Genomic DNA, 115343 nt, shown 5'->3' on the forward strand with positions numbered 1-115343 from the left:
GTAACAGATGTAGGTGACTGGTACTAATAGGCCGAGGACTTACCAACAAAGAAGCTACGCGTCCACTGTGCAGTATCTGAAACAACACACAGATAAAGGAAGACAGGTCCGAATCCCGTTCGCGGGTGCCGGGTTTGGCTCTCTGTGTGACAGTTTCATAGAGTTACGGCGGCTATAGCGGTGGGGAAACGCCCGGTCCCATTCCGAACCCGGAAGCTAAGGCCACCTGCGCCGATGGTACTGCACTCGACAGGGTGTGGGAGAGTAGGACACCGCCGGAACATCATTCGCGAAACCCCCTGACTTCGGTCAGGGGGTTTCTGCGTATCTCGATCAAATCGATACGTGCCCATGATCTTTCAGCGCCGAATATCCACCATGCGCTACTTTTGGCCGAATCCAGTAACGTGCCGAGCCCTCACCGCAGCGGGCTGGACCCCTTCCCGTCGTATCGATATCACCGACTGGACCGACCAGCTGGAAGCCGAGGGCTTTCACGTGTCCCGCCCCGCGGCGAGCATCCTCCAAAGCTTCGGCAACCTGACCCTCCAGCCCCCGGACCTCCCAAGCGCGCTTTGGCCGGCGGACCCCTTGTTCTTCGATCCCATTGACGTAGCCAACGGCATGTACGACCGCTACGCCGATTTCGAACGCGCCTTGGGCCGCCGCATGACCCCCTTGGCTGCCAACACAGCGGGCACGACCTTCCTCCTGATGCTCGACGACGGCCGGATCGTCTCCGACGGCGTCCTCGCCCTCAACCTCGTGGCTCCCACCTTCCCCCAGGCCCTCGAGGTCATCATCCGCCGCCACATCGTCCCCACCTCGATCCTGTCCTACCACCGCCCGCGCCCCCGCTTCACCTCCGAATGGATGCACGCGGGCTAGTCACACTCCCCGAGTGCGCGAAGTTCGAATCTCGCACCGCTCCACCGCCTTCCGTCACTACCTTCGTGCGGATGGTGGGGATACTGAACATCGACCCGGCCGCGATGCGAGCGGCCGCGGATTGGCTGGACCGCGCGGCCCAGGACCTCGTGGCCGACCTGACCGCCCACATGCGGCTGGTCCGCTCCTTCCTGGGCGGCGACTGGCAAGGTGACGCCGCGGCCTCACACGAGAACCCGTGGACCGATTGGGAATCCGGTGCCCACCGGATTCTCACCTCCTTCGCCACCGACGCGACGCTGCTCCGTCAGGCAGCCGCGGAACTCACCCGAACCGACCTTCACGGAGCCCAGACGATCACCCAGGCCGGTTCGGGCCTCGACCTGCCCGAGGTGCTCTAGTGGCGGACTATCGGGTCGACCTGGGTGGTCTGCAGCAACTGATCGACAGCACAACCACACTGGAGTCCTCGATCGAGGCGCGCATTGCCGCGATCGAAAAGTGCGTCGCCAACCTTCACGTGGACTGGTCCGGCGAATCCGCCACCGCCCACCGCGCCGCTCACGACGACCGCGTAGCCGCGGCCGCCCTCATGCGCGAGGCCCTGCGAGCCCTGCGCGGAAAGCTCTCCGCAGCCCACACCGCCTACGGAACGGTGGGATCCACCAACGCGTCCATGTGGCCATGAGCCCTCCCACGGTCCCGCTGATCGTCTGCCGAGCAGGCGAATACAGCTCCGCCGGAGAGGTTTTCGGCACCCTCAACACCGACGCCGTCGACACTCACTCCGCCCTGCTCGGCGTTCTCCGCGCGAACGCCGGCATGGCCGGCAGCGACACCATCGGCCAAGAGTGGTCCGCCGCTTATGACCAGGCCGCGACCTCGGCCCTGCAAGCCTCGGCCCAATTGGCCTCCGCCGCAGCGCAAGTCCGAGATCTGCTCGTGGTCGGTGCCTACAACCACCAGGCAGGGGAGTCCGCGGCCACCCACAACGAGGTGGATCCACCTCCACCGCCCACCCTGACCCCGCCATCCTGTCTTCCGGACGAGGCTCCTTCCGCGGCCGGCGACGGCATCCCCGAACCCTTCGGCTGGTCGATCATCAAGGACGCCGTAGGCGCCATGTGGCCCAACGGCCACCAGTCCGAACTCCTTTCCGCCCAATCCGCCTGGTCCACCACAGCCACGAACTTCCACACCCTGGCCGACACGATCCCCAAGGCCATTGACCTCCTCGCCAACCAGCAGTCCGAGGAGATCCCCGCCGCGATCGAAGCGGCCCGGGCCCGCCAATCCGACCTCATCGACCTCGCCACCATCAGCTCGGCCCTCGCCACCGCCTGCGGCGACTACGCCCACCACCTCGATGAGGCCCACCACCAAATCCTCGAGGAACTGAAGGACCTCGGTCTCGAAACCGCCGCGGTAGAACTCGGCCTCGCCCTCCTGGCCCCCGTCACCGCGGGCCTCTCCGAGTACATCGGCAACTCCGCCTGGGCTGCCCGCATAGCCGTCAAAGCGGCCCGCATCGCCTCGATCATCGCCGGTTTGGCCACCAAGGCAAGGGAATCCGCGCGACTGGTCGGCGCTCTTGCCGAACGGCTCCGCGCTCTCGCCACCAGGGTCGCGCAGTGGGTCCAAGCCGCCTCCGCCAGACTCGCGGTCTTCGGCCGCCGCACCGGCTCCGTCCCTAAACTGAAGACAACCCCGATGAACCCCCACTACAAGGGCGAAAGCATTCCAGGAAACACAATCTGGCCAGGCCGGTCGGTCCGCTACCTGACCCCCGAAGAACGCCAGAGCTTCCAACTGTTCATCCGAGACGGCAAACTCTACGACGCCCGCGGCAACCTCTTCGACACCACAAGCTCAGCCACCCACTTCAACGACGGAAGGGCTATCTTCGTCATGGACGAGAACGGCGCCCTCTACGCGTCGAAGTTCCACGAGCCAGGCGCATTCCACCACTCCAGCTTCTTGTCCGGAGCTCCGGTAGCAGGTGCCGGCGAGATCCAGGTGACCAACGGCGAACTCCGCTTCATCTCCGACGCCAGCGGCCACTACCGCCCCGCCCAGAAGTTCTCCAACCAGGTCATCGACCAACTCCGCAGCGAAGGCCTCCACATCGATCCCGCCCAGATCGACCTGCGGGCCCCGAAGTAGCACGAGAGGATCCGACATGACCGAGCCCTGGCGTGCTGTAGTCACCGCCGTCCTGTACAAAGCCCAGTTCGCCCCGTCCCTCGATGCCGCCGAGGCCCACCGCACAGCCGAATGGCTTGTCCACAAACCACTGTGGGACCTCACCGTCGAGGAACAACACCGCGCCCTCCTCGACGCCCTGGCCTCCGGAGCCCCCCTCGACACCGTCGTCCAGGCGCCCTTCTCCGAGACAGAGAAGCGCACCTTCTTCACCCGAGTGGTCGACGAACTCGAAACCATGCGCCCTTGGCCCGACCGCCCGTACCACGAGATCCCTCTCGAACGATGGCCAGAGTTCGTCAACCTCCCCCCGATAGCCCGAATCTCTTTGCCGTGGACCGACCTCCAGCCCCTACTCGGCAAAATGTTCCGCAAGCCCCCCGGCTACAACCGAGAACTCCTACTCCTCCGCCTGAAGTCCGGCCCGGAAATAGCCTTCATCTGCCCCGGCTGGCCACCCGAATCCGCAACCGCCCTGGTCTCCCTCACCCCCAACGCCGACGCCCCCGCCATCCTCCAAGAACTACTGACCTCCGCACCCATCGACCCCACCGAGGTAACTCTCCTGTCCACCACCCCGCCCCCGCCCTTCCTCTTCGAAACAACCCCTCTCCGCCCAGAATTCGCAGGCGAACACCTCCCAGGCAACACCCGCTGGAACGGCACCCACGTCCACTACCTCACCCCCGCCGAACGCGCCCCCTACAAACTGACCATCGCCAACGGCCTCCTCTTCAACAGCCAGCGCACCCCCTTCGACACCACCACAGCCAGCACACTCTGGACCCCACAAGGCGGCCGAGCCATCTTCGTCATGGACGCCAACGGCGACATCTACTCGTCCCCCCACCACATCCTCGGCCAGTTCCACCACTCCAGTTTCCTGGCCGGAGCCCCAGTATCCGCCGCCGGCGAACTAGCAGCCAAAGACGGCCACCTCCACCTCATCTCCGACCACAGCACCCACTACCGCCCACCCCGCCGCTTCACCCGCCAACTCCTCGACAACCTCCGCCGCCACGGCATCCAAATCGCCGACAACCAGGTCGAATACCACATGCCCCCGGACTAGCCCTATCAGGAGCATGTGGCGGCAGATTCAATCCTGCATGAAACCGATCCAGATGTAGTCGCGTGCCCGTGTCAGCGCTACCATGCGCTGCCGCGCAGCCAGTTCCGCCCGATCGCGTTCTGCGCCGGTGAGTTCTGACTTCGTCTGCTTCGGTGCGTCAGTGAGGTGGAAGACGGCGCCGAAGTCCATTCCCTTGGCGCGGTGGATCGTCCCGATCTTGACGGCTTTCTGCGGGGTTCCGTCGAACGCATCGAGCGACAGCGTGGGGATCTCGGCTCGGCGCAAGGCCGCACGCGCCCGATCGATCTCGACATGGGTGTTGAGAATGACCGCGATCGCTGAGAACGGCAGCCCCGAGTCCTTGATCGCCTGAACCAGCCGAGCGTTGGCTTCACGCCGCGGAAAGGTCTCGGATTTGGCTAATCCACCGGGCAATACGACTTCGGCGTCGCGCAGGGTGAATCCCGGAGCTCCGTCAAGATCGTCGACGGAGTTCCCGGCGTCGATACGTCTGGCGTACTCCAGCACGGCCGCGCGATTGCGATAGTTCTTGTCGAGCACCGCGCCGCGGCCGACAATCGGGATTCCGGCGTCGGACAGCCGCCAGCCACCGGCGTACACCTGCTGCTGACCATCGCCGACCAGGAGCAGCTGGGCGTTCGGTTCTCCACCCGCGATCTGGTGCACCAGTTTCAGCTCCAGCAGGGTGAAGTCTTGCACTTCGTCGACGACGACCAATCCGTACGGGTCGTCGAGCGGGGTGGCGCGTAGCTCAACGATGGCTTTGTGGATGACATCGATGAAGTCGGATACGCCCCGGCGTTCCAGCTGCCCCTGGTAGGGCTTGAACAGCTGGCGCCATACGATTTCCCGCTGCTTGTCGCCGAGACTGATGCCATTGCGCCCTGTGCGGTCGATATCCTGATACTGCTCCAAGGTGGCGATCCCGCGCCCTTTGATTACGCGCTGGATCTCGTCCTTCCAATAGCCAGGGTTCGATTCGATGGGTTCGAGCAACGGCCGCGCATACCCCTTCCAAGCTTGGCTGAATGCGGTCTCGGCGGCGCCGCTGTCCAGATTGAAGTCAACGCCGCGGTCCTTGAGGAAGCGCATCGTCCACCCGTACAGGCCCACGAACTCGGCCCGATCCCCGACCTGAGGTGCTAGTCGCGCGAAGGACGACCGGTGGTACTCCGGCAGATTGCGAACAAAGCTGGTGAACAACAACCGCCCCGGATTCTGCTTGGCGAACCGCGCCATCCGATGCAGGGCCACCACGGTTTTCCCGGTCCCGGCCGGCCCGCTAAACCTGGCGGGACCGTTGTATTTGCGGACAACCAGGTCGTGCTGGCCGGGGTCCAGGAAGATCATCCACTCGTCGAATGGCCGCGCCAGTGCCTTCGAGCGCACATCTTCGCGGAGATCCACCGCAGCGAACAGCCCGTCGGCCGCGGGAGTGGCTGCCTGTTTCGGCGCGTCATCGGTTGAGATCAGCTCGTAGCGGCCATCCCGCGCGGCGACCGTTTCCGCGATCTCCCGCGCTCGCTTCCGGGACAGCTTTGCGTCCCCTCCGAAGAGCAGTTCGGGAAACCCATTCAAATCCGCAGTCGCGCTGGAGGTTTCCGGATACGTTTCCGTCGCCCGGTTCATGAGCACCACCACATCGATCATGTGTGGCACATACTGGCTCCGACCCGAAACGAGATTCGAGAATGTCTCCTCGGCTCGCGCACGGATCTGTACCAGCTCTTTCGCTGCCGGCAAGGCGTCTGCGAAGGTCAACGCGAAGACCCCACCCACCCCAACCGCGAACGCGCTCGCCCGACCGTCGCGGGCAAATGTTCCGGGCCTCTCCACCAGCACCTGCCACCCACCGCGCATCAGCGGCACCGACAGGAACCGTCGGTGAGCCGCCTCCAACTGCGGCAACTCCGCCAGCTTGCGCTCCACCCACCGCCGTCGCTGCTCGAACCACATGTCGGTCATCACGGACCCCCTTCTGAGACCAAGGTCGGCCGGTGCTCGACCCCCATTGCCCGAGACACCAACGTCCGCAAGCGAGTTGCGGTGAGTAGCAAATTAATGCCATTGCTTGTGGTGAGTCGGGAGTTGTTGCCGGATGGCACATTTCGGCATACGAGGTGGCACGGCACTGATGTGGTGGAACGCAGGTATAGGGGCGGGCGTGTCGACCCCTGCGGCCGAAGGGTCGAATCCTGTTCTCTCTTAGGCAAACTGACCTACTCGATCGGATCTGTAGCGGTACAGTGCCGACAAGATTCACCAAGTGAATCGCCGCTGTAGGACTGCGGGAGGGGACGGCCTGTGCCGGATGTATCCACTATGGGCAAGCTGTATGAGCTGTTGCGGACGCTTGCCGTGCCGGAGGAGCGTCCTCGTGTGTGGCCGATCATGCTTCGCCGGAGGCGTCCACTGCCGCGACCGATTATCTGTTTGGTTACAACCAATTTCGAGGGCGGGTCGCCACTACCCGCTGTCGAGTCCTGGCTGGCGGGCGGACACGGTCGTACGGTGCCGCGGGTACGTGTGGACGTCAAACAGATGAGGCCCGACTCAGTCGCCATCGAGGAGGGGCAGGTCCGCGAGTACGAACTCGATGGTGATCAAGCCAAGTACCCGTGTCTGCCGATTCTGGACAAGCTCGCCAACGATATCTCCTTCTGCAACACGGGCATGGGACCCATTCGATTCCCGCGGTACAGCGCCGCGAACTGGATCACCCGTCAGCGTCTTCGGGACGCCCAGGCCGATATTGCCGCTGATGAATTGCGCGGCCGGTTCCCGCGGCTGCTCCGCAGCGGTTCGCTGACTCAGCCGGTAGGGACGCTGAGCGGGCTGGTCGGCGGGATCGTCGACAAGGTGGTCGGGGTGGTCTTGTCGTTGTGGCCGGTGCTTCGCCTGTGGCTTTTCGTCAGCGGTGTCGTTCCCGGATTGTCGAGGGAGAGCCGCTGGTTCATGAACCAGAGGTACTTGGCGCCGGAGCTGTCCGACAACTTCCTTGCCTTCGCGACGCGGATGACCGATCCGCACCGAATCCGCGAGAATTCCGAGCAAGTCTCGAAACTGCTGGTGCACGCGTTTCTCTCGGACCTGCGTGCGGCGTATACGCGCCGGATTTGGCGTCCGTCGAGTTGGCGCAGAACCGCGTATCCGGTCGTGCTTCTCGACAATGTGGAGGAGACCCTGCCGGCGGTGGTGGGGAGCCGGCGAGGCGAGGCGACCCCCGCTGCCAACCTGCTCAAGTGGATCACCGAAATCCGCAATGAGACAGGCCTATTCGATCCACTGGTCGTGGTGGCTCACGTGAACTACGCGCCATACGGTGAAGAACCGAATGAACTGACCACACTCGTACCGCTCATCGACCGCCCGCCGCTGGATGAGCCTCGTGGAACGGCCGAGCCCGCCGAGCCGGAGGACGCGCTGCAGCGCTGGCAGTTCGAGATCGCGGATATGCGCCGGAACCGGTTCGCCTACGCGTGGCAGCTACTGTTCCGCTGGGACTCGGCACTGTCGAGTTCGACGCGTATCAATCCCGGTCTGGCTCGTCCGCCCGCTCCGCCGATGGCGGCTCGCAGATGGTTCGTCTCGCTCGCGGTGGTGGTCCCGCTCGTGCTATCGGCTGTCAGTGCGTGGGCGATGGTTCCCGCATTGCGGCATCCATCGTGCGCTCAATGGCCCTGGACGACCGGAATAGCGGTCGAGGAGCATGACAACGAGTGCATCGGATACAGCGCCGACACGCGGCGGGTCTTCACCAGCGATGAGTCGCTGAATGCTATGCAGCGCGAGGTTTTCCGCCAGAACGCGACTGCGGAAGACAGGCATCAGCGTGACCACAGCCGGAGATTGATCTCGCTGGTGTATTTCGCGGGTCTGACGTACTCAGCCAAGTCCAGGTACTCGCATGGGATCGTCGAAGAGCTGGCTGGCCTCGCGATTCAGCAGAGGAGGTTCAACGACAAACAGGCGCCGACGGATCCGCTGGTCCGCATCATCATCGCGAACGGCGGCGAGGGTATGGGGCAAGCGACCTACGTGGTCGAGCACATGCTGAAGCGGCTACTGCGCGATGATCCCACGGTTTTCGGCGTGATCGGACTGGACCGTAGCACCGCGGAGACGCAGCGAGCCATCACCGAACTCGGTGATCTGGGTGTCCCGGTCGTCGGTACGACATTGTCCGCGGACGCGCTGTCCAAGGCGTCGCCTCTGTACCTACAGGCGGTACCGAGCAATACCACCCACGCGCAGCTGATTGCGGATTACGTTGCGGGCGCGCGGGCTCCGGAGTCCGGTCCCGACGCTGGACGGCGACTATTCGAGAGGGTATTGATCTATCGGCCAGACTCTGTCGGGGACATTTTTGTCAACAGCCTGGCGGACGACCTAGGACGCGAGTTCGCCAAACGGCAGATCGATGCTCCGGTGCTGAGCTTGGCCGATGCGAACACGACTGCTGATCTGGCAGCGCACTGTAAAACCAACGAGACCAACCGCCGAACCCTGCTTCTGTTCGCCGGCCGCAACGAGGACTTCGCGACGTTCACGCAGAACGTGGCCCAGCAGTGCAAGACCGAGACTCGACCTGATTTGCTCGGCGCCGATACCGTCACTCGCTTGGTTACCGACCCCGCCACAATGCAAAATGTGCCGCAGGGCATGAATATTCGCTATGTCGCCAAAGGTGCAGAAGCGATCCTGGGCGGAAGGGAATGTGTCCAGAACCAATTGGACGGCACCGGCCGCTCCGGCGATTTTCTGGACTTCTGCCGAGGGATCAAGACCCTTGCCACTACGCTGAACACCCCTGGTGCGAAGCCGGTCTACGACCCAACCTGGCCAGGGGATCGCACTGCAATCGCTTTCGACGTGGTCGGCCTGTTCGCGAACGCTCTGGGCGGGAGCAACAAGTCGCTCCCGAGCGGGGAGACGCCGCTCGACCGCAGAGCAGCCTTCCTAGCCCTCCGAAAGGACTACCCGGGCATCACCGGCCACCTGAATTTCACCCCGGATGCGCAGGTGGCGACGGATGCGACCATCGCGATCCTGGTGAGCACCGGCCGCGATGTCTCCGACCGAAGACTGAGCTGCGTGTTGACGCACCCGCGAGGCGCAGGCACCGGCTGCCCTGACGGCACCCACGACGATTCCGAGGCCTGGTTCATCGACCACTGAAGACCGCAAAGTCGAGGATGTCCTGGAACATGCGGCATCAGCATCCACCACATCAACACCGGCGACGACGCGGTGACAATCGCTCTCTTCATCTGGGATGGACACGAACTATTGGAGACGTGAGTGCCGGCGCTTGCGCCTGATGACTGAATAGTCTTGTGTCACAACAGGATGACGTGCCTTTCGCGGAACTGGGCACCCAGGGCGCGTATCCCGCGATCCGTGCCGTGGTGACCTCTTACATCATGGATTCGATCGTCGACCCGACGATTACTCAGCCCGACCTGTGGAACGTGTCGGGGTTCTGGACATCTGACAAGACCTTGTGGCCCTGTTCGAATCGCCGTGGGCGTACATGTCCACGGTTCACCCGAGCAGTTCGGACTTCGTTCCGATCCAGGTGACGACCACTTCATCGCGTGCCCGGCTTGCTGCGACGTAGAGCAGGGATCGCTCGCGAAGGAGTGCCTCGGCCTTTTCTTCCTCCGGCACGGATTGTGTGACCGTGCTGATAGGCAGCTCTTTCGCTCCGACACCGGCAAGTATCACTCGCGAGAATTCCATCCCCTTGGATCGGTGCATAGTCATCACCTGTACATGATTCTCGGACGTCGGGTTGTGCTCGAGTATCGCCGCGTCGATTCCGTGGCCGGCCAGTGCGCTCACTACTCGCTCGCAGCGGCGAGTGGTCCGGGCCAGAACCGCGATGGTGTGCGGTGCGATGGCGGAATCGACCCAAGCTCGGACCTGCTGGACGATCGCCTGAAGCTCATCGGATACCGAGCCGCAGGGGATGAGGGCCGGAACCGGGCCGAGCCTGATCGAGCGGTAGCCTGCGGTCGAGTCGCTTTTGCCGTCCACGCCGACATACTCTGCACCGGTGACGATTCCGAGCGCGAAGCGCAGATTCTGGGCGGTCGTCCGGTAATTCAGGGTTAGACGCCGTGATCGTCCGACGATGTCGATGCCGAGGTGGCCGAGACTGATCGGCTGCCCGTAGATCCGCTGGTACGGGTCTTCTGCGATGAACAGATCGTTGGGCCCTTCGTCGGTGAGAGCGCGGAGCAGGTTCCAGTGGGACGGGTGTAGGTCCTGCGCTTCATCCACGAGGACATGATCGGCGATTCGGGTTCGAAGGGTTTCTGCGGCGACTCCCAGTTGTGCAGCAGCCAGCGCAATCACCTCTGGGAAACTGAGACTGCGCTCGGCCTGGCTGCGACTGCGAAATGCGGTTATCAGTTGCCAAATCGTGTACTTCTGCTTCCGGGTGAGACGTACTCGTCGGCCTCGGCGGTGAGTCTTCGCATACCGCTCAAAGGATTTCACCGTGTTGGCGAGGACGACGTACACGTACTCGGTGTTGAGGAAGCCGGGTGTTGCCAGCCGCGGTTCCAGGCCGGTGCAGTCCGTCGTGTGGATGACGTCTTGCCAGAGTTGATCGGTATCGGTGCGGCGTGCCGGCAGTTCGACGGCCCGGATGCCGAACAGGGCGTCGGCCGCGTCGCCGATATCTGCTGCTTGTGTGACGATCTGGTTGGCGAGCTTGTCGATTCCTATGACCAGCACACCGGCGCCACCGACGCCGTCGGCGCGGGGGAGATCCGGGTCCAGGACTCGCAATTCGGTATCGAGGCTCTCCGCGAGCGTGGTGTTGAAGGTGGTGAGAATGATGCGCGCAGCGGGGTTCCGTTGAAGGAGACTGCGAGCGCGATGGACGAGGACTACGGTCTTTCCGGTCCCGGCGCCCCCCGACAGCCGAAAGGCGCCCCTGAAATCTTGCTCGGCATACAGTCGCTGCTCCGGATGCAGAAATCTGCGCCACGCGGTGAAGTCACCCCCTTCGATGATGCGGCGCAGCTCGGCGGTGTCCTCGCCGATGTAGGTGAACAGCATTTGAGACGCAGGATGGTCGAGGGCTCGAATGAGCGAGTCGTCGGTGGCGTCGAGCTCGGATTCCGGTGCGAAGCGGTACTTCTCCCGGATCTCTGCGAGGCTTGTCCCCGCAGCCAGTTCGAGCAGCGTATCTCCCTGCCAGGTGCCGAATTTGGCTTCCGCGTCGGCGGCGAGATCGACCAGGGCTTCGGTATCGAGCGCGGCCACAGCACGTGCTGCGAGGGCGGGGGCAAGTCCAAGTTTCTCGACCAGGTCGGCCGCGGTGTAGCCGGCCCGCGCGAGGATCGGTGCTGTGGGCACAGCGGGGATCGACCCGGCAGTTCGCACAGGTGCCGGATTCGGAAGGGCGTCTCGAGCGTCGCTGTCGCGATCGGATTCCGCGACAACACCTTCCAATGCACCCGTGGCCGGATGCACCCGCAGGATCGAGCACGCAGCCAGGGCGGTGGCTTCGTCCGTCAGCCAAGTGCCCATATAGATGTAGGTGGTGTCGGCATCCTTCGGATCGACCTGGAAAAGGATCGCCCGATGGTGAGCGTCGACGCGCCCCAGCCGGACTCGACGGTCCAGTCCACCGTCGATCGGGTGCACCAAATAGGCTGCAGTGGAGTCATTTTGAAGGTCGGAAAGGAAGTCGTAGATCTTCGGTTTGACCGCCCTGGACAGTGTCGTCGCCGCGCTGCTCTTCGCCATGACGATGTTCGCCACTTACAACCCCTGGTTGCTGGTGTTCGCCTGCCTGCGCGGAAGCTGGTTCCCGAGGGATTCGACCAGCTGTTTGACCTCGTCCTGGCATGCTTGCGTCCAGATGGCCAGGAAGGCATTGGAGACGGTGACGCCGGCGAGCAGGTTCAGATCTGCGCCGATCTGCTCCCAGATGACGTGGCGGTCTCGGTTGGTGAGTGCTCGACTCTCCACCACGGATCGCACCCTGTGCTGTCGTTCCACCGGAAGGGTCAGCGCGACTGTGAGTTTGGCGAGGTAGTCGTCGAGTCGTGCGTGGACGCGCTCGAAGACGTGCGCTTCGGGCGCGGAATTTCCGGGCAGGGTGTGGATGCCTTTACTCGGGTCGCGGTGTGCGGCCTGGTCTCCGTCCAGCACACAGACAGCGGGGAAGTTTGTCGTCGGATTCGCGTTGTGTTGTTCGGTCACCTTGCGTGCGGGTGATTCGCCGCCCATCGCGTGAATTCTGATGGCATCCAGTTCGATATCGTCGTATGCGCGAAACGCTGCTGCCACCATCTGTTCCGCGAAGGTGTCCTCGACGAAGACGGCCAGCTTTCCATCGATCTGTCCGGTGATGGTGCGGAGGGCGTGGACGTCGAGCTTGCCTTGCAGGACGTCGCCGTAGAGCGCGGCCCAGATGGCGGCCGGTGGCAGTGGTGCGAGCGCGTCGTTGGAATGGGTCGTGAAGATGACCTGGCACGACTTTCGGTGGGCGACGCTGATGAGATATTCGACCATGCGCCGGGTCGCGACCGGGTGCAGCCCGTTTTCGATCTCTTCGATGAGGATCAGCGCGTTGTTGCCCGCGGCCTCGATCGCGGTGACGATCCGGATGACGCTGGCCTCGCCGGCACCGAAATGGAACTCGGAGTAGCCCTCGCCCTGCCGGGTAAGGCCGGCGAACATGGTGACCTTGTCCGTGTCGTCGAGGTGCAATTTCTGGAAGCCGTCGATCGACCTGCCGAGGATCTTCGCGACTTCCCCGGCGACTGCTGGGGGTATCGGGACCTCTTTGACGGCCTGAAATGAGCCGCCGACGGCTTTCCTGAGGTTCTGCCGCTCGGAGGCCGGCAGGGTGCGTTCGACACCGAAGTGCAGGACTTCGCGGTGCACGGCGTTGCGGATCCACTTGTGCCGCTTGAAGCTTGCGGTGCGCAGCACGGGCAGTCGGGTGTTGAGGGACTTGTCGACCAGCTCGTACTCCATCGACCAGTTCTGCATGCTGTCGTCGTACTTGCCGCTCTTGGCGAAGAACCGGCCGGGCAGTACGTCTCGATACGCGCAGCCGGCCGCACCCAGGATGGTGGACTTGCCACCGCCATTGGGGCCGACGACAGCGGTGACCGGGAAATCGAAGCTGACCTCCTGGCCGACGAATCCGCGAACACGACGCAGCATCAGCCGTCTCACGTACTGGCCGTAGTTGGCCTTCGCGACCTTGTTTGTCAACGCTTCGATCATGTCGTCGCGGATCTCGCTCTTGAATTCGCTCACTGCGTCTCGCTTACCCCTCGTACACGGACCGGTCGTTCAGTGGTCTACCCGAAACCGGGGCGCGTACTGCCAGCGGCGTTCCGGTTGATCAAGAGCCTACCGTCAGAGATTGTGCCACTTGCGATTTGGCCTTCGGCGGGGCTGCGAAACGCACGGTGCGCTCCGGGCCCGGGCGACGCAGGCCTCGGCCGCGCTGGTCAGCCTCGAGTAGCGTCACGTGAGGCTGCTGCTGCGGGGTCGTCCTCGGCGCATTGGGCTTTGAACAGACTGGTCAGATGATCATGCTAGGGTCCCCGAGAACGTTCGTACCGCGAACTGATTCAGGGGGTCAAGCGGTGACTGACATTCTCGACGTCGACCTATCTACGTTGCACGGGCTGGCGAATGAGCTCGGCGGGCAGGCGGAGGATATCGGCAAGATCACCCTGACCAAGACAGTCAAGATGCCGGGATCCCCAATCGAGGCGGCCTCGACACAGGTCGGCGACGCGGTGTTGAAGGCGTACGGATTGATCCGTGGCCAGATCCAGATCCTGGCGGACCGCGCCAAGACGGCGCATGGCAGTTACGAGGACATGGACAAGTCCAACGCCGACCAGCTGGACAAGTACGGCCGCGGTGAGGGCGTGAGTTGACCACGATCAGTCACGTTCGTGGATGCGACCCACAGTCGATGCTCGACTACGCCACAGATCTGGTGAAGCAGAACGATGCGTTTGTTTCGAAGGTTGACCAGATGGAGCAGTCGGTCGACAACGCCATGAACCAGTGGAAGGGCGCCGGAGCGGCGGCCGCCTCCGAGCGTGCGGTGGCTCACAAGCTGCACGGCAATCACCTCGCGACCACAATCGTCGGCATTGCAGACCAGTACAACATCTACGGCGTCTCGCTCGGCGATACCCGGACCGCCCTGCTGCGGATCCTCGATGTCGAGATGAAGGACTCGGGGATGACCGTCGACGATGACGGCACTGTGCATGCTCCGAAAGTGCCATCGGGTGCCGACCAGTCGAACTCGGCCACGACTGCGTTGGCCCAGCAGATGCTCGACGGCCAGGCTTCAGGGTACGAGAGTCGGATCAAGACCCTGCTGACGCAGTTCGGCGATGGGGAAACCGCAGCGGTGAAGGCGATCTCGGCCGATCTTCAGGCGCTCGGTGATTATGAGAAGAAGCCCGACGGTGCACCTGTGCGCTCGGATGTGCAAGCCATCTTGGATGGTAGATCCGAGTTGCCGACCGATCCGAAGAAGCTGCACGACTTCTGGGAGACGCTGACCCCGGCAGAGAAGGACGCACTCTACGAGAAGGACCAGTACATCGGGAACCGCGACGGCCTGCCTTCAGTCGACCGCGACCATTACAACCGGCAGAAGCTCGACGACGAGTTGACGCGCGCGCAGAACGGCGATCCGGCGGTGGCCCACAAGCTTCCGGACCTGCGGGCCATCCAGAAAACGCTGAAGGATAACCCGGACGCCATGCTGCTGCTGATGGACACCCAATCCGGAAAGATGGCCCACGCGGCGGTCTCGGTCGGCAACCCCGATACCGCCGCCAATGTATCGGTCAACGCGCCGGGTTTGAACGGCAACGTCCGTGACTCGCTCGGAAGCATGGTCACCGAAAACCGGGCCGTGAAAAACCTCGCCGAGAGCACGCTCAACAAGTTGAACCCTGATGATCCGAAGCTAGGACAGAAGGTGGTGCCCATTGCGTGGATTGGGGCAGACCTGCCACAAGGCGATATCAAAAAATTCAATGAGGATGTGGACGGTACCACCGCGCAGGGATATAGGGACGTCTTCAACGACACGATGGCCAGGGCAGGCGCGCCGAAACTCGCGTCGTTCTACGACGGTGTGCGTGCCTCGCACGATGATGGATCTATGCATCTCACCGCGGTTGGGCATTCCTACGGATCGGTGATGACCGGGCTCGCGCTGCAGCAGTCCGGCCATCAACCCGTCGACGACCTCGTCGTCTACGGTTCGCCGGGATTGGATCTGCCGTACAAGCACTGGTACTGGCCTGTGAGCGGTGATCAGCAGGTCTCGAATCTCAATGTGCCCGATGGACATCGGTACGAGATGACCGGCGGAGATGACAAGATCGCCAACCTCCCTAGATTTGGCGACAATCCGAAATCTCTCCCCGGATTCACCCACCTGGAAACCGGACCTCACACCACACCCGACGGCGTGCACCGTGGCGGGGCCTACGAGCACGCAGACTATCCACGTACGACCGACGTCGACGGCAAACCACAGCTGCGTACTTCCGGCTGGAACACAGCCATGATCGTGGCAGGTCTCCCGAATGAGGCGGTTAAGAAGTGAAGGCACCCAACATCAATCGGATGGGTATTGCGTCGGCCTTGGCCGCTGCGGTGATCGCGATGACGACAGGATGTGACTCCTTGGACTCCGAGTACAAGAAGACCGGTGCGGCCGACACAGCCCACGCCGAACAGGTACTCCGGTCCCGGCCCACCCTCGAAGATACGCAAGCGCGCCTCACTCAGGCGGTGGAGGACCTCGCTGCCTACGCGAGCTCGCTGGTCCCAGGGATGACCTGGAAGTGGATGAGTACAGACCGACAACCCGCGGCATGCGGTGCCCCGTACGACCAGACAGCGGGCCGCGACCTCTACATGCCGGACTACATCACCCAGGGTGGCGATACCACGCACGGCGGCATTCCTGACGCAGTGTGGCCGCAGGTGCGTGAGAAGGCTCGCCAGCTCGCGGCCGATCTGGGTGCCACAGAGGCCGATCCGCTACCGATCACCGAGAAGCCCGGCGATCGTGACGCCCGCTTCATCGGGAACAACGGGACAGTGCTGTGGCTGAGCACTCGGGGCATCACCAGCGAAACAGGTTGTCGACTGCCTGCTGCTGAGAAAGCAGCCACCAGCTCTGTCGTGCCGACCACCGAACGACCGAAATGACATCAACATCCGGTCGGGTACGTCAGGAATTCGAACCTCAGGCGGTGAAGGTCTGTGAAGCACAATGATTCCGATGCACTTGGCTTGAAAGTGCAGCGTGCCCAACATGCCCTTGAACAGATCCGGGGTGTCGGTGTCATCAACGGCATTCGCGTCGTCGTGGACGCTGAGGATCGCCTGCTATCGGTGACCGTAAGCGAGGAATCCGTCATCATGGCCGCGTATCGGGCGGCGGTGGAAGATAAGCGCCCCAAGGTCGATGAAGCACTGCGGGAACTGCGAGCCGATACAACCTTCGAAGCGGTTTCGACCTACACGAAGGCGAACTCGGCGCGCTGGGAAGCCGAGCGCAGGGAACGGCAGCGCGAGCTAGAGGAAGCGCTCGACGACGACTACGAGCGCGGCTCGATCAAGGCGCCCGAGTGGTAGTACTCAGCGCGATCTGGAAGGCCCAATACCGTTGGCTGTCTTCAGGTTCGATGCCAGTAGGTTGGCCGAAGCGGCTGCGCGATAATTGCTGAGGGGCTGTTGAGTCGATGCCGACTCTCGGTGGGTCTCGGCGCGTTCGCGTTCGAGGCGGTAGGTGATGGCGGCGACGGTCCAGCCGTCGGTGGTGGGTGGGCGGCTGGGGCGGGTGAGCAGGGGGAGCAGGCAGGTGAGAGTGATGCCGGCGGTCAGGCCGAGGAGGAAGGGGAGCCAGAGGGTGGTCATCGTGCGCCTCTTTCAGGAAATCGACCGGAGTGGGTGAGCCGAGCAGGGCGGTTACGGTCGGTGAGACCCGCTGGTGAGTAGTCGGATTCAGGGCCGGGAAAGGTTGTCCGGGCGGGCGGTGACAGAGTGGGGGATGCGGCGGGTGCGGGCGGTCAGGTCGTGGGTGAGGTCGGCGTAGGCAAGTGAGATTTCCGCCAGGCGGGTCCAGGCGTGGTGGGAGTAGAGGCCGGTGGCGGGGTCGGCGAGGGCGGTGCGGGCATCGACTGAGAAGCGGGCGAGGCGGTCGATGACCATGCCGAGGGTTTCGGTGTGCAGGGTGGCAGCGGCGAACGGGCGGGGGAGTTCGCGGGCGGTCCAGAGGTCGATGTCGTGGATCAATCGGTCTCGGGTGCAGTCGATTTCAGGGAGATCCGTCCGGGTGGAGGAGTGGAGGGCTTCGTGAAGGCTGGCCAGTTCGTAGGCCGCCTGCAGGAGCGGGTGCGGTTGGATGATGGTTCCGGCGCAGGCATGCAGGAGCAGATCTTTGGACGGCAGGTGGGTGGTCATTGGTTGCTCCCCTCGGCTTTTCGTGATCGTGAGTTCAGTAGACACCTGCGGCAATAGAATTGGTATGTCCAGCGCCTTCTGAACGAAGAATGGTTGGCGTTCCAGCTGGGCGCATTCCAGAACGGAGCATCCCAGATAGCGAGGCTAACGAAATGGCCGGATCATCGCTTCCACGAAGGGCTCTCGGTCGCAGGCTGCGCGGCTATCGAGTAGGGGCTGAAAAGAGCCAACTGGCTGCGGGTTTGCATATCGAGATGTCGCCACAGAGCATCGGTCGAATGGAGGATGGGCAGAAGGTAAAGATCTGCACTTCGCAAATTCGGGATCTCCTCGACCTATACCGTGTTCCGAATCCTAGTGATGAGCGGAACGAGATATTCATGCTGTGGCAGGAGGTGAGGGATCAAGCGCTCGCTGCGAAACTTGCTGGTACAACGAAAGGTTGGTGGCAGGCTTATACCGACCAGTATGAGCCGCATTTCGACCACTATCTGGGGCTGGAAGCTGTTGCGACACACCTGACGACGCATCAGGTGCTGCTGCTTCCGGGGCTGTTGCAGACCGCCGGTTATCGGCGCGCGCTCAGCTTGATCGGAGACCCGGCGGTGTCGTCGGCCGCGCTCGAACGACGCCTGGAACTTGCGGCGCATCGGAAGGTCAGGCTGTCGGAATCGAGTTTTCGCGTGGACGTACTGCTCGCTGAGGCGGTACTCCACCAGACACCCGGTGGGCGGCCGGTCATGGTCGAGCAGTTGCGATATCTCCTCGAACTGACCGGGTCCCGCGCGAACCTGTCGATCCGGGTTGTGCCTTCGGATGCGGGGAGTCACCTCGGATTGCTGACGCAGTCGTTCACTCTGCTCGAATTCCCGCCCCTGGCAAGTCAACTTGCCGAGCCGCCGATTGTGTACGTCGAAGGCTACGACGGCAGCCTGTACCTGGAGCGAATGGACATGATCGACCGCCATCGGCGGGCGATCACCGATATCCAGCGAGTAGCGTTGACCGAGGATGACACCAAGCAGTTGGTGCATCAGATCGTGAAGGAGTACGGGGAGTGACCACGAACCTGTCCAGTGCTCGATGGTTCAAGAGCACCTACAGCCAGCCGACCGCGGACTGTGTCGAGATCGCCCATCTGTCGGCCGACTCGGTCGGAGTGCGCGACTCGAAGGACCCGCATGGCCCCGCACTGGTGTTCTCCGGTGACCAGTGGGATCGCTTCCTTGCCAGCAGGATCTGGCGAGGCTGAACCACTTTCGGATAGCGGGGCTCGGGCGTATCCGTGGGTGCGGATACACCCGGCCCCCTCTCAGTCCAGAAGTTCCGACTTCTTGCCGCTCCACGTCACCACGAGCTCGTCACGCGCGCGGCTGGCGGCGACGTAGAGAAGGGAGCGTTCCCGCAGGAGTGCTTCGGCCTGTTCCTCTTCGGGGACCGACTTGGTCACCGAGCGGGACGGGACGTGGGATTCGTCGATTCCGGCGAGGATCACTCGGGAGAATTCCATGCCTTTGGAGCGGTGCATGGTGAGGACCTGGACGTGGCCGGAGGTGGCGGGGTTGTCGTCGAGGGCCCGGGCTTCGATGCCGCGTTCGCCGAGGGCGCGGACGAATTGGGTGCGTTCGTTCTGGCCGCGGGTAAGGATGGCGATGGTGGAGGGGTCCACCTCGGCGTCCAGCCATTCCCGGACCTTGTCGGCGACGGTCTGGAGTTCGGCGAAGACCGAATCGGCTTGCAGCAGTTCGGGGATGGGGCCGTTGCGGGCCGAGCGGTAGCCCTTGGTGGATTCCTGATCGCCCTGGATGTCCTGGTATTGGCCGCCTTGGAGGATCTTGACGGCGAAGTCGAGGTTCTCGGCGGTGGTGCGGTAGTTGAGGGTGAGGCGTTTGGCGCGGCCGACGATCTGGATTCCCATCCGCTTGAGCACCACCGGCTGGCCGTAGATGCGCTGGTGTGAGTCCTCGGCGATGAACAGGTCGTTGGGGCCGTCGGCGACCAGGGCGCGCAGTAGTGCCCAGTGGGTGGCGTGCAGGTCCTGGGCTTCGTCGACGAGGACGTGGTCGGCGACGAAGTGGCCGTCCACGGCGCGTTCCTTCAGGTATTCGGCGGCGAGCGCGAGCACCTCGGGGAAGCTGAGGGTGCCGTCGGTGCGGCTCTGTTTGCGGAAGCCCTCCACCAGTTTCCACACCGCGATGCGCTGCGGGCGGCTGAGGCGGACACCGCGCCCGGCGCGCGCCACCTTCGCGTACTGCTCGAGGGTGGTGACCCGGTTGGCGAGGACGACGCTCACGTACTCGTTGTCGAGGAACGCCGGGGTGGCGAGGCGGGTGTCGAGGCCGCTGTTGACGGTTTCGACGACGTCGCGCCACAGCCGGTTGGTGTTGGTGCGGGCCGAGGTCGGTGCGACGGGGGTGCCGAACAGGGCGGTGGAGGCAGGGCGGAGGTCGCCGGCGCGGTTGAGGATGTCGCTGGCCAGTTTGTCGATGCCGTCGACGTAGACGCCGGTGTCGCCGGGCTTCTGGGCGAGGTGGATGCCGGGTTCTAGGACCTTCAGCGCGGACCGCAACTCCATGGCGAGGGTTTTGTTGAAGGTGGTCAGGATGATTCGGGCATCCGGGTTGCGCTTCCACAGGTTGCGGGCGCGGTGGATGGCGACAACGGTTTTGCCGGTGCCCGCGCCGCCGGAGATGCGCGCGGGGCCGTTGAAGTTCTTCTCCGCGTAGTCACGCTGTTCGGGGTGCAGGAAGGTGCGCCAGGCCGCGAAGTCGCCGCCCTCGATGACGCGGCGCAGTTCGTCGGTGTTGTCGCCGACGTAGGTGAACTGCATCTTCGACACCGGGTGGTCGAGGGCCGCGATGATCTGCGAGTCCTCGTCGAGGGTGTCGTCGACGGGGTTCTCGGTCAGCGCGAGCTTCTCGCGGATGTCGTCGATGCTGCCGCCGAGCGCCAGTTCGAACAGGGCCAGACCCTGCCAGCTGCCGGTGGCCTCCGCTTCGGCGGCGAGCTCGTTGATGGCGTCCTCGTCCATCGCGGCGAGCGCGCGGTCGGCGAGTTCCGGGTCCAGGCCGAGGCGTTCGGTCAGGTCCGCGACGGTGAACCCGAGCCGGGTGAGGAACGACTTCTCCTGTGCGGAAACGGCTTTGCCGAGCGCCCCATCCAGGTCCCGGACCACGGTGCGCTTTTTGCGGTCGGCTTCGCCGTTGAGTTCCCCGATGATGCCTTCGAGGGTGCCGGTGATCGGGTTGACGCGCAGGGTCGAGCGTTCGGCGAGGGCATTGGCTTCATCGTGGTTCCAGGTGCCCATGTAGATGTAGGTGGTGTCGCCGCCCTGCGGGTCGACCCGGAACAGGACGGCCCGATACTGGAGGTCGACGCGCCCGGTGCGGACGCGGGAGTCGGCCGCGCCCTTCATCGGTTCGATGTGCAGCCCGGAGGCGGTGTCGTCGGCTTGCAGCTTCTCCAGGAAGTCGTAGACCTTCCGTTTGACCGACCCGTCGAGTTTGCCCATGGCCTTGGTATTGGTGGCCATCACGATATTCGGCATCACATCACCCCGTTCGTCTTCAGGACCGCCACGATCTGTTCGGGACTGGGCGGGCACATGGTCCAGCCCTGTTCGGACATGTGGGCGGCGGTTTCATCGTTGTCGAAGAGCAGAACCGCGACTTGGCCGTTCGGCCAGCCGAAGTCGACTACTTCGCCGTTGTCGGCTTCCATGCCCAGTACCGGCGGCGGCGCACCGACCGCGGCGAGCGCATGGATGAACTCTCGTTCCGTGTCGGTCACCGCGTCGTCGAGCACTCGCTGCCACGCGGGAGCCAGGCGCACGCCGCTGGTGATCGCCGTGCGGTCCGGTGTGGAGGTGTCGGCTGCCAGCAGGGTGCGGGTGGTGACGATATTGCTGTCGCTGAGCCCGAACCAGTTCGACAGCCGCACCCATTCTTTCCAGCCCTGCCCGCCGTGCGCTTCGAGTTTGCGGTCGCGGTCGTCGACGGCGAGGACGGCGTTGATCTCGGTGATCCCGCCGTCTTTGCGCATGGTCGCGGTCACGGTGAGCGGGCCATCGGAGTAGGACCAGCATGCGTGCGGGCCCGTCGGGATCGAGGTCTTCTGGCCGTCGAGGATGTCGAGTGCCCAGGAGGCGATGGCGGCGCCGTCGCCCTTGAACTGCTTGTTGCCCACGAACATCAGAGGCAGCCAGCGGCCGGCCTCACGCCACGCCTCGGCGTCGGGGTCGCTCATGAACTCGAGCAGCTGTGTGACCGGGTCGGATTCGGTGAGATAGCGCAGGACGGCCGGTTTGAGCTTGCCCATCTGCATGGTCACGTTCGCGGTCTTGGCTTGATACCACGGCGGTTTCACCGGTTGCTTGGTCTTGAACCGTTGCAGGTCCTCATAACCGAAGGACCACACGATCACGTGCCCGGATCGAAGCGTTGCGCGTTTGCGGGCGTCGTCGGCGACCCGGTTGGTATCGGGGGTGGCGTGGAACTTGCGGCCGTCGGCGAAGATCGCGATATCGGGGATGTTCGCGTCGAGGGTGCTCAGCTCGAAGTCCGGGACGACATTGCCGTGCTGCACCTGCGGGATCAGGTTCCAGGTGCGAATCTTGCTGCCGGGCATGGTGATCGTCGCCGACGGCGCGTATGTGCCGGGCTTCTCCTTGATCGCCGCGCCCAGTGTCCGCAACCGCTCGAGGAATTCGACGTAGAACTCCCGTTCCAGCGGTGATTCCTGACTGCCGACCTTCTTGCCCGGTTCCTCCTTGGTCATGGACTGCTGCCAAGTCTCCCAGTCGGGTTCGGCATCGCCCTTGACACCCAGCAGCGAGTCGAGCACATGCAGGGCGGCGGTACGCGACACCTTGTCGAGCTGATGCGGCGGCGCGAACGGCAGCAGGCACTTGTGGCACGCCCGTCGATCCTGTTGCGCGCATTCGCATTCGCGGCACAACTCGCGCGCCGCGACGAGCACCGACCACACTTTGGCGGCATCGGCGAATTCGGCGAGATAGCCGGTGCCGCCGGGCACGGTGTCGTGGATGAGCAGCGCGTGCTGATTCGGCGCATGCAGGGCGTCGGTGATGGTGACGACGTCGAGGTGCTCGGGCGAGCCGCCGATGATCTGACGCAGGCCGAGCAGGATCGCCGCGCTCAGGCTCGGGTAGGCGAAGGTGTCGAATTCGAGCCAGTTCGGCAGGTGCAACAGGACCGCCTGGGTGCGCAGGGTGCGGGCGATCGCGATCTCGCGCACATGCTGTTCGTCGGTGGCGGTTCGGAATTTGCACCAGGCGCGATGCTCGTGTGCGAGGTTCTGTCCGGCGACCTTGTCGAGGCGACCGCAACCCGAGCACACCCGGAACAGTCCGGCGGTGGTCTCCTCCCCGGCGATGGTCCGTTTGCCGCCTTGGGAGGTGCGCCGCCCCATATTGAGCCAGCGAATGTCCATGCTGCGCAGGTATTCCGCGCCGAAGTCGCGGTCGGCGACGAACCAGCGGGACACGATGTTGTCCGGGTCGATGTCGGCGGCGGTGAGGACGGTGTAGGTTTCGAGGCGGCGTTCGTCGCGGGAGTCACCGATGGCGGCCTCATCGCGTTTGACCTCGGCGGACACCTTCGACATCTCCACCACCTGCAATCGCTGACTGATATCGGCGATCGCGCCGGTGTGGCAGCGCGGGCACTGGGTGGGTGGCGCCGTCTCCTCGCCGGCGTGCGCGATGGCGGCCCACCCGCACTGCGGGCACATCCGCCAGGTGTGAATGCTGGACTCACCCGGTCCCAGGTCGATGGCGTCGATCTCGACGGCCAGGCCCTGCGCGTAGAACGTTGAGCCGGGCGCCAATTCGGTGAGCGCCACCCGGGAGCCGCGCTGGTAGGTGGCGGTGTCCCCGTCGTACTGGTTGGTATCCGGGTCGATCCAGGTGATGCCGACGTCGAGGGTTACCGAATCATCCAGGAGGGTGTAGTTCGGAAGGACGCCGTAGCGTTCGAGGACACCCACCCAATGCTCGGTGGTGAGGTCCTTGATGTGGGTTTGCAGCAGGCGCAGGGTGCCGCGCGCGGTGCGCAGGTCGCGGCGGTCGTCGTCGGTGGCGGCGGGGGAGTTGGCGCGTTTCTCCAGTTCCGGGACGACGGCGTCGACGGCCTTGCGGCGCGCGGTCATTTCGGTGACGTCCCGATTCCAGCGGTGCACGGCCTCCCTCAGATGCGCGACCAGCACGCTGGGGACGTCCACGTCGGACGGTGTCGCCCACGTGCGCAACGCTTCCCGCGCGGCCGGGGTGAGCAGCTCGCCGAACTGTCCGAGGAATTCGTCGACGAGTTTCTCGGCCTGCTGGTCGGCGAGGTCTAGAAGCGCTGCCATCCAACTGTTCTCGTCGAAACTGCCGAGCACGGCCCGTGCGTCGCCGGGATCCTGTGCGCCGGGTTCCCGCGCGATCCGGTCGACCAGGTGCGCCACATACTGTCGTTGCAGGATTTCCTCGGCGGTGAGGAAGGCGGCGGGCGGGCGGACATCACCCTGGATGACCGAGGTCGGGTCGTGCAGTTTCGGCAAGTGTTCCCCGCGGCCCCGCACGAACGCCAGCACCAGCGAGTTGCCGGTGAGACGGCCCGCGCGACCGACCCGCTGCAGATACGACGAGACGTTGCGTGGCATGGAGCCGAGCATCACCGTCGACAGATCGCCGATGTCGATACCCATTTCGAGGGTGGGCGTCGCGACCAGCACATTGGGTGCGGCCGGGTCGGGGACCGTGCTCTTGAACTTGGACTCGTAGTCGAGGCGGGTCGCGGTGGGCAGCAGCGAGGTGTGTTCGCGCGCCACCACCCGCTTCATCTCCGAGGAGTCGTAGAGCTTGCGGTAGAAGTTCTGTTTGCGCGGCCCGCGCCGTAGGGTGCCGGGGCAGCGGACGAGCAGGCAGGGCGCGCCGTCGAGTTGGTCGATGACGGCGATCGTGCCCGGATTCTGGGTCTGGCACACATCGCACACCAGCAGGTGCTGGGAGCCGATGAGGCCGTCGTATTCGGGGACGCCGACCAGAATCGCGGATGCACTGAGTAGGTAGGCGGTGAGGTCCTTCTCGGTGGACACCGTGCTCAAGATGCGCTGTTCGGCGAGCGTCGAGAACAGGGTGCGGGCCAGGAAACCGCCCTCGAAGGGGGACACGTCCAGGCATTGCGACGCCCACCGGGCATACCAGGACGAGGGGGCGGTGATGGCGTCGAAACCCTCCGGGACCGTGCGGGCGCCGATCGCCGGGAATGCCGGGGCGGGACGGCCTTTGGGGAAGGCGGGCATGCCCTGCCCCTTGGGTCGACCACCCCAGATCCACCGGCGGTTGGCGTCGCGGGCCACGAACCGGTCGAGCCATTCGTGGCGGATCGCGCCTTGGGTCCGCATCCGCTCGACCGTGCCGCGTACCCACCGGGTGATCGCTTCCGGGGCGGGGCCGGCCGCGGATTCTCCGATGCTGGTTTGATGCTGGGTGGCGGCCACGGCCGCGCGGCCCAGCTTGATCACCCGGTCGGCGTCGCCGAGGTCGACTTCGGCGACCACGCTGCCGGTCAGTTCCAGCGTGCGGCCGAGGCGCGATTGCAGGCCGAATTCGAGGTCGATGTCGAATTGCAGGCGGCGCTTGACATTCCGCAGCGCCTTGCGGCGGTCCTCCTTGGACGAATCGGACTGCCAGAACGCCGTGAACGCCTCATGCTCGACGATGTCAGGGGCCAGCAGGTGGTAGCGGCGCATCGGGTCCTGACCGGCCCGGTCGACGACCCGTTCGCACAGGTCGGCCAGCGTCATCATCTCGCCATCGGAGGCACTGTCGGACAGCGCGTTCCGCAGTGTCGAGCGCAGGCTCAGCGTGTGTGATCGCGACTGCACGAAGCCCGCGCGATGCGCCGCGTCCTGCACGCTGTCGGTGAACATCAGCGCCTTCTTCTCGTCAGCGTCGAGTTCGGCGTCTCCGAAGAGATTCGACAGCGCCACCGACAGCTGGGTGGCGACCGCGCTACCGAGGAACCGGATGCCGTCGGCGCTGCCGCAGGCCGGGCACTGATCCTTCTGCGAGTTGGCGTCGGCCTCAGGTCCGGTCAGCACCAGTACCGGCAGCACGTGACCTTCGAGGACCTCGACGCTCTCGGGATCCGGTGTCTCATCGCTGATTTCGCGGTCCTCGACACGCAGCCAGCGCAGGCCCTCCACCTCCTTGCCGAGGTGTGCTTCGACCGGCGCGAAGATCAGCGCCCGGAACCGGTTGCCGCCGGTGGCGTGATAGGCGCGCACCGATTCCTCGGTCGGGTCGAGGGTGTTGCCGGTCGGGGCCAGCCGTACACCCCACCCGGAGCGGCCGCAGTGGCGGCAGAAGACGGCGGTCTGGAATTCCTTGCTGCGATTGTCGACCGGACCGTCATCGCTCCAGTGGTATTCGGTGGTCGCCGACAGCGCGCGGTCGATGCGGGACAGCTCCCGAATCCACAGGTGCACATCGACGTTCAGCGCACTCCGGCCGATCTCGGCGCGCAGGTGGGACAGGGCGGCGACAATGTAGGCGAGATACCGCTGCCGGGCGGCGCGCGCACCGGGGGTATCGGGTTTCTGGGCGGGCAGCATCTCGTCGGCCAGCTCGGTGAGAGCGCGTGCATCGACCGCCTTTTCGAGCAGCGCGATGACGGTGGGGTGACCCTTCAACAGGTCCAGTAGCTCGATATCGTCGAGCATCCGCAGATCGGCGGCCACCCGCCGCAGATCCTTGCTGCTGTCGTCGGCGCGTTTGAACATGGTGGCCAACACGCCCGCCGCCAGCGTCGCGTTCGACGGCGCGATCTGCGCGAACCCGTCGAGCCACTTCACGATCTCCTCGAAGGCGGTCGGCCGGTTCTGCCGCCACTGCCCGTCGAGGGCAGGGCTGCGGTCGTTCAGCCACTGCTCGGCGGTCAGCCGCGTCTCCCCGATCGCGGCTTTCTCCTCGAACACCTCACCGAACACGGTGTGCGCGAATTCCAGCATCTCGGTGGGCTTGTCCTTGGACCCGAGCGTGGCCGATGTCGCCACCGGGGTGATCTTCCCCAGCGGCCGTTCCCGATCCTGTTCCGTCGCAGCCGAGTCGGCAGTCCAGTACGACTTGACCGCCAACCCCAACCGCCGCAGCAGCATCGCCACATCGGTGCCCTGCGCACCGTCATAGGTATGAAACTCGTCGAGCACCACGTATTGCAGCGACTCCGCCGACTGCCGCCACATCGCCGCCCGATCCGGCCGCAGTAGCAGATGATCGAGCATCTTGTAGTTGGTGAGCAGAATGTCCGGCGGCGAATCGTGCATCAACCCGCGGTCGGTGATCAGCCCCGCCGCCGACACCATCGTCCGCCCACCTGAGGACTGCTCACCGGTGTACAACCCCGCCGTGACCCCCGCGAGCCGCGGATCCTTCGCGATGATCTTGGCCAGTCGCAGTTCCTGATCATTGGCCAGCGCGTTCATCGGATAGATGATCAGCGCCTTCATCCCCGCCACACCCGACTTCTTCGCGCGCAGCACATGATCCAGAATCGGATACAGGAACGACTCCGTCTTACCCGACCCGGTACCCGTCGTCACCAGCGTCGGCAACGGCCTGTCCTGAAACTTCGTGGACAACCGCTCGAACGCTTCCGCCTGATGCTGATACGGCACGAACCCGTCCGGCAGCCAATCCAGTCGCATCCCCCAATTCCCCCGCGCCGGCGCGAACGGCAACCGCAACCGCACATACGGCCCCTTGAACATCCCCGACACCGGATCCCCGATGAAATCCGACAACGCACCCTGCGCATCCGGATCCGTCAGCGCGAACGTAGTCGCCAGATAATCGGTCAACCCCTCCCGCAGGCGATCGGCCTGCAAGGTGGGAAGCAACGCCCCCATGATCTACGTCATCCCTTCTATTGCGCGGTGAAGTGTTGCGCGGCAGTGAAATCGGAGTCATCGATACCGATCAGGGCATCGACGAAAGCTTGGGCCTGGGCGAGCGGGGCGACAGCGGTCAGAGTGGTGTCGGTGAGCTCGGGCGCCACGATCTGGGAACCGTGGCCGTTCATCAGGCGGCGGCCAGTCGCGATGACCTCCGAGGCGATGCGTGACTGCCAGGTGGTGAGCGGCTCGGCGAATACGAGCGTGACCGTCACCAGCCCGGTGGTAGGAGACTCGGTGACAGTGATCCGGCTGCCCGACGCTGTCACCGCAGTCTGCACCTCGTCCCGCGAGCCATCAAGATCGATCGTATTGCTCTGGAGCTCAGTGGAATTCGATGTGGGCATCGAATCTGCTGGATCAACATCTCCGGATGTTGCGGGCCGGGCCGGTGGTTCGATTCCCCGGGCGAGCACGGTCATCGGGGGCCCGTTCAACACCTGTGGCGGCAGCTCGAATGCCTTCTTCGCCCGCAACGACACGGTGGCCGACACCGGCGACGCCATGACCACCGCGGGCGCGACCACCTCCAGCCCACGCGCCAGCAGGTGATCCACGGCGGGCAGGAACTTCTCGCTCATCGCCGGCGTCAACTGCCCGATCCGAACCCCATCGAGCCGAACCTCCGCCACCCGCTTCACCGTCCGCGCGGTTCGTTCCTCCCAGGGAACCAATGTGACCAGCACCAGCGCCGTCCCGCTCTCCGTCCGGTACCGGTCGAGCCACTCGAAATGCTCACCCGTCTTCCCAACCTGCACCGAACCCCCTTCCGGCAGCATCGTGTACAGCCCGGCGGGCGGATCATTGACCGGCGCCATGGTGTCCGGACTCGCCAAATACAGATGAATCTGAGCCCGCACCACCTTCCGCTCCCTGCCCCGCTCATCCCACTCGGGATGCTCCGAAGCCCAAATCCGCGCCCCCACAGTCGGAATGAACCCGCCCGCCATCAACTCCAGCAGCCGCCCCTGATACCGAACCGCATCCTCCCGCGGCAGATATCCGATCGTCTTGGCCTGGAACCGGACCGACACCGCATTCGGATCATGCGAATTCTGCGGCTCCGGGATCAGCTCGACCGTGCGCGACACCTCCGCACCCCGAGGATCGAACTCACCCCCGAGCATCCACAGCACATTCGGGATATAGGCGAAGCTCCCAACCACTTCCTGGCCCGCCCAACCGCCGACACCGAGTGTCCACAGCGGGTACATGGTGTAACCGCCAGCGGCTTCAGTTCGTTGCTGCCTCACCGCTGCTCGCCATCCATGAGCTGGGAGAAGTGCTTGTGGGCGAGTTCCATATCGCGCTCGCGGTCGACACTGACGAACGGCTCCTGATAGGTGATGCCGTCGACGGTGAGGTCGGTGGGCTTCAGACTGCCGTTCTTGCGGTACTCCGATGCCAGCTTCGTTGGGAGCTGGCGTCCGTTCGCGTCGTAGAGGGCTTCTCGCTCGTATCGCTGCAAGACCGGGAACTGGGTACGGTAGATGGTGAGCAGTTCCTCGGCGGTGATGCCGAGCATGACCGCGACGATGGCATCGATCTCTATCAGTGCCTGGCGGCGGTCGGCGGCGCGCCGGAGAGGAGTAGACCAGCTCCAGTCTTTTCCTACCGTTCCCAGTGGCACACGATTAGCGAAATCGATGCCGATATGCGGAGCCCATCCATCATTTTGCCATGAATGGTTATATAGTGCCGCCCAGAATGGGGAATAGGGCTGGACAATGCAATTTAGTCGAAGGGTGCGGAGGAATAATGAAGACTCTAGTGCATGTCCTCTGATATGTGGTAGTTTGTCAATCGAACTGGTCTTTATGTGGCCAATTCCCATTACTTTGACCATGAAATCTGACACGATTGATGTAGAAAATGCGGTCATTGCTGTCAGGTCTGCGGGATTTGAAACCGAGAGCGACAGTATCCCGCCAACATGGGTTGGACCAGCGGGGATCAGGGCGGAATGCAGGGTTCGAACTGTCGCGGAATCACACATTTCCCGCCATGCGAGACGAAAGTATCTTGAGCTTGGATCATCATTCCATTTAGGGTACTTCGCTATGTAGTCCTCGTAGGGCAAGGCGAGCTGATAGTTGGTCCGCGGAACAAAAGAATTGGGTATTGAGTCAAAATCGATTGGCGAGTAGTCTTTGTTACTTCGCATTGATTCATTCGGCTGCTGATTGATCGGAGTGCCAACTGTCAGATGTGGACCCTGGAGAATCACTTCCTCCCAGTTTGGCGGAATCGCGGACCGTGACTCAAAGTATCCACGCTTTCTGTCCTGATCTTCTTCCCAGCCGCGGGTCCAAGAGTACTTGGTACTCCCCAATCGGGGAGCCTTCGCCACCTTGTCGAGCACTTCGGCGCTTTCGCGATTGACTGGGTAAAGCATTCTGGTTTCGGCGGCAGGGGCTCCGGGTTCTTCTACAAGTAGTGCCCAAGTCTCGAGTTGGGAAGCCGTCACGCGGATGATCCTGCTCGCGTGTGGCCGCAGATCCCATTGTCCTTGGTCATCCTTTACGCCGGGTGCTGGTCCGGACCCGTCGTGGACTAACGAGCGCACTACGGTGTCTGGATGATATAAGGATGCGGCTTGCAAGAAGCTGGTATTCGCTACGGTGCCGTAAATATGGACGCCATATTCTTTCGCGTTATGGATTTCGAACAGGCGCTTTTCGTTTCTGAATTGCCAATGTCGTCGGATTCGGGAATATGTCTCGCGGCGAAGTTGTGTTGCTCGAAGTTCGGTGAAATGGCTTTCGGGATGTATGAGTCCTACTATTCCTTGGGGGGCGGCGGCTTTCCATGTGTGGTCCATGAAGCAGCGATATAGATCTGGATGGAGTCCGCCAAGTGTGGGGCGGTTGACACTAGACCCAAGGTACTCCTTTGCTCCGGCTTGCTCTGCGCGTTCGTTCAAAAGCGAGGTAAGTGCCCTTGATTGGGAGAGTAATGCCGTGCGATTCTTCTGTTTGACGAGTTCGGATGGCTTATCGGCAAGCTGCCACCACGGGTCAAACTCGGCGAGCATTGATGCTTCGTCCCAGTCCGGCCGCACCCACGGTGGATTACCCACCTGGAGGTCGAACCCGCGCCGCGCGAATACCGGTGCGAAGTCCAGCTCCCAGTGGCAGAATCCTGCCCTCTCGGCAATTCCCTGTGTGACTGCGAGCCAAGGGAATTGGTGCCAGGCTTGCCCGACTGGCGTTACTTGGGCCAACAGCAGGTCGTACTCCTCGGCGTGGTCGAGTTCCTCCCAGCTGGTATCCCGTCCGAGACTGAGTTGCCCGCGACGTTCGGCGGCCGTTTCCTTGGGCGCGGTGCCGAGGACCGCTTCGAGTCCGCCCACCCAGGTGTCCCAGTCCGGTGGCTCCTTGTCCGTGGTCAGTGGCCACGACCAGAGTGCACACCAAGCATCCATCACGCGCCGGAGTCTTTGGTACGCCCCGTTCGGATTTGAAAGGACGGTCTCGATCTGTTCGCGGGTGACGGCCGGTATGCGTTCGACCGGTTCGGACTCCCACAGGTGGATGTCGCGGCGGATCTCCGATTCGGCGATGGTGAGGCGGTGCAGGGTGAAGTCCCACAGGGTTTCCACGCGCTGAGCAAGGGCGGCGAGGCGTTTGATGATGGCCTTGCTGGGGGATTTGCGGATCTCGTTGCGCCACAGGCGCAGTTCTTCACGCTTGTCCGGTGCGTAGGTCTTGGCTTCGGCGGTGTCGATGACCGCGCCCCAGCCTTCGGCGGGGAGCAGGAAGTGGTGGATGCCGATGCCGACGTCCTCGCCCAGCAGGACATCCTTCGGAACGGTTTTCAGCCACACCTTTTTCGCCAGCTCGTTCGGGGTGTGCACCGCTCGGCGGGCTCCGATGAGCGAGTTGCCGCGCCGCAGGTGCAGGCCGAACCACGGTGCTTGCAGCCCCGCGACCATGGTGTCGAGCCACAATGAGATTTCGGCGAGTTCCACTGCGGTGGCGTTGAGGTCGACGCCGTACACCTGGTGAAGGGCGATGTGGGCCTTCACCTTTTGTAGTTCCATCGTGTATTTGTCGGCGTCGATGGCCTTGCCGAGATCCTCTTGCTTGCGCTTGAGGTATTCGGTCGCCAGCTGCCGAACCGCTTCGATGGCGAAGGCGCCTGAGCCGAGGGCGGGCTCGCAGATGGTGAGTTGGAGGATTTCCTCGGGGGTGGTGCGGGTGTGGTTCTGGTCGAGGAGTTCTTCGAGGGCTTGGGAGACGACGAATTTCGTCAGGACCTCGGGGGTGTAGTAGGAGGCGGATTGCTGGCGTTCTCGGCCGGCGAGGCGGAAGACGAAGGTGCCCTTGCGGTGGATGACCGGGCGGGATTCGTGGGTGTCGGGGTCTTCGGCGCGGACGAAGTCGGATTTGGAGAGGTGGTCGGCGCGGTTGGTGGGGACTACCCAGGAGCCTTTTTCGGGGTCGCCGTTCTTGGCTACCTCGTAGAGGTCTTCACCGGCAAAGAAGCCGGTGTACGACATCAGGCCCTCGTAGACCGCGCCCAGCTGGTTGATGCCAAGTTCGGCGTAGCTGATGAAACCGCGGTCGGCTCCCTTGCGGCCCTTGCTCTCCTTGGTGAGCAGCAGGTGCTCGAGGACGCGCTGGACGGCCTCGTTCGAAAGGCCGACGGTATCGATGAGCTCGGTCGCCTTGGGGGAGAACAGGTCTGCGCGCAGTGGGTTGAACTCGAGGCCGGGGGCCGGATCGTCGAGGTGGTGTGCGCGGACTGTGGGGGTGTGGCCGTTCTCGACCAGGTCGAAGAGTTTCTTCAGCGACTCGTAGAGGTGGGTGCCGGTGCGGGCGTGCGGGGAGACGAGTTCGGTGAGGGTGAGTTCGCGGAGGCGGTCGAGGCCGTAGCCCTCGTCGTATTCGGCTGCGCCGGTGGGGAGGACCCGCATTTCGGGGGAGGCTTCCGCGTACAGCAGAAACAGGATGCGGTACAGGAAGCGCAGGGAATGCTTGGCCAGGTCCTGGCCGTCGATGCCGTCCATGGTCAGGTCTCGGGCGCGGCGGCGCTCCACCACGTTGTTGGCGATGATCTCGATGGAGAGGCGGATGCCTTCGCGCAGGTCTTTCGAGACGCCGACGGTGTGCTTGACCGAATCCTCGAGGATACCGGTCCACCAGATATTGCCGTCGGCGTCCTCCGTCAGCGCCTGACGGCCGAAGATCGCTGCGGCCCGGTCGATTTCACCGCCGCGCGCCTCATGCCTGCGCTCGGTCACCACCAGCAGATCCACGGCCAGGTAGCGGCCCTCGGCCCAGCGCTCGGCCTCCGCGAGCAGCATCCACTGACCGGCCTGCACCACTACGAATGCGGGCGGGGCATCGGATCGGAAGGCTGCCGACACCGTCTTGGACGCCGACTCGATCGGCTTGCCGTCCTCGGTGGCGGGCGTGATCAGCTGCCCGGTATCCGGATCGAGGAGGTCCTCGATCGAGGGGACCGGATTCGCCTGCAGGAATAGCACATTCGAGACAGCGGGGAGCCCGGCGTCCGGGATCAACAGCTCCGAACCGGCGCGTTCGGCGGTGAACGGAATCAGCTCACCTTGATAGCCGAACGCCTTGCGTGCCTCGGCATGCGCCTTCGGCGCGTCCTGCGGGTTCTCGGCGAGTCCGGCCAGCGCGGTCTGCAAGTCCCGGGTGGCGGCGAGCAGGGAGGCGCGGACGGTGTCCCGGCCCTCCTTGGCCTCGGCGTCCCAGAACTTGCGCAGCTCCATGACCTTGCCATGGAAGGACTCCTTCACCGAGTCGGTGGTGAAGTAGTGCTCGCTGATCCAGTCCTCGCCGATGACGATGGAATCGAAAGAGGCCATGGTCACTGATCCTTATCGGGGACGATCACCAGCAGCGGGCGCACCAGCTGCTGAGTGGGGGCGAGGGATTCGGCGAGGCGCTGCTCCTCGGCGATGCGCTCGGACAGCTTGTCCACCTTCTTCTTCTGGCCGCCGAACAACTCCAGCTGCTGTGCCTCCGAGTACCAGCGATCGGCTCGCAGCCGCCACCGCTCGAGCCGCTGCTCGGCGAGCTCCTGCTGCTTGTCGAGGGTCACCTTCATCGCCTCGGTGGCGTGGTCGACAGCCACCGGAATCAGCGGCCGGTACCGCTGCGGGTCGGTGATCGCGCCGGGATTGGCCGTGCCGGGCCGCAATCCGGTGTCGGTGGTGAGGAAGGTCAGGTCCTCGCGGGTTTCGACCAGACAGAAGGCCGGGTTGCCCGGATTCGGGAATTCCGCGGTCGAGAACACCCGGGACACCAGCTGTCCGCGCCGATTCATGAGCGTGCCCATCAACAGCACCGTCGGTGTCTCGACCGCACCGCGGATCACGAAGATCTGGTTGCGGCCCAGCGCGCTGAGCGCGCGATCGCTCGCCCAATCCAGCACCGGATGCAGCGGACCGAGGAAATGCGCCTCCGGCCAGGTCGTTTCATTGACGCCCTTGCCCTTGCGCGCGGCAACCAGCTGTGCATTGCCGACCTGCGCGGTGGTGGCCAGCTTCAGCCGCTCCAGCACCCTGCCCTCCTGGAGGTAGTCCTGCGGCAGCTGGCTGAGCCGCTGCTTCAGGTCTCTGGGCGGAATCAGTTCGGCGATACCGTGATTGGCGTGCACGGTCCAGCCGATCCCGCCGCGGTCCGGATCGGCGTGCGGGACATCGTTGAACGCGGCGCGCAAGGCCTCGTCGAGGAAGCTGATGTCATCGGCGTAGAGGCTCTGGCGCGGCAGTTCGGGCAGTTCGGGCGGCGCGCCCTCGGTCAGGTCGAACGAGGCGAAGAAGGCGTCCACGTCGTCGCCCTCCGCCACCTGCTCGATGCTCCGCACTTGCTGCTCCAGCGTCGAGCGGCCCGCGAGCACTTCCCGGATCGCGGACTCCTCCTCGCCCACACTGTGTTTGCCCATCAGGGACGCGACGTCACCGAGCGTGGAATGCGCCTGCGTCTCGCGTTCCAGCAGCCGCGACAGCACGCGCAGATCACCGGAGAACTCCGGATCCGACGGCTCCAGGATCAGCGATGAGATCACCGGCGGATGCTGCTGCCCGTACCGGTCGATACGGCCGTTGCGCTGTTCGATCCGAATCAGCGACCACGGGATGTCGTAGTGGATCAGATGGTGGCAGTGCGCGTGCAGGTTCACGCCCTCGGAGGCCACATCTCCGGTGACGAGTACTCGGATCGGGGAGGTCTCCAGCTTGAAGTTGTCCACGATCGTCTGCTGATCCACGTCCGAGAGGCCACCGTGCAACATGACGACGTTCTCCGGTCGCAGGCCGAGTTCGCCCGGCAGTACGTCCACCAGCCACTTCAAGGTAGCGATGCGTTCGCCGAACACCACCGCGCGCGTCGGCGACTTCGCACCGATACCGATCTCGCGCAGCCGGTCGACCAGCGCGGCCTGCTTGCCCGCCGAGGTGTCGAAAGCCTTGTCGTTCAGCTCGGACAACACGTCGAGCGCCGCCAGCTCGGCCCGCTGCGGACCCTGCGGACCGCCCTGTTCACGGAGCTTGTTGCGCCGCTGGTTGATCGATTCGCGCAGGGCGGCGGGAGACGACAGGAACGCCTTCGCCAAAATCCAGGGGAACAGTGCCTTCGTCTCGCCGGAATACGGTGAACGGCCGGTCGCCGGATGCAACCAGGTGATCGAGAGCTCTCGTGCGACAGCGTCTTCGGCCGAGGAGGGGGTGACGAGGCGGTGCACCGGCTCGGCGCGCTCGGCCCAGTCACTGCCGACCTCCGCGGACACCTCCGGATGATGCCGATGTCTTCGGATCAGCAGCGCCGAGACGTCCTCCCTGGTGAAGGTTCCGTCGGCGGCGACCGCGGTCGGGTCCAGCAGGCGCAGCAGCTCGGCGAACGACTCCTCGCGGCCATTGTGCGGGGTGGCCGAAGCCAGGATGAGCGCCTCGGTATTCGGGGCCAGCACGCGTGCCAGCTCGTTGTTCTGCGTGCCCACATTGGTGAGGTTGTGCGATTCGTCGATCACCACCGCGTCCCAATGCTGGCGCGCCAGATGCGCTTTGTAGCGGGGACTCTTGAGCGTGTCGATCGAGATGATCGCTCGCTTGTAGAAGGTGAACGGATTCCGGGTTGCCGGAAGCTTCTGGCGCACCTTCTGAATGCCCGTCGAGTCGAGCCGGACGAACGGCAATGCGAAGCGGCACCACAGCTCGTGCTGCATCTGCTCGAGCACATGCCGCGGCGTGACGATGAGAATGCGCTCACCCCGCCCGCGCCGCACCAGCTCCGACAGGATCAAGCCGATCTCGAGCGTCTTGCCCAGACCGACCGCGTCGGCCAGCAGAATCCGCGGCCGATTATGCTGCGGGTCCAGGGCTTTCGCCACCGCCACCCGCTGATATCCCAGCGGGTCCGCGAGCATCCGTGTCGAGACCGTCAACGTCTGATCCCCGTAGGGAAACGGCGTCTTGCGCAGTAGCGACTCGAGCCACAGCCGAGCGGCCCGGTATCCGGACGAACCATCGGCGACCACCTCAGCCGCCGCCGGATCGAGCACCTCGATCTTGTCGAGGCTCGCATAAAAGGTTGCGGTGGTGTCGGCGACCAGTTCTGACAGCCCCCGCACCCGCAGCAGAGTCCCGTCCGAACCCCTCTCGACCGAGGTAACCAGCCATTCCTCATCGCGGACGACCACAATCGAGCCGGGCGCCACCCGGAGATCGTGTTCTTCGGTGACGTTCATGACATGTAGCTCCTGAGATCGACTGTAAGGCACCAACTTAGCGGCGAGTTTGCGTGGAAACAGGTTCACGGCGCTTCTGGCACGATCGGTCATGCCGCCGACAAGAAATGTCCTAAATGTCTGATATGCCCGATTGGGAAAAGGGTCGCCGGACCCCCGCCACGTCGGCGAGTCGCCCCCTGAGTGCACCTGTCGCCGGCAGGTTCACAGCGTGGTAGCTGAGTCGGTCGAGGCTAGTCGGGGCTCGGCATTCCCGCATCGGTCGGCCAATCGGTCATCAGATGAGCGGGTTTATCGCGCTTCATTCCAAGGGCGTGTCGTTACCATCGGCATGGCCTCGCCGGCCCTGATGTTCAACTGCCGGAAGTCGGTGCCGTGTACCCAGGCGTTCCACGCCCTGAGATACAGATGAAGCTGGTTGCGTGATTCATCAGCCGCGGATCGTGTTCCGCGAGGTTGGCTCCGGTCTCCAGGCCTTCGAGCCAGGCGAGCTGGTCGACATCCGGGCGCTCGGTACGGGTCAAGTAATGCCCGACAGCGGCGCGGGACGAGGATGCGAAAGGAATCCGGTGGTCGTCATGTCCTTATCCGATCTACCGCAGCGAGACCGTCGCGCCGCCGGAGAACATCGAGTCGTGCAGGACGATGTGGTCCAGGATCGAGTCGGTGGGCAGGTCGTAGACGACCTGGGCGGTGATGGAATTGCCGGGGTTGATCTCGGCGTAGAGGCTGGTGTCGGACTGGAGGTTGATCGCGGCCGCGGCGTCGTTGGAGAACTTGCGCTTCTGGGCGTCGTAGACGTCCTGGTTGGAGGGGGAGAAGCCGTAGGGGACCTTGCCGATGTTGCGTACGGTGAGGGAGATGATGGTGTAGCTGCCCTGCGCGGTTTTACGGAGGTAGGGGTTGTCGCCGACGGTCTTTATGCCGGTCTGGATCTCGGTGACGGTGAATTCGAATTTGCCGTCGCGGACCGGGGTATTGAGGCCGGGAGCGGGGGGCTTCTCGGTGGTGGGAGCCGGTGCGGCGGGCGCGTTGCCGGGCGCCCCGGCGGCGGCGACCGGAGCGCCGGGCGTCGAAGTCGCCGGGGACTCAGCGGATTTGGTGGACTTGCCGCCGAGCGCGCTGCCGACGCCGCACAGGACGACGATGCCGGCCAGGATCAGCAGGATGATCTTGAGGGTGTTCGACTTCTTGGGCGGGACCGGCTGCATGGGGTACTGCGGCTGGTACGGGCCCTGGGGATACGGCGGGGGAGTGGGCTGCTGGTAAGTCATTGGTGCTCCTGTGCTTTCGATGGAGGGCGGGACGCGTGGTCGTGCGCGCGTCCCGCCGCGGACGGTGAGGGTGTCGGCTAGTCGAGGGTCCAGGCGCAGCCGTCGACGTTGACGACATCGCCGGACCTCAGGCGTACGTACGACGCGCCGGAGTAGGACTGGATGTCGATCGCCTCGGAGTCCTTGGCCCCCTTGTAGGGAAGCCAGACGATGAAGCAGAAGCCGTAGTCCTGGTCGCGCGGACCGGACGTGGAGTAGAGGCCGGGCTCGACGTCCTGCCCGACGACCTGCATGCCCTGACGGAGCTGGGTGGCGGGGGCGGCATGGGCGGTGGCGGTCGTGGCGAACGAGATGCCGGTCGCGGCGAGGGCGGTGACGGTGATGCCGCCGAGGGTGGTGAAGAGACTGGTGCGCATGGTTTTTCGGTTCTTTCGTGAACGAGTGGAACGCGGTCAGAGCTTGTACTGCGGGCAGTACGCCTTGATGGCGGCGTCGAGGAAGAGGTAGGGGTACTTCAAGGTGTTGCGGGCCTTCTCGGCGAGGACGATCTGGTTGTGCGCGGAGTTGCCGTAGGCGTCGAGCCACTGGCACTGGGCGTGCGCCAGGCCGATGGCGCTGTCCTGGACCGAGCAGCTGTTGTCGTTCTCGCCCGAGGCGCGCAGGAAGCGCAGGTCGGCATTGCTGCGAGGGCCGCAGCCGGGGGCGGAGGAGCCGTTCGAGGAGCCGCCGGAGGAACCGGTGTTCGGAGCGGCCAGGGCGGCGGGGGCGGCTGCGGTGAGAGCGGCGGCGGTGATGCCCGCGGCGAGCAGGGACGAGACGGTACGCATGATTCCTTCTGGAAATGGGGTGGATAAGGACCGCGACGCCCGACGGGCGCGCGGGGTCGCCGCGGCGGGGGAAGCCGGCCGCGGGCGTCTCGGGTGGAGCTCAGCTGCGGCGCAGTCGCCGCATCAGGTGACGCAGCATGGCGCGCAGCAGGTTTCGGGATCGGGTGGTTGCGATGGTCGGCTGATAGCGCGTCGCGGTGGCGGCGGCGGTCGAGGCCAGCTCGGCCTGCCGGCGGGCGGCCTCGGCTCGTTTGATCGGCACGGTGCGAGCGGCGACCTCGGCCGGCGAGGGCACTACGCGCGAAGGTGGCATCGCGGAGGTGGCAGTGGTGCGGGGGTGGGTCGGTGACGCGGTACGGGTGCTCGGAATCTCGGCGGTCGGAAGCGGTTCCGGTGCCGTGGCCCTGAGCGGTGTCGGTGCAATGCGAGCGGCGACGTCAGCAGGTGTCGGGATCATGGCCGAGGCCGCGACGATGCTGCTCAGATCCCTTGGCGCCCGGATGAACTCGGCTGCCGGAAGGTAGTCCGTGGCCGGGTGGACCCGGTGGTGAAGCGCCCCGGAGCCGCTGGTGACGGCGAGGTAATTCTCGTGTTCCTCGAGCGTCCAGCTGGTGAGGTGCCAGCCGTCGCAAGTGGTGCATCGGTATGAGTTCTTCTCTCGCCGTGCGGGATTGGTGCGATCGAGTGCGTGCAGCGTGTGGTCGGCCTCGCGCTGGGTGGCGTAGCGGATCTTGCCGCCGCCCACGCAGCGTGGCAGTGCCGCGTGGACGCGCTGAGCATCGCGAATGCTGTCCGCCTGGGCGGATAGCGCACGACTGCGGGTGCGCATCGAACGGCGGTGCGCGCGGCTGCGGAGTTGGCGGTGCCGAGTCATGTGTTCCTCCCCTGACGGCTTGGCGATGCCCTGACGGCTCAGCGGTGTGTCCACTGGCCGAAGCGGATGTATCCATCGGGCTCTATGTCGGTGCGATGCTAAACACTAAGAAGGCGTGAAAACATTGTCAACTGGATAATGCAGATTGATTTTTGCTCACCGGTCGAGCAGGGTGGGAGGAACGTACACGAGAGGAGGGACATGTCGAAGCCTGTGTCAACCGTCAGCGCCGCGGAGATCTCCCGGCTGGCAGGGGTCACGCGCGCCACTGTCAGCAACTGGCGGCGGCGCCACGCCGACTTCCCCAAGTCCATCGGGGGGAGTGAGGCGCGACCGCAATTCGACCTGCACGAGGTGCAGCGCTGGCTGGCCGAGAACCGAAACGACACCAGCACTTCGGCCGTGAACGAACTGCGCACACTCGTTCGCGCGCGTGCCACGCCCGAAACGGTCGCGGAGTTACTCCAAGCGCTGCACGTCGTCGGTGGTGACTGGGTGTTGCCCAGGAATCGTGTCTCCGAGGTCGATGACGAGGCGGTTCGGATACTCGCGCGGGTGGCCGCCGCGGAGGGTGCCCGCACGGCCATCGACATCCTGGGTGAACGTGCGCTCGAGGAGACCGCGGCCACCGGTGTGTACATCACACCCGCCTGGGTAGCGGACATGATGGCGGCCCTGGCGACTTCACCCGGGGCCGGAGCCACCCACGCCGTGCTGGATCCGGCCTGCGGCAGCGGGTCTCTACTCCTGGCGGCGGCGCGCGCAGGTGCGGACGAACTCGCCGGTCAGGATGTGCTGCCCGTGCAGGTGCAGCGCGCGCGGCTGCTCATCGAAGCCGAGACCGGCGTTGAGCCCGACCTGCGCGCCGGTGACAGTCTCACCGCCGACGCCTTCCCCGACCTGCGCGCCGACATCGTGGTGTGTAATCCGCCCTACGGTCAACGTGACTGGGGTGCGACCGAATTGGCGTTCGATCCCCGATGGGACTACGGGCTGCCGCCGCGCGGGGAATCCGAACTCGCGTGGGTCCAGCACGCGCTCGCGCGTCTACGGCCCGGCGGGACCGCCGTACTGCTCCTCCCGCCCGCGGTGTCGACCCGCCCCTCCGGGCGCAAGATTCGCGCCAACCTGGTGCGCACCGGAGCGCTGCGCGCCGTGATCGGCCTTGCGCCGGGTACCGCCCAACCCTGGCATGTCGGCCTGCAGATCTGGATGCTGCGCCGGCCCCAACCGGCCGCGCCCGTCGCCGACTCGATGCTGTTCGTCGACACCACCGGCCTGCCCGCGACCCCCGACGGAGAGAACTCCGTCGCCGCCGCGGTGCTGCGAGCCTGGCGGTCGTTCGACGGCCCCGACCCGGACGCCGCGACTGAATCCGGTGTGGCGGTGGGCGTTCGGCTGGTGGACGTGCTGACCGAAGCCGTCGATCTCACACCTGCCGGATACGTCCGCTCCGCGCTGGATTCGGGCACCGTCTCCGATCGGGTCGACGAGGCGATTCGGCGGTTGGGCGACGCTGCGGCGGATCTGACCTCGGCCACCGTTCACCTGTGCGGGTGGTCGGCTGGACCAGGCGTGTCGTGGCGCTACGTGACGATCGCGGACCTGGCGAATCATGGTCAGCTGGAATTGATTCGGTCGATCCTGCCGGGCGGGGACTCTGCCGCGGTGTCGGGTCGGGTGCCCGCCGATACGCCGGACGCCGAAACCGATGCGGCGCGGGATCTGGATTCCGTCGCGTCACAGCGCCGGACATCCGCGACCGGATCGAGCGAGAAGTCCGCGATGTCCTCCGGAGCCGGCCATCCGCGCCGGATGCTCACCGCACTCGATATCGCGAGCGGTGAGCGGGCATCGGGGACGGCGGGATTCTCCGCCCCGGCGACGAGCGTCGAGGTCGAAGCCGGTGACGTTCTCATCCCCGCGGTGCGCAGTGACCGCACCGGCGGGCGCAGTGCGCGGGTAGCCGACGCGCAGGACGCCGGTGCGATCCGTGGACCGCACATCCACACCCTGCGCGTCGATCCGGACCGGCTCGACCCCTGGTTCCTGGCGGGCTTCCTGACCGGCGCCGAGAACATCTCGGCGACACGGACATCCACGGTCCGCTTCGACCCTTCCCGGCTGCGCATCCCCGTGCTCGGCCTGGCCGAGCAACAACGGTATGGCGAACTGTTCCGGCAGCTGTTCACGCTGCGCACCGCCGCCCGCCGCGCCACCGAGGCCGCCGAGCAGGTCGCCGAGCTGGTGACCACCGGGCTGACGGCGGGTGCGCTGGCGCCCGAGGATGCCGAGGACGGACGATGAGTGCCATCTTTGCTTCACACCCGGCGTTGCGAGCTACAGCGCTGCTACTTTTGCTGCCGATCAGAAATTCGGTGTGGGCGGGGGAGACCAGGGGTCATGGTGGGTGAGGTCGTTGGTCGGCGGGACCGCGCCGGCGTTGACTGTGCGGCCGGCGGCGTGCCCGGTGCGCTCGACATCGGCCAGCGCCCGGACCCGTTCGCCGAATACCGGGACCGGTGCTCGGCGTGGCTCGATCTCGGGGATGTGCGGCCGCCGATGCTGGAGCCGGACACGGCCTCGCACACGCCGATTCCGTTCGAGGCGCTCGTCGACGCCGGTGCGCTCGCAGTCCACGAAGCGCCGCCGACCGTCAGTTCCACGGGCGGGGACACACCGATGTTGACCGCCAAGGATGTCCGGCTCGGCCGTGCGCCGTCGCGCTGGGGCACGGCCGACGCTCCGGGTGCGGTCACCGTTCGTGCCGGGGACGTCGCCGTGACGATCAGCGGCGAGCCCGCGGTTCGGGTCTGCACCGCCGAGGGTGCGCTGCTCGGACCGGGAATTCGGCTGGTGCGCGCTGCTTCCGCTATCGATCCGCACTTTCTGGCGGGGATTCTGCGGGCGGCTGTCGAGGCTGCCGAGGGCGATCACATCGACATCTATGACGTGGCCGTGCCGCGCATCGCTCCGTCCGAGCAACGTCGTTACGGCCGGGCGTTCGAGCAGTTGACCGAGCTGGAGACCGTTTTTCGCGAACAGCGGGCAAATATCGGACAATTGGCGCGAATCGGATTCGGCGGATTGGCCGCGGGCACACTGCGTCCCGTCGCCGGCACCGAGTAGGTCCGCGTGTCGGTTTTTCAGTATTCACGGAGGTAATGGCGGTGCAACCGCAGATCGTCGGCGGCCGTTACAAGCTGATCCGTGAGATCGGCTCGGGCGGTATGGGACGCGTATACGAGGGCTACGACCAGAACCTTCGTCGCCGCGTCGCCGTGAAGTTCACGCACCCGAGCCTCGACGAGGATCCGGGCTGGGACGACCGATTCCTGCGGGAAGCCGAACTGATGGCCCAGTTCAACCACCCCGGCCTCACCGTGATCCATGACGTGGGCACCGGGGCCTTCGCTCCCGGCGGGCCCGAACGTCCTTACCTCGTCATGGAATTCATCGAAGGCAAAACCCTCGACACGCTGCTGGAAACGCGGGGTGCGCAGCCGGTCGGCGTGGTGGCCAACCTCGGCGCACAGGCCGCCGCCGCGCTCGCCGCCGCACATCGAAACCGTATCTACCACCGCGATCTCAAGCCGTCGAATCTCATGCTGTGCGCCGACGGCACGGTCAAGGTGCTCGACTTCGGGCTCGCGGTCGCACCGGATTCCGGCCGCACCCGGCACACCAGCCACGGCCAATCCATCGGAACGCCCGCCTATATGGCGCCCGAACAAGTCGAATTGAAGCCGGTGCTGCCGCAGACCGACCTCTACTCGCTGGGACTCGTGCTGTACGAGCTGCTCACCGGAGACCGGGTGATGACAGGCACAGCGGTCTACACCCTGTGGCAGCAGCAGATGGAACACATGCCCCCCGACATCCGGCGGGAACGCACCGGGGTCCCGGTCGAAATGGCCAGGCTCATCATGAGCATGCTGGCCAAATCGCCCGACGCGCGCCCCGACGACGCCGCGACCGTGAACGCGGTGCTGCTGCGCTACGCGACCGACCTCAATGAGCTGCCCGAGGTCAACGACAACCACAGCCCCGCCCGCATGTACGCCCTCGCGGTCGGGTCCACGGCATCCCCGCGCACCGCCCGGACCGTGGTCGCCCCCTCCAACGATCGGACCGAGTTGGTCGAGCGCCGGCCCGATCCCGCTCCCGCTCGCGACTTCAGCCGCGCCGACCTACAGCGAGCCGTGCGCCGCGCCCGCGACCTGGCCGACGACTCCCGCTACGATCCGGCCATCCACGAACTGCGCACGGTCGTCGAATACGCCGTCCCCCTGCTGGGTTCACGCGATGCCGACGTCGTCGAGGCGCGAGTGAAGCTGGCCGATCTGCGGTTCGAGAACACCGACTACGCCGCCGCGGCGGATCTGTATCGCGCGCTGATCGACGATCTCACCGCGGAGCGCGGGCCCTACGACGACCAGGTCATGTACTGCCAGCGCCAGCTGGCCACCTGCCACGTCCACCTGGGCGACACACGCAATGCCCTGACTCGGCTCAAGCGATTGCACTCGCAGATGGCGCTCCGCTACGGGGAGCAGGACCGCCGCGTGGTCGATCTCGCGGCGCAGATCAATCACATAAGGCCCTCGTAGTCAGATGAATCCGCCTATTCCAGGCGGAATGGAACTGCTCGGGTAGCGGATGCGTATCAGTCGTCGATAGCTCTCCGCGGACCGTGGAACGATGATGGAGGAGAGGGTGCCGACAATGGGTGGCGAGCGGACGCCGGTCATGAACGATCTCGCCGATCGCGGCGCTCGCTTGTTCGAGTTTCTGGCGAAGGCACAGACGCTGCGCGCGTCCCGAATCCAGGACATCGCCACCTATCAGCGTGACGGTGAGGTCCTGTGGGTCGCTGACCTGCCCGAACACCCGGCTGTCACCTACCAGGAGGCCGAACCGGGGAAACCGTTCCTGATGGTCCAGAAGGTGACCATCGGTTCCGCGCCGGAGCCGGAGATCGAATTGCGCGGGTGGCTCGAAACCGGCTGGGACAAACCCGAAACGGAACCGGCGCTGCGCACGACCCGGGCCGGCCGGAGCGGGGAGACTCTTCGCCTCGACGAACATCCCGAGATCCGGACCGCCTTCACACAATGGCTGCCGAGCTGGCGCGAATGGGCCGAGCAGGCGCGGCCCAAGCTGCCCGTGCGGCGTCTCTACCAGAGCATGTACGAGATGTACACGCGCTACGACGGCGCCACCGAAACACTCGAAGCCGTACTCGCCCTGGGCTTTCTGGCCTGGCGGCACGAAGACATCGGCACCGTGCGCCGGCACGTGCTGACCATGCCGGTGGTGCTGGGTTTCGACTCCGACTACGGCGCGATCTCGGTGTCCATCGATCCGGGCGTCACCGGATACACCGCCGAATTGCAGGAGATCCTCGAGCCATCCCAGATGTCGGCGGCCGGTGACTTGCAGCGCGCCGAGAACGAGGCGCGCGACGGTCACATCGACCCGTTCGACCGGGAGAACGTCGGTGCGCTGGTGCGCATGTTCATCAACTGCATCAACCCGGACGCGGTGTACGCCGACGATATTCGGCCCGGTACCGCGGTGGCACACCCCACGGCCACATACGCGCCGGCCGTGATCGTGCGCAAGCGCGGCAATCGCGGCATGGTGACCGCGTTGCGCACCATCTCACAGACCATTCGTGCCACCGGCGAACTGCCCTCGGGCATCCACAATCTGGTCGATCCGGACTTCGAGCCGGTCCCGGCGGCCACCGCCGGCGAGGGTGCGATCGTCCGTGACGGCGCGGATCTGTTTCTGCCCCTGCAGCTCAACGACGTCCAGCTGCGGATTCTCGAGCACGTGGACAAGCACGCGCATACCCTGGTGCAGGGGCCGCCGGGTACCGGTAAGACGCACACCGCCGCCGCGCTCATCACGCATCTGCTCGCGCAGGGCAAGCGGGTTCTGATCACGGCCCACACCGATCGGGCTCTGCACGAGGTGCGGGCCAAGCTGCCCGAGGAGATCAAGCCGCTCAGTGTCGCGGTGGTCGGCGACTCGCGGCAGGAGCTCGAGGATCTCAAAGCCTCGGTCAATCAGATCTCGCACGCGGCGGCGGAACATGATCCGGCGGCCGGGCGAGCCGCGGTCGCCGCGACCGACCAGGCCATCGCCGAGCTGCGCGAGCGGCGAGCATCGATCCAGCGGGAACTGCTGAGCCTGCGCGAGCGTGATGTCACCACGCACTCGGTCGGAGGCTACACGGGGACGATCGCCGATATCGCGTTGCACTGGCGCGCCCAGCGGCCGGGGTTCGACTGGATCACCGAGCTGGTGCCCGCCGAAGCCGCGCCGGCGAGCCCGGTCGCCGCCGACTTGTTGGCCGAGTGGCGAAACCTGTTGCTGGACAACCGGCTCGCCGATCCCGAAGTCGCGGCGCCCGAGCTCGTCGCGGCCACCGCGCTGCCGCCCGCCGACCTGTTCGAGCAGTGGCGCACGGCCGAACAACAAGCGACGCATCATCGAGATCGCTACGCGCAGTTCGACGGTGACCCGGCGGCCGCGCGCGTTGCCCAGCTCTCCCCGGCCGAGCGTCATCAGGCGTGCGCACTGCTCGGCGAGATCGGCGACCGGGTTCGGCACCTGCGGCATCGGCCGGAACCGTGGGCGGCCACCGCGCTGGCGGATATCCATGGTGGACGGCTCTTCGAATGGCATACGCGGGCCGTGGCTGTCGCCGATCTGCTCGGGCACGCGGACGCTGTGATCGCCGCGCTCGGTTATACGACCGTGCAGGTGACGGTCGATGACCCGGCGTCGTTGCTGGACCTGGCCGAGAACCTCAAGGCGCACATCGAGATCCACGGTGAGTTGAAGGTGCAGCCGGACGGCCGGCCCAAGGTCGGATTGATCCCATCGCGAGTGGTCAAGATTGCCGGCCCGCTGTTCGACCACGTCCGGATCGATGGCCGCATTCCGACCACCGTCGAACAGCTCACCCATTTCCTGAACTCTCAGCGCGGCGAACGGTTGGCCGACCAGCTCGATCTGGCATGGCCCGCGCCGGTGTCGGGTCCGGGGCTGCTGCGCGATCGTGTGGCACGGCACCGTGCCGCGCACACGCTGCTGGCACAGCTGCTCGACTACGCGAGCCGGCTCGACCACGTCGCGGCCCGCCTGACGGAACTCGGTCTGCCCGTACCTGACTGGGGCGATCCGATCGGCGTTCAAAGCACGCGGGAGGCATTCGACGCGATCGAGGCCCGGGAAGCGCTCGAGCGGGCGGCGGTGCCGCTCACCGAGCTGGCTCGGCGGTTGGACACACTGCGGGACGACCCGCGCGCCACCGACAACCTGCACCGCCTCGCCGAGGCCACGCGCGAACGGGACACGGTCGGCTACCGGCAGGCTCACGAGCACCTCGCCGAGCTGAATCACTTGCGCCGCAGTCTCGCCCGGCGGCAAGAGATCGATGCCGACCTGTCCGTTCTGCCGGCCCTGCGCACCGCCATCGCCGCCGACCCCGCCGGGCCCGCATGGGACAAGCGGCTCGAGCGTTTCGACGACGCCTGGCGCTGGGTCGTGGTGGGCCAGTGGCTGGCCGCCAACAATCGTGACGGCGTCAACGAACTGTGCCGCGGCCTCGACGAGGTCGAAGCCGAGCTGCGCGGCCACGCGGCGTCCCGGGCCGCCACCACGGCGTGGGATCTGGCGGTCGGGCGGCTCACCAACCGCGCTCGCGCCGACCTGCAGCATTACGCCCAGTTGGTGAAGAGCCTGGGTCGCGGCACCGGCCAGTACGCCGACCGCAAACGCGCGGAGATTCAGCAGGCGCTGGGGAACTGCCGCTCGTCGGTGCCGGTATGGATCATGCCGATCTACCGTGTGGTCGAGCAGTTCTCCGTCACCGCGGACATGTTCGATGTCGTCGTGGTCGACGAGGCCTCGCAGGCCGGTGTCGAAGCGGTGTTCCTGCAGTATCTCGCGCCGCGCATCGTGGTGATCGGTGACGACAAGCAGGTGTCGCCGTCGGCGGTCGGTGTCGACGAATCCGAACTGGAGCGGCTGGCCGGACAGTATCTCCACGATGACCGTTACCTGTCGTCGTGGCGGAATCCCAAGCGCAGCCTGTTCGACGACGCCATCATGCGGTATCCGAAGCGGCTCACACTGGTCGAGCACCGTCGCTGCGTGCCCGAGATCATCGAGTTCTCGAACAAGATCGCCTACGAGCCGCAGGGTGTGCGGCTGGTGCCCGTGCGCCGCTACGGCAGCGACCGGCTCGACCCCGTGCGGACGGTGTACGTGCCGGACGGCCACGAAGTGTCCAGGGGTGTCAATCCGGCCGAGGCCGACCTGATCGTCGACCGGATCGAGCAGTGCCTCGCCGATTCCCGTTACGACGGCAAGTCGTTCGGTGTCATCTCGCTGCTCGGATCCGCGCAGGCCAAGCACATCGCGCAGAAGCTGGTGACGCGCGTCGGACCCGAGGAGATCCAGCGCCGCGACCTGCACTGCGGCGACGCGGCGGACTTCCAGGGCTCGGAACGCGACGTGATCTTCCTGTCGCTGGTCGCCGCGCCGGGGCCGGATCGGAGGCTGCCCGCGCAGACCCAGGACGGCGCCGTGCAGCGGTACAACGTCGCGGTATCACGAGCGCGCGATCAGCTGTGGCTGTTCCACTCGATGACGCTCGACCATCTGTCCAATAGCGCCGACATGAGATTGCAGCTGCTCGAGTACTGCCTCGGCGTCGAGAAGTCCTCCGGTGTCGATGCCGAACCGCCACAACGGTTTCCCGACGACTATCCGGTCGAGCCCTTCGAATCGCTCTTCGAACAGCGGGTGTACAACGCTATCGTCGACCGTGGCTACCAGGTCGGCCCGCACCACACCGAGACCGGCTACGACATCGATATGGTGGTGTCCGGTGGCGGCGGGCAGCTGGCCGTGCAGTGCGACAGCGACCGCTGGCACGGCCCCGACCGGTACCGGGACGACCTCGCGCGGCAGCGGGACCTGGAGCGCTGCGGCTGGCCGTTCCACCGAATCCGGTTGGCGGACTTCATCGTCGATCCGGACGCCTGCCTGGACGAGCTCGTCGCGCTGCTCGAACGCCACGGGATCTACCCGATCGCCGAGGAAGAGCAGCGCCGCCTGGCCAAGCTGCTCGCACACTCCGGACCGGTCACGGTCGAGCCTGCCGATCACGAATTGCGGGAACGTGTTTCGCAGGTCGTCCGGGAGCCGTCACCGACGGTGGACGACATTGCCGATTCGCGCCTCAGCGTGTGCACGGGCGGTTCCGATCAGGTTGCTCGCTCGGCTGGCGATGACACGGAAACGGGATCCTTCGACCGCGAGACATCGGTCGAGGATGGTGCTTTCGAGGAATCATCGGATGCGCCGGTCGCGGTTCCGGATATCCCGTTGTCGGGTGCGACTGACGAATCGGCGAATGACTCTGCCGCCGACGCCATGGATGATGACATCGAGCAGGCGGCCACGGACGACTCCGACGGAGGCCACGAGTTCGCCGCCGTGCCGCTCGGGAATGGGTCGGCGGCGGGCGGTGCCGACACGGAATCGGTTCGTGGCCACGGGTTCACGGCCGAATCGAATGGGCGGGCGCCGGTGGCCGACACTCCGGCGGAAGCCACCCTGCGGCGAGTGATCGAGTCGTACGCCGCCTTCACCGATCAGCTCGAGAGCCCGACAAGCGCGACCCACGCGACCATCGTCGGCGACTTCGTCCGGATCGTGGAGATCGAGGGGCCGGTGACGGCCGCCCGGTTGCGTGCCGCCTATGTGACCGCGGCGCGGACCAGGGAACGCGATCATGTCCGCAAGAAGCTGGACATCGCGCTGCGGGCCGCGGTCGCCACCGGAAAACTGCTGGTGGACAACGCCCTCGACATCGATGACCCGGCGCTGCTGACCTACCGCCTGCCCGGCCAGCCCGCGAGCCGCTGGCGTGGACTGGGCCCGCGCAAGGTCGAGCAGATGCCGCCGCTCGAGCTGGCGGAGCTGATGGCGTACCACTCCGAGCAACTCGGCAACGCCGACCGGGTGACCCTGTTCCGCGCGGTGCTCAACGCGGTCGGGCAAACCCGGCTGACCGACAACGCCATCGCGGCGCTCGCGATGGTGGTGCCGCTCGCGCGCAGCGTCGGCACCGGAAACTGAACCGCTACAGCAGGTCCGCCAGCTCGCATCCGCGCATGACGGCGGCGAAGCGCAGCATCTCGGTGCGGCTGGGCCCGACCTCGCTCACGGCCCGATTGACCTCGAGGAACGAGTCGATCGGGTCCGCGGGCGACGCCGCCCAGTCGACGATGGCGCGCATGGTCCGCCGCCAGGTGTCGACATCGCCGTCCCAGGGGCGCGACAGGTAGAACAGGGTGTCGGACTGCCATTCGACGAACTCGTCGAAATCCATCAGCGGTGAGTCCCCGCCCGTACGCGTCCACAGATCGGACACATCCGGCATACCCAGCATTTCCTCCACCTGCTGGCGATACGTCGTCGTGGCACCGGGGCTTCCGGGCCGTACGGGCGGCACGGGCTCACCGTAGAAGCGCCGACCAGGCCGCGGCGATTCATCGGCGTGACCACCGGGTTCGACGGGGCTTTCGCCGACGGGATTCGAGGGATCGGCGACCGGGTCATCGTTCTCCCCGCCGATGCCGGGATCCGGCGGGTCCGCGGGCGTGCCGGCGGAGGGAGCTGGTGAGGTCTGATCGAGCTCCGCGGGAGCGGAATCGGCCGGATCAGGGTCAGCGGTGACTACGGTGGGCTGCGGGTTCGGCTCGTGCGACGACGCTGGGGCGGTTGGCTCGGTCTCCCGGCGTGGGGGAATGAAGACCGGAGTGGGTGCATCGGAGCGGATATCACCGGTCGTCCGCGGTTCGGCTGAAATCGGAGTATCGAGTGTCGTCGGCGACGGTTCGCGAGTGGGTGCGCGAAACTCGGTTCGGGCCGGTGCCGCGACCTGACGGGATTCTTGCGGCGGCGTGCGGAATTCGGAGGCAACCGGCGATTCGGGCACGGTCGGTTGGGTGTTCGCGTCGCTCAGCCAGGAACGCAGGATGCCGGGCAGCCCGGCGGCGTCGGTGGTGGCTCGTTTCTCGGCGATGGATTCCAGGTCTTCCAGAAATGCCTCGTGTGCGCCCAGTGCCGGGTCCTCGGGAGTTCCGTACACGTACGCCACCACGAAAAGCGCGGCGCTGCCATTGGACTTGGGCCGCACCACACGGCCCATACGCTGGATCATCTGCCGACGCGTGCGGCTGGCGGCCAGCACCATGCCGAGCTGGGCATCGGGGATGTCGATGCCCTCGTCGAGAACGCGGGGCGCGGACAGCGCGCGCAGGTCGCCGCGCCGGAAGTCGCCGATGATCCGCTCGCGCTCGGCCGGACGCAGTGCGGAACCGACGCATCCGCAGGACAGGCCCAGCTGTTCCAGGGTGGACTGGATCTGACCGGCTGTGGAGGTCCGTTCGGCGAAGAAGATCGATTGGGTGGCACGGAGTTCCGGGATCGGCAAGGTGCGAATCAGGTCGAGTTTGCCCTGACAGTCGGCCAGCACCTCGCGGCGCTCGGCGAAGTACTTGAGGAATCGCTGTGCCTGCCGCGCCGGCTCACCCGTCTCCTGCTTCGCCAATCGCTGTGCGAAGGACATGAATTCGCCGAAGGAATCCTCCGGTGCGCCGTAGGCGTCGACCAGCACCGATTTCGCTTTGCGGGCGGCTTCGTCGGCGCGGTCGTATCTGGCGCGTTCGCGGGCGGTGAAATGCACGCCGGTCAGCGCCAGCCGTACCGGCGCGAGGATTCCGTCCGCGCGGGCACGGGTGTATTCGCAGCCGGGAACCAGGCCACCGAAATAGGGCAGCAGGATGTCCTCGACGGCATTGTCATTGCGTTCCAGCGTGGCGGTGAGACCCAGCCGCCATTCGTACTCGCCGGCCAGCGCTTTCGCGTAACTGCCGGCGCCGTAGCGATGCACCTCATCGGCCACCAGCAGGGCGCCGGGTGGAACCGCCAACTGCGTGCCCGAAACGGTTTGCACCGTCGCCACCAGGACATCCCAGTGCGCCGGTGGCCGCGCCGCACCTTTGCCACCGACACGGTCGATCCGAGTTCCGGGCAATGCCGCGTTCAGCCGCTCCCACCATTGCGTCTGTAGATCGATACCGGGAACCAGGATGACGGCCTGGCGCCCGTCGTCGATCGCCTCGGCGACCGCCCGGGTCCCGACCGCCGTTTTGCCCGATCCGGTGACAGCTTCGACGATGCCTCGACGGTCGCGGGCGGTCCACGCGGCCAGCGCCTCGGATTGCCAGGCACGCAAGGGCGGACCCGCATAACTCGTGGACGGTGTCGGCGGCTTCGGCGAGTCCGTGGGCTCCGGCTGCGGCGTGGCCGGTCGGGCCCATGTCTCGACCAGCCCTTCGGCCGCTTCCCGGACCGCCCAGATCGAGGGGTTCTCGGTGCCGAGGATCTCGAACACCTGCGGTTCGCTGTACAGCAGTGAGATCACCACGTTCGGGGTCGCCTCGGGCAGGTCGAGCCGGGCACTGATCAGCTGTGCGGACTGGAACGGAGTGCGCAGCAGCGCGACCGCGATCCGGCGCGTGAGGGCTGCCCGTGGTGTGTTCTCGTCAGCATGCCGCAATACGATTCCCGCGACCATGTTCACCCTTTTCCACCGGCGGACAACTTCGCGAATCCTAGCGTTCGCCGGACCGACCGATACGATGACCGATTCGGCGGAATGCGGCCTCACCTCGGGTTTCCCGTCAGTAGGGAGGATCGAATCGGTCCGTGCGAGGGGGTGTCTCGGTAGGGTGATCGGCGGACAGCTCGAACCGTAAGGAAGACCGGTGTTTTCGCCAGACCAGTTGGTTGTCGTGGTGCCTCGTCAGGACATCGAGAGTGGGGATCTACGGCCCGCCCTCGAAGCTCTCAATTCGTGCTTCATCTCCCCGGACGCTGCCCGCGGCGCGCTCGGTGCGGTGGAGTTGGTGATCGAGGGCTACGAACACATCCCGACCGAACTGTTCGAAATGGAGCCGGTTCGGCACTATGTCCGGCGACTGGACAACGAATTCCCCTACTGGCTGTACTTCCTGGGCCTGCGCGGCGCATCGCTGCGGCTGATCTTCGGGTGCTTTCTGCCACCGTTTCTCGGCGAGGAGGAAAGGCGTCAGCAGTTCGCGCACCGGCTGCGAACGGTGATGGAGAACCGGTGGCTGCCCGCCATGAACGATGTCGCGAGCTTCGCAGGTCTGTCGGAGGCCGAGCTCGAGGACCGCACCGGCGCGGTCGTGACCTACTTCCAATCCGGTGCTCCCGCGACGGGTTTCGCCGACGTGGTCGACCCTCGTACCGAAGCGGTGGTCGAGGAGGTCTTCTATGGAAGGCCGACCGGCGTCGAGATCGAGCAGAACGAGGACCGTTTCGATCAGCGGCCGCTCGCGCCGTGGGATCCCGAACAGATCCGCATCTCCACCCGCACCTTCTCGCTGCGCAACGTACTCGACATGGTCGACGACGGTGATCTGGAGCTGGCCCCCGACTTTCAGCGGAACCGGGTGTGGAAGGGACGGCAGAAGTCGCGTCTGATCGAGAGCCTGCTGCTGCAGATCCCCTTGCCCGCCTTCTATTTCGCCGAAGACCGCGGTGGCATGTTCCGGGTGGTCGACGGTTTGCAGCGGCTGTCGACCGTGCACGAGTTCGTACAAGGACGGTTCGCGCTCGACGAACTCGAATACCTCGACGCCGAGCACGGGAAGACCTTCGCCGACCTCGAGAGCCCGCTGCGCCGCCGGCTACAGAACGCGCAGATCGTCGTCCACGTCATCGAGCCCTCCACACCCAATCGCGTCAAGTACGACATCTTCAAACGCATCAACACCGGCGGCGAACCGTTGAACGCCATGGAGATCCGGCACTGCATGAGCAGCGCACGCAGTCGAGACCTGCTCAAACGCTGTGCCGCCTCCGCCGCCTTCCACGAGGCGACCGCCGGGGTGCTGCGCGATCACGTGCGCATGAACGACCGCGAGGCGGTGCTGCGCTTCCTGGCCTTCCACCGGCTGCCGAACCTCCAGGAATACGATTCGTACGGATCCATGGAGAACCTCCTCGACATGACGACGGAACTACTCGACGACCCTCGGCAGGTCCCCGACAGCCAGCTCGAATCCTGGTTCGCCGCCTTCGAGCGCGGCATGCACAACGCGCGAGTCATCTTCGGCGACTACGCCTTCCGCCGCTGGCCCGCCGGCTCCGACCGCCGCTCACCGATCAACCGCGCGCTGCTGGAGAGTTGGGGCGTAGTCCTCGCCGCCTACCGTCCCGACCAACTCGAACCCGTGCGCGCCCAGATCGTCGCCGCGGCTCGGTCGGCCATGGCCAAGAACAACGAGTACATCGCCGCGATCAGCGCCTCCACCGCTGACCCCACACGGGTCCGTATCCGCTTCGAGGTCCCCCGTCGCATCCTCGAGGCGGCGGTCATGATCTCACCTCCGGGCAATGGCTCTACCGCGGCCGGAGCTCCAGCGGAGGGTTGGTGCGTGGTGCCGGCCGACGATGCCGGTGAGCAGGCGTTCATCGAGTTCGCGCACACGTATTACGGATACGACGGCTACGGCGGACCGGAGCAGCTCGGCGAAGTCGTTCGCGGCGTACGGGAATCACATGGCCGGACCAGAGAGCTGCCCGACAATCTGACTCTTCTGCGCAGCTGCCTGTTCTACGAGGTCCGGGCCCACCGTCATGGCGGCGGCACGGTGCCGTTCGATTCGAACGAGTTCGTTCGAGCACTGGTCTCCCGTATCCGGCTGGTGTCGAAAGGCTCGGTTCCTGTGAGCCGGCCTCCTGAATGAGGCGCTGAGCCGACTCGCACCGGCCCGATAGTGCGTCGTCCGATGGCCGCGCTCAGCCCGTCCAACTCCGCGAGTACGTCGGTCGCGGCCCAGACGCGGTTGCGTTGGCTCTCCGAGAGGAGCTCGAGAATTCCCGCGTCGGTCAATCGGCCCAACGCCCGGTAGGTGCTGGCCGAAGTAGTACCGGTGATGCGCTGTGCGGTGTCGACGTTGAGGATGGGGGTCTCGAGGAGGTTCGTCAGCAGTGTCTCGTCGGCGGAGTTGGCATCGCGCCGCGGCGGTGTTCGCCGCGATGTTGGTCGGTCGGTCCAGGTGGGGTCGGCGCCTGTCGCGCCGTGCCGAGGCTGATCCTGCAGGGCTCCGACGATCTGGCCAATCCACCGGCCAAGCGGAATCGCCGCTCGAGGGGCGACGACAGGCTGTCCAGTGTGATTGCGCTGGAATCGATTTCAGGCCGTCAGCACCGGAGTCTTCTCCCGCGATCGTGCGGAGATCGCGGTGGCGACGGTCAGGTTCGCCGCGAGGGCGACAATGCCGCCGTTCGCTCCGAAGAGTGGGTCGTTGCCGGTGGCGTGGAGGAGCAGGACTACCGCGCCGCCGGTGGCCAGGCCGGCGCCGACGCCGCGGGCGGTGAGTCTGCGCCAGTACAGGCCGAGGAGGACGGCGGGGACGAGTTGGGCTATGCCCTCGTAGGAGAAGACCGAGAGGTTTACCAGGAGGGTTGGGTAGAGGAGGGCTCCCGCCAAGGCGATCGCGCCGACCAGTAGGCCGATCAGTTGGGAGGCCGTGCGTTGGCGGGCGTCGGATGCGGCATTGCCTCGGAGGCCGCCGCCCAGAATGGTTCGGCCGCACAGGGTTCCGATGGCTACCAGGAAGACGCTCATCGGGACGATGGCGGAGAGGGCTCCCGCGATGCCGATCAGGGCGACGATCGGGGCGGGGAGGGAGTCGGTGACGAGGGTGAACAGTGCCAGGTCGGGGTTGTGGAGGGCGGGGGCGGCGAACAGGGCCGCGGCGCCGATCAGGATGGGGACCAGGAGCAGGACCTGGTACCAGGGGAGCAGGATCGAGTTGCGGCGCAGGGCATTCGGGGATTTGGCGGAGAGGTAGCCCGCGACGGTGGTGGGGAAGACGCAGATGGTGATGGCGTTCAGCAGGATCGTGGAGATGAACCAGGCCGCGCCGAAGGTGCCGCCGCCCGCGCCGGGGAATGTCAGCCAGGCCGGCTTCTCCGCCACCAGCTGGTTGAGTAGGTCGGCGGGGCCGTCGAAGTAGTGCCAGGGGATGTAGATGGCGAGGATGGTTATCGAGAGGACGGCGAGGCTGTCCTTGAGAACGCTCACCCAGGCGGAGCCGCGGAGGCCGGAGGTGAGGATGAAGGCTTCGGCGACCATGAAGGAGATGACCGCCGCCGTCTTCAGGTTGATGGCGCCGTAGGACATGGCGTTGACCACCACGCCCATGCCCTGGATCTGTAGCTGCACGTACGGGACCAGGAAGATCGTGCAGAGGACGGCGACGGCGATGCCCAATGGCCGTGAGCGGAAACGGTGTTCGGCGATATCGGCGATCGAGACCAGGCCGTGGCGGGCGCAGTAGGTCCACAGTGCGGGGGCCACCAGATAGGCGACGGCCAGGCCCGTGCTGAGGTAGGCGATCAGGTAGAAGATCGGGATCCCGTAGCGGTAGGACCAGCCGGCCGCGCCCAGGAACGAGAAGCTGGTGTAGCTCTCACCCGCCATCAGGACCAGGACGAACACGGTGCCCAGACCGTGCTCGGTGATGGACCATTCCGACAGTGAACGCGCGCGGCCGCGGGCCGACAGGATGCCGATCGCGACCGTGGCCAGCATGGCTACCGCGAACAGGGACACCGCCACTGTCGCCTGGCCGGTCATCGCAGGTCCTCGCTGTCCGCCGGTGCGCCGGGCGGAGGATTGTCGGCGGGGACGAATTCCGGTGCGCCGGAACGGTATGCGGGGTCGCGGGCGGCGACGAACCAGATCAGCGGGCCGGTGAGAACGGTGACGGCGATCAGGTAGGCGACCAGGAAGGGGAGGCCGAAGACGCGCGGGTCGATGCGGTTGGCGATCGCGGGGGCCAGGCAGTAGAGCACTCCGGGGACGGCCAGCAGGAGGAGGGCGGGGCCGCGCTGCCGTAGCGGGACGGGCGAGGCTGATGCCGGGTCGGACATGGATCCTCCGGGTGGTCGCGGGGTCGCTGTCCTCGCGAACTATTCCACGACCGGCACCGGAAGCGAGTCAGGCGTTCCGCGCTCGCTTGCCGGTCACCTGCTGCTCGATCGCCGCCACCACCTTCGCGGGATCGAGCTGCGTGAGCCGCTGGGCGACGAAGGCCAGGATGTCGCGGACGTCGGCGGCGCGTGCCGCCGCGTCGCCGGAGAGCTCCGCGCGCTGCATCTCGGCGGTCAGCACCTTGTCGATCGCGGTGTCCACCACATCCCGACCCCGTGGTTCGCGCACGTGCACGGACAGGTGCAGTGAGCTCGCCGCGGGCTGCGCGCGGGCGTGATGGGGTGCGTACGGGGGAAGGTACAGCCCGTCGCCGGGACGGAGGGTCACCACCTGCTCCTGCCCGCACTCCGCCAGGTCCACGGTGCCGACCCTCCGCGATCGGGGGTCGGACGGAACATCGAAGACGGACCATCGCTTCTCGCCGTGCAGTTGTGCCACGAAGACGTGCGCGTCGTCGCGATGGGTGAGCAGGCCTTGGCAGCCCGCCGGGCTGTAGAACGCGGTCGCCTTCACCTCGGCGACCAGTAATTCGGTCAATGCTCTGCAGAGATCACGGCAGGGCGCGTGCCATTCGTGCATATTGCACAGCATCAACGTTCCACCCTCCGCGAAGACGCCGCGAGTCTTGTCGGAATCGATGAATCCGTTGACCGACTGTCCCGCAACTGATCTCGGTGACGCCACGAGACGGGCGGGCACCTGCATGCCGTCCAGAAAGACCTTGAAGAACGGATGTTGAAGCAGGCTGCAGTCCACCCATGTCTCGACGTCGTCGACCGCGAGAGCGCGTCGAAACTCTTCGGACACTGCGAATTTCGATGGCGCATTCCCCCACGACAGCGCGGCCGCCTGATCGGACCTAGCGAACAGTTGGCCAACGAGTGAACCTGTCGCCTCGCGGATGTGCAAATCCGTCACGGCACTCTCCCTTCGTTGAAAACAAAAGGGGTAATCGGAGGTCACTGCATTTCTATCACGCGTGTCGACATATTTCGCGGCGCGCCTCGCGTTGCACACGGCACAGGCACGCATAGAATCGGGCAGTTTCCATGCCGATTCCATGCCGATTCTCGGGAGGATTCGTGGCCAAATCTGATGGTAAGCAACCAGAAATCCGTGAAAATCCGCTGGTCGCCGAACTGCTTGCCCGTGGCGTCGAGAACGCAAAGGTGCTGGGCGGATTCGTCGGGCCTTCTCGTGACGAGCGGTACGTCACGCTGTACCAAAACCTCCGCCGCCTCGGCGATACCGTCGAGATCTCGCGTGACGACATTCTCCACGCCGTGGAGGTGCCGCAGTCCGCTCTGGGTGCGGTTCTCCTGTGGGTCAAGGATGGTGCACAGATTTCCGTTCGCCGGACTCGAACAGAAGCTGAACCCACCTCGGGACCCGGCAGCCTGCAAGAGGTGACGAAGGGTCGTCTACGCATGCAGATGAGGGGGAAACACGCCCCGGAGTCCTGTGGGGTTTGCATCTCATGGTGCGACTGCAACATCTGCCAGTCGATCTGCACGTTGGCGTGCACGTCACGATGAGGCTCGCCGACGTCCGCGCGGAGTTCGCGGCGATCGAGTTTCCGGCCGCCGGCGAGCAAGCCCATCCGGACCGGAATGCGGTGCTCGCGGCTCGTTCGACGATCGAGTCGGCAGTGGTCGACAACGAATTCCTCGCGGACTGCATCGCGCTGGAACTGAAGTTGATCGCCGACACCGAGTTCCGCCGTGGACTCGTACCATTCCTCACGATCCCCGATCTGGGTATCCGGTTCGCGTTCGGGTACTGGCCACCGGGCGGCACGCCCGGACCGCACGAGCACACCGCCTGGACCATCACCGCGGTGTGCCGTAACGAGCTCGAGGTCCACACCTACGACCGCGGCGAGTCGTATCGGCGGCGAGAACTGGTACCGAAGAACTACTTCTCGGCCGCGGCGGGCAGGGTCGGCTACATCTACGAGCCGAGCATCCACGCTCCCATCAACACGTCCGCTGACTGGTCGGTTTCGCTTCACATCAGCAGCCCGAGGGACGGTGAACCGATGGAAGATTGCGCCGAACCCATGGCCGGTCTTCTGATGTCCCCCCGGCGGCGTCGGTTACCTCCACCAACCCATCCCTATGCCAGGGCGGTCGCAGCGCGCGCACGAACCGAGCGGGTGCACGTGCTCGCTCGCGCGCTCGCCGGGATGAATGTTGCCAGCGCACCAGCACTTCTCGATGAGTGTGCCGAACTCGGGTCCCATTCGACGAGAAAGCTCGCGGCGCAGACTCGTGGTCGCACAACGGCACTGGACGGGCGTGGCGCATATGTCCTGCGTCGCACTCACCCCGATTTGATGCTGAGCCGCCGGATCGTCGGCGACATGGTGGCATTGATGGCCGAGACGTCCGCGGAACCGGTCGAGGAGCTCGCCATGGACGTCGTAGCGGCTGACGCGATCGCCTATGCGGCCGAGCAAGCGGTGTTCGACGCGCGTGAACTTCCGGGCCGCATCACCGACGAGGAACGCATCCTGATCGCCGAGGCTCTCGAGGATTCCGGACTGTTCACCAGGGAGGCTTGATGACGATCGCGGATGCGGCTCGGCACGCACCAAGCCCGCGGGCTGCCGAAGCGCTGAGCTATGAGGCGCCTTTTCTCATCGAGAAGCTGATCAAGAACTGCGTTGTCGACACCGCCGCGGAGGGCGAAGAGCTGTTCCGCGAGGTGAAGAGGTACCTGTTCCTCTGCGATCTGGATCGCGACCGCGTCTGGAATATGTACTCGCTGCGGGTCGACGAAGTCTGGCATCAGTTCATCCTGTTCACCCGGCAGTACACGGATTACTGTCAGCGCTGCTTCGGGCGCTACATCCCGCACAGCCCGAGCAATGCCCCGAAGGTCGAGTTCGCGCGGCCGATCGAGAAGACCTTCTTCGGGGATTTCTGCGACCGGTATCAGGAGCTCTTCGCGGAACCGCTTCCCGACGTCTGGTTCGACGAGAACTCGGTCACCCTGAACCGGCGTCTGTTCAGCCGTTGGTCGGGACCGCTGACCGTGCGTGCCGCCGGTGAGACGGTCGAATTGCTGAACTCGGACGGCGAGTCGTTGTTCGCCGTCAACGACGTGGCGCGGGAAGCGCTCGAATTCATCACGCGCACAGGAGCTTTCTACGTGCGTGAGCTACCGGGTGGTCTGGAGGACGAGGAGAAGGTCGCCTTGGCCGGGGCGCTCGTGGCGTGCAAGGTGCTGCGCGCGGCGTCCTGATCGACGCACTTGCCGCGGCGCGGAAACCCGATCGGTTGGAACTGTTTGGGTGCGTTGACCTTTCGTGCGGGGTTCGCCGAACAATGTCGGTGGGATGCTCTAACGTAGCCCGGTACCTGTTCGCCACGACCGTGGAGCGTTATGGCTGCCTCGTTCGACCTTCATTCCCTCGCGGTGCTCGGATCGGCCGGGGAACGGCTGGTCATCTGGCATGTGAATGTCGGAGTGGCGGTGGGGGAATCGCGGCTATCGGGCGCTTGGGTGCTGGACGGGTCGCGGACGGTGGAGGTCGAGAGTCTGACGGCCGGGTATCCGATCGCGGAGACCGGCGAGGGCACCGGGATCGCCGGGGGCGCGGGGAAAGTCGATGTGCGGGCCACGGTCGACACCGTGCGCGCCGCTGTCGAGGCCGCGGACGCGCAGTTCTCCGAACATCAGGAGGCGACGGGCGGGAAGCTCACCAGGCCGCAGTGGCCGGCGATCGTGCCGCCGGGGGAGGTGTCGCTGCCGCGGCATCAGACGGGCGATCCGATTCGGCCCGTGCTCACGCTCGCTCGGGAGCTCGCGGATCTGGCCGATGCGTGGGCGGCGTTCGAGTCGGCCCGGCTGGCACGGCCGTTCCTGGTGGAGTTGGGTGGGGCCGACGCGCGGCCGTTGCCGCTCGCGGTGCGGTGAGTATGGCGGGACTGTCGTTCGCCGCCATCGATGTCGAGACCGCCAACTCCGCCCGGGGCAGTATCTGCGCCGTCGGGGTGACCGTGGTGCGAGACGGCCGGCGGGGAGATGCCGTGTCGTGGTTGTGCCGGCCGCCCGCGGGGCTGGACTTCTTCAACTGGCACAACATTCGCGTGCACGGGATCTCGGCGGCCATGGTCGCCGATCAACCGGAGTTCGCGCAGCGCTGGCCCGAGGTGGTGAACCTGGTGGGGGAGTTGCCGGTCATCGCCCACAACGCCGGGTTCGACAGCGGTGCCATCCGGGAAGCGTGCGGGCGCAGCGGGATTCGAGCGCCCGGCTGGTCGTACAGCTGTAGCCTCGCGCTGGCCCGCCGCCACCTCGCCCTGGACAGCTACCGGCTCCCGCGGGTGGCCGCCGCGCTGGGGATCGACTTCACGAACCATCACGACGCGGCCGCCGATGCCGTCGCCGCGGCCGACATCGTGATCGCCCTGGCCGCCCGGACCGGGGCCGGCTCGCTGGCGGCGCTCGAGCGCATGGTGGTCGAGCGCCCGCTGCGGGTCGAGGCGATGGAGTCGGACCGATCAGCATCGACCGGCGGGAGCCGGTTGGCGGTGGGTGCCTCGGCGGACCAGCTGGGGAGGGCAGCCGGAGATTCCCGCCGATCCTGGTTCGGCCGTGAGGAATTGGTGCTGCCGACCGTCACCGGGACCGACCCGTCGCACCCGTTGCACGGCGAAGTCATCGTCTTCACCGGCGATCTCGCGGCCATGACCCGGCAGCAGGCGTGGGACGCCATCGCCGCGTGCGGGGCGACCCCCGCCCGCAACGTCACCCGGCGCACGACCGGGCTGGTGATCGGTGACGGCTTCCGAGGCGCCGACGCTGCCGCGTTCACGACGAGCAAGGCGCGCCGCGCCGCCGAATTGCGGATACGCGGGCAGCGAATCGAAGTGATGGATGAGGCCGCCTTCATCGCCTCCCTGGGCGCACGGCTCGGCCCGGCATCGGCCGCGATCGTTTCCGAGCCGCTGACCGGTGGCGTTCCGGCGTTGCAAGCGGTCGGTTCCGATGTCACACCGCTATCGGCAGACCGATAAACTGCGGCGGTGACCGACGAGAAACTGCTGCAGGGACCCATCCACGCCGTCCATGTCGAGCTGGGCGCCACCTTCGCTCCGTTCGGGGGGTGGGAGATGCCGGTTTCGTACGCGGGAACCGTGGGCGAGCACACCGCGGTGCGCACCACCGTCGGACTGTTCGACGTCAGCCACCTGGGCAAGGCGACCGTGAAGGGCGCGGGGGCGGCGGCCTTCGTGAACTCGGCGCTCACCAACGACCTGAACCGGATTCGCCCGGGGAAGGCGCAGTACACGCTGTGCTGCACCCCCGAGGGCGGCGTCATCGACGACCTCATCGCCTACTACGTGAGCGATGACGAGATCTTCCTCGTCCCCAACGCCGCGAACACCGCGGCCGTGGTGGCCGAGTTGCGGAAGGTCGCGCCGGCGGGGATCACCGTCACCGACGAGCACCGCGGATACGCCGTGTTCGCCGTGCAGGGCCCGCGGTCGGCGGAGGTGCTGGCCAAGCTGGGGCTGCCCACCGACATGGAGTACATGGCCTACGCCGACGCCGAGTGGGACGGCCGCCCGATCCGGGTGTGCCGCACCGGCTACACCGGCGAGCACGGCTACGAGCTGCTGCCCACCTGGGCGGACGCCGAGGCGGTGTTCCGTGCCCTGACCAGCGAGGTGCAGGCCGCCGGCGGCCAGCCGGCCGGGCTCGGCGCGCGCGACACGCTGCGCACCGAGATGGGCTACCCGCTGCACGGACACGAACTGTCCGTGGACATTTCGCCCCTGCAGGCCCGCACCGGCTGGGCGGTCGGCTGGAAGAAGCCGGAATTCTGGGGCAAAGCGGCGCTCGATGCCGAGAAGGCCGCCGGTCCGCGCCGAACCCTGCTGGGCCTCAAGGCCATCGACAAGGGCGTGCTGCGTCAGGGCCAGGCCGTGATGCGCGGTGACGACCAGGTCGGCGAAACCACCTCCGGCACCTTCTCGCCCACCCTCAAGGTCGGCATCGCGCTGGCCCTGCTCGACACCGCCGCGGGCCTCGAGCCCGGCGACCAGGTCGAGGTCGACGTCCGCGGCCGCCGCCTCCGCTGCGAGGTCATCCGCCCGCCGTTCGTCGAAACCCGCACCGCCTGAGCTGACCCGCCGCGCGCGATCGGCGGAACCGGCCGCTTCAACCCGCCGGAGGTTGATCCGGCCGGTGTGGCGGCGGTGGTGGGGTGAACGGCCCGCAAGGGTAGCCCGTACCAGCGTGTCGAGGGCGGCGAATTAGACTCCCGGTCATGACACTTGCCGCGCAATTCACCCGTGTCCCGCATCCCGCGCCCGTTTCGGCGGAGCGGCGCCGGGAGATTCTCGCGGAGCCCGGGTTCGGGCGGTACTTCACCGATCACATGGTGTCGCTGGATTATGTGGACGGACAGTGGACCAACGGCCGCGTCGAGCCCTATGGGCCGATGGCGATGGACCCGGCCACCATGGTGTTCCACTACGGCCAGGCGATCTTCGAGGGTCTCAAGGCGTACCGGCAGGCCGACGGCTCCATCGCGACCTTCCGCGTCGACGCCAATGCCGCGCGTTTCCGCCGGTCGGCGGCCCGCATGGCGATGGCGGAGCTGCCCGAGGAGCTGTTCGTCGAATCGATCCGCCAGCTGCTCGAGGTGGACGGCGACTGGGTGCCCGCCGCCGGCGGCGAGGACGCGCTGTACCTGCGGCCGTTCATGTTCTCCACCGAGGTCGGCCTGGGCGTGAAGCCCGCCTCCGCCTACAAGTACCTGCTGCTCGGCGGCCCGGCCGGCGCCTACTTCCCGCGCGGGCTGAAGCCGGTCAAGGTGTGGCTGTCCACCGAGTTCGTGCGCGCCGCTCCCGGCGGCACCGGCGAGGCCAAGGTGGCGGGCAACTACGCCGCCTCGCTGCTCGCCCAGCAGCAGGCCGCCGAGAAGGGCTGCGACCAGGTGGTGTGGCTGGACGCGTGTGAGCACCGCTACGTCGAGGAGATGGGCACCAACAACCTGTTCTTCGTCTTCGGCAGCGGCTCCGACGCGCGGCTGGTGACCCCCGAACTGTCCGGCTCCCTGCTGCCCGGCATCACCCGCGACTCGCTGATCACCCTGGCCGCCGACTCCGGCTACAAGGTGGAGGAGCGCAAGATCTCCGTCGAGGAATGGCGCAAGGGCGTCGAATCCGGCGAGATCACCGAGGTTTTCGGCTGCGGCACCGCCGCCGTCGTCATCCCGGTCGGCTCGGTCCGCTCCGCCGAAGGCGAATTCACCATCGGCACCGGCGAACCCGGCGAGGTCACCATGGCCCTCCGCGACACCCTGACCGGCATCCAACGCGGCACCTTCGCCGACACCCACACCTGGCTCCGCACCATGGCCTAACCCCCCGGAACAAAAACCGCCCGCCCCGAACCAGTTTCGAGGCGGGCGTCCCCATATCCCGCGTCGAGTGGCACACGCTGGAGGCGATTCCGGGCAAACCCCCTCCAGGATGTGCCGCTCGGCGGGGGTCAGCTGGGCATGAACATGTGCCACTGTTCGAGGGTTTGGGGGCGCATGACGTAGTTGTGGTCGCGGATGTGGGACAAGGGGGCGCTGGGTTCGTCCGAGTACCAGTGGCCGGGGAAGACTGTCGGGTTGGATTTCAGGTCCGCCAGGTAGCGGAGGCTGCGGAACATGGCGTCGGAGTCGCCGCCGGGGAAGTCGGTGCGGCCGCAGCCGTCGACGAAGAGGGTGTCGCCGGCGATCAGGCGGTCCTCGAAGAGGAAGCACTGGCTGCCGGGGGTGTGGCCGGGGGTGTGCAGGAGTTCGATCTCGAAGCCGCCGACCGCGACCTTGTCGCCGTGGGCGTGGCCGGTGAGCTCGGAGGGGGCGATGCCGGTGACATTGGCCACCCAGGGCAGTTCCTCGGCATTGACGTGGACGGCCACGTCGGTCTTCTCCAGCAGTTCCTTCACGCCGCGCAGGGTGAAGCCCATCATCGAGCCGCCGACGTGGTCGGGGTGGTGGTGGGTGGCCAGGACTCCGGTCAGGCGCATGTCGTCCGCCTCGGCGATCTCCACCAGCTGAGCCGCCTCGTAGGCGGGGTCGACGACCACGCATTCGCCGGTCTCGCGATCACCGATCAGGTAGGCGAAGTTGCGCATCTGGGTGGCGATCGGGTCGCCCACGGCCCAGTCGCGGCCGGAGAGCAACTGGCGGAAGTACAGACGGTCGTCGGAGGACATGCCTCACAGCGTATTGCGGGCGAGGCGTTCATCCGAACCCGGACCGGCAACGGGGTCGCGGCGATCCGGAACCGGCGGCCGGTAGTGCGGAAAAGCCGCACGCCGATCGGATCAGCGTGCGGCTGTCGGTTTTCGGCGGCGCGGTGGCCGTCAGCGCAGGATCGGCTCGATCTCGTTCGCGGCCTCGGCGCCGTAGGCCTCGCGCAGGCGCTTCATGGCCACATCGTGGTCGAGGGTCCAGTCCTGCGGCCCAACGGTTTCCAGCACGTGCACCGCGACCAGCGACCCCAGCTGGGCCGAGCGCTCCAGCGACAGGCCCGCGGAACGGCCGGTCAGGAAGCCCGCGCGGAAGCCGTCGCCGACGCCGGTCGGGTCTTCCTTGGCCATGTCGGGGACCACGTCCACGAACAGCTCGGAGCCGTCACGGTCGACGATCTTGGCGCCCTTCGAGCCCAGGGTGGTGATCCGGATGCCCACGCGCTCAGCCACGTCGGCCTCGGACAGGCCGGTCTTCTGGAGCAGGATGCCCCACTCGTACTCGTTGGTGAACAGGTAGTCCGCGCCGTCGATCAGGCGCAGGATGGTCTCGCCGTCGAGGAAGGCCAGCTGCTGGGAGGGGTCGGCGGCGAACGGGATTCCGGCGGCGCGGCACTGATCGGTGTGGGCCAGCATGGCTTCCGGATCGTCGGCGCCGATCAGCACCAACTCCAGTTCGCGGCCGGCGGCCAGCTCGGTGATATCGATCTCGCGGGCCTCGGCCATCGCGCCGGGGTAGAAGGACGCGATCTGCGCCATGGTCTCGTCGGTGGTGCAGACGAAGCGCGCGGTGTGCGCGGTCGTGGACACGCGGACCGCGGAGCAGTCGACGCCGTTGTCCTCCAGCCACTTCCGGTAGTCGCCCCAGTCCTGGCCGACCGCGCCCACCAGCAGCGGGGTGCGGCCCAGCACGCCCATGGCGTAGCTGATATTGCCCGCGACGCCGCCCTTGCGGATCACCAGATCGTCGACGAGGAAGCTGAGCGACACATGCTGCAGCTGATCGGCCAGCAGCACATCGGAGAACTTGCCCGGAAAGCGCATGAGGTGGTCGGTCGCGATGGACGCGGACACGGCGATGGTCACGGGTGGATCCTTCGAGTGGGGGAGGCGGCCGACAGTGGTCCGCACCTACGAAAATAACCGGACACGCGACAGCGCGGAACATCCCGGGGGATGTTCCGCGCTGCGCGGTGCTAACTCAGGAGCTAGCTCAGTTGAAGCTGTCGCCGCAGGCGCAGGAGCCGGTGGCGTTCGGGTTGTCGATCGTGAAGCCCTGCTTCTCGATGGTGTCGACGAAGTCGATCGAGGCGCCCTGGATGTAGGGAGCGCTCATGCGGTCGACCGCGAGCTTCACACCGTTGAACTCCACGACCAGGTCGCCGTCGAGGGTGCGGTCGTCGAAGAAGAGCTGGTACCGCAGGCCCGCGCAGCCACCGGGCTGAACCGCGATGCGAAGGGCGAGGTCGTCGCGGCCTTCCTGGTCCAGCAGCGCCTTCGCCTTGAGGGCGGCGGCCTCGGTCAGAGTCGCACCATGGGTGGTGGTCTCGTTCTCAACAGTCATGAACTCTCCTAAGGGACCCATTTGTGGTGGCGTGTGGGCCAGCCCGTGAGGGTATGGCTCGAAGCCTGTCAACACCCATCGGCGGGCGACTATTCCCTATCGTACGCGGCGCTTATTCCGTGGACGGCCGAGGTTGCGCAGTCGCTGCGGGATAGCTGGTGAGGTGTGCGGCACAACATTCGAGGCGACCAGGATTTTCCGGCGGGCGCGCCATCGAATAGCCTGGTCGGCGTGAAGTTCCTGCGCCGTGGCGAGTCCACCCCCACCTCCGACAGCACCAGCACCGACGCCGGTGCCGCGGTGGCGGATACGACCGTCACCCTGGGTAAAGGGCGTCCGACCCCGTCGCGCCGCGAGGCGCAGGGCCGCCGCCGCGGTCCGGTCGCGCCCGCGCCCAGGACCGCCAAGGAGGCCCGGGCCCGCCGCAAGGCGCTGCGCGGCACCAAGGAGGAGCGCAAGGTGTCCTCGGCCGAGCGCCGCGCCGACGCCAACAACCGCCGTGCCCGCATGCTCGCCGGTGAGGAGCAGTATCTGCTCCCGCGCGACAAGGGACCGGTCAAGAAGTACGTGCGCGACATCGTCGACGCGCGCCGGAACCTGCTCGGCCTGTTCATGCCGCTGGCTCTGGTGCTGATCCTGAGCATGATCCTCTCGCCCGCGCTGCAGGCGATCGTGACGCTGGCCATGCTGGTGATGATGCTGTTCATGATCATCGAGGGCGTGGTGCTCGGGCGGATCGTGAACAACCGGGTCCGGGAGCGCTTCCCGGACAGCACCGATTCCTCGTTCTCGCTGGGCTGGTACGCCTTCGTGCGCGCCTCGCAGGTGCGGCGCATGCGCGCGCCGAAGCCGCAGGTGCACCCGGGCGACGCGGTCTAGCGGTCAGTTGTGCTCTCGGTAGGTCGAGAGCGCACGCAATTCCAGGGCGACGCGAGCGCGGTCCCGATCGACCACGTTCGTCGAGCCCGCGAACTCCCAGGTGTTCTCGCGATGCAGCGGGACGGCGCGCCCGGCGGCGGCGAACAGCGCGGTGATCCGGCGGACGGCGATGCCGACACGGGAGCCGGCGGTCGCGGAGCGGTAGTGGCCGTGTCCGGAAGTGATGGCGGTCATGCGCGGGCCTCTTCCTCGTCGAGGTGTGCGGTGGTGTCTGCGGCCATGAGGCCGAAGGTCAGGGTGCCGAGCGCGGTGATGGCGGTTCCGGCTGCGACGATTGCGGACAATGCATCCATGGCAGTAAGTTTTCAGTAGGGAACTTTCAGCCAACAGTGGCTGTTCTGACATAGTTCGCAAATATCCGGCCAGATGGGATCGCGACATGCTCTCCAAGGTCGCCGTCGTACTCAACGACAACCTCGCCATGTTCGAATTCGGCGTGGTCTGTGAGGTTTTCGGGCTCGACCGGACCGCGCAGGGGCTGCCCGCCTTCGACTTCCGGGTCTGCGGGCTCGAACCCGGGAAGCCGCTGAAGTCCAGCTCACCGGGCATTCACATCACGCCCGACTACGGGCTCGAGGAACTGCGCGACGCGGATCTGGTTGCCATTCCGGCCTTTCCGATCCTCGACGGCCGGGCGAAGATCGACGCCCGGGTCATCGACGCCGTCCGCGACGCCGCCGCGGCCGGGGCCACCGTGCTGACCGTCTGCTCGGGCGCGTTCCTGGCGGGCGCGGCCGGACTGCTCGACGGGCGCAAATGCACCACCCACTGGCGTTACGTCGACCTGCTGGCCGAACAGTTCCCGCTCGCCACCGTCGACCCGGACGTGCTGTTCGTCGACGAGGGCAATCTCATCACCAGCGCGGGCACCGCCGCGGGCATCGACGCCTGCCTGCACCTGGTGCGCCGCGAACTGGGCAGCAGCGTCGCCAATGCCATCGCCCGGCGCATGGTGGTGCCGCCACAGCGGGACGGCGGGCAGCGGCAGTTCATCGAGCGGCCGGTCGTGGCCTGCGAATCCGAGGGGCTCGGCGAGACCCTGCACTGGATGGGCGAGCACCTGGACCTGCCGCATTCGGTGGAATCGCTGGCGGCGCGCAGCTCGATGTCGACGCGCACCTTCGCGCGGCGCTTCGCCGCCGAGACCGGGACCACGCCGGTGAAATGGCTGACCGGGCAGCGGGTGCTGCTGGCCAAGCAGCTGCTGGAAGACACCGACCTGGATCTCGAATCACTGTCCCACCGTTGTGGATTCGGGTCGGGGGCGCTGCTGCGGCATCACTTCCAGCGGCTGGTGGGGATCGCGCCCGCGGAATATCGGCGCCGGTTCGGAGCCAGGGTCTCCTGACCGGTCCCGGGCCGATACGATGCGCACCCATGCGGTGGCAAGTGATGATCGCGGCGGTGCCGCTGGCGGTGTTCGCGGTGTCGGCGACGGCCGGATGCACGGATCCGCGCACCGCCGTGGGGGAGTGCGTCGTCGGCGGCGCGACGAGTAACCACGACAAGCTGGTGGCCTGCTCGAAGCAGCACGACGGCAAGATCATCGCCAGTGTGAGCCGTGGTTCGGACTGCCCGCAAGGCACCGATTGGTCGTATACGGCCAAGGACCTGAAGGTGCAGTGCGTGCACAACGAGAAGAAGTACTGACTCCCGTACCCGGGATGGCCGTGCCTACTGGGCCGGAGCACCGGCACAGTTGATACCGTGCTGACGTGTCGCACACTGCTCAGACAACCGATCGGCCGCTGCGGACCCTGGTGCTCGGTGGCGCCCGGTCCGGCAAGTCGGCCTTCGCGGAACAGCTCGTCGCGTCGGAGGCGGTGCGGTACGTGGCCACCGCCGTGGCCGATCCGGCCGACGCCGACTTCGCCGAACGCATTGCGGCGCACCGGGCCCGGCGGCCCGCGACCTGGACCATCGTGGAGGGCGATCCGATCGCCGCGCTGGGCGAGCCCGCCCCCGCCACCCTCGTCGACGATCTCGGCACCTGGCTGACCGGGCGCATCGACGCCCGCGCGGCCTGGGAATCGCCGCGCGGCACCGTCGCCCCGGACATCGACGCCCTCGTCGCCGCGGTCTCCGGATATCAGCAGCGGCTGATCATCGTCAGCCCCGAGGTGGGCCTCGGCGTCATTCCCGCCACCGCTTCCGGTCGTCTGTTCCGGGACGAGATCGGGACGCTGAACCAGCGCCTCGCCGAGGTGTGCGATGAGGTCTTCCTCGTGGTCGCGGGGCAGCCGGTTCGAGTCAAGCCCGACCGTGCGGTTGCTTCCGCCGCCGCGCTGTCGGATGCGGCGGGGACGGATTCATCGCTCACGGTGGCAACGCCGATTGCCGCCTCTGGAGCGGATCAGGTTGCGGTGGAGTCGGTTTCGGTGGATGCCGGAGCGCAGGCCGCCGTTGGCAGTGGATCGAACCGACCGGACGGCTCGGTTACCGCGGCCGAAAGTGGAACCGCCGGTGCCGAACTCGGCTCGGCGACCACAGCTGCCGCTGGGTCCGCGGCGGCGGCGACCACGGGCGTCGTGTCCGCCCACAGCGAGGTGGATGCGGAGCCGGTGGCCGCCGGTGCGCAGAGCGCGCCGGCGCTGACCAAGCCCGCCCGCATCTCGTTCGGACCCGTGACCGGGCCGGATCCGCTGGTATGGGCCGCCGCCGAGGAGCGGCAGGCGCAATTGACCAAGCCCGCAGGGGCATTGGGCCGGCTGGAGAAGCTGGCCAACTGGGTCGCCGCGTGCCAGGGCGTGTGCCCGCCCAAGCAGTTCGAGCGGGCCCGCGTGGTGGTCTTCGCCGGGGACCACGGCGTGGCGCAGCACGGTGTGTCGGCGTACCCGAGCGAGGTGACCGGGCAGATGGTCGCCAACTTCGTCCACGGCGGCGCGGCCGTGAATGTGATGGCGCGCTTGGCCGATGCCACCGTGCGGGTGGCCGACATCTCCGTGGCCGGCGACACCGCGCCGGAGATCTCGCGGCACAAGGTGCGGCGCTCCAGCGGCTCCATCGACCGCGAGGACGCCCTGACCGAGGCCGAGGTGCAGGCCGCGCTGGCGGCCGGCGCGAGCATCGCCGACGAGGAAATCGATTCCGGCGCGGACCTTCTCATCGCCGGCGATATGGGCATCGGCAACACCACGCCCGCGACCGTGCTGATCGCGGCCATCACCGACACCGAGCCGGTGGTGGCGGTCGGCCGCGGCACCGGTGTCGACGACGCGGGCTGGATCCGCAAGACCGCCGCCATCCGCGACGCCATGTGGCGCGCCCGCCCCGTGCTCAAGGACCCGGTCGCCCTGCTGCGCACCGCCTCCGGCGCGGACCTGACGGCCATGGCGGGCTTCCTGGCCCGCGCCGCCGCCCGCCGCACCCCGGTCATCCTCGACGGCGTCGTGGTCACCGCCGCCGCCCTGGTCGCCGACCAGCTCGCCCCCGGCGCCCGCGCCTGGTGGGTGGCCGGCCACCGCTCCAGCGAGCCGTCCCACACCATCGCCCTGAAGCGTCTCGACCTCGAGCCCCTGGTCGACATGAACATGCGCCTGGGCGAAGGCTCCGGCGCCGTCGCAGCCCTCCCGCTGCTGCGCGCCGCCGTCGCCACCCTCGGCGAGATGGCCACCTTCGCCGAAGCCGGAGTCAGCACCGCCGACGCCGACGCGGATACCGAACCCGCCGGTGCCTGACCCGGCGAACCTCGCGCCCAGCCGGGGAGATGCACTGCACCGCAACCATGTCGGTGCGGTTGGTCGGACCGGTGCCGACGCGCAGGTTGGTGACGGCGTTGCGGCGGAACAGGTGACGGCGTGAGCGGGTTTCGGCTCGCGGTCTCGTGGTTGACCGTGCTGCCGCTGCGCGGGCCTGATCAAGTCGACCGGTCGGTTGCTAGCCGCGCGATCGGGTGGGCTCCGGTGGTCGGAATGCTGCTGGGCGGCGGGGCGGCCGGATTGCTCTGGGGGCTGGGGGAACTCGGGGCTTCCGGGCTGCTCGCGGGGTTTGTCGTGGTGGCGGGGCTCGCGTTGATCACGCGGGGGATGCATGTCGACGGGCTGGCCGACACCATGGATGGGCTCGGGAGTTATGGGCCGCCGGAGCGGGCCCGCGAGATCATGAAGAGTGGCGGGGCCGGGCCGTTCGGGGTGGCGGCTCTGGTGTTCGCGCTTGGGATTCAGGCGGTTTCGCTGGGGGTGCTGGCCCAGCAGGGGCGGTGGCTCGCGGTTGTCGTGGCCGTCGCCGTCGGGCGGGTCGCCGTGGTGCTGGCGTGTCAGAGGGGGATCGAGGCGGCTCCGGGGGCCGGGTTCGGAGCGCTGGTGGCGGGGACGCAGTCGCCGGTGGTGGGGTACGGGTGGGGCGTGATCGCCTGTGCCGCAGCGGTGTTCGCGACCGGGATTGCCTGGCAGGGGCCGGTGGCGGTAGTGCTGGGGCTGGTGGGGGCCATGGTGCTGGTGCGGCATTGCGTGCGGCGGTTCGGGGGGTTGAACGGCGATGTGCTCGGCGCCGCACTGGAATTGAGCGTCACGGTGGCCGCGGCCGCGCTGACGCTGGGTCGCTGAGCCCGGCTCGGGAACGCGTTCGGGCCTTGGCGGGGTAGGGATTCGGACACTCGTATAACAGTTCGTCCTCCGTTCGCAATCCGACCGACCCGTGGCCGCGAATACCTTCTGATCGCATCCACCCGGCCGGAACGGAGTCGCGAAATGCTCGGAATTCTGTTGCAGCTGGGGGTATTGGCACTGTTCGCGGGAGTCGCGGTCGGGATCTTGGTGCTGGGGGACCGGGTGCGCCCGAGGTCCTGGCGGCACAGCGACGATTCCGCCGCGGGCTCCATGACCTTGGACATGGTCAATATGTTCTTCGCCGCGATCGTGGCCTTCGTGGTGGTGATCCTGTGGCAGCAGTACGACACCTCGCACGCGCACACGGTGGCGGAGGGCAAGGCGCTGGTCACCGTCTACGAGACCGCCAACGGCATGCCCGAACCGGACCGCAAGCAGATCCATGCCCTGGTGACCGCCTACACCAAACAGGTGATCGGCGACGAGTGGAAGGTGATGGACGAGCAGCGCCGCCTGAGCCCGGCCGCGCAGTCCACCCTGGACGATCTGCGCGAGGCCGTGGACGCCGCGCCCGCCGCCGGCCCGGACGCCAAGGCCACCCAGGACAAGGCCGCCACCGCGGTCGAGGCGATCGCCGACGCCCGCTACGACCGTGGCCTGGACGCGGGGTACCGGCTGCCCGGATTCCTCTACGTGGCCCTGTGGTTCGCGACCGGGATGCTGTTGTTCGGCACCGTGTTCTCCGGTGTCGTGGTCACCAAGCGCAGCATCCTGATGACCGGTCTGTTCGGTCTGGTGATCGGCGCGGTCATCGTGGCCGTCTATCAGCTCGATCGGCCCTTCTCCGGCGGCAATCACGTCGCCAAGGACGCCTACGAGCTCGCCCTCGCGCGCTTCCAGCACATCGCCGCGGAAACGCCGTCCAGCGGCGGCAGCCCCCGCTGACCGCCGCTCTCGCGTAACCAGCTCGGCTTTTCGGAGGCACCCGTGAACGGAAACCGCAGAACAGCACGAGGATTCGCAGCGGTCCCGGTGGCCGCGGCGCTGCTCGCCCTCCATCCCGGCATCGCCGCCGCCGACCCGGGGGTGCCGTCGATCGGGGAGATCGTCAGCGGCAGCGCGGGCGGGGGAGCGCCGGATCCCGGTGACACCGCCGCGCCGATCGACCCTCCTACCGGCAGCGCGCTCGGCCTGGGCGCCGGCAGCGGCAACTCCGGTAGTCAAAGCCGGCCGGGCGGCCGGATCGCGACCGGTAACCCCGCAGGCCAGCATCCGATGGCCGCACTGGACCTCGGCAGCAGCAGCCCGGACATCCCACGCGAAACGACCGTGGGGGCACCGGATCTCGCGCCACCGGCCCCCGAAGCGCCCGCGACCCCGATCGCCATCCCCAACACCCTCGGCGGCCTGCTGGGCCTCGACTCGGGCAGCGTCCTCACCGCCTGCGCGGGCAGCGCCGTGGTCGGCAGTGCCGCACTGGGTCTGGGCATCCTCACCGGCAGCGGCATGGGTTCGGGCCTGATCGGCCCCGGCTTCATCCCCGGCTCCAGCGGGCTGGTCGGTCCGGGTTCGGCCGGAGCGGGCAGCGTGGTGGTCGGCAGCGCCGCCACCGGCAGCGCCCTGCTGACCTGCATGCTGTTGCTACCCGTCCCGATGCCGCCGGAACCCGGTATCCCCCTGCTGATTCCGCCACCCGCCCCCGCCGTGATCCCCGCCGCCGCGCCCGTCGTGGCACCACTCCCCGAGGTGGTCCCGCCCGCACCGGTGCCGGTTCCGCCCCCGCCCCCACCGGTCGAGTACGCCGCACCGGAACCCCCGCCACCACCGGTCAATCTGACCGCGCTCCAGGTCATGACGGTCATGATCATCACCATCATCGCCGGCGCCCGCGCCCGCATGGCCCGCGCTCATCACGCGCCCGCGGAGTGATGGCGCGCTGGGCGACCGGCGGTGCGCTTGGTTGCAGGCCCGGCTCAGGACAGCTTCTCCAGCTTCGGGACCTCCCACTTCCCGTTCAGCACGCTTTCCTTCGGCGCGTACAGCCGCAGCGTGAGGGAGAACCGCCCGGACTCCGGGATCGGCAGCCAGTGCCCGGCCGGAACCTCCGGCCCGGGATCAGCGCTCTGCACCGCGATCGCGACGGTGCCGTCCGCGGCCGGTGCGAGCGGGACCAGATGCCCGACCGAGTAGATCCGCGCGGGGTTCTGCACCAGGTACGAGTCGCTGTCATAGGCGGTGAGTGACCAGAACGCCCCCACCGGCGGCAGCTGGTCCTTGGCGAAGGTGACCCGGAATCGGCTGTCGCCGTCGGCATTCGCGTTGATCGTCGGATACACCGCGTCCCGGGGCAGATTCGCGCCCAGGCCGAGTGCGGCCACCTGCGCGCGCAGCGGATAGTCGGTGCCGTAGGCGCCGACCTCCAGGTTGAACAGCCACCCGTTCTGATACTGCGCCTTGGGATCCCGGTACTCGGTGAGCGCGCGGCGGCCGTCGGCGAGGCCCGCGTTGAGCACGTCCGCGGGCACGGTGGCCGCCCCGCCCGGCGTGATGCCGATGGTGGCGAAGCGCTTCATGGCGTCGGCGTCGTCCTCATCGGCGGGATTGATCGCCATGACCGCGCACATGCGCGCGAAGAACGTGGGCCCGTCCATGGCCCCCACCATCTGCGGGGGTGCGCCGCCGCCCGCGGCCGCCGCCCCCGGACCGCCCTGTACCGCACCGGAATTCCAGACACTGAGCGGGGCCAGTTTCAATTGGCGCTGAAGCCTCCGCACATGCTCGACATCGCCCTCGCCCTTGTATTCGATGCGACCCAGCAGCCAGGTGGTGCCGGTCGGCATGGCCAGCTGGGTCATGCCGTGGGGCACGGTGCCCTTCCAGCCCGGTCCCGTGACGAGATAGGTGTAGGGCGGCTGCTCCGGCGCGTTCTTGACGCGCGGGTTGGTGCTGGCGGGATCGTGCACCGTATTGGTCCAGGCGTCCAGGAACTGCATGAGCCAGTACCGGCCGGATTCGATGGCGGGCACCTGCAACACCATCGGCTCGGGCCGCAGATCCAGCCAGGCCTGCGAGTACAGGGTGTCGAGGTTGAGCCGCACCACCTGCCGCGCGTCCGGGGTGGGCGGGTTCTGGTGCACGAATTGGTTTGCCGGGCCGCCGGTTTCGCGGGTGACATCCATCAGGACCAGCGGGTAGCCGAAGACGTAGGCGTCGGCCGCGATGTCCTTGGGGTCGTGGGAGGCCGCGGTGGTCGTCGCGGTGGACCCGTTGTCGGAGGTGGAACAGGCGGCCAGCCCGAGGGCTGCCGCGGTCGCCGGGCCCAGTCCGAGGAACCGGCGACGCGAGACGTGCGCGAAGGGGTCGCTCATGCCTGCACCGTACTGCCGCGACCGCGGGTTATCCCGGAGCCACGATCGGCAAAGTTCGAACAGCCTCGGCGGCCTTCCTCGTGAACACGTCCCAGTGCGGTTGTGAGAGATCGTTCACGCCGATGCGGACCATTTCATGCACCGTAGGCGAGCGGTCGTCGGGGCCGGAAGATTTTGGTTCCCCAGGATCGCAATCATTGCCCGGCGATTACCCGAACGGTTGCATGGCCGGGTTCGATTTTCACCAGTCACGAATCAATACGAATATGCGGGAGCACGAGTGAAATTCCATCGGGTACTGGCGATCCCGGTCCTGGTAGCAGCCGTCGCGAGCCTCACCCTCACGGCTTGCGGCAGCGGCGACGACTCCGGCGGCAGCACGGTGCGCATCGGCACCACCGAGTCCGATCCGCACTGGGACGTCTTCAAGGACAAGGCCAAGGAACAGGGCATCAACCTGAATATCGTCCACTACTCGGACTATTCGCAGCCGAATACGGCATTGGCGCAGAAGCAGATCGATGTGAATCTGTTCCAGCACCTCCAGTTCCTGGGGCAGTACAACGTGGCCAACAATCAGGATCTGACGCCGATCGGGGCGACGCAGATCGTGCCGCTGGGGCTGTACTCCAAGAAGCACAAGTCGGTGGCCGAGATCCCGCTGGGCGGGGAGATCGCCATACCGAACGATCCGACCAATCAGGCGCGGGCGCTGTTCGTCCTGCAGGCGGCCGGACTGCTGAAGATCAACGGTGCTGTTCGCCAGCCGACGCCCGCCGACGTGGACAAGGGCGCGTCCAAGGTCAAGGTGACCGCGGTCGACGCGGCGCAGACGGCGCTTTCGCTGGAGTCGGTGGACGGGTCCGTCGTCAACAACACCTACCTGCTCAAGTCCGGCATCGATCCGAAATCCGCGCTGTACAAGGATGATCCGGGCAATCCCGGTGCCGAGCCGTACATCAACGCGTTCGTCACCCGGGCCGCGGACAAGGGCAATGCCACCTACCTGAAGCTGGTGGACATCTTCCACAGCCCCGAGGTGCAGAAGTCGGTGCGAGAGGACTCCAAGGGCACCGCGCTCGAAGTGACGAAGAACGGGCCCGAGCTGGAGCGGATCCTGGCGCGGGTGCAGCAGACCATCCGCGATACCAAGTGAGCGACGACAGTGCCGCGGCCGTCGAATTCCGCTCGGTCACCAAGGTCTTCCGGACCGGCAAACAGCGCCACACGGCGCTCGACGGCATCGACCTGCGCATCGAGCGGGGCGAGATCTTCGGTGTGATCGGCTATTCCGGCGCGGGCAAGTCCACGCTGGCCCGGTTGATCAATGCCTTGGAGCAACCCACCGGCGGCACCGTGCTCGTCTCCGGCGACCCCATAACCGGCGTCCCGGAATCGCGAGTGCGGCAGCTGCGCCGCGATATCGGCATGGTGTTCCAGCAGTTCAACCTGTTCCGCTCGCGCACCGCCGCCGGCAATATCGAATACCCCTTGAAGGTGGCGGGCTGGCCGCGCGCGCGGCGTAAGGCGCGCGTGGCGGAACTACTGGACTTCGTGGGACTTTCGGACAAGGCGCGCAGTTACCCGGACCAGTTGTCCGGCGGCCAGAAACAGCGCGTCGGCATCGCCCGGGCACTGGCCACCTCGCCGTCATTGCTGCTCGCCGACGAGGCGACCTCGGCGCTGGACCCGGAGACCACCGGCGAGGTACTGCGACTGCTGAAGAAGATCAACCGCGAGCTCGGCGTCACCATCGTGGTCATCACGCACGAAATGGACGTGATCCGCGCGGTGGCAGACCGGGTGGCGGTGCTGGCCGAGGGGCGCATCGTGGAGTTGGCCAGTACGTTCGAGGTGTTCTCGGCACCCGCCGCCGCACCCACCCGATCGTTCGTGGAGACGGTCCTGCACAACCGGCCGACCGCCGACGAACTACAACGGCTGGGGGAGCGGTGCGCCGGCCGATTGGTGACCGTTGCCGTCGACGACGAGAACGGGATCGGTCCGGCCCTGGCCTCCGCCGCGGCCCAGGGCGTGAGCTTCGAGATCGTCTTCGGCGGCGTGAGCACCTTGCAGGACAAAACCTTCGGCAGCCTGACCCTCGCCCTGGACGGCCCGGAGGACGCCGTGCGCCAGGTTGCCGAGCGCCTCGAGTCGGGTCGGTCCGTCCGCGGCGTGGCGGTGGCGGCCGAGAGCGATCGGAGGAGCGCATGACCGGCGGTGCGAGCAGTCTGGCTGCCGTGCATACGGATTGGGATCGGCTACGGCCCGTGCTGAGTGAGGCGGTCGGCACCACGATCTACCTGGTACTGCTCACCTTCGTTGTCGGCGGCACCATCGGGCTGGCATTGGGGACCGCGCTCTATACGACCCGGAAGGGCGGGCTGCTCGCCAACGCGCCGCTCAATCTGGTATTGAACGTGCTGGTGAATGTGGTGCGGCCGATTCCGTTCATCATCTTGCTGGCCGCGCTGGGGCCGGTGACGCTGAAGGTGATCGGGACGACGATCGGGACGGATGCGGCGGCGTTCGTGATGATCGTGGCGGCTTCGTTCGGGATCGCGCGGATTGTCGAGCAGAATCTGGTGACTGTGGATCCGGGGGTGATCGAGGCGGCGCGGTCGATGGGGGCGGGGCCGCTGCGGATCATTCTCAGTTTGCTGATTCCGGAAGCGTTGGGGCCCTTGGTGCTCGGGTACACCTTCATCGTCATCGCCATCGTCGACATGTCCGCGATGGCGGGGACGGTCGGTGGTGGCGGGTTGGGTGACTTCGCGCTGGTCTACGGCTATCAGCGGTTCGACTGGCAGGTCACGCTGGTGGCGACGTTGATCATTGTCGCCGGGGTGCAGGGGATTCAGTTCCTCGGCAACTGGCTGGCCCGCCGGGTGCTGCGCCGGTGAGAGAACATCATGGCCGCACCCCCGGATGAGGTGCGGCCATGATGTGCGGCCTGACTACAGGTTGACCGGGTAGGCCGGCTCCTGGATCTCGGGCTTGATCCGGTTCTCCACGAAGATGCCGTGCCAGATCATGAACACGATGAGCGTCCACAGGCGGCGGCTGTGGTCGACCGGACCGGTGCGGTGCGCCTCCAGCATGGCCAGGATGGCCTGCCTGTTCAGCAGGTGGTCGGTGCCCGACTCGGTGATCTGGGCGCGTGCCCAGTCGTAGAGTTCCGGGCCGCGCAGCCAGTGCCGCAGCGGCACCGGGAAGCCGAGCTTGGCCCGATTGAGCACATGCGGCGGCACGATGTCGGTGAGCGCCCGGCGCAGCGCGTACTTGGTGGTCTCCTTGGTGATCTTCTGGTCCACCGGGATCTTCTCGGCGACCTTGAACACCTCGGGGTCCAGGAACGGGACGCGCAGCTCCAGCGAGTTGGCCATGGTCATCTTGTCGGCCTTGACCAGGATGTCGCCGCGCAGCCAGGTGAACAGGTCCAGGTGCTGCATGCGCGCCACCGGGTCCCAGTGGTAGCCCTGCATGGCGTAGATCGGGGCGGTGACGTCCTGGTGCGTCCACTCGGGCCGGAACTCGCGCAGCACCGAGCGCAGCTGGGCGTCGTTGAAGCTGCGCGCGTTGCCGTAGTAGCGCTCTTCCAGGGTGAGCGAGCCGCGGTGCAGCAGGCTCTTGCCGCGGGTGCCTTCCGGAATCCGATCCGACACCTTGCCCGCCAGCTTGCGCAACGGCTTGGGCAGGTAGTCGAAGGGCTTGAGCGACAGCGGTTCCCGGTAGATGGTGTAGCCGCCGAACAGCTCGTCGGAGCCCTCGCCGGAGAGCACCACCTTGACGTGCTTGCGGGCCTCCTTGGCCACGAAGTACAGCGGCACCAGCGCCGGGTCGGCGACGGGTTCGTCGAGGTACCAGACGATTTCGGAGATGGCGGCCGCGTACTCCTCGGGGGAGACCATGCGGATGTAGTGCTTGGCGCCGATGGCCTCGGCGGTCTCGGCGGCCACGTCGGCCTCCGAATAGCCCTGCCGCTCGAACGCCGAGGTGAAGGTCAGCAGGTTCGGGTTGTGGCGGATGGCCAGCGCGGCGATGGCGGTGGAGTCGATGCCGCCGGACAGGAACGCGCCGACCGTGACGTCCGCGCGCATGTGCTTGGCGACGGAGTCCTCGAGCGCCTCGGCGATCTCCTTGTAGCGCTTGGTCTCCGAGCCCGCCGCGAACTTCTGCACCCGGAACTGCGGGTTGAAGTAGCGGGTCACCTGCGGGGCGCGGCCGGGCTCGACCCAGGCGTAGCAGCCCGACTCCAGGCGGCGGATGTCCTTGTGCAGGGTCTCGGCCTCGGGCACGTACTGCAGCACCGTGTAGTGCTCGAGCGCGCGCGGGTCCAGGGCGTCGGACAGCTCCAGCGCCGGGAGCAGGCCCAGCAGGCTCTTCTTCTCGCTGGAGAAGGCGGTGCCGCCGGCGCCGGTGGCGATGAACAGCGGCTTGATGCCGAACGGGTCGCGGGCCAGGAACAGCTTGTTCAGCTCGGTGTCCCAGATGGCGAAGGCGAACATGCCGCGCAGCCGGCTCGGGGCCTTGGCGCCCCAGTAGTGGAAGGCGGCCATGATGGCCTCGCCGTCACCCTCGGTGCGGAACATCGGCGCGTCGCCGAACTCGGCCTCGTGGGCTTCCTTCAGCTCGGCGCGCAGCTCCAGATAGTTGTAGATCTCGCCGTTGAAGGTCATGGCGTAGCGCTCGGGGTTCTCCGGGGGACCCCAGCGCAGCGGCTGGTGCGAGTGCTCGATATCGATGATCGACAGGCGGTTGAAGCCGAAGATCATGCGCTCGTCGTTCCAGGTGCCCCGCTCGTCCGGGCCGCGGTGGCGCTGACAGTGCAGCGCCTCGTACACCTGTGCAGCGGTGGTCTCGACCGTCCGCCCGTCCGGAGTAGTAGCTGTGCTAGCTGTCAGAAATCCGAGCAGACCACACACTGCGCCGAGAACCTCTTTCCGGAGTCATAAGGATTGGGGCGTACCCGCACGGGCACGCTGCACGCGAAACCTACTGCCCGAGTATGCCGTACCGGTGCCGATCCCGCCGCCAGAGCCCGTATCCACTGCATATGAGGTTTCCGGAGTGTCGGACAGGACCCCGTCGCAACGGGGGGCCATTGTTGGTCTACGCTGCGTAGTACTTGGGAAACTCTCAGGGTCGGTTGCGCGTTCGCGTGTACCCTTCCCCGAGCTCCCGAACTGTGCTGATTATGTGTCGTCCGGCGGAAGGGAGCCCGGGCGGCGCGGTGTCGGAATGACGACCAGGAAGGCGTTGAGCGTGGCGCACAAGGCGAGCGAGGCGATAGGGGCACGACCCGCCCAGGGTCGGCGGGGCCGCATCCTTCGGCGGGCCGGGCTGGCGGTGTCCTTGGGGATGACCGCGATGCTCGTCTCCGGCTGCTCGATCGACAACGTTTGGCTTCGATTCGGCTGGCCCTCGGGCATCACGCCGCAGGCCACCAGGATGCGCGAGCTGTGGACCTGGTCCGTGCTCGCCGCGCTGGCGATGGGTGTGCTGGTCTGGGGTCTGACCTTCTGGACCATCGCGTTCCACCGCAAGAAGGCGAACTCCCCGGAGTTCCCGCGGCAGACCGGTTACAACGTGCCGCTGGAGCTGAGCTACACGGCGATCCCGTTCGTGATCATCGCCGTGCTGTTCTACTTCACCGTCGTCGTGCAGAACTACGTGCACGAGAAGGTCGAGAACCCGGACGTCGTGGTCGACGTGACGGCGTTCCAGTGGAACTGGAAGTTCGGCTACCAGAAGGTCGACCTCAAGGACGGCTCGCCGGTCTGGGACGGTGTCGACACCGAGCGCCAGGACATGAACCAGGACATCAAGGATCGCTACAAGGAAGCGACCAAGGATGGCCACCCGCAGCCGGGCCCGAACAACGGCCTGCCCGCGAACGACATCTCCTACCTGCACTACGACAAGGTCGAGACCGTTGGTACCTCCAACGAGATCCCCGTCCTGGTGCTGCCCTCGGGCAAGAACATCGAGTTCCAGCTGGCCGCGGCCGACGTCATCCACTCGTTCTGGGTGCCGGAGTTCCTGTTCAAGCGCGACGTGATGCCGAACCCGAAGCAGAACAACTCGGACAACGTCTTCCAGATCACCAAGATCGAGAAGGAAGGCGCGTTCGTCGGCCGTTGTGCCGAGATGTGCGGCACCTTCCACTCGATGATGAACTTCGAGATCCGGGTCGTCTCGCCGGACGACTTCAAGAAGTACATGGACGCGCGGATCAAGGACCACAAGACCAACGGCGAGGCGCTCTCCGCGATCGGTCAGTCGCCGGTGGCGACCTCCACCAAGCCGTTCAACACCGACCGCAAGGCGCGCGGCAACGAGCTCGCCGACGCCAAGTGAGGATGAACTGACATGAAGGTCGAAGCTCGCATCTTCGAACTGCTCACGGTCTTCTTCGTGATCGTGGCCGTGATCTACGGCTACTTCACGGGCCAGTCCCGCACCGGCGTCGAGTGGGCGGGCACCACCGCCATCGTGCTGACCGGTGGTCTGGCCCTGATCGTGGCCACCTACTTCCGCTTCGTCGCCCGTCGTCTGGACCTGCGTCCCGAGGACTACGAGGAGGCCGAGATCGTGGACGGCGCCGGCGACCTGGGCTTCTTCTCGCCCGGTTCGTTCTGGCCCATCCTGCTGGCCGCCGCGGGTTCGGTCACCGCGCTGGGCCTGGCGTTCTTCCAGTTCTGGCTGATCGGCATCGGCGTCGTCTGCGTCCTGGGCGCGGTCGCCGGTCTGGTCTTCGAGTACCACCTGGGCCCGGAAAAGCACTGAGCCGAAGCAAGACCCGAAGCGCCCCATCCGAATCCGGATGGGGCGCTTCGCCGTTCAGGGGCGATTCAGATGCCGAGCGCGTGCTTGAGCCGGGTGGTGCGCGGTGACATCGACGCCAGCCCCAGCAGGGCGCGCGGGAACCGCGGTGGCAGCTGGGCCGGGCGGGTGCGGATGGCGGTCTCGATCCACCGGGCGGCCTCGGCGGGATCGATGGTCCCGTCGTCGGCGTGCGCGCGAGCGCTGGTGGCGTCGTTGAAGATCGGGTACTGGACCGTGGAGACGTGGATGCCGCGCGGGGACAGCTCGGCGTCGGCGCACTGGCCGAAGGTGGTCCAGGCGGCCTGGGCGGAGGCGTAGGAGGCGAAGTTCGGCGCGGCCCCGGTCTCCGGGCTCCAGGGGCCGACGTTCACCACGTGGCCGGAGCCGCCCGCGAGCATGGCGGGGAGCAGGCCCAGGGTCAGGCGCAGCGGGCCGAAGTAGTAGGCGGCCATCATGCGCTGGTAGTCGCGGAAGCGGTCCAGCGATTGCAGGACCGGGCGGCGGGCGGGGCGACCGGTGTTGTTGACCAGCACGTCGATGGTGTCGAATTCGGTGAGCAGCCACTCGACCAGCTGGTCGACATCGCCGAGGGCGGCGATGTCGCAGCGGTACCAGTGGGCGCGGCCGCCGGATTCGATGATGGTGGCGCATTCTTCGACCAGCTGGGAGCCTTCGCGGGCGACCAGGATCACCTCGGCGCCGTGAAAACCGAGTAGTCGGGCCGTTTCTCGGCCGATCTCGGCGGTGGCGTCGGTGATGACCACGCGTTTGCCCTCGAGCGGGCGTTCGCCCTCGGGGTCAGCGGTGGTGCGGGGGCGGCGGGCAGCACGGAATTCGATCATGGGACAGGCAACCTTCATCTGAGGATTGAGCATGAACCATGCACCGATACCCCGCCGACAGTATCGATACCGCCGCGTCTCCCGGCTGCCAACCGATAGCTGATTTGCGCTACGCGATTGCTGGGTGAGCGGCGGAACACATTCTATTCGGTCGGGTCATAACGCCGTGCGCGTTCGGCGACACAGATCTCGTCGATTCCGGACACGATGTCCCGCAACAGTTCCGAGGGCAGCGCCGCCGGGCGCAACCGGCAGGTGAAGGTGATGAAGCCGTGGTCCTCGTTGTCGAGTTCGCGCAGGTAGCGGGAGCGCACACCGTAGGTCATGGCCGAGATCACGGTGAAGCAGCCGGTGCGCTCGCGGTGCCCGGAGAACAGGTCGTGCAGGCCGTGGAAGACCCGCGCGTAGTTGGACATGGGCGCGAAAAGCGAGATGCGGTAGGCCGGGCCGCGCTCCGAGGAGCTGATCACGGTGTCGGCCAGGTACTCCGCGTCGCGCAGGGTCAGCACCTTCGGAGCGAACATGAGCGCGCCCGCCGCGGCATTGCGGACCGGCATGCCGGCGCGGCCGCCCGCCGAGGCGGCGATGGCGCCCAGCGACTTCCGGGCCCGCGCGCCGACCTCACGCCGGGCGCGCAGCGACAGATTCGGGGTGGTGGGGTGCAGGCTCGACCACTGGCCGAAGCGGACCGTGCCCAGCTGCACGGTGCCGGTGCCCACCGGGCGCGCGACCTTCAGCGGCGCGGTGTCGATCCAGCGGCCCACCTGCAGCATGGAGTTGCCCGGGGACTGGATCTCCCGGTAGGAGTGCTCCACCCAGGTGTCGAAGTCCAGGAAGCGGTGCGCGTCGGTGGTGAGCCAGGTGCGGTCCTTGTCCACACCGGTCACCTCGAGGGTGAGCGCGGTGATGATGCCGGTGCGCCCGCCGCCGCCCAGGATCTTGCGGAAGCGCTCGGCGTGATGGGTGCGCCCGCAGGTGCCGAAACGGCCGTCCTGATCGACGTACTCGAGTTCGGCCACATTGTCGGAGAACATGCCGAAGCGATGCGACGCCGCCGACAGCCCGCCCACCGCCGCGAATCCGCCCGCGGTGATGTCGCGATGGTCACCCACGATGGGCAGCCCGAGCCCGTGCGCGCCCAGGGTGCGGTCGATATCGGACAGCCGGGCCCCCGCCTGCACGCGCACAGTTCTGGCATCGGCGTCGACCACCTGCACGCGGTTCATCTTCCGCATGCTCAGGGTGGTGCCCTGCACCGGCAGTCCGAACTCCTCGTCCGGACGTTCCCCACCCCGGATGATCAGCGGTTTCGTCGAACGACGTGAATCCCGAACGGTCCGAACCACATCCGCGGTGTCGCGGGGCAGAAACTCGTCGGGGTGGGTGGAGACGGGCGTGCTCATGGCGCTACAGCTAACCACAACCGCGCGAATTACGCTCGCGCGTAGAGTCCGGCCTATGAGTTTCCTGGGTGGGGTTTTCGGGTCGCCGCGAAATCGGTTCGGCAAGAAGATCTTGGAGCAGGTGCGGGGGTACGACGCGGTGGAGTTCGCGCAGTTCGACGCGGAGGCGTACGAGATCGCCTACCGGCTGACCAACGGGTACGCGGCGAAGCTGAATCTGGACACGCTGTATCGCCGGTTCGACGGGAAGATCAACGCCGAACTGTTCGAGGCCGTCGACGCCCTGCTGCTGCCGCCCGACGCCCCCGAGGGCTGGGGCGAGGTGGCGCCCAAGCTGCGGCCGGTGCTGCGGCGGGCCGGCTACGGGGCGGTGCAGGTCGCGGGGGTGGCGGGCCGCGATCTGGTGCTCACCCGGCCCGCGCTGCCGTACCTGTCGGAGCTGGTGGTGATCGATCTGCCCAGCACCGTGCAATTCGTGACCCGGCAGGATCTTTCGCGCTGGGGCGTGGACGACGAGCAGGTGTACGCGGTCGCGCACGCCAATCTCACCGAGCTGGCCATGAGCACGCTGACCGCCTTCGATCCGGGACAGGGAGTGCGGGTGCTGGACTTCGCCGACGACGGCGAGAACTATGTCGGCTCGCTACCCCTGGTGGCGGGCTGGCTGGCGGGGGTGCGGACCCGAACCGGCGGCACGCCACTGGTTTTCCTGCCCGGCCATCTCGGCATGCTGGTGGTGCTGGGGGCGACGCCCGAGGCGCTGCCGCAGTTGCTGACGCTGGCGACCGAACGGCACGAGGCCGCGCTGCGCCCGCTGTCGGCGGTGCCCTACACCGTGGACGACAACGGGGACCTGATGCCGCTGCGGGTGCCCGAGGATCATCCGGCGTACGCCGGCATCCGGCACGCCCAGGCGCAACTGGCCGTCGGCGCGTATCGCACGCAGACCGAGAAGCTGCGCGCCGAACCCGACCGAGAGGGCGCGATCATGGAGCTGCTGCACGTCCGCGCCCCCGATGGCGGCGAATACACCATGACCTCCTGGACCGACGGCACCACCAACCTGCTGCCCGCCGCCGACTACATCTGCTTCGTCACCGGCGAGGGCGACGTCTTCCGGGTCGCGTGGAACGACGTCTCCGGCCTCGTGCCACTGGAACTCGCCGACGAATACGACCCGCCGCGCTTCCGCGTCCACGACCACCCACCCGCCGACGTCATGACCCGGCTACGCTCGCTCGCCCTGTGATTCGCCAGGGGCGCAACGATTCCGGCCGGACGTCCGGTTCGCCGCCGCGCGAGGCATTGGCCGCCACGGTGCGGCGCGCTCGCCAGCGGTGCGGCGCGTCATCGGCGTGGCGGGATAACTTCACAACTGTGTCATCCGGGTCGGCTAGGGTCGCGGCGTGGACAGGGCGCAGCTGACAGCGGATATGGCGGCCGGAGCGAGACCGGAGTTCCTCTTCTTCTGGGGGCACACCCGCACCCCCGGGCACGAGGTCGGCACATGGGTGCTCAGCCAGTGGTGGCCCGTCGACTTCACCGTGGACGGCCAGACCTACTCCAGCGCCGAGCATTTCATGATGGCCGAGAAGGCCCGCCTGTTCGGCGACGAGGCCATGCGCACCCGCATCCTCGCCGGCGGCACCCCCGCCGACGCGAAACGCCTGGGCCGCGCCATCTCCGGCTTCGACCAGGACACCTGGGAAGCCCACCGCTTCGACATCGTGCTGCGCGGCAGCATCGCCAAATTCGGCCAGCACGACGCACTGCGCGACTTCCTGCTCGCCACCACCGAGAAGGTCCTGGTGGAAGCCGCGCCCCGCGACACCATCTGGGGCATCGGCCTGGGCGCGGAGAACCCCGACGCCGCCGACCCGTCGTTGTGGCGCGGCGAGAACCTCCTCGGCTTCGCCCTCATGGACGCCCGCGACGCGCTGGCCCCCGCCCGCCAGCTCTGACCCGGGCCTCGGCTGCCGGTCGCGAGACCGCGTGCACTCCCGCCGTCGCGCAGAACGGCTGAACCCGGGCTGCTCCGATCCTGGTGAGGGAGGATTGGGGCATGGAGACGGTGAGTGGTCGTGAGGTGTACTCGAATCGGTGGATCACGGTGCGGGAGGATGTGGTGCGCCAGGCCGATGGGGAGGAGTCGATCTACGCCTTCATCCGGAAGGCGGACTTCGCGATCGTGATTCCGTGGGATGGGGAGCGGTTCCATCTGGTGGAGCAGTTCCGGTATCCGTTGCGGCGGCGGTGCTGGGAGTTCCCGGGTGGCGCGGTGGCGGGGGAGAGCGAGATGGTCGAGGTGGCCCGGCAGGAGTTGCGGGAGGAGACCGGGCTGCGGGCGGGGACATTGACGGTGCTCGGGAAGGTGGCGCCGGCGCCGGGGACCAGTACGCACTACGGGACGGTGGTGCTGGCGACCGAGTTGACCGAGGGCGAGCACGAGCGGGAGCCGTCGGAGCTGGACATGGAGTCGGGGTGGTTCACCCGCGACGAGTTCGAGGACATGATCCGGGCGGGGGCGATCGTGGACGCGCAGACCGTTGCCGCGTATTCGCTTCTGCTGCTGCACGAGAAGGCGACCGGGCGTCCAGTCGGATAGACGGTTCATTACGTTCAAAAGCGGAAGATCCGCTGAAAGTGGATACCGATGGCCCTTGCGGCGTGACGCGGGCGGCGTTCAATGGTCGTCGCGGTCCACGCCTGAAAGGGCTCGGGGGTTGGTCATGGATCGTATTGGTGCACTCCGTAATACGAAGAAGTGATCATATGTTCGGAAGAACTCCCGCGGCCGCGCTGGCGGCCGTGCTGGTGACGGCGCCACTGGTGACGGGCCTGGCCGCGGCCCAGGCCGCACCGGCCACCGGTCCGGTGGCGGTCCCGGTCGCCACCCGCCACGACGACCAGGGTCCAGACCGCGACGGCGGCGGCGACCAGGGCGACGCCTGGTTCATCCACCACTGCAAGCAACGCCACGAATGGTGGCTGCCGCGCTGCATGCGTGACCGCAACGATATGTGGCACCGCGGCGACCCGCCGTCCACGGGCAGCTGGTAGTCCTCACCAGTCCAGCCGCGCGTACTCCTCGCTACCGAAGACGTGCCCCCAGAAGATGCCCGTCGGCCCGTCCGCGGGCAGCGTCGCGAGGTGGACGCTGGGTTCGGCGCCCTGCTCGGCGGTGCGGAAACCGCTGTTGCCGTTGAGATCCGTCGCCGTGTACCCGGGATTGGCCGCGTTCACCTTGATCGGGGTGTCCTGCAACTCCTGCGCGTACAGGACCGTCACCATGTTCACGGCGGTCTTGGACGAGGTGTAGGGAATCGCCGAGGGCATCTGGGAGAACACGCCTTCCGGGTCGGCGCGCGCGGTGAGCGAGCCGACTTCGCTGGAGACATTGACGATTCGGGCCGCCGCGGCGCGGCGCAGCAGCGGCAACAGGGCATTGGTGACGGCGACCATGCCGAAGACATTGGTCTCGTACACCTGACGCAAGGTGGCCACCGTTCCCGAGGACGCCTTGCCGTCGCCTTCCAGGCCGCCGGTGATGGCCGCGTTGTTGACCAGCACGTCGAGCCGGCCGAACTCGGATTCGATGCGGGCGGCGGCGCGGGCGACGGAATCCTCGTCGGTGACGTCGATCTGGATGGCGTGGGCGTCGGCGCCCTCGGCCCGCAGTTTGTCGGCGGCGGCCCGCCCGAGCCCGGGGTCGCGCGCGCCGATCAGGACGGTCATGCCGCGCGCGGCCAGCTGCCGGGCGGTCTCGTAGCCGATGCCCTTGTTGGCCCCGGTGATGAATGCTGTTTCGCTCATGGGAAAAGCTTCGCGCGGCAGCGGATTCGGAGGGAGGACCCGTTTGTACCACCCTGGATCGGAATACCGGCCCACACTGGAGCCATGGCTGACCGTAGCGAGCTCGCGGCCTTTCTCAAGGCCCGGCGCAACCGGCTGACCCCCACCGATGTCGGACTGCCCCTGGGCCTGAACCGCCGCGCGCCCGGCCTGCGGCGTCAGGAGGTGGCGCAGCTGGCCGGGATCTCGGTGGACTACTACATCCGGATGGAGCAGGCGCGCGGGGCGAAACCCTCGCGGCAGGTGCTGGCGGCGCTGGCCCGCGCGCTCATGCTGACCCTCGACGAACGCGAGTACCTGTTCCGGATCGCGGGGGAGGCGCCGCCGGCGGTGGCGGGGCCGAACAAGATTGTGCCGCAGGCGGTCCGGACCATCCTCGACGCCTTGGCGACCCCGGCCTACGTGGTGGACGCCACCTATGAGGTGCTCGCCTGGAACCGGGCCGCGACCCCCTTCGTCGGCGATCTCGACACCGTGCCCGGCCATGAGCGCAATATGATCCGCTGGATGTTCCGGGAGGCCGTCGACCACCCGCAGTGGGCCGAGGCCGACACCCGCGACTTCGCCCGCGCCCTCATCGCGGACCTGCGCGCGGCCTACGCCCGGTACCCGGGGCATCCGGCGCTCGCCGCGCTGGTCACCGAATTGCTGGGCACCTCACCGCGTTTCGCCGACATGTGGGGTGCGCACGAGGTGGAGGTGCGCCGCACCCACCGCAAACGGATCCGGCATCCGGAGCTGGGCCCGCTGGACTTCCAGTGCCAGGTCCTGCACATCTCCGACACCGATCAGCGGGTGATCGTCTACTGCGCGACCCCGCACAGCCGTACGGCGAGCATCTTCCACTCCCTGGCGGCGTCGACCGACCGCTGAAAGTTTGCCAACAATCGTTGGCCAACAACTGTTGACATGCAGCTGACCGGGTCGTACCGTCTTATTCAACAGACGTTGGCCAACAAGCGTTGGCAAGAATTGGGGAGATGTCATGAACGCAGTGCCCGCCACCGCCCAGGTCGTCATCGTGGGTGCCGGTCCCGCCGGCATGACCGCCGGCATCGCGCTCGCCGACGCGGGCGTGGAGGTGGTGCTGCTGGATCGGCTGGCCGAGGGGGCCAATACCTCGCGGGCGGTGGTGGTGCACGCTCGCACGCTGGAGGTGCTCGAGGAGTTCGGCGTCACCGCGCGGCTGCTGGAGCAGGGCCTCGTGGTGCCGAACTTCGTGATGCGCGACGGCGACCGGGCGCTGGCCCGGGTCTCCTTCGCGGGGCTGCCCACCGAATACCCCTACACCGTCATGATCGGCCAGGAGTCCACCGAGGCGATCCTGCTGGCGCGGTTGGAGAAGGCGGGCGCGCGGGTGATCCGGCACACCGAGGTCACCGGGCTCACGCAGGACGTGGACGGTGTCACCGTCGATTTCACCGATGCCGACGGGGTCGCGAATTCGGTTCGCGCGGACTGGGTCATCGGCGCGGACGGCATGCACAGCAAGGTGCGCGAGGCGGCCGGGATCGGCTTCACCGGCGCCACCTACCCCGAATCCTTCGTCCTCGCCGATGTCCGCATGGCCTGGCCGGAACCGCGTGACGAAGTCTCCCTGCAACTTTCGCCCGAAGGCGTCACCGTCATCGCTCCGCTGCCGGACGCGCGGCCCGACCGCTTCCGCATCGTCGCGACCGTCGCCGAGGCCCCCGAACACCAGGACCTCGCCTACGTGCAGGCTCTCGTCGACGCTCGCCGCCCGGGCGCGCACGCGAAGGTCGAGGAGATCGTCTGGAGCTCACGCTTCCGCGTCCACCACCGCGTCGCCGACCACTACCGCGCCGGCCGCGTCCTACTGGCGGGCGACGCCGCCCACGTCCACAGCCCGGCGGGCGGTCAGGGCATGAACACCGGCATCCAGGACGCGGTCGTCCTCGGCCGTCTGCTGGCCGCCGTGGTCGCGGGCGCCCCCGCCTCGCTCCTCGACGACTACGAGAAGACCCGCCGCCCAGTGGCTCTCGGCGTGGTCGCCTTCACCGACCGCGTCACCCGCATGGCCACCCTCCGCCCCCTGCCCGCCCGCCTGATCCGAAACCTGGTGATCAGCACCCTCGCCCGCATCCCCGCCTTCCGCCACCAGCTGGCCTTCCAACTCTCGGAACTCGCCAACCGCTGACCCGCACCAGGATTCGGCGGCCCGCACCGATCGGCGCGGGCCGCCTGTCGTCATGACCGTGGAACCGCCAGAGCGGCTTTCAGCTGCGCAGGGAGGCGGTGACGGTAGCGGCGGCGGCGATGGTGGCGGCGGCCAGGTCGTTCAGGCCCGCGGCGGAGAGGTTGGTGTCGGGGCAGGCGACGATGGAGGCGATGACGGGGCCGTCGGGGGAGAAGATGGGGGCGGCCACGGAGACCACGGCGTTCTGGTCACCGAGTTCGTCGGGGAGGTAGTCGATGGTGATGAGGTCGGCGATCATGGCGCTGAGGCGATGGCGCAGGGGATCGGTGACGGGGGAATGGCGTAGGGCGCCCAGGGCTTCCAGCATGGGGGCGGAGTCGTCGGCGAGGCGTTCCACCGAGTAGCCGCGGGCGGCGATGGCGTCGAGGACCGCGGCGAGGCGCTCGCGGTGGGCGGGGTCGGCGGCGGCCAGCCAGGCGGCGCGCTCGGATTCCGGTGCCCAGGCGACGAATTCGCGGCACACCGGCGGGGCGAAGGGCATGCGGCGGGCCGGGCGGATCCAGGGGGCGGAGGGGGTGCCGAGGACTTCGGTGATGACGATCGTGTCCGGGGCGGCCTCACCGGCTGTGGCCGGTCCGGGCTTGGCCGACGCGGCGGTGCGTGCGCCGCTCTGGAATTCGCGTTCGGCCAGGAACACCGGTACGCCGCTGTCCGCGACGAGGGTGTGCATCGCGCCGAGGGCCAGGCTGCGCACGGGGAAGGCGGTGTCGGCGCGGCGGGCCACGGCGAGTAACCCCAGGCCGAGGCTGTAGTTGCCCTCCGGGTCGCGGACGGTCCAGGCGTCGGCGCACAGCTGGGTGAGCACGGCGTGCGCGGTGGCGCGAGACATGCCGGTGGCGCGCACGATCGCGGCCAGCGACAGGCGTTCGCCGGAATGGCGGGACAGCAGCTCGATCGCCTGCACGACGCGGTGGGTCGGGGGCGACGCGCAGGGTTCGGACACCGTCGCGGGGGTGGAAGCCACTGGTGCGGTGGTGGATTCAGGCAACTCGATTCCTGCTGGTGTCGGTCCCGCGGGTGCGGGAGGGGCGCGCGGGAATCGTATCGGTCGGTGTATCGGTCACTCACAGCCGGGCGATGACGGTGCGCGCGAATTCGGGCGCGGGTATTGACCGTCGCCCGGGTGCCGACCTATCGTCGGTGTCACATTATCGAACAATAGCGTCGAATATTCGACACCGCAAGGGTTGGCAAGAACCCGACCGGTTCGACGGACGCGGCGAATGGGACGAGAGATGCGCACGGGATATGAGCTGTCGCACCTGAACGCCTTGGAGGCGGAATCGGTGCACATCATTCGAGAGGTGGCGGCCACCTTCGAGCGGCCGGTGCTGTTGTTCTCCGGCGGCAAGGACTCGGCGGTCATGCTGGAACTGGCGCGGCGGGCGTTCTGGCCCGCGCCGCTGCCGTTCGCCCTGCTGCACATCGACACCGGGCGCAACTTCGACGAGGTCATCGACTTCCGGGATCGCACCGCGGCGCGGCTGGGCGCTCAGCTGCTGGTCGGCAAGGTGCAGGACGATATCGACGCGGGCCGGGTCACCGAGCGCCCGGGCGAGACCCGCAACCGGCTGCAGACCGCCACTCTGCTGCGCAGCATCCGCGAGCACCGTTTCGACGCGGTCTTCGGCGGCGCGCGACGCGACGAGGAGAAGGCGCGCGCCAAGGAACGGGTGTTCAGCTTCCGCGACGAGTACGGCGCGTGGGATCCGCGGGCGCAGCGGCCGGAGGTGTGGAACCTCTACAACGGATGGCATCGGAAGGGCGAGCACATTCGCGTCTTCCCGCTGTCCAACTGGACCGAGCTCGACATCTGGGAGTACATCGACCAGGCCGAGGTGGAACTGCCGTCGCTGTACTACGCGCACCGCCGCACCGTGGTGGAGCGTGACGGAATGCTGCTGGCGGAGAACCGATTCCTGGAGTTCGGCGCGGACGAGCGCCGGTTCGAGGCGACCGTGCGCTTCCGCACCCTCGGCGACGCCGACTGCACGGGCTGCGTGGAGTCGGGCGCGTCCAACCCGGTCGAGGTGATCGCCGAGACCGCCACCACCCGCCTGACCGAGCGCGGCGCCACCCGCGCCGACGACCGGATCTCCGAGTCCGGCATGGAAGATCGCAAGCGAGAGGGCTACTTCTGATGCGCCGCAACCTGTTACGGATCGCCACCGCCGGCAGTGTGGACGACGGCAAGTCGACGCTCATCGGGCGGCTGCTGTTCGACTCCAAGAGCCTGTTCAGCGATCAGCTCGACGCCATCGAGCGGGCCAGCCTCTCGCGCGGCGGCGACGGGCCCGACCTGTCGCTGGTCACCGACGGCCTGCGCGCCGAACGCGAGCAGGGCATCACCATCGATGTCGCCTACCGCTACTTCACCACGCCGCGCCGCAAGTTCATCATCGCCGACACCCCCGGGCACGTGCAGTACACCCGGAACATGGTGACCGGCGCGTCCACCGCGGACCTGGCGCTGATCCTGGTCGACGCGCGCAAGGGCGTCTCCGAGCAGACCCGCCGCCACGCCTTCCTGTCCTCGCTGCTGGGGGTCGGGCACCTGGTGTTGTGCGTGAACAAGATGGACCTGGTCGACTGGTCGGAGCAGCGGTTCGAGGAGATCCGTTCGGAATTCGCGGATTTCGCCACCAAACTCGATGTCGGCGACCTGAGTTTCGTGCCGGTGTCGGCGCTGCTCGGCGACAATGTGGTCGATTCCTCGGCCAACACCGCCGAGTGGTATCCGGGGCCGCCGCTGCTGCGGCACCTCGAGGAAGTGCACGTCGCCTCCGACCGCAACCTGATCGACAACCGGCTGCCCGTGCAGTACGTGATCCGTCCGCACGGTGAGAGCCAGCGCAGTTACGCGGGCACCGTGGCGGGCGGCATCTTCAAACCCGGTGACGAGGTCGTGGTGCTGCCCTCGGGTCGCAGCAGCCGGGTCAACCAGATCTGGGGTCCCGGCGGCGGCAAGGTGGACGAGGCGTTCACCGGTATGGCCGTCTCGCTGACCCTGGACGACGAGATCGACATCGGCCGTGGCGATATGCTCGCCCGCCCGGGCAACCGGCCGCACACCGACCGCGAACTCGACGCCATGGTGTGCTGGTTCTCCGATGACACCGAACTGCGCGCGGGCAACTCGTACTCGATCCGGACCGCCACCCAGACCTCCAAGGTCGAGGTGACCGACCTGGACTACCGGCTCGACGTGAACACCCTGCACCGGCAGACCGACGCGGAATCGCTGGGGCTCAACGACATCGGGCGGCTCACCCTGAAGAGCCGTCAGGCGCTGCTGTTCGACCCCTATCGCGAGAACCGGGCCACCGGCAGCTTCATCCTCATCGACGAGGCCACCAACCAGACCGTGGCCGCCGGCATGATCACCGGCCGCTCCACCGGCGCGCCCAAGGTCGGGCACAAGGCCTCGAACGTGGTGTGGCACAGCTCCGCGGTGGAGCGCGGGCAGCGGCTCAGCTCCGGCGCGACCGTGTGGCTGACCGGGCTGTCGGGCTCCGGGAAGTCCACCATCGCGGTGGAATTGGAGCGGCAGCTCATCGCGTCCGGGCAGCCCGCCTACCTGCTCGACGGCGACAATCTGCGGCACGGGCTGAACAAGAACCTGGGCTTCACCGACGAGGACCGGCGCGAGAACATCCGCCGTGTCTCCGAGGTGGCGGCGCTGTTCGCGGACGCGGGCGTGGTCGCCATCGTCTCGCTGATCAGCCCCTTCCGAGCCGAACGGCGCGAAGCTCGAAAACTGCACGACGACAAGCACCTGCCGTTCCGGGAGATCTTCGTCGACACTCCGCTGGCCGAGTGCGAACTGCGCGACCCGAAGGGCCTGTACCAGAAGGCCCGCGCCGGGGAACTGCGCGAATTCACCGGCATCAGCTCGCCGTACGAGCGGCCGGAATTCGCCGACCTGACCATCACCCCCTCGGACGGGACGCCGTCCGAGATCGCCCATCGAATTCGAGAGACACTAGGGATCGCTGACAGCTGATGACAGACAATGACCAGACTCCGCTCACCGAGCCGTTCACCACGGCCGTCGCGGAAGCCGAAAAACTGATCGCCTCGGCGGATTTCATCCGTGATCCGCACGACCTGGCCGAGGGATACGACTATTTGCAGGCCGGTATCGCCGCGGTGCTGCAATTGTCCCGGGCGCACGGCACCTCGCACCCGTACCTGGTCACCGCGACCGGGCCCTACACCAAGATGGGCCTGGATAATCCGGACACGTTGTACTACAGCGCCAATATCGAACCGGGTGCGGAATACCTGCTCACCGGCGTGCGCGGCAGCACCGTCGACCTGAGTTTCCAGGTACTCAAGGGTGACTACACCGCTTCCGATGTGCCCAATGGCGACGACGCGTTCGACGACCGGCGGTTGCGGATCGATGCCGACGGCAGCTACCAGCTGCGTTTCGGTCCGCCCAAGGAGAACCCGGAGCCGAACTATTTCGTGCTCGCCGAGGGCGCGTCCATGCTGGCCGTGCGCGAGGTGTACGGCGACTGGAACACGGAGCGCAAGGGCACCATTCGCATCGAGCGGGTGGACACCATCGGTACCGCGCCGGTCGAAGCGGGCGTGGAACAGCTGCGCAAGCGGTACCGGGCGGCCGGGCGCATGCTGCTGACCCGGGTGCACACCTGGTTCAACTTCCCGAAATGGTTCTACCTGAACCTGCCGGTCAATACGCTGACCGAACCGCGGCTCACACCGGGCGGGCTGAGCACCCAGTACTCCTCGGTCGGGCACTTCGAGCTCGAGGACGACCAGGCGCTCATCATCACGGTGCCGAAATCCGATGCGCCGTACCAGGGATTCCAGCTGGGCAGCCGCTGGTACATCTCGCTCGACTACGTCAACCACCAGACCTCGCTGAATCATCAGCAGGCGCAGGTGGATCCGGACGGGATGATTCGCATGGTGGTGTCGGCGCGGAATCCGGGCGTCGCCAACTGGATCGAGACCACCGGGCGCAAACTCGGGATTCTCCAGTTCCGCTGGCAGCGGGTGTCGCGGACGATGACGCCCGAGGACGGGCCGACCATCGAACTGGTGCCGTTCGACAAGGTGGCGGAGAGCCTGCCGCACCATGAACTCAATCGAATCGACGAGGCCGGATGGCGTGAGCGGATCGCCGCACGCCAGCGCGCCTTCGCGGAAAGGATGCTCGGATGACGCAGGACAACTCTCGTAACTCGGGCCTCCACCTCCCTGCGGCCGGGCAAGCCCCTGAAACCCCGGGACGTCTGAAAACGGGTCTTCTTACGGGCAAGGTTGTTGTCGTCAGCGGCATCGGGCCAGGCCTCGGTCGTTCCATCGCGCTGGAAGCAGCGGCCGCCGGGGCCAAGGTGGTGCTGGCCGCGCGCACCGAATCCAAGCTGAAGGAGGTCGCGGAGGAGATCGCGGCCGAGGGCGGCGCGGAAACCCTGTGCGTGCCCACCGATATCACCGATGAGGCGACCGTCGAGAACCTCGCCAAGCAGACCCTCGAGACGTTCGGCCGGGTCGACGCACTGGTGAACAACGCGTTCAAGGTGCCGTCGATGAAGCCGCTGGCGCGCACCGACTTCGAGCAGATCCGCGAGAGCGTGGACCTGACCGTGCTCGGCAATCTGCGCATGACGCAGGCGTTCACGCCCGGGCTGGCCGAGACCAAGGGGTCGATCGTGATGGTCAACTCGATGGTGCTGCGGCACAGCGAACCCCGCTACGGCAGCTACAAGATCGCCAAGGCGGCGCTGCTGGCCATGTCCCAGACCCTGGCGACCGAGCTGGGGGAGAAGGGCATTCGCGTGAACAGCGTGCTGCCCGGCTACATCTGGACCGACCAGCTGAAGTGGTACTTCGCGGAGATCGCCAAGAAGTACGGCATCACCGAGGAGCAGGTCTACCAGCAGACCGCCTCCAAGTCCGACCTGAAGCGGCTGCCGCTGCCGGATGAGATCGCGCAGACCATCGTCTACCTGATGTCGCCGTTCGCGAACGCCGTCACCGGGCAGACCATCGACGTCAACTGCGGCGAATACCACGTCTGAGCAAGGAGTTTCATCACTATGACCGGACGTACCAACGTCGGCACCGTCGAGGATCTGCACGCCTCGGCCACCAAGGTCTGCGGGCTCACCGATTTCGGGTCCGATGACCATCACGAGGCTTTGGGTGTGCTGCTGGATTCCTACCAGCGCGACGCCGGGCTCACCGAGATCGGCTCCAAGATGAGCCGCTACTTCCTGCGCGGCGCGCTCGTCGCCCGCGCCCTGAGCGAAGCGTCCTGGAAGGCCAACCCGGCCTACGCCGAAACCAAGGTCACCCGGCCGATTTTCGTCACCGGCCTGCCCCGCACCGGCACCACCGCCCTGCACCGCCTGCTCGCCGCCGACCCGCAGCACCAGGCCCTGGAAATGTGGCTGGCCGACTTCCCGCAGCCCCGCCCGCCCCGCGACACCTGGGCCGACAACCCCGTCTACCAGGCCGTCGACAAGGGCTTCGCCCAGCACCGGATCGAGAATCCGGAATTCATGGGCGTGCACTACATGACCGCCGCCGAGGTGGAGGAGTGCTGGCAGCTGCTGCGCCAGACGGTGAAATCCATTTCCTACGAATCGCTGGCGTATCTGCCGACGTATTCGGAGTGGCTGCGCAAGCAGGACTGGACCGACGCCTACACCCGGCACAAGCAGAACCTGCAGCTGATCGGGCTCGGCGATGAACGGCGCTGGGTTCTCAAGAACCCCAGCCATTTGTTCGCGCTCGACGCGCTGATGAAGGTGTACCCGGACGCGCTGATCATCCAGACCCACCGCGACCCGGTCACCATCGTCGGCTCCTCGTGCAGCCTGTCCGAGCAGGCCACCGCGGGCTGGTCCACCACGTTCGTGGGCGAGAAGATCGGCTCCTCCCAGCTGGAGCTGTGGTCGCGCGGCCTGCGTGAGTTCAACACCGCCCGCTCCCGCTACAACCCGGATCAGTTCCTGGACATCGAATTCGACGACCTGCGGGCCGACCCGTTCGCGACCGTCGAGAAGATCTACTCGAAGTTCGGGCTGGACTACACCGACTCGGCGCGGACCGCGATGACCACCCTCGACGAGGAGAGCAAGTCCGGCGACCGCAAGCCGGTCCACAAGTACTCGCTCGCCGACTACGGTCTCACCGAAGACCAGGTCCGGGCCGAATTCGAGCTCTGACCAACCCCACTCGGACGGCCGGGTGCGCACCTCGCGCACCCGGCCGTTCGTGCTGTGCGGGGGTTGTCGCCGCGGTCGACTCGACCGTGAGTCTCCGCTGTCTCAGGTCGAGTGCGCGACCGGGGAGGTCACCGCGCTCACCCCGGCGAACAGTACGGTCAGGCCGCGCTGCATGATCGCTTCGACCTCGGCGAAATCGGTCGACTCGGCCGTGACGATCCAGTGCGTATAGGCCTGGCGGCTGGTCTGCACCACCAGCTGCGCGGGCAGTTCGCGCAGGAACGGATCGGTGCCGAGATCGATACGCGCGGCGAGGAATTCGGTGATCGGCTCGTAGAGCCATTCACCCCACTCCAGCCATCGCCGCCGGTATTCGGGCGTATTGATCATCAGGGTCATGAAGGTCCGGTCGAAGTCGAACGACTGCCGTTGATGGACCTCGGCGGTGAACGCGTGGGTCAGGACGTCGGCCGGCGCGGCGTCGATGGGCGCCTTCGCCAGCACCTCGCGGACGAGCTGTTCACTGCGACGGAACAGGGGGACCACCACGTCCTCCTTCGTCGCGAAGTATCGGTGGAAGGTGCGTGGCGCGATTCCGACCGTCTCGCAGATCCGGTCGACCGTCGCGGAGGTGTCGCCGTCGGCGACGAACAGGGCGTGGGCCGCGAGCGCGATGGTCAGGCGTAGGTCTTCGGCGCGCTTGCGGGCCAGTTCCGCCTTGGCCGGGTTGCTCACGACGAGTCCTCCTCATTCCTGGTCGCGCCTACCGTAACGCCGTACCGGCGGCCCCCGGTGCGACGGGCGGGAATCCGGGCAATGTGGTCATGCCGGCGGCCTCCGTGTCATATTCTGCCACGGCTGGCAGATTCTGACATTGGTTCGAAGGTAGGTGGAACGTGGCGACGACGACACGAACTCAGGACGCTCCAGCAGCCATGATCGATCGGGTGGCGTCGCTGCTCGATGCCTTCGATGGGCCGAGATCGCTGACCTTGGCGGAGATCGCGCGGCGGGCCGGGCTGCCACGGTCGTCGGCGCATCGGATTCTGCAGCGCCTGGTGGAACTCGGCTGGGTGGATCGTGAAGGTTTCGAGTACGGGCTCGGCTTGCGCATGTTCGAACTCGGTGCGCAGGTGGCCCCGCAACGCCGGTTGCGCGAGATGGCCGCTCCGGTGCTGACCGCGCTGCATCTGCGCACGGGTTTGACCGCGCACCTGAGCATTCTGGCCGGTCCGGACGTGCTGCACCTGGAACGATTCGGTCCACCGCCCGGGCCGGGAGCCGGATGGTCGGTCGGGGCCCGCCAGGCCGTGGCCCTCACCGCGCCGGGGCGGGCGCTGCTGGCCGGGCTCGACCCGCGGCGGTGGCCCGACCTGTCGTTCCACCCGGCGCCGACCTGTTACAGCGTGCGCTCGTCGCGGCAGCTGGCGCGGGAACTGGGCACGGTTCGCGAGCGTGGTGGCGTCGCGGTCGACTCGCAGGGCTGCGTGCTGGGGGTCACGGTCGTGGCCGCCGCCATCGGCGGGGTGGGCGAGAGCGCACCGGCCGCGGTGTCGCTGTCGGGTCCGGCCGGGTCGGTGTCGATCGAGAATGCCACGGCCGCAGTACGAAACGCCGCGGGCGACATCTGGCGACGCCTGGTGGGGTTGCGGCCGAACGCCCGCACCGGGAGAGTCTCCGGTGCGGGCGCGCTCGGTTCGTGACGGTTCGTGCGTTCAGTCGGTGACGGTTCGGTCGGCGAGCCGAAGCGAGCCGTCGCGGATCGCGGCGGCCACCGAATCACGCAGTGGGCCACAGCCGGCGAACAGCGGCTCGGGTCGCTGCGGGTTGCCCGCGGGGCGTTCCAGGCAGGCCATGCTCGCCACCGCGTTCCATTGAATGCTGGTCTGTTCCCGGCTGCTCTTGCGCACCTCGACCTGCGCGGTGCACGCGTGGCAGCGCACCGGGGTCATCGGTACGCTGCGCAGCCGGTCGTCCTGGCGGCGGATCATCGCTCGCCCCCGCCGCTCACGATACCGATGACGCGGCGGCGCGGGCCAGATTGGCTTGCACCTCGGCATTCCAGGCCTCGGCCGGGCGGGTGGTGTCGAGCTCGAATTCGAATCGATCGACCATCGCCGGTTCGATATCGGCCTGGTCGACGTAGAACTGCTCATACCAGCGGCGCAACTGATAGACCGGGCCGTCCTCCTCGCAGAGCAGCGGATTGTCGATGCGCGCCTTGCGTTTCCAGATCGCCACGTCCTGTTCGAAGCCGATCTTGACCCAGTCGCCCATCGCGCGAGCCCCGGCCATGGCCTGTTCGGCGTCGAGACCGGCGGGGATCTCGACCATGATGCCGTACTGCAGCACGAAGGAGTTCGCGTCGATCGGATAGTGGCAGTTGATCAAAACTGTTTTGTGGTCGCCGTTCTCGTAGCGATAGAGCAGGTCGTCGATCATGAACGAGGGCCCGTAGTACGAGGCGACCGACTGCGTGCCGAGCAGCTTCGGCTCACCGACCGGTCCCGGCAGATCCTCCCGCGCACCGCTGTCGAAGTACTGGGTCGCCACATGCCCTTCGAACACATTGCGGAAATAGGTGGGCAGCGAACCGTGCACGTAGAAGAAATGCGCCATATCGACGATGTTGTCGACGATTTCACGGCAGTTGGTGTCGACGACGGTGGTGTACCAGTGCCAATCGGTCCAGCCCGCGCTACCGGCGGCCTCGATACGCGGAATGGCGACGTCCGGGGGCGGCGGATTGCCTTCGGGGTCGTTCCACACGAACAGCATTCCGTCCTGCTGCAGCGTCGTCCACGCGGTTGTGCGTGCCAGTCGCGGAACCCGGCGGCCGTAGGGAATCTGCTTGCAACGCCCGTCCCCGCCCCAGCGCCAGTCGTGGAACGGGCACGCGATCTCGTCGCCCTTGACTTCGCCGTCGGACAGATCCCCACCCATGTGCCGGCAGTAGGCGTCGAGCACATGCACATCGCCGTCCGCACCGGCGAAGACCACCAGCTTGGTCCCGAACGCCTGAATGGAATGCGGCTTGCCGTCGGCGAAATCGCGGACCAACCCCAGGCAGTGCCAGCCTCGCGCGAAGCGGGCCGGCGCCGGCTCGGCTTCGACCCGGCGGATCTCATCATGCGTCGTTGTCATAGGTACCGTCCTCGTCCGGCGTGAATGCGGAACACCACCGCGCGGGCCCGCCATCGAACCGGCCCCCGCGTAGTCCCCGTTATATCCGTCGAAAAACCCGCTCCGCGCAGATGATTTCACTCACTGGAAGACCCCCGAAACCTCACCAGAAGTGTTCCGGTGACCGGAATCCCGATTGCCGCGCAGGAAAGCCGAGTGGCACATGGTGGAGGCGAAACTGGACATAACCCCTCCAGGATGTGCCACTCGGCGTTGGGGGTCAGTGGGGTTGGTGCCAGGGGGCGAGGAGGAGGGTGGCGGCTCGGTGGACGTCGGAGACGGCTTGGGGGGTGGTCAGGCGGCCGGCGATGGTCCAGGTGAGGATGCCGTAGGTGCATTGTTCGAGGAGGCGGGCCAGGCGGCGGTCCTCGTCGGTGGGGGTGGTGATGCCGGCGGCGGAGAGGATGCGCTCGGGCATGACGTGGTCGGTTTCGAGGGCGGCGGCCGCGGCGGCGGTCGGATCGGGGGTGGGGGGGTCGGGGCGGAGGGCGTGGCCTTCGGCGCGGACCGCGTTCATCGAGACGATCATGGCGCGGGCCAGGTGGGGGTGGCGGAGGAGTTCGTCCACGGCGGTGGCCAGGAATTCGGACGCGCCGGCGATCGGGTCGCCGGGAACCGGGGTGGGGTGGGGCAATTCGCGGACCGCGCCGTCGAGGACGCCCGCGAAGAGGTGGTGTTTGGAGGGGTAGTAGCGGTAGAGGGTGCCGAGGGCGACACCGGCGGACTGGGCGACCTCGGACATCTGAACGCGTTCGAGGCCGTGTTCGGCGCCGAGGCGGGCCGCGGAGCGGAGGATGGCGCGCTGGCGTTCCAGCTGCCGGGCCGTCGAGACGCGGCCGGGGGCGCGGGAGTCCTGGATGCGCGGCATGGGTTCACCTTCTGTCCGATAACTAGAATTCACTCTAGTTTTTCTGGGCGGAAGTTTGTAGAACTGGAGGGGACCGAGTTCGATCTCACAGGTGAGGGAGTCGCTATGAGCGGTGTCGACCCGCAGCGTTATGGGCCGTGGGCGGTCATCACCGGGGGATCGGAGGGGGTCGGACGGTCGTTCGCGATGGAACTCGCGCGATCGGGGATCGCGCTGCTGCTGGTGGCTCGGCGGGCCGAACCGCTGCAGGCCACGGCCGCGGAATGCCGGGCGCTCGGAGTCGAGGTGCGGACGCTCGCCACCGATCTGACCGACCCCGCCGCCGTGGCGCGGATCGCGGCCGCGGTCGAGGATGTGGAGGTCGGGCTGCTGGTGCTCAATGCCGGGGCCAATACTCACAGCGCGCCGTTCGTGGACGGGGACCTGACCGCGTTCCAGCAGGTCATCGACTTGAATATCACCGCGCCGCTCGGGCTGATCCACCATTTCGGGGCGCGGATGAAAACCCGTGGCCGGGGCGGGATCCTGATGGTCGGATCGCTGGCGGGATATCTGGGGTCGCAGCATCACACCGTGTACGGCGGGGTGAAGGCGTTCGGGCGGATCTTCGCCGAAAGTCTGTGGCTCGAGCTCGGCGAATACGGGGTCGATGTCCTGGAATTGGTGCTCGGGGTGACGCGGACGCCCGCCATGGAACGGGTCGGACTCAACTTCGACGTGCCGGGCATGACGGTGTCCGAACCCGATGACGTGGCGCGCGAAGGACTTTCACACCTGGGGCGGGGGCCGGTCCACATCATGTCCGGCAATGAGGCCGGGGCCGCGCAGCGCAACGACCCGGATCGGGCGACCGCGGTGCTGCGCGCCGACCGCGGGATGCGGCGGCTCATGGGACTGCCGGAGCGGGTGGCGCGATGACGGTGCGGCTCGGGCTGTCCACGCCCATCGTCGTGCAGGTGCCGGGGATCGCGTCACCGTGGGAGGCCACGGCCGGGCCCGAGGAACTGACCCGGATCGCCAGGGCCGCCGACGAACTCGGGTTCGACCACCTCACCTGCGCCGACCACGTCGGGGTGCCCGCCGCGGCGGCCACGGGGCGCGGCGCGACCTATTGGGATCCACTCGCGACGCTGTCCTACCTGGCCGCGCACACCAGCCGGATCCGGCTGGCCACCTCGGTGCTGGTGCTCGGATATCACCATCCGCTGGCGCTGGCCAAGAGCTACGGGACCCTCGACCGGCTGAGCGGTGGCCGCGTCGTGCTCGGCGTCGGAGTCGGTTCTCTCGCTGAGGAATTCGCGTTGCTCGGTGCGGCCTGGGAGGACCGGGGCGCGCTCGCCGACACGGCGCTGGCCCGACTGAAGCGAGCCTGGGGCCGGGAAGAGGTCGAGGACTTCGTGATCGAACCGCACGCGATCGGCCACGCGGTGCCGATCTGGGTCGGTGGCCGCACCCGCCGGTCCCTGCGCCGGGCGGTGACGCTCGGCACCGGGTGGGTGCCGTTCGGGCTGCGGGCCGACCAGATCGCCGGCCTGCTCGCCACGGTCACCGTCCCCGCGGGCTTCGACATCGTGCTCTCACCCGGCGTCCCGCTGGATCCGCAAGGCGACGAAGCGGATTCGCTGCGCCGGCTCGCGGCCTTGCGTGACGCGGGCGCCACCCACCTGACCTGCACCGTGCGGGCCACCGACGCCGGGCACTACTGCGAGCAACTCGCCGCCCTGCGCGATCTCGTGGACCGCCACCTCCAGTAGCCGAAGGACACCCATGACCGACGAGCGTCTCGCCGCCCTCGAAGCCCGTCTGCTGCGCCTCGAGGACGAGCTGGCCATCACGCGGCTGATCGCCTCCTACGGCCCGCTCGTCGACGCCGGGGTCGCCGGCGAGGTCGCCGAATTGTGGACCGAGGACGGCGAATACGACGTCGAGGGCTGGCACATGCGCGGCCGCGAGGACGTGCGCGCCATGGTCGACTCGACCGCGCATCAATCCCTGATCGCGGCCGGGTCGGCGCATTTCCTGGGCCCGGCGGCGGTCACGGTCGACGGCGACACCGCCGAAGCCGTCTGCGAATCCCTGCTGATCCGCCACGGCGACGGCGAGTTCTTCGTCTGGCGCGCCGGGGCCAACCATTTCCGGCTCGCCCGCACCCCGGACGGCTGGCGGATCACCCGCCGCGTCACCCGGGTCCTGGACGGTTCCGATACGGCGCGCGGACTCCTGTCCGCGCCCTGGACCAGCGCGAATATCACTTCCGAATAGAAATGAGGGTCCCCTAACGACAGGGTCGCTCCATCCAGATATGGTTAGCGTCACCTAACGCCGAACCTGGGCGTTTCGTTGGAAGGACTGACATGAACGGACGAGCGAGCGGTACCCCGGTCCGCAAGACCCTGCTGCGGGTGTCCGCACTGGGCGCGGCGCTGGTCGTGGCGGCGGCGTGCAGCGGCACGAAGTCGGACTCCGACGATGTGAAGGCCCTCGACGGCAACCATTACGCCCAGGTCAACATCGCCTCCAACAAGGCCTCCGACAAGGCCCAGTTCACCGACCCCAACTTCATCAACGCCTGGGGCATCGCGGACCGGCCCAAGGGCGCGGGCGGCCACTTCTGGGTCGGCGCGGGCGGCTACTCCTTCCAGTTCGTCGGCGACGTCACCAAGTCCCCGGACGCGAAGTACCAGAAGATGTTCCAGGACCAGCTCGAGCTGGTCACCATCCCCGGCGCGGACTCCATCCCGGACGAGGACGGCGACGAGGGCGAGGGCAAGACCACCGGCGTCGTCTTCAACCCGGCCCCCATCACCTCCGACATCTTCGCGGTCAAGGACCAGCCCGTCAGCTACGACGGCAAGAACGAGAAGCTCACCGGCTCCGCGCGATTCATCTTCGCCACCGACTCCGGCAAGATCTCCGGCTGGACCGAGCAGGCCCCCGGCGGCGCCATCGTGCGCCACGACGGCCCCGCCGTGCTCGAATTCGACGGCCAGGCCCAGGGCATGAACTTCAAGGGCATCGCTCTCGACCCCTCCGGCACCAAGCTGCTGGCCGCCGACTTCGGCAAGGACCCGCAGGTCCGCACCTTCGACAAGGACTGGAAGCTGGTGCCCACCACCGGTTTCGCCAACCCCTTCGCCACCGGTGACGCCGTCGACCCGGCAGACGCGTCCAAGGGCAAGAAGATCAAGGTCGGCGACCCGGCCCCGTTCAATGTCGCCACCATCGGCGACCGCGTCTTCGTCACCTACGCCATCACCGGCGCCGAGGGCGGCGACCCCAACAAGCTCAAGGCCGGCGAAGAGGACTCCCTCGACAAGGACCAGGAGCAGAAGGCCGGCAACAAGGCCAAGAAGGGCCAGGTCGCCGAATTCGACAAGAACGGCAAACTGGTTCGCACCATCGACGCCGACGGCCGCCTCAACGCGCCGTGGGCCGTCGTCGTCGCGCCCCAGGGCTTCGGTCCGCTCGCGGGCAAGCTGCTGATCGGCAACTTCGCCGGCGCCGGCCACATCCTCGCGCTCGACGACCAGTCCGGCAAGTTCGTGGACTACCTGCGCGACGCCGACGGCAAGCCCGCCGAGATCGACGGACTGTGGGGCCTGATGTTCGGCAACGGGGAGAGCCTCGGCGACGCCGACGCGCTGTACTTCACCGCCGGGCCGAACTCCGAGAAGGAAGGCCTCTTCGGCAGCCTGCGGCTGAAGTAAGCCGCGAAACCTCCGGGCCCCGAGCTGAACTCAGCTCGGGGCCCGAGTTTTTCCGGGGGTCCCCGAGTTTTTCCGGGGTCTCAGCGGGCGCCGTGGCGCAGGCCGTAGATGGCGAGGCGGACGCGGTTGGGGGAGCCGGTCTTCGCCATCAGGTTGGTGACGTGGGTTTTCACGGTGGTCACCCCCAGCACCAGGCGGGCGGCGATCTCGGCGTTGGACAGGCCCTCGGTGAGCAGGGCCAGCACGTCCGCCTCGCGAGGAGTCAGCGTGAACACCCCGGCGGGAGTGCCGATTTCGCTGTCGGAGCGCGCGGCCACCGCTGACTCGACCAAGCGGTGCAGCACGTCAGGGGAGAACGGGCGCTCGCCGATCGCGGCGCGGCGGATGCCGTCGAGCAGGTCGGCGGGAGCGGCGTCCTTGACGAGGAATCCGCAGGCTCCGGCTGCCAGGGCCGGGTACAGGTGATCGTCGTCGTCGAAGGTGGTCAGGGCCAGCACCTTGGTGGACGGGCGAGCGGCCAGGATGCGTTCGGTCGCGCGGATGCCGTCCATGCCGGGCATGCGCAAGTCCATCAGGACGACATCCGGTGTGGTGTCGGCGGCGAGTCGCACGGCATCGGAGCCGCCGGCGGCCTCGCCGATCACCTCGAGGTCATCGGCGGTGTGGCACAGCATGCGCAGGCCCGCGCGGACCAATCGCTGATCGTCGACGATGAGGACGCGGATCGTCATGCGGTCGCGCCGATGCGCCGGGGGAGGCGGGCGGTGATCCGCCAGCCGGAGCCGTTCGGTCCGGCGTCGAACCTGCCGTCGAGCAGCGCGACGCGCTCACGCAGCCCGATCAGGCCGACACCTCCGGGTCTGGGAGACGGGTCTGTTCGTGGAGAACCGTTGTCCCGCAAGGTGAAATCGAGGTCGTTGTCCGCATCGACGGAGATGGTCAACCACACGCTCGCCCCCGGTCCGGCATGTTTGACGACATTGGCCAGCCCCTCCTGCGTCAGCCGCAGCACGGTCAGGGCGCGCAACGCGTCCACGGCCGAGACGTCCGCGGCCAGATTCGCGGTCACGGCCAGGCCGCCGCGGCGGGCGCGTTCGACCGTCTCGGTGAGCGCGGCGGGCAGGTCCGCCGGGGCCAGGAACGACGCGCCGTCACCCGCCGGATCTCGCAGGATCGTCACCAATTTCCGCAGATCGGTGAGGGTTTGCTTGCCGGTCGCGTGGATGTCGTCGAGCACTTCCAGCAGCGCGGGCGGCGCGTCGGGCACCGCGTGGCGGGCGACCCCGACCCGCAGCACGGTCGAGGAGACATGGTGGGCGATCAGGTCGTGGAGCTCGCGGGCGATGGCGGTCCGTTCGGTCTCCCGGGCCGTGGCGATCTCGCTCTCCCGGCGCCGCGCGAGCGCGCCGGCCTCGCGGGCGGACTGTTCGGCCCGCGCCCACGCCGCGTGCAGAAGACCGCCGATGAACAGCGGCAACACCGCCATCACCACCGCCCGGTACACCATCACCGCTGTCCCTCCGACCGGATGCAGCAGATAGGCCGCCCCCAGCCCGCCCGCCGCGAGCAGAGCGCGCCGGCCGCCACGGCGAGCGGTCAGCTCCGCGAGCGCGAAGGCCGCCGCGACCTTCGCGACAATCGGTCCGGTATGGCCGAATTCGAAGCCGAGAACCAGCAGTCCGGTCGTCAGCAGGGAGGCCGTCATCGGGCGACGCACCCCGAGACCTGTCGCCGCGACCGCGAACAGGCCTCCGGGATCGGCGCCGCCGCGGCCCGGTTGTTCGCCGCCGAGGGGGCGCGGGTCGCGTTCTGCGGCCGCCGCGTCGACCGGGGCCGTGCCGTCGAGCGCGAGATTCGCGCGGCGGGCGGTGAAGCCACCTACATGCGCGCCGACGTCCTCATCGAATCCGATGTGCGCGACTTCGTCGACGCCGCGGCGCAGCGCTACGGCGGGCTCGATGTCGCGTTCAACAACGCGGGCATCACCATTCAGAAGCCGCTGCACGAGTACAGCGCCGACGAGTTCGACCGCGTCGTGCACACCAACCTGCGCGGCTGCTTCCTGGCCATGAAATACGAAGTCCCGCATATGATCCGAGGTGGTGGCGGAACCATCGTGGTCACCGCGTCGAGCAATGCGCTGGCCACCGATTCCGGTCGGGCCGCCTACACGGCGAGCAAACGCGGCCTGGTCGGTCTGGTCCAGTCCGCGGCATTGGACTACGCGGGCCAGGGGATTCGCGTCAACGCCCTGGTGCCCGGAACGACCGACACCGACCTGGTGCGCGATGCCAGCCCGATCGGCCACCTCCCCGACGCCGCCTACCGGGTCGCCATGAAGCAGTGGGCCAAGTCGAATGTGCCCGGCCTGGGCCGACTGGCCACGCCCGAGGAGATCGCGGCCTTCGCGCTGACCTTGGCGTCCCCGGAATTCCCGTATCTCACGGGCGCGCAACTGGTCATCGACGGTGGGAAGACCGCGCACGCCTGACGAGTGGAAGCCGCGAAATATCCGGGCCCCGAGCCGATCCGGATCCGGGGCCCGCATCGTTCCCGGATCAGCTCGCCCCGACGCCCAGCGCGGTGAGCAGCACCAGGACGACGGTGATCACGGCGAACAGGCCGTGGCCGCCGACGATCAGAACGGGGAAGTGGCGTTCCGCCGGTTCCCCCGCCGGGATCGATATCGGGGCCGGTTCCGCGTCGGCGGTGCGTGCGGCCCGGTAGACCGGCAGCCAGCGGAACAGCATCACGAAGCCGAGCGCCGCCACCGGCACCAGGAACCCGAAGGCGACCCAGGCCAGGGCCTCGGAATCGACGACCAGGTAGACGATCCACAGCACCAGCCCGATCGCGGCCAGCAGGAAGTGGCCGAAGATGACGGGCGGGGGCAGGTGGCTGGTACGCGGTTCGCGCACACCGCCTTTGGCGATCCAGGTGCCGAGCAGGACGAAGCCGCCCGCTGCGGTGAGCAGCCAGGTGATCAGTGCCGCGATGGCCATGACTTACTCCTGTCGAAGGCGAAGGGATGGGGATTCAACGGCGGAAACCCTCCGCCTGGGTGGTTTCGCCGGCGACCCGGACGCCATAGCGGTAGGCGAGTTTGCCGCCGAGATAGCCGGAGACCGACAACGTCGCCAGCGCCACGAGCGACAGCACCAGCGGGCCGGCCGGCACCGCGCCGTCCGGCGTGCCGCGCCACCAGAAATCCAGGGCGAACGCCACCGTCACCGCGAGATTCAGGCTCAGGTGCGTCGATCCGACGCGGAAGGCCGGGGTGCCGGCCGGAATGGCCAGGAAATCCAGGAACCCGACGGTCGCCGCGGCCAGCGCGCCCAGCACGCCGATGGCGATCAGCCACCGCGCGCCGTACGCCAACGCGTCCGGATCCCCGGCCACGTGTGAGGCCAGGTCGAAGACCACGCTCGCCACCCACGCCCCGATGGGCACGGTGACCAGGATCGGATGGAACGGATGGCCGTAGGGCCCGGCCAGCGCCGCACTCACCGGACGCTTCGCCCGCTGCGGATCAGCGGTCATGGCAACCTCCCAGCCAGGTCGAGCAGGACTACCTGCCGCATACCCGTTCCCGCCGGGAGATCACGATCGGCGCTGTCGTGAATCGCCTGACCAGCACTTCCATGCCAAGGACCCACCCTGGCCGGGCGGCGATGGCCGGACGGTTCAGGAGTCCATGGCCTTGCCGACGAACCAGAGGGTGAGGACCGCGCCGCCGGCGATGACTGCGCCGTAATGCCCGGGGGAGATGGCGTAGGTGTAGGTGGATGCGGCGAAGATGACCGCAGCGGCCAGGAAGAGCAGGCGCTTCACGTTGGGCTCCACAGGTCGGGATTCAACCGTAGAAGGGGTCGCGGCGGGCGCACCATGGGATGGGCGGCGTGGTGGCGGTGGTGGGGCGCTCGGGGAGATATCGGGGGGAATTGGGCAGGGAGCGATGAGAATCGGGCGGGGGCGCCGTCGTATCGGATAAGCGCGCGAGACATTCGACTACGGATCGGCAAGGAGCACACTGATGCGCAAGGTAACGGCGGGACTGTTCATTTCGCTCGACGGGATCGTGGCGGAGCCCCAGGACTGGCACTTCCCGTACTTCAATGACGAGATGGGGGAAGCGGTTTCGGCTCAGATCGCCGGGGCGGACACGCTGGTGTTCGGGCGGGCCACCTACGAGGGGTTCGCGGGCGCGTGGCCCGAGCGGGAGGCCGCGGGCGGCGAGGACGCCGGATTCGCGAAGGCGCTCGGGGATATGCGCAAGGTCGTGGCCTCGCACCGGGAACTGGAGTTCACCTGGCGGAACTCCGAGCAGCTGCGCGGCGATCTGGTCGAGGGCGTCGCGGCGCTCAAGGCGGAAGCGGGCGGGGACATCGCGATGAGCGGGTCGCCGTCGGTGGTGGTGCAGTTGCTGGCCGCCGGACTGGTGGACGAGCTGCATCTGCTGGTGCATCCGGTGGCATTGCGCAACGGCGGGGTGCGGCTGTTCGACGAGGGGAATTCCATTCCGCTGCGGCTGATCTCGGCCACGCCGTTCAAGACCGGAGTGGTGCACATGGTGTACGGGCCCGCCGAGGAGCCCGCTCCCGCGGGATACGCGGACGCGGCGGGGCTCATCTCCTGAGCGCCCACCGACGCGAAAGCCGGTCCCGGGCACCGTCCCGGGACCGGCTTGTCGACGTCGAGCGGCCTACTTGCCGTAGGAGCCGCCGGCCGAGCCGCTGGCGACCAGGCACAGCGGGTTGTTGACCATGAGCATCTGCGCCGAACCCGACGACGACCCGGTGAGACCCGACTCGAGGGCGGGCGTGTTCGGCGGAGTCGCGGCGGGATCGCCCGAACCGCCCAGGCGCATGGACCGGCCGTCGGAGTTCGGATCCGCCGGGGCGCCCAGCAGATCCAGCACCGTCGGGGTGATGTCGGCCAGCGCGTAGCCGTTGTTCTGGGCGCCCGCGGCGAAGTCGGGGCCGCGCGCGATCACGAAACTCGCTGTCTCGTAGGCGCTCTGACCGCCGTGCCCGCCCTCGGGCTTGTGGCCGTGATCGGTGGTCACCAGAATCGTCCAGCGCTCGTCGGCGTGCGTGCGGGCCCGGTCATCCACCGCCTTGGTGATGGCGCCGACGAGGGTGTCCACCCGGCCGATGGCGTCGCGGTAGGCCTGCGGCCAGACCCCGCGCAGCGTGTGGCCGACGATATCGACCTGATCGAGATGGGTGAAGGTGAAATCGGCGCCGTCGTCGGTGATCGAGGACACCACCTTCGCCGCTGCGGCCGAATCCGCCGTCGTCTCACAGACTCCCGCGCCGGTCGGATCGACCTGCGTCACCGACACCTTGTCCGCCGCCGGGCTTCCGGTCCGCGCGATCATGCCGATCTTGTCCCAGGTGCCCAGCGACGCCGTCGCCAGACTCGGCTGGTAGCGCTCCAACTGTGTGAACACCGTCGGATACTGCGCGAAGGGCGTGGGGTTGCAGGTGGCGTCGTTGTCCTTGATGCCGTGCTTGGTGTCCCACACGCCGGTGAGCGCCGTCGCCCACGACACGCAGGACATGGTGGTGTGCGGGGCGATCGAGGTCCGGGCCAAGGTGCCCTGCGCGGCGAGCAGGCCCAGGTTCGGGGCGTTCGCCGCCTGCACCTCGCTCCACAGGGTGCCGTCGATGCCGATCACCACGACCTTGTTCACCACGGGAGCGGCCGTAGCCGGGGCGGCCGACGCCAGCGGGAGCGCGGCCAGCGCGGCGGCGGCCACCCATGCACGAGTACCAGACATGCGCGGCAACCTAGCGTGGGTGCGGCACTTCCGCAGCAAATTCGGACAATCGACCAGAACTGTCTCGCGGAGTGAAACTCACGCGGGTCTCATTTCTGGTCGGCGCGGGGGTTCGAGCGTGACTGCCGTCGGCGGGCTCGCTCCCGCTCGATCGCGTCGAAGCGCAGTTGCAGGCCGTCGAGGAAGGCGGACAGCGCCAATTCGAAACTCTCCGCGTCGATTTCGTCGGCCTTGGCGCGCAGGAGGTGGGCCTGCTCCAGATGCGGGTACCGGTCCCGGTAGACCTGCACATCGTCGACGAAGCCGCGCGAGAACGAGCCCATGGTGGCGCCCATGACCAGGTAGCGGGTGGCCGCACCGATATTGGTGGCGTCGCGCGGCGGCCAGCCCGCGGCGACCAGACCACCGTGGACGGCGTCGGCGGTGCGCAGATTCTCGTCCCGGGTGCCGGGGCCCGCGGCCAGGTAGGCGACGAAATTGGGGTGGCGGACCAGGGCGTCGCGGTAGGAGTGGGCCCAGTGGGTGATGCCGATACGCCAGCCCCGATCGAAGGACGACGCGTCGACTCGGGACATGAGCATGCCGCCGATGTCGTCGAGGACGGCGTCCTTGGTGGGGTAGTGGGTGTAGAGCGAGGCGGCCTGCACCCCCAGCTCGGCGGCGAGTTTGCGCATGGACAGTTCGGCGAGCCCGTCGCGGTCGATCAGGGTCAGCGCGGCGTCGCGAATGCGTTCGCGGCTCAGCAGCGGCACTTTCGGCCTGGCCATGCGGCTCACCTCCTGGGGTCCGGTGACACCGGTGGCACTCCGGTGGCTCTCGAACCTATCACCGGATCCTTGATAAACCGAACGCTGTTAGGATACGGTCGAGCCATAAACCTAACAACGTTTGGTTAGGAGCTATCGCAACCATGGACTTCGAACTCGGCGAGTCGCAGCGCGAACTGCGCGAACTGGCCCGCGCCTGGGTCGACAAGGAAGTCGTCCCGTACGCCGCCGCCTGGGACCGGGCCGAATCGGTGGACACCGCCATCGTCGGCAAGCTCGGCGACATGGGCTTCCTCGGCATCGAGATCCCCGAGGAGTACGGCGGCTCCGGCGGCACCGCCCTGGACTACTGCCTGCTGCTCGAGGAACTCGGCCGCGGCGACAGCTCGGTGCGCGGCATCGTGTCGGTGTCGCTGGGCCTGGTGTCGAAGTCGATCAAGACCTACGGCACCGAGGCGCAGAAACGGGAATGGCTGCCGCGGCTGTGCGCCGGACAGGCGCTGGGCTGCTTCGGGCTCACCGAACCCGGCACCGGCTCGGACGCGGGCAGCCTGATCACCAAAGCCGTTGCGGACGGCGAGGATTGGCTGCTGTCCGGCACCAAGATCTTCATCACCAACGGCACCTGGGCCGATGTCGCCATCATCTTCGCGCGCACCGGCGGACCCGGCCCCAAGGGCGTCACGGCGTTCCTGGTGCCCACCGACGCGCCCGGCTTCACCCGCACCGAGATCAAGGGCAAGCTCGGGCTGCGCGGCCAGGCCACCGCGGAGCTGGTCCTCGACCAGGTCCGGGTGCCCGACGCCCAGCGGCTCGGCGACCTCGGCCAGGGCTTCAAGATCGCCATGGCCGCCCTCGACAAGGGCCGCATGGGCGTGGCCGCCGGCTGCGTCGGCGTCGCGCGCGGCTGCCTGGAGGAATCGGTGCGATACGCCGGGCAGCGCGAGCAGTTCGGCCAGCCGATCGCCGCGTATCAGCTGGTCCAGGAACTGATCTCGGACATCGCCGTCGACGTGGAGGCGGCGCGGCTGCTCACCTGGCGGGTCGCGGACCTGGTGGAGAAGGGCAAACCGTTCGGCACCGAGGCCTCGGTCGCCAAACTCTTCGCCAGCGAGGCCGCGGTCAAGGCCGCCAACAACGCCATCCAGGTGTTCGGCGGCTACGGCTACATCGACGAGTACCCGGTCGCGAAATACCTGCGCGACGCGCGTGTCCTCACCCTCTACGAGGGCACCAGCCAGATCCAGAAACTGCTCATCGGCCGCGCTCTCACCGGCGTGAACGCCTTCAACTGACCACTCACACAGGGAGATACCCAGATGTCGAAAGTCGCAGTCGTCACCGGCGCCGCCCGCGGAATCGGCGCGGGCACCGCCGCCCGCCTGGCCGCCGACGGATTCGCCGTCGCCATCGTCGATCTCGACGAGGCCGCCTGCAAGGACGCCGTGGACGCCATCGCCGCCGCGGGCGGCACCGCGATCGCGGTGGGCTGCAACGTCACCGACGAAGCCCAGGTCGCCGCCGCGTTCGAACGCATCGCCGCGGAACTGGGTTCGATCGACGTGCTGGTCAACAACGCGGGCGTGCTGCGCGACAACCTGCTGTTCAAGATGTCGGTCGACGACTGGGACATCGTGATGTCGGTGCACCTCAAGGGCGCCTTCCTGTGCTCACGCGAGGCGCAGAAGTACATGGTGAAGCAGAAGTCCGGCAAGATCGTGAACACCTCGAGCGTGTCCGCGCTCGGGGCCCGCGGGCAGGCCAACTACTCGGCCGCCAAGATGGGCATCCAGGGTCTGACCCGCACGCTCGCCATGGAATTGGGGCCGTTCGGCATCAATGTCAACGCCGTCGCGCCCGGGTTCATCGTCACCGAGATGACCGACGCCACCGCCGCGCGGGTAGGCGTCTCGCCCGAGGAGTTCCGCGCCGAGGCCGCCAAGATCACGCCGCTGCGCCGGGTGGGCGAGCCCGCCGACATCGCCAATGTGGTGTCGTTCCTGGTCTCCGACGACGCCTCGTTCGTCACCGGCCAGACCATCTATGTCGACGGCGGCCGCCGCCTTTAATCGCGAGAGAGATTTCCCATGCAGAGAACAGTTTTCGACAAAGACCACGACGCCTTCCGCGAGACCGTGCGCGCCTTCATCGAATCGGAGGTCGTGCCGGTCTACGAGCAGTGGTACGCCGCCGGGATCGCGCCGCGCGACTTCTATTACAAGCTGGGCGAACTCGGCGTCTTCGGTATCGAGGTGCCCGAGGAGTACGGCGGCGCGGGCATCGAATCGTTCAAGTTCCAGGCCATTCTGATGGAGGAGTGCGCGCGGGCGGCGGTGTCCTTCGGCGGGTCCGGGGTGCATGTGGGCCTGTGCCTGCCGTACCTGAAGAACCTGGCCACCGCGGAGCAGAAGCAGCGCTGGCTGCCCGGGTTCGTCACCGGCGAGATCATGTTCGCCATCGCCATGACCGAGCCCGGCACCGGCTCCGACCTCGCCGGAATGCGCACCACGGCAAAGCTGTCCGAGGACGGCACGCATTACGTGCTCAACGGGTCCAAGACCTTCATCACCGGCGGCGTGCTCGCCGACCGCGTCATCGTGTGCGCCCGCACCGCCGCGCCCGCCGAAGGCGATCGCCGCCACGGCATCTCGCTGTTCGCGGTGGACACCAAGTCGGCGGGCTACACCGTCGGCCGCAAGCTCGACAAGCTCGGGTTGAAGGTCTCCGACACCGCAGAACTCAATTTCACCGACGTCGAGGTGCCGGTCGAGGACCTGCTGGGCGAGGAGCACAAGGGCTTCTCCTACCTGGGCCAGAACCTGCCCCAGGAGCGGGCCTCCATCGCGGTCGGCGCGTACGCGCAGGCCAAGGCCGCCATCCGGTTCGCCAAGGAATACACCCGGCAGCGCAATGTCTTCGGGCAGCCGGTCGCCAGCTTCCAGAACACCAAGTTCGAGCTCGCCGCCTGCCAGGCCGAGGTCGACGCCGCCGAGGCCGTGGTCGACCGCGCCCTCGACGCCCTCGACAACGGCACCCTCACCGCCGCCGACGCCGCCTCGGCCAAGCTGTTCTGCACCGAGGTCGCCCACCGCGTCATCGACCGGTGTCTGCAGCTGCACGGCGGGTACGGGTTCATCAACGAGTACCCGATCGCCCGCCTCTACGCCGACAACCGGGTGAATCGGATCTACGGCGGCACCAGCGAGGTGATGAAGATGATCATCGCCAAGGACATGGGGCTCTAGGCCCGCACCCGATCGAATCCGAGGTCTCCATGAACGCGACTCTCTCCCTGGCCAGCATCCTCGCCGAACCGGCATGGCGGCGGCCCGACCATCTCGCCCTCATCGAGGGCGAGCAGCGCATCACCTTCCGCGACCTGTGGCGGCAGGCCCGCGAACAGGCCGGGGCGCTCATCGAACTCGGGGTGCGGCCGGGGGACCGGGTCGCGCTCATGGGGCCCAATACCGCCGACTTCCCGCGCGCCTACTTCGCCATCCTGGCGGCGGGCGCGACCGTGGTGCCGGTGCATCTGCTGCTCACCGCCGAC

98 protein-coding genes, 1 rRNA gene and 2 pseudogenes (1 of these 101 running past the window's edge) are annotated in these 115343 nt (G+C 67.1%); 60 read left to right on the top strand and 41 right to left on the bottom strand.

From position 1 onward, the window contains the following. Nucleotides 1-164: 164 nt before the first annotated feature. The 6 genes from rrf (at nt 165) to ACWELJ_RS01455 (ending at nt 4162) form a co-directional block, all read left to right on the top strand. Nucleotides 165-281: ribosomal RNA gene (gene rrf / locus ACWELJ_RS01430) — 5S ribosomal RNA — on the top strand. Nucleotides 282-351: 70 nt separating this feature from the next. Continuing rightward, nucleotides 352-888 carry an SUKH-3 domain-containing protein gene (locus tag ACWELJ_RS01435; protein ID WP_452364314.1) on the top strand — a complete coding sequence of 179 codons (537 nt, stop codon included), beginning with the start codon at nt 352-354 and terminating at the stop codon, nt 886-888. A 71-nt stretch (nt 889-959) separates the two neighbouring features. Beyond that, a complete protein-coding gene (locus ACWELJ_RS01440) occupies nt 960-1289 on the top strand; it encodes a WXG100 family type VII secretion target (RefSeq protein WP_452364207.1) in 330 nt (109 codons plus the stop codon). Next, nucleotides 1289-1576 (top strand): WXG100 family type VII secretion target, encoded by a 288-nt coding sequence (locus tag ACWELJ_RS01445; protein WP_452364208.1) that lies wholly within the window; start codon nt 1289-1291, stop codon nt 1574-1576. The genes ACWELJ_RS01440 and ACWELJ_RS01445 overlap by 1 nt, the downstream gene beginning before the upstream one ends. Then, nucleotides 1573-3051 carry a WXG100-like domain-containing protein gene (locus ACWELJ_RS01450; protein WP_452364209.1) on the top strand — a complete coding sequence of 493 codons (1479 nt, stop codon included), beginning with the start codon at nt 1573-1575 and terminating at the stop codon, nt 3049-3051. The genes ACWELJ_RS01445 and ACWELJ_RS01450 overlap by 4 nt, the downstream gene beginning before the upstream one ends. 16 nt (nt 3052-3067) lie before the next feature. After that, nucleotides 3068-4162 carry a hypothetical protein gene (locus ACWELJ_RS01455; protein WP_452364210.1) on the top strand — a complete coding sequence of 365 codons (1095 nt, stop codon included), beginning with the start codon at nt 3068-3070 and terminating at the stop codon, nt 4160-4162. Nucleotides 4163-4189: 27 nt separating this feature from the next. Here ACWELJ_RS01455 and ACWELJ_RS01460 read toward each other — a convergent pair whose 3' ends face one another. Next, nucleotides 4190-6148, bottom strand: a complete 1959-nt coding sequence (locus ACWELJ_RS01460; RefSeq protein ID WP_452364211.1) for a UvrD-helicase domain-containing protein — start codon at nt 6146-6148, stop codon at nt 4190-4192. 357 nt (nt 6149-6505) lie between these two features. On the opposite strand from ACWELJ_RS01460, the gene ACWELJ_RS01465 reads away from it, so the two are divergent. Continuing rightward, nucleotides 6506-9361, top strand: coding sequence for a hypothetical protein (locus ACWELJ_RS01465; protein ID WP_452364212.1), 2856 nt, complete (start codon nt 6506-6508; stop codon nt 9359-9361). A 366-nt stretch (nt 9362-9727) separates the two neighbouring features. On the opposite strand, the gene ACWELJ_RS01470 is transcribed toward ACWELJ_RS01465, so the two are convergent. Together ACWELJ_RS01470 and ACWELJ_RS01475 are read right to left on the bottom strand one after the other, a co-directional pair. Further along, on the bottom strand, nt 9728-11962 hold the full coding sequence (locus ACWELJ_RS01470; RefSeq protein WP_452364213.1) for a 3'-5' exonuclease: 2235 nt from the start codon (nt 11960-11962) through the stop codon (nt 9728-9730). After that, nucleotides 11963-13474, bottom strand: coding sequence for an ATP-dependent nuclease (locus tag ACWELJ_RS01475; RefSeq protein WP_452364214.1), 1512 nt, complete (start codon nt 13472-13474; stop codon nt 11963-11965). It abuts the gene before it with no gap. A gap of 335 nt (nt 13475-13809) precedes the next feature. Here ACWELJ_RS01475 and ACWELJ_RS01480 point away from each other — a divergent pair, with 335 nt between their 5' ends. From ACWELJ_RS01480 to ACWELJ_RS01495, 4 genes are read left to right on the top strand one after another with little or no spacing between them, the layout of a single operon-like run. After that, nucleotides 13810-14109: a hypothetical protein gene (locus ACWELJ_RS01480; protein WP_452364215.1), complete on the top strand. Its 300-nt coding sequence runs from the start codon at nt 13810-13812 to the stop codon at nt 14107-14109. Nucleotides 14110-14147: 38 nt separating this feature from the next. Continuing rightward, a complete protein-coding gene (locus ACWELJ_RS01485) occupies nt 14148-15812 on the top strand; it encodes an alpha/beta hydrolase (RefSeq protein WP_452364216.1) in 1665 nt (554 codons plus the stop codon). After that, nucleotides 15809-16423, top strand: coding sequence for an LppA family lipoprotein (locus tag ACWELJ_RS01490; protein WP_452364217.1), 615 nt, complete (start codon nt 15809-15811; stop codon nt 16421-16423). Before ACWELJ_RS01485 ends, ACWELJ_RS01490 begins: the two co-directional genes overlap by 4 nt. Before the next feature lie 54 nt (nt 16424-16477). Further along, complete coding sequence (locus ACWELJ_RS01495; protein ID WP_452364218.1) at nt 16478-16852, top strand: hypothetical protein; 375 nt, start codon at nt 16478-16480, stop codon at nt 16850-16852. Between the two features lie 3 nt (nt 16853-16855). Here ACWELJ_RS01495 and ACWELJ_RS01500 read toward each other — a convergent pair whose 3' ends face one another. Both ACWELJ_RS01500 and ACWELJ_RS01505 read right to left on the bottom strand, forming a co-directional pair. Next, on the bottom strand, nt 16856-17134 hold the full coding sequence (locus tag ACWELJ_RS01500) for a hypothetical protein (protein WP_452364219.1): 279 nt from the start codon (nt 17132-17134) through the stop codon (nt 16856-16858). A gap of 87 nt (nt 17135-17221) precedes the next feature. Then, on the bottom strand, nt 17222-17680 hold the full coding sequence (locus tag ACWELJ_RS01505; protein ID WP_452364220.1) for a DUF4254 domain-containing protein: 459 nt from the start codon (nt 17678-17680) through the stop codon (nt 17222-17224). Between the two features lie 152 nt (nt 17681-17832). Between ACWELJ_RS01505 and ACWELJ_RS01510 the strand changes: the two are divergent. The 3 genes and pseudogenes from ACWELJ_RS01510 to ACWELJ_RS01520 form a co-directional block, all read left to right on the top strand. Further along, nucleotides 17833-18018: pseudogene (locus ACWELJ_RS01510) on the top strand (helix-turn-helix domain-containing protein); the annotation flags it as partial. A gap of 42 nt (nt 18019-18060) precedes the next feature. Next, on the top strand, nt 18061-18741 hold the full coding sequence (locus tag ACWELJ_RS01515; RefSeq protein ID WP_452364315.1) for a DUF5753 domain-containing protein: 681 nt from the start codon (nt 18061-18063) through the stop codon (nt 18739-18741). Beyond that, nucleotides 18738-18932, top strand: a complete 195-nt coding sequence (locus tag ACWELJ_RS01520; RefSeq protein WP_452364221.1) for a DUF397 domain-containing protein — start codon at nt 18738-18740, stop codon at nt 18930-18932. Before ACWELJ_RS01515 ends, ACWELJ_RS01520 begins: the two co-directional genes overlap by 4 nt. A gap of 60 nt (nt 18933-18992) precedes the next feature. Here the strand turns inward: ACWELJ_RS01520 and ACWELJ_RS01525 are convergent, their stop codons facing one another. From ACWELJ_RS01525 to ACWELJ_RS01565, 9 genes are all read right to left on the bottom strand, one after another. Next, complete coding sequence (locus ACWELJ_RS01525; protein ID WP_452364222.1) at nt 18993-21227, bottom strand: 3'-5' exonuclease; 2235 nt, start codon at nt 21225-21227, stop codon at nt 18993-18995. After that, nucleotides 21227-27592, bottom strand: coding sequence for a DEAD/DEAH box helicase (locus ACWELJ_RS01530; protein WP_452364223.1), 6366 nt, complete (start codon nt 27590-27592; stop codon nt 21227-21229). The genes ACWELJ_RS01525 and ACWELJ_RS01530 overlap by 1 nt, the downstream gene beginning before the upstream one ends. Before the next feature lie 17 nt (nt 27593-27609). Next, a complete protein-coding gene (locus ACWELJ_RS01535; RefSeq protein ID WP_452364224.1) occupies nt 27610-28890 on the bottom strand; it encodes an HIRAN domain-containing protein in 1281 nt (426 codons plus the stop codon). Then, on the bottom strand, nt 28887-33476 hold the full coding sequence (locus tag ACWELJ_RS01540; RefSeq protein ID WP_452364225.1) for a DNA methyltransferase: 4590 nt from the start codon (nt 33474-33476) through the stop codon (nt 28887-28889). The genes ACWELJ_RS01535 and ACWELJ_RS01540 overlap by 4 nt, the downstream gene beginning before the upstream one ends. Nucleotides 33477-33478: 2 nt before the next feature. After that, nucleotides 33479-36358, bottom strand: coding sequence for a helicase-related protein (locus tag ACWELJ_RS01545; RefSeq protein ID WP_452364316.1), 2880 nt, complete (start codon nt 36356-36358; stop codon nt 33479-33481). Between the two features lie 593 nt (nt 36359-36951). Further along, entirely contained in the window at nt 36952-37632 is a 681-nt protein-coding gene (locus tag ACWELJ_RS01550) for a DUF4352 domain-containing protein (RefSeq protein ID WP_452364226.1), read from the bottom strand. Nucleotides 37633-37709: 77 nt separating this feature from the next. After that, nucleotides 37710-38048 carry a hypothetical protein gene (locus tag ACWELJ_RS01555; RefSeq protein WP_452364227.1) on the bottom strand — a complete coding sequence of 113 codons (339 nt, stop codon included), beginning with the start codon at nt 38046-38048 and terminating at the stop codon, nt 37710-37712. 36 nt (nt 38049-38084) lie between these two features. Then, complete coding sequence (locus ACWELJ_RS01560; RefSeq protein ID WP_452364228.1) at nt 38085-38459, bottom strand: DUF732 domain-containing protein; 375 nt, start codon at nt 38457-38459, stop codon at nt 38085-38087. A 100-nt stretch (nt 38460-38559) separates the two neighbouring features. Continuing rightward, the gene (locus ACWELJ_RS01565; protein ID WP_452364229.1) at nt 38560-39387 is read right to left on the bottom strand and encodes a hypothetical protein; all 828 of its coding nucleotides are present in this window, start codon (nt 39385-39387) and stop codon (nt 38560-38562) included. A 147-nt stretch (nt 39388-39534) separates the two neighbouring features. On the opposite strand from ACWELJ_RS01565, the gene ACWELJ_RS01570 reads away from it, so the two are divergent. The 4 genes from ACWELJ_RS01570 to ACWELJ_RS01585 all read left to right on the top strand — a co-directional run bounded on the left by ACWELJ_RS01570 (nt 39535) and on the right by ACWELJ_RS01585 (nt 49497). After that, a complete protein-coding gene (locus ACWELJ_RS01570; protein WP_452364230.1) occupies nt 39535-41640 on the top strand; it encodes an N-6 DNA methylase in 2106 nt (701 codons plus the stop codon). A gap of 96 nt (nt 41641-41736) precedes the next feature. Then, on the top strand, nt 41737-42462 hold the full coding sequence (locus tag ACWELJ_RS01575; RefSeq protein WP_452364231.1) for a hypothetical protein: 726 nt from the start codon (nt 41737-41739) through the stop codon (nt 42460-42462). A 35-nt stretch (nt 42463-42497) separates the two neighbouring features. Continuing rightward, a complete protein-coding gene (locus ACWELJ_RS01580) occupies nt 42498-43943 on the top strand; it encodes a protein kinase domain-containing protein (protein WP_452364232.1) in 1446 nt (481 codons plus the stop codon). A 115-nt stretch (nt 43944-44058) separates the two neighbouring features. After that, nucleotides 44059-49497, top strand: coding sequence for an AAA domain-containing protein (locus tag ACWELJ_RS01585; RefSeq protein WP_452364317.1), 5439 nt, complete (start codon nt 44059-44061; stop codon nt 49495-49497). Between the two features lie 4 nt (nt 49498-49501). Here the strand turns inward: ACWELJ_RS01585 and ACWELJ_RS01590 are convergent, their stop codons facing one another. Continuing rightward, nucleotides 49502-52003 carry a DEAD/DEAH box helicase family protein gene (locus ACWELJ_RS01590; protein ID WP_452364233.1) on the bottom strand — a complete coding sequence of 834 codons (2502 nt, stop codon included), beginning with the start codon at nt 52001-52003 and terminating at the stop codon, nt 49502-49504. Nucleotides 52004-52193: 190 nt separating this feature from the next. Between ACWELJ_RS01590 and ACWELJ_RS01595 the strand changes: the two genes are divergently transcribed. Then, complete coding sequence (locus ACWELJ_RS01595; RefSeq protein ID WP_452364234.1) at nt 52194-54203, top strand: DUF262 domain-containing protein; 2010 nt, start codon at nt 52194-52196, stop codon at nt 54201-54203. A 29-nt stretch (nt 54204-54232) separates the two neighbouring features. Here the strand turns inward: ACWELJ_RS01595 and ACWELJ_RS01600 are convergent. The 4 genes and pseudogenes from ACWELJ_RS01600 to ACWELJ_RS01615 all read right to left on the bottom strand — a co-directional run. Next, a pseudogene (locus tag ACWELJ_RS01600) lies at nt 54233-54478 on the bottom strand (Fic family protein); the annotation flags it as partial. Nucleotides 54479-54652: 174 nt separating this feature from the next. Next, on the bottom strand, nt 54653-56101 hold the full coding sequence (locus ACWELJ_RS01605) for a sodium:solute symporter family protein (RefSeq protein ID WP_452364235.1): 1449 nt from the start codon (nt 56099-56101) through the stop codon (nt 54653-54655). Then, nucleotides 56098-56397 carry a DUF3311 domain-containing protein gene (locus ACWELJ_RS01610; RefSeq protein ID WP_452364236.1) on the bottom strand — a complete coding sequence of 100 codons (300 nt, stop codon included), beginning with the start codon at nt 56395-56397 and terminating at the stop codon, nt 56098-56100. Before ACWELJ_RS01610 ends, ACWELJ_RS01605 begins: the two co-directional genes overlap by 4 nt. Before the next feature lie 67 nt (nt 56398-56464). Continuing rightward, complete coding sequence (locus ACWELJ_RS01615) at nt 56465-57265, bottom strand: JmjC domain-containing protein (RefSeq protein WP_452364237.1); 801 nt, start codon at nt 57263-57265, stop codon at nt 56465-56467. A 275-nt stretch (nt 57266-57540) separates the two neighbouring features. Here ACWELJ_RS01615 and ACWELJ_RS01620 point away from each other — a divergent pair, with 275 nt between their 5' ends. From ACWELJ_RS01620 to ACWELJ_RS01650, 7 genes are all read left to right on the top strand, one after another. Continuing rightward, nucleotides 57541-57993, top strand: coding sequence for a hypothetical protein (locus ACWELJ_RS01620; protein ID WP_452364238.1), 453 nt, complete (start codon nt 57541-57543; stop codon nt 57991-57993). Next, complete coding sequence (locus ACWELJ_RS01625) at nt 57936-59021, top strand: hypothetical protein (RefSeq protein ID WP_452364239.1); 1086 nt, start codon at nt 57936-57938, stop codon at nt 59019-59021. The genes ACWELJ_RS01620 and ACWELJ_RS01625 overlap by 58 nt, the downstream gene beginning before the upstream one ends. Beyond that, nucleotides 59021-59704, top strand: a complete 684-nt coding sequence (locus ACWELJ_RS01630) for a glycine-rich domain-containing protein (protein ID WP_452364240.1) — start codon at nt 59021-59023, stop codon at nt 59702-59704. The genes ACWELJ_RS01625 and ACWELJ_RS01630 overlap by 1 nt, the downstream gene beginning before the upstream one ends. Before the next feature lie 141 nt (nt 59705-59845). Then, nucleotides 59846-60379: a hypothetical protein gene (locus ACWELJ_RS01635; protein WP_452364241.1), complete on the top strand. Its 534-nt coding sequence runs from the start codon at nt 59846-59848 to the stop codon at nt 60377-60379. A gap of 2 nt (nt 60380-60381) precedes the next feature. Next, a complete protein-coding gene (locus ACWELJ_RS01640; protein WP_452364242.1) occupies nt 60382-61482 on the top strand; it encodes an exonuclease domain-containing protein in 1101 nt (366 codons plus the stop codon). Between the two features lie 9 nt (nt 61483-61491). Continuing rightward, a complete protein-coding gene (gcvT, locus tag ACWELJ_RS01645; RefSeq protein ID WP_452364243.1) occupies nt 61492-62592 on the top strand; it encodes a glycine cleavage system aminomethyltransferase GcvT in 1101 nt (366 codons plus the stop codon). 146 nt (nt 62593-62738) lie between these two features. Next, a complete protein-coding gene (locus ACWELJ_RS01650; RefSeq protein ID WP_452364244.1) occupies nt 62739-63839 on the top strand; it encodes a branched-chain amino acid aminotransferase in 1101 nt (366 codons plus the stop codon). A 128-nt stretch (nt 63840-63967) separates the two neighbouring features. Here the strand turns inward: ACWELJ_RS01650 and ACWELJ_RS01655 are convergent, their stop codons facing one another. The 3 genes from ACWELJ_RS01655 to ACWELJ_RS01665 all read right to left on the bottom strand — a co-directional run bounded on the left by ACWELJ_RS01655 (nt 63968) and on the right by ACWELJ_RS01665 (nt 66284). Continuing rightward, entirely contained in the window at nt 63968-64684 is a 717-nt protein-coding gene (locus ACWELJ_RS01655; protein WP_452364245.1) for an MBL fold metallo-hydrolase, read from the bottom strand. A gap of 150 nt (nt 64685-64834) precedes the next feature. Further along, nucleotides 64835-65806, bottom strand: coding sequence for a carbohydrate kinase family protein (locus ACWELJ_RS01660; RefSeq protein ID WP_452364246.1), 972 nt, complete (start codon nt 65804-65806; stop codon nt 64835-64837). Between the two features lie 127 nt (nt 65807-65933). Then, complete coding sequence (locus ACWELJ_RS01665; protein WP_040815950.1) at nt 65934-66284, bottom strand: HesB/IscA family protein; 351 nt, start codon at nt 66282-66284, stop codon at nt 65934-65936. 231 nt (nt 66285-66515) lie between these two features. On the opposite strand from ACWELJ_RS01665, the gene ACWELJ_RS01670 reads away from it, so the two are divergent. Beyond that, nucleotides 66516-67163, top strand: a complete 648-nt coding sequence (locus tag ACWELJ_RS01670; RefSeq protein WP_452364247.1) for a DUF3043 domain-containing protein — start codon at nt 66516-66518, stop codon at nt 67161-67163. Between the two features lie 3 nt (nt 67164-67166). Here the strand turns inward: ACWELJ_RS01670 and ACWELJ_RS01675 are convergent, their stop codons facing one another. Beyond that, a complete protein-coding gene (locus tag ACWELJ_RS01675) occupies nt 67167-67397 on the bottom strand; it encodes a hypothetical protein (RefSeq protein WP_452364248.1) in 231 nt (76 codons plus the stop codon). Beyond that, complete coding sequence (locus ACWELJ_RS01680) at nt 67394-67516, bottom strand: hypothetical protein (RefSeq protein WP_379107649.1); 123 nt, start codon at nt 67514-67516, stop codon at nt 67394-67396. Before ACWELJ_RS01680 ends, ACWELJ_RS01675 begins: the two co-directional genes overlap by 4 nt. An 86-nt stretch (nt 67517-67602) precedes the next feature. Here ACWELJ_RS01680 and ACWELJ_RS01685 point away from each other — a divergent pair, with 86 nt between their 5' ends. From ACWELJ_RS01685 to ACWELJ_RS01710, 6 genes are all read left to right on the top strand, one after another. Continuing rightward, a complete protein-coding gene (locus tag ACWELJ_RS01685) occupies nt 67603-68571 on the top strand; it encodes a helix-turn-helix domain-containing protein (protein ID WP_452364249.1) in 969 nt (322 codons plus the stop codon). 29 nt (nt 68572-68600) lie between these two features. Then, nucleotides 68601-68873, top strand: a complete 273-nt coding sequence (locus ACWELJ_RS01690) for a hypothetical protein (protein ID WP_452364250.1) — start codon at nt 68601-68603, stop codon at nt 68871-68873. Between the two features lie 65 nt (nt 68874-68938). Further along, the gene (cobT, locus tag ACWELJ_RS01695) at nt 68939-70900 is read left to right on the top strand and encodes a nicotinate-nucleotide--dimethylbenzimidazole phosphoribosyltransferase (RefSeq protein ID WP_452364251.1); all 1962 of its coding nucleotides are present in this window, start codon (nt 68939-68941) and stop codon (nt 70898-70900) included. A gap of 120 nt (nt 70901-71020) precedes the next feature. Continuing rightward, entirely contained in the window at nt 71021-71767 is a 747-nt protein-coding gene (locus tag ACWELJ_RS01700) for an adenosylcobinamide-GDP ribazoletransferase (RefSeq protein ID WP_452364252.1), read from the top strand. Nucleotides 71768-71911: 144 nt separating this feature from the next. Then, nucleotides 71912-72715: a bestrophin-like domain gene (locus tag ACWELJ_RS01705; RefSeq protein ID WP_452364253.1), complete on the top strand. Its 804-nt coding sequence runs from the start codon at nt 71912-71914 to the stop codon at nt 72713-72715. An 87-nt stretch (nt 72716-72802) separates the two neighbouring features. After that, nucleotides 72803-73699, top strand: a complete 897-nt coding sequence (locus tag ACWELJ_RS01710; protein WP_452364254.1) for a hypothetical protein — start codon at nt 72803-72805, stop codon at nt 73697-73699. Between the two features lie 44 nt (nt 73700-73743). On the opposite strand, the gene ACWELJ_RS01715 is transcribed toward ACWELJ_RS01710, so the two are convergent. Next, nucleotides 73744-75138 (bottom strand): DUF1254 domain-containing protein, encoded by a 1395-nt coding sequence (locus ACWELJ_RS01715; protein ID WP_452364255.1) that lies wholly within the window; start codon nt 75136-75138, stop codon nt 73744-73746. Nucleotides 75139-75418: 280 nt separating this feature from the next. Here ACWELJ_RS01715 and ACWELJ_RS01720 point away from each other — a divergent pair, with 280 nt between their 5' ends. Genes ACWELJ_RS01720 through ACWELJ_RS01730 form a run of 3 tightly spaced genes read left to right on the top strand, consistent with a single transcriptional unit; the run spans nt 75419 to nt 78041 of the window. Beyond that, nucleotides 75419-76294, top strand: coding sequence for a MetQ/NlpA family ABC transporter substrate-binding protein (locus ACWELJ_RS01720; protein WP_452364256.1), 876 nt, complete (start codon nt 75419-75421; stop codon nt 76292-76294). After that, a complete protein-coding gene (locus ACWELJ_RS01725) occupies nt 76291-77352 on the top strand; it encodes a methionine ABC transporter ATP-binding protein (protein WP_452364257.1) in 1062 nt (353 codons plus the stop codon). Before ACWELJ_RS01720 ends, ACWELJ_RS01725 begins: the two co-directional genes overlap by 4 nt. A 26-nt stretch (nt 77353-77378) precedes the next feature. Continuing rightward, entirely contained in the window at nt 77379-78041 is a 663-nt protein-coding gene (locus tag ACWELJ_RS01730; protein ID WP_452364318.1) for a methionine ABC transporter permease, read from the top strand. 54 nt (nt 78042-78095) lie between these two features. On the opposite strand, the gene asnB is transcribed toward ACWELJ_RS01730, so the two are convergent. Further along, a complete protein-coding gene (gene asnB, locus ACWELJ_RS01735) occupies nt 78096-80063 on the bottom strand; it encodes an asparagine synthase (glutamine-hydrolyzing) (RefSeq protein ID WP_452364258.1) in 1968 nt (655 codons plus the stop codon). Nucleotides 80064-80499: 436 nt separating this feature from the next. Here asnB and ctaC point away from each other — a divergent pair, with 436 nt between their 5' ends. Beyond that, entirely contained in the window at nt 80500-81498 is a 999-nt protein-coding gene (ctaC, locus tag ACWELJ_RS01740) for an aa3-type cytochrome oxidase subunit II (protein ID WP_452364319.1), read from the top strand. Between the two features lie 12 nt (nt 81499-81510). Then, the gene (locus ACWELJ_RS01745) at nt 81511-81927 is read left to right on the top strand and encodes a cytochrome c oxidase subunit 4 (RefSeq protein ID WP_357286489.1); all 417 of its coding nucleotides are present in this window, start codon (nt 81511-81513) and stop codon (nt 81925-81927) included. A 65-nt stretch (nt 81928-81992) separates the two neighbouring features. Here the strand turns inward: ACWELJ_RS01745 and ACWELJ_RS01750 are convergent, their stop codons facing one another. Further along, a complete protein-coding gene (locus ACWELJ_RS01750) occupies nt 81993-82808 on the bottom strand; it encodes an SDR family NAD(P)-dependent oxidoreductase (protein ID WP_452364259.1) in 816 nt (271 codons plus the stop codon). Between the two features lie 143 nt (nt 82809-82951). Continuing rightward, a complete protein-coding gene (locus ACWELJ_RS01755) occupies nt 82952-84211 on the bottom strand; it encodes an FAD-binding oxidoreductase (protein WP_452364260.1) in 1260 nt (419 codons plus the stop codon). Between the two features lie 55 nt (nt 84212-84266). Here ACWELJ_RS01755 and ACWELJ_RS01760 point away from each other — a divergent pair, with 55 nt between their 5' ends. The 4 genes from ACWELJ_RS01760 to ACWELJ_RS01775 all read left to right on the top strand — a co-directional run bounded on the left by ACWELJ_RS01760 (nt 84267) and on the right by ACWELJ_RS01775 (nt 87271). After that, nucleotides 84267-85460, top strand: a complete 1194-nt coding sequence (locus ACWELJ_RS01760; protein ID WP_452364261.1) for a hypothetical protein — start codon at nt 84267-84269, stop codon at nt 85458-85460. 157 nt (nt 85461-85617) lie between these two features. Continuing rightward, on the top strand, nt 85618-86172 hold the full coding sequence (locus ACWELJ_RS01765; protein WP_452364262.1) for an NADAR family protein: 555 nt from the start codon (nt 85618-85620) through the stop codon (nt 86170-86172). Between the two features lie 101 nt (nt 86173-86273). After that, nucleotides 86274-86816 carry an NUDIX domain-containing protein gene (locus ACWELJ_RS01770; RefSeq protein WP_452364263.1) on the top strand — a complete coding sequence of 181 codons (543 nt, stop codon included), beginning with the start codon at nt 86274-86276 and terminating at the stop codon, nt 86814-86816. A gap of 167 nt (nt 86817-86983) precedes the next feature. Beyond that, nucleotides 86984-87271 carry a hypothetical protein gene (locus ACWELJ_RS01775; RefSeq protein WP_452364264.1) on the top strand — a complete coding sequence of 96 codons (288 nt, stop codon included), beginning with the start codon at nt 86984-86986 and terminating at the stop codon, nt 87269-87271. Between the two features lie 3 nt (nt 87272-87274). On the opposite strand, the gene ACWELJ_RS01780 is transcribed toward ACWELJ_RS01775, so the two are convergent. Next, a complete protein-coding gene (locus ACWELJ_RS01780; protein WP_452364265.1) occupies nt 87275-88024 on the bottom strand; it encodes an SDR family oxidoreductase in 750 nt (249 codons plus the stop codon). 84 nt (nt 88025-88108) lie between these two features. Here ACWELJ_RS01780 and ACWELJ_RS01785 point away from each other — a divergent pair, with 84 nt between their 5' ends. Together ACWELJ_RS01785 and ACWELJ_RS01790 are read left to right on the top strand one after the other, a co-directional pair. Beyond that, a complete protein-coding gene (locus tag ACWELJ_RS01785) occupies nt 88109-88936 on the top strand; it encodes a helix-turn-helix transcriptional regulator (RefSeq protein ID WP_452364266.1) in 828 nt (275 codons plus the stop codon). 112 nt (nt 88937-89048) lie between these two features. Continuing rightward, nucleotides 89049-90221, top strand: a complete 1173-nt coding sequence (locus ACWELJ_RS01790; protein ID WP_452364267.1) for an FAD-dependent monooxygenase — start codon at nt 89049-89051, stop codon at nt 90219-90221. 79 nt (nt 90222-90300) lie between these two features. Here ACWELJ_RS01790 and ACWELJ_RS01795 read toward each other — a convergent pair whose 3' ends face one another. Then, nucleotides 90301-91245 carry a helix-turn-helix domain-containing protein gene (locus ACWELJ_RS01795; protein WP_452364268.1) on the bottom strand — a complete coding sequence of 315 codons (945 nt, stop codon included), beginning with the start codon at nt 91243-91245 and terminating at the stop codon, nt 90301-90303. Nucleotides 91246-91516: 271 nt separating this feature from the next. On the opposite strand from ACWELJ_RS01795, the gene cysD reads away from it, so the two are divergent. The 5 genes from cysD to ACWELJ_RS01820 are packed head-to-tail and all read left to right on the top strand — an operon-like array spanning nt 91517 to nt 97486. Then, entirely contained in the window at nt 91517-92422 is a 906-nt protein-coding gene (gene cysD, locus ACWELJ_RS01800) for a sulfate adenylyltransferase subunit CysD (protein WP_452364269.1), read from the top strand. After that, nucleotides 92422-94284, top strand: a complete 1863-nt coding sequence (gene cysC, locus ACWELJ_RS01805; RefSeq protein ID WP_452364270.1) for an adenylyl-sulfate kinase — start codon at nt 92422-92424, stop codon at nt 94282-94284. Before cysD ends, cysC begins: the two co-directional genes overlap by 1 nt. Next, nucleotides 94284-95474 carry a hypothetical protein gene (locus ACWELJ_RS01810; protein ID WP_452364271.1) on the top strand — a complete coding sequence of 397 codons (1191 nt, stop codon included), beginning with the start codon at nt 94284-94286 and terminating at the stop codon, nt 95472-95474. Before cysC ends, ACWELJ_RS01810 begins: the two co-directional genes overlap by 1 nt. After that, on the top strand, nt 95471-96334 hold the full coding sequence (locus tag ACWELJ_RS01815) for an SDR family oxidoreductase (protein WP_452364272.1): 864 nt from the start codon (nt 95471-95473) through the stop codon (nt 96332-96334). The genes ACWELJ_RS01810 and ACWELJ_RS01815 overlap by 4 nt, the downstream gene beginning before the upstream one ends. A gap of 12 nt (nt 96335-96346) precedes the next feature. Beyond that, nucleotides 96347-97486, top strand: coding sequence for a sulfotransferase family protein (locus tag ACWELJ_RS01820; protein ID WP_452364320.1), 1140 nt, complete (start codon nt 96347-96349; stop codon nt 97484-97486). Nucleotides 97487-97588: 102 nt separating this feature from the next. Here the strand turns inward: ACWELJ_RS01820 and ACWELJ_RS01825 are convergent, their stop codons facing one another. After that, on the bottom strand, nt 97589-98221 hold the full coding sequence (locus ACWELJ_RS01825) for a TetR family transcriptional regulator (RefSeq protein ID WP_452364273.1): 633 nt from the start codon (nt 98219-98221) through the stop codon (nt 97589-97591). 161 nt (nt 98222-98382) lie between these two features. On the opposite strand from ACWELJ_RS01825, the gene ACWELJ_RS01830 reads away from it, so the two are divergent. After that, complete coding sequence (locus ACWELJ_RS01830; RefSeq protein WP_452364274.1) at nt 98383-99189, top strand: IclR family transcriptional regulator; 807 nt, start codon at nt 98383-98385, stop codon at nt 99187-99189. Nucleotides 99190-99201: 12 nt separating this feature from the next. Here ACWELJ_RS01830 and ACWELJ_RS01835 read toward each other — a convergent pair whose 3' ends face one another. From ACWELJ_RS01835 to ACWELJ_RS01845, 3 genes are all read right to left on the bottom strand, one after another. Next, nucleotides 99202-99477, bottom strand: a complete 276-nt coding sequence (locus ACWELJ_RS01835) for a ferredoxin (RefSeq protein WP_452364275.1) — start codon at nt 99475-99477, stop codon at nt 99202-99204. A 16-nt stretch (nt 99478-99493) separates the two neighbouring features. Then, a complete protein-coding gene (locus ACWELJ_RS01840) occupies nt 99494-100630 on the bottom strand; it encodes a Rieske 2Fe-2S domain-containing protein (protein WP_452364276.1) in 1137 nt (378 codons plus the stop codon). A gap of 259 nt (nt 100631-100889) precedes the next feature. Next, nucleotides 100890-101537: a TetR family transcriptional regulator gene (locus ACWELJ_RS01845; protein WP_452364277.1), complete on the bottom strand. Its 648-nt coding sequence runs from the start codon at nt 101535-101537 to the stop codon at nt 100890-100892. A gap of 105 nt (nt 101538-101642) precedes the next feature. On the opposite strand from ACWELJ_RS01845, the gene ACWELJ_RS01850 reads away from it, so the two are divergent. From ACWELJ_RS01850 to ACWELJ_RS01865, 4 genes are all read left to right on the top strand, one after another. Then, nucleotides 101643-102455 carry an SDR family NAD(P)-dependent oxidoreductase gene (locus tag ACWELJ_RS01850; RefSeq protein ID WP_452364278.1) on the top strand — a complete coding sequence of 271 codons (813 nt, stop codon included), beginning with the start codon at nt 101643-101645 and terminating at the stop codon, nt 102453-102455. Between the two features lie 2 nt (nt 102456-102457). After that, nucleotides 102458-103291 (top strand): TIGR03619 family F420-dependent LLM class oxidoreductase, encoded by an 834-nt coding sequence (locus ACWELJ_RS01855; protein WP_452364321.1) that lies wholly within the window; start codon nt 102458-102460, stop codon nt 103289-103291. Nucleotides 103292-103304: 13 nt separating this feature from the next. After that, nucleotides 103305-103799 carry a nuclear transport factor 2 family protein gene (locus tag ACWELJ_RS01860; protein ID WP_452364279.1) on the top strand — a complete coding sequence of 165 codons (495 nt, stop codon included), beginning with the start codon at nt 103305-103307 and terminating at the stop codon, nt 103797-103799. Between the two features lie 92 nt (nt 103800-103891). Further along, the gene (locus tag ACWELJ_RS01865; RefSeq protein WP_452364280.1) at nt 103892-105244 is read left to right on the top strand and encodes a TIGR03118 family protein; all 1353 of its coding nucleotides are present in this window, start codon (nt 103892-103894) and stop codon (nt 105242-105244) included. A gap of 80 nt (nt 105245-105324) precedes the next feature. Here ACWELJ_RS01865 and ACWELJ_RS01870 read toward each other — a convergent pair whose 3' ends face one another. Together ACWELJ_RS01870 and ACWELJ_RS01875 are read right to left on the bottom strand one after the other, a co-directional pair. After that, nucleotides 105325-105975, bottom strand: coding sequence for a response regulator (locus ACWELJ_RS01870; RefSeq protein WP_452364281.1), 651 nt, complete (start codon nt 105973-105975; stop codon nt 105325-105327). After that, nucleotides 105972-106949 (bottom strand): sensor histidine kinase, encoded by a 978-nt coding sequence (locus ACWELJ_RS01875; RefSeq protein ID WP_452364282.1) that lies wholly within the window; start codon nt 106947-106949, stop codon nt 105972-105974. Before ACWELJ_RS01875 ends, ACWELJ_RS01870 begins: the two co-directional genes overlap by 4 nt. Here ACWELJ_RS01875 and ACWELJ_RS01880 point away from each other — a divergent pair. Beyond that, a complete protein-coding gene (locus ACWELJ_RS01880; protein ID WP_452364283.1) occupies nt 106893-107735 on the top strand; it encodes an SDR family NAD(P)-dependent oxidoreductase in 843 nt (280 codons plus the stop codon). The two genes, ACWELJ_RS01875 and ACWELJ_RS01880, sit on opposite strands and share 57 nt — an antisense overlap. A 67-nt stretch (nt 107736-107802) precedes the next feature. On the opposite strand, the gene ACWELJ_RS01885 is transcribed toward ACWELJ_RS01880, so the two are convergent. From ACWELJ_RS01885 to ACWELJ_RS01895, 3 genes are all read right to left on the bottom strand, one after another. Further along, complete coding sequence (locus ACWELJ_RS01885) at nt 107803-108246, bottom strand: hypothetical protein (protein ID WP_452364284.1); 444 nt, start codon at nt 108244-108246, stop codon at nt 107803-107805. Between the two features lie 34 nt (nt 108247-108280). Beyond that, nucleotides 108281-108784, bottom strand: a complete 504-nt coding sequence (locus ACWELJ_RS01890) for a DUF2231 domain-containing protein (RefSeq protein WP_452364285.1) — start codon at nt 108782-108784, stop codon at nt 108281-108283. 144 nt (nt 108785-108928) lie between these two features. Then, complete coding sequence (locus ACWELJ_RS01895) at nt 108929-109075, bottom strand: hypothetical protein (RefSeq protein WP_452364286.1); 147 nt, start codon at nt 109073-109075, stop codon at nt 108929-108931. 202 nt (nt 109076-109277) lie between these two features. Between ACWELJ_RS01895 and ACWELJ_RS01900 the strand changes: the two genes are divergently transcribed. After that, entirely contained in the window at nt 109278-109880 is a 603-nt protein-coding gene (locus ACWELJ_RS01900; protein ID WP_452364287.1) for a dihydrofolate reductase family protein, read from the top strand. Between the two features lie 66 nt (nt 109881-109946). On the opposite strand, the gene ACWELJ_RS01905 is transcribed toward ACWELJ_RS01900, so the two are convergent. Next, the gene (locus tag ACWELJ_RS01905) at nt 109947-111026 is read right to left on the bottom strand and encodes an alkaline phosphatase family protein (RefSeq protein ID WP_452364288.1); all 1080 of its coding nucleotides are present in this window, start codon (nt 111024-111026) and stop codon (nt 109947-109949) included. An 89-nt stretch (nt 111027-111115) separates the two neighbouring features. Then, nucleotides 111116-111793 carry a TetR/AcrR family transcriptional regulator gene (locus tag ACWELJ_RS01910; protein ID WP_387307652.1) on the bottom strand — a complete coding sequence of 226 codons (678 nt, stop codon included), beginning with the start codon at nt 111791-111793 and terminating at the stop codon, nt 111116-111118. Nucleotides 111794-111936: 143 nt separating this feature from the next. Between ACWELJ_RS01910 and ACWELJ_RS01915 the strand changes: the two genes are divergently transcribed. The 4 genes in view from ACWELJ_RS01915 to ACWELJ_RS01930 are tightly spaced (at most 29 nt apart) and all read left to right on the top strand, a layout consistent with a single transcriptional unit that may run on beyond the window. Further along, a complete protein-coding gene (locus ACWELJ_RS01915) occupies nt 111937-113088 on the top strand; it encodes an acyl-CoA dehydrogenase family protein (protein ID WP_452364289.1) in 1152 nt (383 codons plus the stop codon). A 24-nt stretch (nt 113089-113112) separates the two neighbouring features. Then, nucleotides 113113-113862 carry a 3-oxoacyl-ACP reductase FabG gene (gene fabG / locus ACWELJ_RS01920; protein WP_452364290.1) on the top strand — a complete coding sequence of 250 codons (750 nt, stop codon included), beginning with the start codon at nt 113113-113115 and terminating at the stop codon, nt 113860-113862. Nucleotides 113863-113880: 18 nt separating this feature from the next. After that, nucleotides 113881-115038: an acyl-CoA dehydrogenase family protein gene (locus ACWELJ_RS01925; protein ID WP_452364291.1), complete on the top strand. Its 1158-nt coding sequence runs from the start codon at nt 113881-113883 to the stop codon at nt 115036-115038. Nucleotides 115039-115067: 29 nt separating this feature from the next. Continuing rightward, nucleotides 115068-115343 carry the start of a long-chain-fatty-acid--CoA ligase gene (locus ACWELJ_RS01930; protein ID WP_452364292.1) on the top strand. It continues 1209 nt past the right edge of the window, so 276 of the gene's 1485 nt are visible here — the first part of the coding sequence; it begins with the start codon at nt 115068-115070; its stop codon lies beyond the right edge, outside the window.

The sequence above is a fragment of the Nocardia sp. NPDC004582 genome (genome assembly GCF_053602115.1).

Excerpts from the sequence above, each read along its gene's own strand:
- ACWELJ_RS01865 (WP_452364280.1), top strand. The coding sequence starts at position 103,892 with ATGAACGGACGAGCGAGCGGTACCCCGGTCCGCAAGACCCTGCTGCGG.
- ACWELJ_RS01560 (WP_452364228.1), bottom strand. The coding sequence starts at position 38,459 with ATGCGTACCGTCTCGTCCCTGCTCGCCGCGGGCATCACCGCCGCCGCT.
- ACWELJ_RS01750 (WP_452364259.1), bottom strand. The coding sequence starts at position 82,808 with ATGATCGAATTCCGTGCTGCCCGCCGCCCCCGCACCACCGCTGACCCC.
- ACWELJ_RS01870 (WP_452364281.1), bottom strand. The coding sequence starts at position 105,975 with ATGACGATCCGCGTCCTCATCGTCGACGATCAGCGATTGGTCCGCGCG.
- ACWELJ_RS01845 (WP_452364277.1), bottom strand. The coding sequence starts at position 101,537 with ATGCCGCGCATCCAGGACTCCCGCGCCCCCGGCCGCGTCTCGACGGCC.
- ACWELJ_RS01575 (WP_452364231.1), top strand. The coding sequence starts at position 41,737 with ATGGTGGGTGAGGTCGTTGGTCGGCGGGACCGCGCCGGCGTTGACTGT.
- ACWELJ_RS01785 (WP_452364266.1), top strand. The coding sequence starts at position 88,109 with ATGGCTGACCGTAGCGAGCTCGCGGCCTTTCTCAAGGCCCGGCGCAAC.
- ACWELJ_RS01905 (WP_452364288.1), bottom strand. The coding sequence starts at position 111,026 with ATGTCTGGTACTCGTGCATGGGTGGCCGCCGCCGCGCTGGCCGCGCTC.
- ACWELJ_RS01665 (WP_040815950.1), bottom strand. The coding sequence starts at position 66,284 with ATGACTGTTGAGAACGAGACCACCACCCATGGTGCGACTCTGACCGAG.
- ACWELJ_RS01760 (WP_452364261.1), top strand. The coding sequence starts at position 84,267 with ATGAGTTTCCTGGGTGGGGTTTTCGGGTCGCCGCGAAATCGGTTCGGC.
- cysD (WP_452364269.1), top strand. The coding sequence starts at position 91,517 with ATGCGCACGGGATATGAGCTGTCGCACCTGAACGCCTTGGAGGCGGAA.
- ACWELJ_RS01685 (WP_452364249.1), top strand. The coding sequence starts at position 67,603 with ATGCTCTCCAAGGTCGCCGTCGTACTCAACGACAACCTCGCCATGTTC.
- ACWELJ_RS01625 (WP_452364239.1), top strand. The coding sequence starts at position 57,936 with ATGGTGCGACTGCAACATCTGCCAGTCGATCTGCACGTTGGCGTGCAC.
- ACWELJ_RS01585 (WP_452364317.1), top strand. The coding sequence starts at position 44,059 with ATGGGTGGCGAGCGGACGCCGGTCATGAACGATCTCGCCGATCGCGGC.
- ACWELJ_RS01460 (WP_452364211.1), bottom strand. The coding sequence starts at position 6,148 with ATGACCGACATGTGGTTCGAGCAGCGACGGCGGTGGGTGGAGCGCAAG.
- ACWELJ_RS01715 (WP_452364255.1), bottom strand. The coding sequence starts at position 75,138 with ATGAGCGACCCCTTCGCGCACGTCTCGCGTCGCCGGTTCCTCGGACTG.
- ACWELJ_RS01780 (WP_452364265.1), bottom strand. The coding sequence starts at position 88,024 with ATGAGCGAAACAGCATTCATCACCGGGGCCAACAAGGGCATCGGCTAC.
- ACWELJ_RS01910 (WP_387307652.1), bottom strand. The coding sequence starts at position 111,793 with ATGGCCAGGCCGAAAGTGCCGCTGCTGAGCCGCGAACGCATTCGCGAC.
- ACWELJ_RS01915 (WP_452364289.1), top strand. The coding sequence starts at position 111,937 with ATGGACTTCGAACTCGGCGAGTCGCAGCGCGAACTGCGCGAACTGGCC.
- ACWELJ_RS01465 (WP_452364212.1), top strand. The coding sequence starts at position 6,506 with ATGGGCAAGCTGTATGAGCTGTTGCGGACGCTTGCCGTGCCGGAGGAG.
- ACWELJ_RS01605 (WP_452364235.1), bottom strand. The coding sequence starts at position 56,101 with ATGACCGGCCAGGCGACAGTGGCGGTGTCCCTGTTCGCGGTAGCCATG.
- ACWELJ_RS01840 (WP_452364276.1), bottom strand. The coding sequence starts at position 100,630 with ATGACAACGACGCATGATGAGATCCGCCGGGTCGAAGCCGAGCCGGCG.
- fabG (WP_452364290.1), top strand. The coding sequence starts at position 113,113 with ATGTCGAAAGTCGCAGTCGTCACCGGCGCCGCCCGCGGAATCGGCGCG.
- ACWELJ_RS01450 (WP_452364209.1), top strand. The coding sequence starts at position 1,573 with ATGAGCCCTCCCACGGTCCCGCTGATCGTCTGCCGAGCAGGCGAATAC.
- ACWELJ_RS01500 (WP_452364219.1), bottom strand. The coding sequence starts at position 17,134 with ATGACCACCCTCTGGCTCCCCTTCCTCCTCGGCCTGACCGCCGGCATC.
- ACWELJ_RS01675 (WP_452364248.1), bottom strand. The coding sequence starts at position 67,397 with ATGACCGCCATCACTTCCGGACACGGCCACTACCGCTCCGCGACCGCC.
- ACWELJ_RS01530 (WP_452364223.1), bottom strand. The coding sequence starts at position 27,592 with ATGGGGGCGTTGCTTCCCACCTTGCAGGCCGATCGCCTGCGGGAGGGG.
- ACWELJ_RS01815 (WP_452364272.1), top strand. The coding sequence starts at position 95,471 with ATGACGCAGGACAACTCTCGTAACTCGGGCCTCCACCTCCCTGCGGCC.
- ACWELJ_RS01455 (WP_452364210.1), top strand. The coding sequence starts at position 3,068 with ATGACCGAGCCCTGGCGTGCTGTAGTCACCGCCGTCCTGTACAAAGCC.
- ACWELJ_RS01650 (WP_452364244.1), top strand. The coding sequence starts at position 62,739 with ATGACACTTGCCGCGCAATTCACCCGTGTCCCGCATCCCGCGCCCGTT.
- ACWELJ_RS01810 (WP_452364271.1), top strand. The coding sequence starts at position 94,284 with ATGACAGACAATGACCAGACTCCGCTCACCGAGCCGTTCACCACGGCC.
- ACWELJ_RS01875 (WP_452364282.1), bottom strand. The coding sequence starts at position 106,949 with ATGACGGCCTCCCTGCTGACGACCGGACTGCTGGTTCTCGGCTTCGAA.
- ACWELJ_RS01835 (WP_452364275.1), bottom strand. The coding sequence starts at position 99,477 with ATGATCCGCCGCCAGGACGACCGGCTGCGCAGCGTACCGATGACCCCG.
- ACWELJ_RS01555 (WP_452364227.1), bottom strand. The coding sequence starts at position 38,048 with ATGCGCACCAGTCTCTTCACCACCCTCGGCGGCATCACCGTCACCGCC.
- ACWELJ_RS01505 (WP_452364220.1), bottom strand. The coding sequence starts at position 17,680 with ATGACCACCCACCTGCCGTCCAAAGATCTGCTCCTGCATGCCTGCGCC.
- ACWELJ_RS01630 (WP_452364240.1), top strand. The coding sequence starts at position 59,021 with ATGACGATCGCGGATGCGGCTCGGCACGCACCAAGCCCGCGGGCTGCC.
- ACWELJ_RS01690 (WP_452364250.1), top strand. The coding sequence starts at position 68,601 with ATGCGGTGGCAAGTGATGATCGCGGCGGTGCCGCTGGCGGTGTTCGCG.
- ACWELJ_RS01885 (WP_452364284.1), bottom strand. The coding sequence starts at position 108,246 with ATGGCCATCGCGGCACTGATCACCTGGCTGCTCACCGCAGCGGGCGGC.
- ACWELJ_RS01770 (WP_452364263.1), top strand. The coding sequence starts at position 86,274 with ATGGAGACGGTGAGTGGTCGTGAGGTGTACTCGAATCGGTGGATCACG.
- ACWELJ_RS01900 (WP_452364287.1), top strand. The coding sequence starts at position 109,278 with ATGCGCAAGGTAACGGCGGGACTGTTCATTTCGCTCGACGGGATCGTG.
- ACWELJ_RS01655 (WP_452364245.1), bottom strand. The coding sequence starts at position 64,684 with ATGTCCTCCGACGACCGTCTGTACTTCCGCCAGTTGCTCTCCGGCCGC.
- ACWELJ_RS01515 (WP_452364315.1), top strand. The coding sequence starts at position 18,061 with ATGCTGTGGCAGGAGGTGAGGGATCAAGCGCTCGCTGCGAAACTTGCT.
- ACWELJ_RS01790 (WP_452364267.1), top strand. The coding sequence starts at position 89,049 with ATGAACGCAGTGCCCGCCACCGCCCAGGTCGTCATCGTGGGTGCCGGT.
- ctaC (WP_452364319.1), top strand. The coding sequence starts at position 80,500 with ATGACCGCGATGCTCGTCTCCGGCTGCTCGATCGACAACGTTTGGCTT.
- ACWELJ_RS01880 (WP_452364283.1), top strand. The coding sequence starts at position 106,893 with ATGGCCGAATTCGAAGCCGAGAACCAGCAGTCCGGTCGTCAGCAGGGA.
- ACWELJ_RS01850 (WP_452364278.1), top strand. The coding sequence starts at position 101,643 with ATGAGCGGTGTCGACCCGCAGCGTTATGGGCCGTGGGCGGTCATCACC.
- cysC (WP_452364270.1), top strand. The coding sequence starts at position 92,422 with ATGCGCCGCAACCTGTTACGGATCGCCACCGCCGGCAGTGTGGACGAC.
- ACWELJ_RS01680 (WP_379107649.1), bottom strand. The coding sequence starts at position 67,516 with ATGGATGCATTGTCCGCAATCGTCGCAGCCGGAACCGCCATCACCGCG.
- ACWELJ_RS01860 (WP_452364279.1), top strand. The coding sequence starts at position 103,305 with ATGACCGACGAGCGTCTCGCCGCCCTCGAAGCCCGTCTGCTGCGCCTC.
- ACWELJ_RS01435 (WP_452364314.1), top strand. The coding sequence starts at position 352 with ATGATCTTTCAGCGCCGAATATCCACCATGCGCTACTTTTGGCCGAAT.
- ACWELJ_RS01610 (WP_452364236.1), bottom strand. The coding sequence starts at position 56,397 with ATGTCCGACCCGGCATCAGCCTCGCCCGTCCCGCTACGGCAGCGCGGC.
- ACWELJ_RS01635 (WP_452364241.1), top strand. The coding sequence starts at position 59,846 with ATGGCTGCCTCGTTCGACCTTCATTCCCTCGCGGTGCTCGGATCGGCC.
- ACWELJ_RS01755 (WP_452364260.1), bottom strand. The coding sequence starts at position 84,211 with ATGAGCACGCCCGTCTCCACCCACCCCGACGAGTTTCTGCCCCGCGAC.
- ACWELJ_RS01745 (WP_357286489.1), top strand. The coding sequence starts at position 81,511 with ATGAAGGTCGAAGCTCGCATCTTCGAACTGCTCACGGTCTTCTTCGTG.
- ACWELJ_RS01775 (WP_452364264.1), top strand. The coding sequence starts at position 86,984 with ATGTTCGGAAGAACTCCCGCGGCCGCGCTGGCGGCCGTGCTGGTGACG.
- ACWELJ_RS01925 (WP_452364291.1), top strand. The coding sequence starts at position 113,881 with ATGCAGAGAACAGTTTTCGACAAAGACCACGACGCCTTCCGCGAGACC.
- ACWELJ_RS01580 (WP_452364232.1), top strand. The coding sequence starts at position 42,498 with ATGGCGGTGCAACCGCAGATCGTCGGCGGCCGTTACAAGCTGATCCGT.
- ACWELJ_RS01640 (WP_452364242.1), top strand. The coding sequence starts at position 60,382 with ATGGCGGGACTGTCGTTCGCCGCCATCGATGTCGAGACCGCCAACTCC.
- ACWELJ_RS01570 (WP_452364230.1), top strand. The coding sequence starts at position 39,535 with ATGTCGAAGCCTGTGTCAACCGTCAGCGCCGCGGAGATCTCCCGGCTG.
- ACWELJ_RS01890 (WP_452364285.1), bottom strand. The coding sequence starts at position 108,784 with ATGACCGCTGATCCGCAGCGGGCGAAGCGTCCGGTGAGTGCGGCGCTG.
- ACWELJ_RS01705 (WP_452364253.1), top strand. The coding sequence starts at position 71,912 with ATGCTCGGAATTCTGTTGCAGCTGGGGGTATTGGCACTGTTCGCGGGA.
- ACWELJ_RS01590 (WP_452364233.1), bottom strand. The coding sequence starts at position 52,003 with ATGGTCGCGGGAATCGTATTGCGGCATGCTGACGAGAACACACCACGG.
- ACWELJ_RS01525 (WP_452364222.1), bottom strand. The coding sequence starts at position 21,227 with ATGCCGAATATCGTGATGGCCACCAATACCAAGGCCATGGGCAAACTC.
- ACWELJ_RS01440 (WP_452364207.1), top strand. The coding sequence starts at position 960 with ATGGTGGGGATACTGAACATCGACCCGGCCGCGATGCGAGCGGCCGCG.
- ACWELJ_RS01540 (WP_452364225.1), bottom strand. The coding sequence starts at position 33,476 with ATGGCCTCTTTCGATTCCATCGTCATCGGCGAGGACTGGATCAGCGAG.
- ACWELJ_RS01545 (WP_452364316.1), bottom strand. The coding sequence starts at position 36,358 with ATGAACGTCACCGAAGAACACGATCTCCGGGTGGCGCCCGGCTCGATT.
- ACWELJ_RS01485 (WP_452364216.1), top strand. The coding sequence starts at position 14,148 with ATGCTCGACTACGCCACAGATCTGGTGAAGCAGAACGATGCGTTTGTT.
- ACWELJ_RS01550 (WP_452364226.1), bottom strand. The coding sequence starts at position 37,632 with ATGACTTACCAGCAGCCCACTCCCCCGCCGTATCCCCAGGGCCCGTAC.